The following is a 115,343-nucleotide window of genomic DNA, read 5'->3' as shown; positions in this document are numbered from 1 at the left end:
CGCGCGCGGTGATGCGCACCAGGTGCAGGCCAAGCCCCGACGCCACCGGCCCCTGCCACGGTCCGATCGGGAGGCCGCGCAGCGCCAGTGTGAATTCATCGCCGAACTGGCCAGAAATCGCATCGGCGGCAGCCTGATCGACGTGCGCCGGAAGCGGGGCGGGGACGCCGCTCACGGCCGTTCCTGCGCGCAGCTGCACCAGCCGGGCATCGGCGATCAGGCGGTTTTCTGGGGTATCAGCGCCAAAGTAGACCTGATCGAATGTGGTCCGCGGATCTTCGCTATAGCGCGCCGGATCCTTGTCGATCAGCGCCTGCAATTCCGCATCGCCGGGTTCGGCGCTCTCGGCTTCGGCGACCGCCATGGTCTCCATCTTGCGCCGCATACGCCGCACCACCACCTCATCACCCTGGTCGAGCCCGAGCCGCAGCGCCTCACGGTAATAGACCTGGTCGGCCACGTAATCGCGGATCAGCCCGTCAAGCTCGTCCCGGCTCGGCATGCGGTGGAAGCTGTCATAGTAACGCTGGGCGAGGGCGCCGACCACAACTTCATCGACCACGATCCGCCGCTCGCCAAGTTCGGGCGGACGGCCCGACAGCACCATGAACACCGCTGCACCGGCAATCAGGAAATGGACCAGCGGCTCCTTGATCAGCCGCCGGCCTATGCCGTTCCAGTCCATATCAGCCCGGGGTGTACCAGATCGGCGCGGTGTAGCCGCGTTCCTGCTGCTTGAGCGGGATCGCGGGGTCGAGCGTCAGGTTGAAGCGTATCCTGTCATAGGCGACCCAGCTGGGTGTCGGAATTTCGAGCACGCGGACATAGTAAAAAGCGCGGCTGCCCGGATCGAATTCGGGGTCGGCCCAGACAGTCGTCAGCGCCGGTGCGCCGATGGTGTTGGCATAGGACGGTTTGGCCAGATCGACGGTATCGCCGACCGCCGGAACCTTGCCGCCGATCAGTTTGCGCGCGCTGTCCATCTCGCTCCAGGATACATCGAAGATCTTCTCGTGCGCCTGCCCGGCCGCATCGACCCAGCCCTTGACGACCTGAACCCGGTCAAGATTGGCGCCGGCCGGATCTTTCAGTGCCGAGATGATGAAGCTTGGTGCGCTGGTGCCGCCGCGCTTCAGCGTTCCGCCCATCGGCACCCCGCGGCCATAACCGGCCTTGACCCAATCGCCCGCCAGATCCTGCGCGGTGAAATCCCAACCACCAAACACGCGGAGCACCATTCGCGGGCCGGTGGTGGCGTAGACTTCCTTGCGCATCATCGCATCGAAGATCGCCTCGCGGCTGTTGCTGGTCGCCCAGACCGCGGCATAGCCGCTGGCCAGGTAGTTCCAGCCCTGGCGTTCGTCGTGACGGCCAAGGCCCTGTGTCTTGGTGGCGCGGGTGGGCGATGGTTCTGCGCCCGGGTGCTTGCCGAAAAAGTTGTCATCATCGGCAGTTGACAGCGAGGTGTGCGCATCGGTCGATCCGATCACGCCGTACTTGTAGGGATTTTGCCCGGTGCGCTGTTCGATCAGCAGCCCGCGTTTGAGCGCCTCGCGGACGTAGGACCCCGGCTGCATCTCCGGCGTGCTCTTGACCGATAAGTCGAGATTGCCCAGCTCCCACCCGGCATCGCCATAACTGGCGAATTCATCGTTGGGCGACATGAATGGATGGCTTTCGCTGTCGCCCTTGATCTGGGTGATTTCCACCAAGGGTTCGCGCGCCGCCCGGCGGCGGGCATAGGCACCGCTCATCGGTGCGCCCGATGGCTCGGTCATCATGAACATCTCGCCGTTCGAGAGGTTCGAATTGTGCGGGATGGTCAGCGCCTTGCCGCCGGTCTGCTTCTCATAGGTGTCAAGCCAATCCCACAGACCATCGGGGCTGGTCGTATCGAACGAGGCAATTGGCGAAAAGTCGGCCACGCGGTTGCCGCTGTCACGGAACACCACGTTGCGGTGCAGGTTGCTGCCGCCGTTCATCAACGTGTATTCGAAACCGAGGAAGGCTGTGAACTTGCCCGGTTCGTTATAGCGTTCGACCGTGGCGACATGCGCTGTCCAGTTCTTGTGCAACCGTTCTGCCGCGCCGACCGGATTGATCAGTTCCTTGGGCAAGGTGCCTTTGGCTTTGGCTTCGATGATTTCGCCCACCGCCTTCCGCGATTGTTCGGGGCCTTCGTGCATCATGTCGTACCAGCGCCGCATCGTCGGATGGGTGATGAACGAGCGCGGTGCGTTGTAGAGGTCCTTGATCGTGGCAAAACCATCAGAGTGATCGGTGATCACCAGAAAATCGAGCGGTCGGGCGAGCCTGGCTTTGATCCCAGTGGAACTGGTCACTTCCTCGCCCCGGGCAAAGCGCAGTGCCTCTTCCGGGTCAAGCCGGTTGCCAAGACCAAAAGCATCGGGCGAGTTCGAGGTGTGGAGGTGCGTATCGCCCCAATAAACCCGTTCGGGATAAGCGGTGTTCGCCACTTCGACCTTGCCGGTCACAACCTGCTTGACCTTGTCGCAGCCCGATACCAGCACGGCTGAACCGAGCAGCGCGGCCGTCAAATGGAATATCCTGCGCATCCCCGCCCCTTTATTTGGTTTTCATCCGCAACTTGCCACGCCAGCATACAGGGTCAAGCGGCGTTTGGGGCCGTGTCCACATTATGCCGTGGCAAATCTGTGCAGTGGAATTTGCCGCTGCTGCCTGCGTCAGGGTTGTCTGGAGATCAGAATGCGCAACGCCTTGAACCTGCACGATGTGTTTGACGATCTTGCGCACAAAGCGGCAAGAATCGGTGAGTATTGGTGAATTTGCAATTAACTTGAATGTCCGAACCGCAGGCGTTCCAATCAAGTTGAGCCGTTACAAACAGACGACGAAACGCTGTATGCTGATCGCGCTGCAGGTGATAGGCTTGCACCATAACATGGATCGACTTCTCGTGTCGGTCTTTCCCTTCGGTCGCATTCGCCAGTTTGGCATCGGTCCTTCAGGACGGCACAATTGCCGCGCTGCAGGATGGGAAGGGGATGTGCGCATGGCCGCGTGGCAAACAATTGGCAGGGGATCGGCCCCGGGCTTTGCCGGTCCGGTCCGGACTGCGCTGGCATCGCCGGCCGTGCCGTGCGGACTGGTTGAGGGCGATCGCTTTGTTGGCATCAGCGCAGCCACCGAACGCCTGCGCCAGATGATCGCCCGGCTTGGCGCGGCCAGTGCCACAACGCTGATCCATGGCGAAACCGGAACCGGCAAGGAAATCGTCGCGCTGCTGCTTCATCGCAACAGTCCGCGCGCGGCCAAGGCGTTGGTCCCGATCAATTGCGCGGCGATCCCCGAAGCGATGATCGAGGGGGAGCTGTTCGGTTACGAAAAGGGCGCCTTCTCCAGCGCGATCCGCGCCTATCCGGGCAAATTCGGTCTGGCTGACGGCGGCACCCTGTTCCTTGACGAAATCGGCGAACTGAGCCTTGCGGCGCAGGCCAAGATCCTGCGCGCGCTCGAAGCGAAAGAGGTGTTCCCGCTCGGCTCGATGCGGCCGCGGCGGTGCAATGTGCGGATCATCGCCGCCACCAACCGCGATCTTGCTGTCGAGGTGCGCGCCGGACGGTTCCGGGCGGATCTGTATTACCGCCTGGCCGTGGTCCGGCTCGACATCCCGCCACTGGCCGCACGGCGCGAGGACATCGCGCCGATCGCGCGCCATCTGGTGGCCGAACTGGCGCGCGAAATGGCGTGCGGCGTTCCGGTGCTTGATCCCGCTGCGATTGCCGAACTGCAGCGCCGCAACTGGCCCGGCAATGTCCGGGAATTGCGCAATGCACTGGAGCATGCGCTGGTCGTGGCCGACAATCCGGGCGTCCTGCGCGCGGCTGATTTGCCGCCGGCCTTGCCGGATAGCCCGCAAGACACGCCCGCATTCGATGTTGCGCGCTCGCTCATGCCCTGTGCTGCGGTGCTGACCCGCGACAGCGTGATTGATGCCATTCGCGCCTGCGATGGCCAGAAGGCGCAGGCCGCGCGGATGCTGCGGGTGTCGCGGACCACGCTGTACCGCTATCTGCAGCGCCATACCGGCCTTCCCGCGATCGCCTGAATCGATCCCGGGTGTGGTTCCCCGGGCCGTAGCCGTGGCTGTGTTGCACTGTGCCATGCGAAGCGCCTGCAACGTTCCCCTGGTACAGTTGTTACACATCCGGTTACACCGCAGTCTGACTAATCTATATATATGTCATAATCTTAGGTGTCTGGCACGGCTCTTGCGACAGGTCTTGCGCTGGAGACACGGACATGGCGAACGGCCAAGGCCCGCAAGGGCGCGAGTGCAAAACTGACGCGGCTGGAGAAACGGTCCAAGGCGGCGCGCGCCAGTTCGTCAATCACATCGAATTCTTCCTCAGCCTGTCCGACGTCAAATTCGACCTTGGCAGCCTGGGTGCGGCACCGCGGCCTGGGCCTGCAGTCTGGCGCTTCGTCACCACCCCGCATCACCTGCGCCGCCTGCACGGCGGGATGTCCCGCGCTTTGGCCAGCTATGAACAGCGGTTCGGATCGATCGAGCCAGCCGAAGGGAGCAGCGATGGCTGATACCCTGGCACCGCATCTGGTCGGAGAATCGATCGTGGCCTTGCTGCGGGCGCGGCGCGCACTGCTGGTTGAGGGCGGGCAGCTGGCCGGGGTTCCAGCCACCGCCGATATTGCCCATGTATCGGTCGCCAAACTGGCTTCGACCACCCCGCCCAGCGCCGGCCTGTCACTGACCTGCTTTCACCTGACGCGGGCCGATCAGGCGCGTCCCGTGGCCAGCGCGGCGGTGCCCGGTGCGATCGGTCTTTCGCTTGAGCTGCACTATCTCCTCGCCTGCTGGGAGGGCACCGCATCGGACGAACTGTCGCTGATGGCCTGGGCCATGCTTGAGCTGAACCGTTTTCCGGTGCTCGGCGCCGGGCACCTGGTCGGTACGGGCTGGGTCCGCGGGGACAGCGTGCAACTGGTCCAGGGCGGCGAAACGCCCGAACAGCTCGCGCGGATCTGGGACAGCTTCAAGCTCAAGGCGCGGCTTTCGGCAACCTACCGGGCGCGTACGGTGCATATCGGATACGGCACTACGGGCGATAGTTTGCCAGTGGTCGCCTCGCGGCTCAGCTTCGCCGATGGCGATGTGGCGATGGAACCTGCCTCATGACGATGATGCTTGCCCCCGATCTGCTTGACCGGCGGGCACTGGCGCTGCTCGCGCTGATCGATCCTAATGGCCAGCCGTTCGAGGGCGGGGTGGAAATAGCCAACGACGACTTGCGCACGGTGAACAAGACCGGCGGCCGGATCGCGCTGCTGGGTGCCCCCGGGTTCGCTGCATACACCGCCGCATTTGCGCCAGCGCCTGGCGCACCGGCAACCGGCTCACAAAGCATCGCGATCGATCTCAATCCGGCGAGCCGCGCGGTGATGCCGCGGCGGATCACCCTGAAACTGCCGCGCAGTGCGGATCCCGCTCAGGCGGATACGGCGGAATCGATTTTCAGGCCCGTGATCGTGGTATTTTCCGCGTCCCCCAGAACAGCAATGCAGCCTGGCGCCTGCATCCTGCGTGCCAGCGTGCGCCGTGCCAGCGACGGTGCCATGGTGGAAAACGCCGTGGTCCGGGCGCGGAGCGCCGATGGCAAGCACACCGCCTGGGCGCTGACCGACCCGGCGGGTGAAGCGGCGCTGGTTTTTCCTGCCCTGCCGGTTTCTTTCGCCGGGGCAGGAGGCACACCTTCGCCCGCGATTGCCTGCGCCGTAGTGGTCCACGCCGATCCTGCCAGCGCGCGGTTTGCGAACCCGGAAACGCTGACTGGCGCCCGCGCTGCGGCGGCCGCGCGGCGCACCGGCCATGTCGATCCCGATGCGTTGATGGCTGCCCATCCGGCCGACTTCGCCGGTGCCCAGACGGTTTCGATTGCCGCGAGCAGCCAGCCCGCGGTCACCCTCAACTGGACCGCGCCATGATCCGGCACGTTCCGTTCAACCCTGCCTCGCTTGCCGAGGCGTTTGCCAAGGAGGCCTTCGATGCCTGAATACCTTGCCCCGGCCGTATTCGTCGAGGAAACCAGTTTCCGCGCGAAGTCGATTGAAGGAGTCGGCACCAGCACCGCGGCCTTTGTCGGGATGACCGCGCGCGGGCCGACCGCCAGCGAAGACACCGATCCAACCCCGCCGCTGCTGACCAGCTTCACCGACTTCGAACGCTATTTCGGCGGCACCGATGATCTGTCGATCGGCGGCAATGCCGTGCCCAACTATCTGGCGCACGCGGCCCGCGCGTTCTTCAACAACGGCGGTGGCCGGCTTTATGTCGCGCGCGTGCTCGGCAACACGGCGGCCAGGGCCGGCAGCGGACAGTTGCAGCTGGGAACGGCGGTAACCGCGAACAAGAAAGTGGCCTTCATGGCCCGCCAGCCCGGCGGGGTGAAAATCCCTGGGACTTCGAACAACTACGCGGTCCTGGTCGCGCAAATGGAACTGCCCACCACCAAGCGCCTGGCCTTGACCCAGCCGGTCGGCACGATGATCCGGATCGCCAACGAATTCTACGTGCTGGGGCTTGATCCGGTATTGACCACCGCAGGCAATCTGACTGCGTTCACAAGCCTGGCACTGGACGGCGACTGTGCAATCGTCAGCTTTGCGGTCGAAGTCCACGATGGCACCGGGCTGGTCCACGAAGCCGCCGGGCTGGGGCTGCATCCGCGCCACCCGCGCTATATCGGCACCTTGTTGGGCGCGGCCCCGCCCAATCCGTCGGATGCGATGACCAATCCGGTCCAGCTGGATGTCGGTGCCAATGTCACCGCGTTCGAACTGCGCGCCGCGCTGGTCGATCTGACCGACGATCAACTGGCCGATCTGACCAGCCTTCCGCTTGCCGATGCCGCTGCGCTGAAGACCAAGCCGGGTGACCTTTCGGCGGTGCTCAAGGGCAAGCCGGTGGTCCGCAGCCTGGATCTTGATGGCGGCAGCGACGGTACGGGAACCCCTGCCACCGCTGATATCCAGTCGGCGCTTGATCGTTTGCTGGCGCTGGAAGACATCTCGATTGTCGCAGCGCCCGGGTCCGCTTCATACAGCGGCAGCGATCCCGCGGCGATCAACCAGATGCTGATCGGTCATGCCGAAGCGCGCCGGTCATACCGGATCGCGGTGCTCGATACTCCGGCCAATCTCGATATTGCCGGGGTCCGCGCGCTCAAGAGCAAGATCGACAGCAAATACGCCGCGCTCTACTATCCGTGGATCCGCTTGACCAATCCCGGTGCAGCGCTCGATCCGCTGGCGTCCAAGGAAATTGACGTTCCGCCGTCGGGCGCGGTGTGTGGGATCTATGCCCGTAACGATGTTCAGCGCGGGGTGTGGAAAGCACCGGCGAACGAAACCGTGACCGGCGCGCTGGGTCTGCAACGCGATGTGCGTTTCGGCGAACAGGAAGTGCTCAACCCGCTGGGGATCAACTGCATCCGCGCATTGCCGGGCCGCGGCATCCGGGTGTGGGGGGCGCGTACGCTGTCGAGCGATCCGGAATGGAAATACGTCAATATCCGGCGCTATTTCCTCTATCTCGAAAGCTCGATCGATCGCGGTACGCAGTGGGCGGTATTCGAACCCAACGGCGAAGCGCTGTGGGCCAACGTCCGCAGTACGATCAGCGATTTCCTCTACAACGAATGGGTCTCGGGCGCGCTGCTGGGAACCAAGCCCGAGGAAGCGTTCTTCGTGCGCTGCGATCGTTCGACCATGACCCAGAACGATCTCGATAACGGCCGGCTGATCTGCCTGGTCGGCGTGGCGGCGATCAAACCCGCCGAATTCGTCATCTTCCGCATTGGCCAGAAAACGGCTGACGCGCGCGGTTAAGGAGCAGCAAAATGCCTCGTGAAACACCCTATGGCGCTTACAACTTCCTCGTCGATTTTGGCGGCGGGGATAATCCGGCTTCGGCCACCGGCGGCTTTTCCGATGTTTCGGGCCTCGGCACCGAAATCACGCTGATGGAATACCGCCAGGGCAACGATAAGGAAAACCGCGTCCGCAAGATCCCTGCGCTGCACAAGGCCGGCGACGTTACGCTGAAGCGCGGGATCATGGGGCTGACCTCGTTCTGGGACTGGATCAACCGCACCCGGCTTGATCCCCAGCACAAGCGCGTGGTCAAGATCGTGCTGCAGGATGAGCAGCACAATCCGGTGCTGGCGTGGAAGCTGGTCAATGCCCGGCCGATGAAATGGACCGGCCCGACGCTCGCCGCAAAGGGCGGCAGCGATGTGGCGATGGAGGAAATCGTCATCGCTGCCGAGGGGATCGAAATGGAACCGGTGAGCTAGGCTCGGCGATTGGAACCCAGCATCATGCCAGCCCCCGGAATCGAATTCGTCACCAGGCGATCCACTGCGCCGGCAGGTCCATCGACCCGCGCCGACGTGGCGGTGTTTGCCGGGCTGATCGGACGCCAGCCAGGTGCGCTTCCCGCAGCGCTGCGCAGCGCGCTGGCCGAGGCGGGATGGCGCGATGGTGGCACGTTCGATACCCCCGATGGGCGGATCGAATGCCTGCTGGGCGTGCCGATTGCGGTGCAAAGCTGGGCTGAATTCGATGCCCTGTTCAACTGGCGCAGCCGCGCTCCGGTGGCTGGATCGGCGCTGCGCATGCCGTGTCCGCTGGGTCTGGCGGTGCGGCAATTCTTTGCCCAGGGCGGGGCCAAGGCGTGGATCGTGCGCTGCGGTGATCCGCTTTCGCTGGCAGCGCCCGATCTTACGTCCGATCAGTTTGCCGAACGGCAACTGCGCGCGCTGGCCGGGCCGATTGCCCCGGATGCTGACGGCGTGCCGATTCTTCCCGGTTTCCAGTCGCGTTCGCGCGATGCTGATCCGCTTGATCCCGCCACCTGGGCCGGTGCCGCCGCGATCTATGCGATCGATGATGCCGCAATGCTGCTGTTGCCGGATTTGCCCGATCTCGCCGCCGGTCCCCCGCAGATTGCCGAACCGTTGCCCGAACCGCCGGGCCCGCCTGAAGCATTCCGGCCCTGTGCCCCGGTTGAGACCGGCGAACCCGCCTTGCCCGAACGCAAGGCCGTGCCCGATTACCGCGCCGTCCGGCTTGGCCAGGCGCGGTACCGCGTCTGGTCTGCTGCGCTGACGCATGCACTTGCCCTGCTTGGCCGGCCGCGCGGGCCTGCGCATCGCCGCGATGTGATGATGGTGAGCGCGCTGCCGTTGCCCGATCCGGGCGTCGATCTTGGCGGGCGGATCGCGCAGTGGCCGCTGGACCTTCTGGCTGCACCGGGCTTTGCGGGCAGCACGAAAGCTCCATTGGCGCTGTTTGATGCTGCAGCTATCGGCAATGCGCGGCTGCAGCTGGGCTATCCCTGGCTGGCAACGCCCGATGCCGCGGCCTGCCCCGAAGGGCTGCAATCGCCCGAAGGCACGCTGGCCGGAATGCTGTCGCGCAGCGCGCTGGAACTGGGCGGCTTCCGCAGTGCAGCGGGCCGGGCGGTACGCGGATCGATGGCCGCCGTGCCTGATATCGCGCCCAGTGATCGCAGCCGCGGCCTGCCCGGCCGGGCCGATTGGCTGGGAGACCGGCTGTGTCTGTTCGCGGTGCAACGCGGCGTCCTTGAACTGGCGAGCGATGCGACGATGGCGGACAGCCGGGCCTGGCGCAAAGGCGGGGTATCGCGGCTTGTCGGAATCATTCTGCGCGCATGCCGTGATCTTGGCGCTGAACTGCTGTTCGAGCCCAACGGGCCGCACCTCTGGTCGCGGCTTGCGGGCAGCGTCACGGCCGTTCTGGAAGCCTTACGGGCCAGCAATGCCTTTGAAGGCGCGGCGGCCGACACTTGCTATCAGGTGATCTGTGACCAGCGCTCGATGTCACCCGCCGATATCGATCAGGGCCGATTGCGCTGCGATGTGGTGATCAACCCGGCGTCGCCGATCGACCGGATCGTGGTGACCTTGGCACTGCTCGATCCGGTACCGGCCCATCTCAGGGCGGCGGCGTGATGGGGCTGGTCAGCAATCCGATGACGGTGCCCGAGCAGCAGGACGACCAGATCCTGTTCGGCAACTTTGCCTTCCATGTGCAGTTTGTGAACGATGCAGGGCCTTTTGCCGGGGCTGGCAGCCCCGGCTTGCTTGGTGCGTTTTCCGAAGTGTCCGGGCTTGAAGCCAGCATGGAGCACAAGGTCGTCCGACAGGGCGGCATGAATTACGGGGCGGCCATGCTGGCTGGGCCGGTAAGCTTTTCCACCGTGGTCCTGAAGCGCGGCGTGGCGCGGTCGCAAACGCTGTGGCGGTGGTGGTCGATGTTTGCCGGTGCCGACGGCGTCAACGATGCCTATCCGCACGTCTCGAACCGCAGCGACGTGCTGATCGGGCTGATCGGGCAATTCGAATTGCCAGCCGGGACGATGGCATCGCGTGAGATTGCGGCGGGCTGGCTGCTCAAGAACGCCATGCCGGTGAAATTCCGCGTCGGCGATCTCAACGCCAAGGGCAACGATGTGGCGATCGAGGAACTGCATCTGGTCCACGAAGGGCTGCACGTATCGGGGGTGGCGGCATGACTGTTACACCCGCAACGATCACGGTGGCCGGCTATGATCCATCGCCGGTACAGTTCAATCCGGCCAGCCTGCGGATCACGACCACCAACCAGATCGACGATGAACATCCCAACCAGGTTTCGAAGCCGACATCGTTCAAGCTCGACGTCGAACTGATCTTCGACAGCAGCGAATATGGCTGCGATATCACGCTGGAAACCTGGCTGTTGACCCATGCTGCGACCGCTTCGGCGCAAGGGGCGACGCCGCAGGGCGGATCGGGGGGCGCAAGCCGCAATCGCCGAGCCGCGGCCGAACCCAGTCTGAAGGAAGTGACGCTGGCATGGGGCCCGAATGCCTACACCGGGTTCATCGAATCGCTGAGTGAAACGCTTGACTATTTCACCAGCGATGGGGTGCCGCTGCGCTCGACCCTGCAGGTCAGCATCAAAGGGCTGACCGACCGCTTTCACGGCGGCGATCCGCAGCTCCTCATTTCAGCGAATTTCGGGCCAAACGCGGTGCCGGCGCTGCCCGAAGTGGTCATGGCCCCTGCGGCTGCGGAAGGCTCAGCCAATCTCAAGCAGCGGGGCCTGTCCGCACCGGGCGACAACGCAGCGATGCGCGGCATCGCAGCCTTCAACGGCATGGAAAGCATGCGCGGCGGGACGGGCGCTGTTGCCGGTGCCATTGCTGGAGCAAGCGCTGGCGCAGGAGCGGGAGCCGGGGCCAGCGCAGGGACCGGTGCTTTTGCCGGGGCGAGCGCCGGCGCAGGGGCCGGAATGGCCGTCGGCACCGGGGCACAGCTTCAGGCGGCCGCCGGGTTTGCGATGGCAGGCGGCGTTTCGGCAGGAGCCTCGGCAGGCTTTGGCATGGGGGCATCGGCGGGCCTCAGCGCAGGGGCCGGGCTTGGCGCTTCGGTCGGCGTGGGAATGGCTGCCGGGGCGGGCGCCGGGATCGGCATTGGCGGCGGCATTGGCCTGAGCGGCGGTATCGGAGCCGGGGCCGGGATCGGCGCTTCGGTCGGCATCGGCATCGGTGGATCGGGTGGGGGTCTCGGGCTGACCACCAGCACCAGCGTGACCGGATTCGACGGTGTGACCCGCACCGATACCACCGCTTCGGTTACCGGGCTCGATGGCGTCACCCGCACCACATCGAGCAGCACGAGCAGCACCGGCGGCAGCTTTGGCTCTGGCAGCGCCGGAGCCATGGCCAGCGCTGGGGCATTTGCCGGGCTGGGCACATCGCGCACCAGCCTGCCGCCATCGACATTCAACCTCGACAGCCTGTTGCCGCCGCCACTCCCGGCAACCGGCAACGGCGCAAACTATGACATCAGCGGCCGGGTGGTCAGCAGCGATGGCCAGATTGCGGCCAGCTATGCCGCCCAATCGGGCGTCAGGGTGTGGTGAAGGGAAGCTTGCGGTGACTGTACGGATCGAAGAGATGACCCATATTCCGGCACCGACCGGGCCTGCACAGCCAGGGGCAAATCCGCCTGCCCCGGCCGCGTCAGGGGCGGCTGATCCAGCAATCCTGGTGGCTGCGATCCGCCGCGAAAATGATCGCTGCGCCCGGTTGTGGGCCGACTGACGTGGCACTCAACGATCCCCTTTTTGCCACCGCGCCGACCATCGAAGTTGGCGGGCAAAGCTATCCGCTGCTGCAGGCCAACCTGGTCGCCATGACCATGCGCGAGGCGCTTGGCGGGCTGTCCAGTCTTGAACTCGCGTTCATCGACAGCGTCCAGGATGGCGGCTCTAGCCATTATGCCGCCGGGCCCGGATCGCCGCTTGAACTTGGCGCCGGGGTGCGGGTCTTTGCCGGCGCGCACGAGCAGGGCGCGCCGGAAGTGTTCGACGGCCAGATCACCGCGATCGAGGCCGAGATCCGCGAGAGCCAACCGCCGGTGTTCACAGTGCTGGCCGAAGACCGGCTGTTCGCGCTGCGCCGCAAGCGCCGCGCGATGCTGTTCGAAGACAAGACACTGGGTGCTGTGATTACCCAGGTTTGCGGCGATCATCACCTGACCGCCGAGGTCCGCGAAGGCGTTGATACCACTGCGCGCAACTGGGTTCAGGCCGATGAAACCGACCTGACCTTCTTGCGCCGCATCTGTGCGCGCTTCGATTGCGACCTGCAGGTGGTCGGCAGTCAGGTGCAGGTTGGCCGGATCGGGCACGACCGCCGGGCACTGATACCACTGGCGGTCGGCTCCACCTTGATCGCCGCGCGGATCACCGCCGATATTGCCGATCAGGTCAGCATCGTGGCCTTGAGCAGCTTTGATCCGGCTGAGGGCGCGTCTGTCCTGTCTGAAAAGGACGCCGCGGGCTTCGGTCCAGGCCGCGGCAAAAGCGGCAAGGAAGTACTGGCCGAAAAGTTCAGCAGCGTCACAACGCGCGCGTGCCGGTTCGGCCCGCTCAGCGATGCCGACGGTGATCGTCTGGCTGAAATCGACGGACAGCGCCGCGCGCGCGGGTTTGTGCGGGTGGACGGCGTTGCCCGCGGTGATGGCAGCCTGCGGGTAGGCAGCTGGGTCGAACTGTCCGGGATCAACCCCCAGTTTGCCAATCAATATGCGGTCTACGAGGCAGTCCACCGGTTCGACGCGCAATCTGGCTATCGCACCGAATTCCGCGCTGAATGCGCCTATCTGGGGGCATCGCAATGACCTTTCACTCTGCCGCCAGTCGCTTTGCCCAGGCTGATTACTGGCGGATGGGCGTGCATATCGGCGTGGTTCGCTCGGTCGATGACCCGCAAGGCCAGGCGCGGGTTCAGGTGCAGATCCCCGCGATCGATCCTGACCGTCTGGGCATGGTCTGGGCCCGCGTCGCGGTCGCTTTTGCGGGCGACAACTTTGGGGCTTTCCTGATTCCCGATGTCGGCAGCGAAGTGCTGGTCGCGTTCACCGCGGGGGACACCGGCTGGCCGGTGGTGATCGGCAATCTTTGGAACGGCGCGACCGGGGTGCCCGAAAGCCTGCCCGGCGATGCGGTCGATCGCTGGACGCTGACCGGCAAGGCTGGCACCCGGATCGCGATTCTGGAAGAATCCGGCGGCCAGGAAAAGGTCGAGATCACCACGCCCAACAGCGCCAAGGTGACGATCAGCGAGGAAAGCGGCGGCAAGATCACGCTCGATGCAGCAGGGCATACCGTTACACTTTCGACAAGCGGCGTTTCAATCCAGACTTCGGCCAAAGTTGAGGTCAACGCATCAAAGGTGTCGGTCACCGCCTCGCAGGTTTCGGTCGATGCCGGGATGTCGAAGTTTTCCGGCGTCGTGCAGTGCGACACTCTGATCACCAATTCGGTCGTCTCGACCAGCTATACGCCCGGAGCGGGGAACATATGGTAAGCGCGGCAACCCTCCATCCGGCTGCCCGGCGCAAGGCGGTGGCGATGCTGCCGCGCCAGCCCGCGCACGAAATCTGCCTGCGCCCGCTGGGTGGCGGCGATGCCCGCAATGTGATCGCCACCAGCAGCGCCCGCGATTTTGTCGAGGCGCTGTTCGAAGACCTACAGGCAGCGGACTGGCGCACGCGGCTGACGGCAATGCGCGGCCTGCGCAAGGGCAGCGACAATGTCCTCGAATTGAGCCTGCCCACCCACCGGCGGTTCCAGCTTGCGCTGTTCGAGGCCTATTGCCTGCAGCCGGGTGAGCCGCGACTTGATCCGGCCAAGATCCGCGGTTCGGGTCTGGTCCTGCGGCGGCTGGCGGGATCGCGGCACGCAGCCTGGTACAAGCGCGGCAAGACCGTGCTGGGCTGGCAAGCCGTGAACTTGCCCGATGCCGATCCCGATCCGGCGAAAGCCGCGATCCACCCGGCCAATGCCGCCCTGCGGAGCGCGATTGCCGCCAGGCAGGGCGGGGGCGTGCAGGCCCCGGCAGAAAGCGTTCACGGACTTTACCCCGCACCGCCCGAAGTCTGCAAGGCGATCGGCAAGACCGTGCTGTTTGCGGTGATCCCGGTTGCCAGCGGCGAGTTGGAGGACCGGCCCGGCGATGCCATAAACTATGCCGCGCTGCCTGCCGCTGACCAGCACGAGATGATCGCGCATCTCAGCTGCTTTCTGAAAGCGCGGCCCGAACGTGACCTGCCGCGCGCCGGGCAGGTTCTGTCAAAAGACTGGAATGTGCTTTCGCCCGAAACCACCGTTGCTGATCCGCAACTCGCGCTGATCGCCACGTTTCTGTACCAGACGATGGCCGAGCTTGACGCCCTGGGCTCCGGACCGGCAGCGGCGCGGCTGCTGCAGGTGCTCGCCGAAATCCAATTGCCGACCGCCGAGGATCAGCTCGGCCGCCCCACCGCAACGCTCGATGCCGCGAGCTTCGTGCGCCGCGCCGCACCGATCCTGATCGCCGGTGAAGGCAACCCGCAAGGCCACGCCATGCCGCTGCGCTGGCCAGCGGTGGATGAGGCGACCGGCCAGCGCCTGATCGAAGCCTCCTTTGCCTGCCTGACCGAGCAACACGCTGCGCGCATTGGGCCGCCCGAGAAGTTCCGCGATGAACAGGCGCGCTATTGTGTGCGCGGTTTCCTGCGTGCGGCCGGGCATGATGATTGCCCGGACGCGCTGGTCTGGTCGATCGAAAGCGAACCGTTTCGGATCCTGCCGTGGTGGGACGGCGAAGGCCCGGGCACGACGATTGCATTGCCCGACATTGCCCGGCTCAAAGAGGTCAAGCCGTCGGTTACTTTCGCGCTGCCGTCGAGTCTCGCCAATCTCCTCAAGGGCAACATGGAGGATCTGGCGAAAGGCAAGGGCGGCACCGGCGGACCGGGGATCGATTGGCTGTGCAGCTTCTCGATCCCGGGCATCACGCTGTGCGCGTTCATCGTGCTGAATATCTTCCTGTCGATGCTCAACATCATCTTCAGCTGGATGATGTCCATCAAGGTCTGCATCCCCATCCCGAAGAGGCAATAGCGTGTCCGGACCGATCCTTTCCTCGTCGCGCGGTGCTCAGATCCGCCCACCCTTGTGCTGGCCGCTGCTGCCGGTGCCGGACGATCAGGGCCGCATTGGCTTCCCCGATCTGGAAACATCGGTGCGCCAGCGGATCGAAGCGATCCTGCGCACCAGTCCGGGTGAACAGCTGATGCGACCGCAGTTCGGGGCCGGGCTGGAACTGGCGATCCACAAGCCCAACACCGTCTCGACCCGGGCCGAACTGGAACGCAGCATTTTCGCACATGTCAGCGCTTTCGAGCCGCGCATCTTGCTGGACCGGGTCGAAGTAGCGCCTGGCAGCGATCCTGCGGTGGTGATGGTCACGCTGGCCTATCGCATTCGCCAGATCGGTGTCGCCGCGGCGATGACGCTCTCGGTTCCGATGGGAGGTGCCTGATGCCAATCCGCCCGCCAGCGCTTGACGATCGCGGCTTTGCCGATCTGGTTGCCGATATGCTGCGCCGCATTCCGGCGCATACGCCGGAATGGACTGACCTGCGCGAAGGCGATCCGGGACGCACGCTGATCGATCTGTTCGCCTGGATGGGCGATACCATCCTGTACCGCGCCAACCTGATCCCGGAACGCCAGCGCCTGGCCTTCCTGCGCCTGCTGGGCAAACCACTGCGTGCCGCCAGTCCTGCGCGCGGATTGGTGCAGATATCGATCGACGACAAGGCGCAAACCGGTTTGACGGTTCTGCCCCAGCGCCACCCGATCATGAAACCGGTGCGGTTCGAACTGGACAGCGAGTTGAACGTCCTGCCGGTCGAAGGGCAGGCTTACCTCAAGCGCCGTCCAAGCAGCGCCGAACGCGCTAAACTGGCACCGCTGCTGGCCGATCTGCAGGACCTTTACGGCATTACCGGCAACGCCGATGCCTATGTCACCACGCAGGCATTTGCTGGCGGCGCGGCCGAGCCCGGCGGGCGCGATTTTGCTGCCGATGCAATTGATCGGTCGCTGTGGTTTGCGTTGCTCGCCCCGACGCCCGAAGCGGCGACGCTGGCGGCGGTGCGCCATACCCTTGGCGGCGGCGATGCGGCGCGGCGCGTGGCGCTGTCAATCGGCGTGGTGCCGAGCATCGCCGCGCCCCAGTCGCTTGAGGCGATATCGGCGCGGGCACCGATCCTGCATGTCTGGGAAGTGGCGGCACCGGGCGGCGGCTTCCTGCCGCTCGAACTGTTGTCAGACGGCACCGCCGGGCTGACCCGGCCCGGCATCGCACGGCTGCTGCTGCCCGGCGAGGATGATTTTGCCGTGCCTGCCAACGATGTGCTGGCCGATCTGCAGGCCGGGGTTGGCGATCGCCCGCCGCGGATCGATGACCTCCTCGTGGCCACGCGTCTGGTTGCCTGGGTGCGGCTGCGTCCGTTGCCCGAAGCGCGGCTTTCCAGCCTGAAACTGTCGTGGGCCGGGATCAACGCCGCGATGGTCACCCAGCGCGAAACCAAGGGCCGCCAGCAGATCGGCCGCGGGACCGGGCTTTCGGGTCAGCAGCTCTCGCTTGGAGCAGGCAATGTCGAGCTGTCGAGCCTGGTGATCGAGGTCGAGGAAGAGGAGGGCATGCGCGCCTGGCCGCTGATTGATGATGTGGCGATGGCCGGCCGGGCCCAGCGCGCCTGTCAGGTCGATGCCGAAGGTGGCACGGTGCGTTTTGGTGACGGGGTGCGCGGCGCGGTTCCGGCATCGGGCAAGGCGATCCACGTGGCGGTGATGCGCAGCGGCGGCGGCAGCGCGGGCAATGTGCCCGCCGGTTCGCTTAAGGCGATTTCCGGCCCGGTCCAGACGATCAAGCTCAAGCTGGGTCAGCCGCTGGCGATGAGCGGCGGGATCGATGCCGAAACACTGGAAAGCGCCGAAACCAGGATTCCCGCCGAACTGCGCCACGGCGACCGGGCAGTAACGCGCGGCGATTTCAAGGCGCTGGCGCTGGCCACGCCCGGCGTCGCGCTGGCCCGGGTCGAAGTGCTCGAACGGTTCAAGCCGCAGCAGCGCCGACACGGTCTACCCGGGGTGGTCTCGGTGATGGCGATCCCGGCGCGCGGTGGAACCGAAAAGCCTGCGCCGCGCCCCGATCGTGCCACGCTTGAAACCGTGCATGGCTGGCTCGATGCGCGGCGGCCGCTGGGTACCGAGCTCTATGTAATCGCGCCTGATTATGTGCCCGTGGGAGTCAGCGCAGCGGTAGAACTGGTCGACCCGGCCAATCGCGACGCCGTGCTCGATGCCGTCGCCGCTGCAATTCGCCTTCATCTCTGGCCGCTCGCACCGGGCGGGCCGGACGGGCAGGGCTGGCCGCTGGGCCGGGCACTGGATGACCGGTTGATCGAAACCGCCATTGCCCGCGTCCCCGGTGTGCGTTCGGTAGCGCCAGTGCGGCTGTTCACGCGCAGCGCCCGCCGCGCCTGGCGCGCCGTGGCGGAAAACCAGACCGGGCGCGGCTTCATTGGCCTGGAGCGCTGGCAACTGCCCGAGCTGGCCATGCTTGCGGTGGGCGTCGGCGATAGCGCAGCGCCCAGCTTGCCGCCCGCCGGACCAGGCGGCGGCGGGATCGCGGTGCCAGTCGTGCCGGAGCTTTGCTGATGCAGCGGGAGGCACCATCATGGACGTAAACGGCCTGCCGTTCCGGCTGATTGCCGGCGCTGCCGATTTCGGCTTTGCCGCCAATGCCGAAGGAGCGCGGATCGCGGACGGGCTTGCATTCGATTCGGCCAGTGGCAACCTTCACCTTGCCAGCCAGCAAGCACCGCCCAGCCCGAACGAGGACGAAACCTTCGCGCGGTTGATGGCCTCTTCACCCGCGCCGGTTGCCGATCCCTTGGGCGGCTTCGCCTGGTGGCAGTCGCTGCCGCCGGAGAGCGATGCCGAACACGGTGTCATCCGGCTGAGCGGGTTTGCCTCCGGGTCGGTCGATCTCAAGCTCACGATTGCGCCGACCGGCGAAACCGTGCCGAGCGACATGATGCTGAGCGCGGACGACGTGCTGTGCGTGGCGCGCGGCGGGCGCGTGGTATTGCATGATCTGCGCGATCGCTGGCCCGATCAGATGGTGGTTCATGGCTCGCTGCGTGCCGATTTGCTGGCGCCTTCGCCGTCGGGCGGGGGTTGGGCGTTCGACAAGGCGCGGCGCAGGCTGATGCGCCTGCGCGGCGCGCCGCTGCGCGATTTCGGCGGCGATGATGATGGCGCCGCACGCTTTGCGCCGCTCGAACCGAACCGCGATCCGCCGCGCCTGGTGGCGGTGCCGCGCGGAACGATCCCCGCCGGACTTACCGCTGTCTCGCTGGCGGCCTCGGCGCAGGGCAAGCTGGCTTTGCTGGCCTGGCAGAGCGGCGCTGACGCGGCCTTGTTGCTGTTTGGAGCGGATGGGTTTGCCGAGCACGGCCGCCTTGCCGGACTGCGCTTTCCCTATGCGCTTGCGTGGGACGGTGAGGACCGGGTGGCGGTGATGGCGGCCGAAGGCACTTCGCCCGGACGGCAGGCGTGGTGCTATGCAATCGCCGGTGCCCCTGCGGCAAATCGTGCCCTGTTGCCCGATGGCCGGGTATTCCCGCTCCCGCAGGCCTGGGTGGGCAAGTGGTGCAATGCTGCAGGACCGCGTCCGCGCCATTTGCAGGCGCCCACCCCCGAAGCGTTGCCCGATGCGGTGCGGCCGCTCCACGCGCTTTCCATCGGCCGGCATGCCCGCAGCGGGCGGGTGCTGATCGGGCCAATCGATGGCCAGTCGGCGGGGACGGTGTGGCACCGGATCTATGCCGAGGCGGCGCTGGCCGATGGCACCGCGATCGATCTGCAGCTCTACGCCAGCGACCAGCACGGCGATCCCGCGATGCCAGAGGGCCGAGCCGATCCCGACTGGGCCTTGCACCGCATCGTTCCGCAGGGACAGGATGAAAGCCTACCCGGCACACCGATCGCGGCGTGGCTGGCGCAGCCCAGCGAAGTGCCCCACGCCCCGCCGCTGCTCGGCTGCCCGCCCCAGCCGGGCAAGGCAGGCCTGTTTACCGTGCTGGTGCAGCAGCCCGGACACAAGGTCCGGCGGCTGGCCGGCCGCTTTCTGTGGATCACGGTGACCCTGCGCGGGGATAGCCAGGCCACGCCCGAACTTGCGGCGCTGCGCTGCTATGCCCACCGCTTGTCGTGGCGCGACCGCTATCTGCCCGACTTCTACAGCGAAACCTTGAGCGGCAGCGATGCGAGCGCAGCGGGCGCGGCCACCCCGCACGATTTCATGGAACGCATGCTCCACACGCACGAAGGCGTGCTGACCGAGATTGAGGGCCGGATCGCCGGGTCCTGGCAAATGACCGATCCGGCCACCGCACCATCCGCAGCCCTGCCATGGATCGGGCAGTGGTTGGGCATTGCCCAGCGCACAGGCGAGGCGCCCGAACGGATGCGCCAGCGGCTTTTGACCGCGCCTTACACCGCGGCACTGGGCGGCACGTGCGGCGGGCTGCTCGCCGCGCTCGAACTGGCCAGTGGCGGCAAATTACTGTCCGGCGGGCGGATCGATCCGGGCCGGCGCGTGCCGGCTCCGGGCGAGTTGGCGTTGGTGCGTGCCGGCGATGTCGCGCTGCGCGGGCTGATGCTGGCGCTGGGGCCGGAAGGGCAGGGCCTGTTCCTGACCGGCGGCGGGGTCACGCGCGGGGATATCGTCGTGGTCGAAGGGTTCCGCCTGCGCCGCACCTTTGCAACGATCCTGGGCGCCGATCTGGCGGATGAGGCCGATCCCTTGACGCTGGGGATGGCGACATCGGGCAACAGCTATGTCGGTGATACGCTTATCCTGGGGGATGCTGCGCGCAATGAATTGCTGGCGCTCTATGCCCCCGAAATCGATGCCGCGCGTGGCGATTCCGATGCAGTGGCTGCTTTCTATGCCCGGCTTGCCTGGCGGGTGCTGGTGCTGGTGCGCGGGGTGGATGATCGCGCCGAACTGCGCCGCCTGTCCGATGTGGTGGCGGAAAGCGTTCCTGCCCATGTCGAGCCGCATGTCCATCAGGCGCGTAATCCGCTGATCGTCGGCGCGGCGTCGCTGGTCGGGGTCGACACCTTCCTGACCGAACCCGAACCGTTCCAGCGGGTCAAGCTGGGCGAGACGGTGTTGGGAGCAGGCGATTTCGTGGCCGGCACCGGAATGCTCGATCCACGCGCCGATGGCCCGGTGCCGTCATCGCCGATTGCCGCCGCGCATGGCCCGCATTCGGTGTGGGTCGGCAATGCCTTCACGCTCAGCGCGCTGGCCAGCAAGGCCGGCAGCGGGGGCCCGATCAATCGTTACGTGTGGATGTGGGACAAGGAGCCCTAGAATATGGCCGAGTTCAAAATGAATGTGCCGGTGGTGCAGAAGGACCCGCTGATTACCGTGGATGTCGATCCGGCCAATCCGTTGCCGCCGGGGCGCTACCGGTTTCAGCTGGTGGTGATCGACGATGCCAACAATGAAAGCGCGGCGACCGTGCTCGATGTGATCATCGCCGATACGCAATTGCCCACCGCCGTGCTCGATATGGTCAACGCCGACAAGGCGATTGTCGCGCCAAACGTTGCGGCCGGTAGCGCTTTCTTCCTGTCGGGCGCGCGGTCCAGCGATGTCGCGCCGGGGAAGGTCAAGGCCTACCGCTTCACCCTGATCGAAGGCCCGGTGTAGCGCCATGGCGGTGCTTGCCCTCAACCAGCCGGTGACCCTGGGCGATTCCGTCCTGCAAGTCGAAAACCGGCTTGCGCCCGGGCGCTACCGCTTCCGGCTGGTCGTGATCGATACGGCAGGTCTGGAAAGCGCGCCGGCCGATCTGATCGTGACCGTTGAAGCACCGCCGCCGCCGCCGCCGTCGCCCCCCACCGGACCTTTTCGCCCGCCGATCTTCCGCCCCGACCGTTTCGACCGGATCGATCGCGTGCTCGACCCGCGAATATTGCGTCCCCGCCGCCCTATTGGATAAGCAGCCATGACCTATGCCGATCCTGCCAGTTTCTACTCTCCCGCCGACCCGCTGCTGGCGATGGGCGCCCCCGAACGGGTCAACTACGCCACCGGCGTGCTGCTCCAGGCCGAGGATTTCCGCGACGAGCAGACCTATCACCGCGCCCGCCTGGCCAAGGCGCTGGCCAATGCGTTGGGCCATGGGACGCTGGCCGGTCTGGCGGTGCGCGCGCCTGAGGCCGAGGATAACGAGCTGCATCTGCGGGTCGAACCGGGGCTGGCGCTGGATCGTCATGGCCGCCTGATCGAGCTTGGCGAGGCGTGGTGTACCCGCCTGTCGCGCTGGTTTGCTGCTCAGACCACACCGATGCTGCGCAGCGCGATGCACAAGAAGCCGCGCACGGCGCTGCCGCTCGCGGTGGTGGCAGACCTGTTCCTGTCGCAGGCCGATTGCGCGCGCGGCAAGACGCCGAGCTTTGCGCAAGGGCCGTTCGACGCGCTTGATGCGCTGGTCCCGGCGCGGCTTGCCGAACTGCCCAACCTTGATCTGGTGCTGCGCGCCGAAGGTCCGCCTGCGCCGCTGCCCGCGCCGCACAATTACTGGCCGGAAGCATCGGCCAGTGCTGATGACCGGCTTGCCGCCGTGCTCGGCAGTTATGGTCTGGGCCACGGCGAAGGGATCGATGGCGGCCTGGAACCGCTGGAGGAACATGTCGAGGGACGCGATCCCGGGGCGGTCCTGCTGGCCCGCGTCGCCATCCCGGTAACCTTGGCTGACGGCGCCGCACCGGCTGTCCGCCCTGTGCTTGATCTGTCGCGCCGGGTGCTGGTCGATAACGCCATCAGGCCCTTCATCTACCTCGCCGGCAAATGGCTCGGCGCTGCGCCGCGCACCGTTCCGGTCCGCGAACCTTGAGGAGTAACGAGCGATGATTTCCCTCGACAAGGCCGAACAGCGCGCCCGCATCCGTGTTGCCGATGCGATGAGCATCGCCCAGCTGATCGCGTCGGATCGATCGGTGCTGGCCCGCGAAGATGTGGAGGACCAGGTCGAGCAGGGGCCGTTGATCCTCGACGGATTGCGCCGCCGCCCGCGCTATTTCGACGGCAAGTTCCTGACCGGCGCCGATCTGACCCGCGATCAGGACTATGTCCGGCAAAGGCAGGCCGATATGGCGCGGGCTGGGGGTGCGGGGGTGATCTCTGGCCTGCTGGTTGCCAACCGCACGCTGCGCCAGGGGCAGACGCTGTCGATCACCGCGGGGGTCGGGCTGACCCCGTCGGGCGATGTGGTGATGCTTTCCACCCGGCGCGATGTGCCGCTGCTCGATCTGCCCACCACCCGCCAGCTCGATGCCGCATTGGGACTTGCCGAGGAGCCACGGGTGCCGCTGGGGCGGCGCACCGGATTGTTTATTCTGGCGCTGCGCCCGGTGGAATTCACCGCCAATCCGATCGCCGCCTATCCGCGCTCGATCACTGGGCGGCGGACGGTGGAAGATGGCGACATCATCGAAGCCTCGGCGATCACGCTGATCCCCTATCCCGACATGGGCGGGGCCGCCAATGTGAGCGAGGCCCGCCGCAAGGTGGCCCGTGCGATCTTTTCAGGGCAGGGCGCGGCGATGCCGCAGGATGCCCTGCCGCTGGCCATGCTGGGGCTTGATCGCGGCACGGTGCGCTGGATCGATACGGCCATGGTGCGGCGCGAAACCGGCGCCGAAAGCGGGGTCCACGCGATGTTTGGCAACCGCCCACGTGCGATCAGCGAGGCCTTCGTGCTGCAGCACCGGGCGCATCTGTGGGACGTGTTGCAGGACATGGCGGCGCGGCCGATTGCGCCGGTGTTCCCGGCCGCCTCAGCCTTTTCGTTGCTGCCGCCGGTTGGGCTGATGCCGGTAGCCGCACTGCGCGGAGACGATTTTGGCTTCAACCAGATCTACTTCCCGCCCGGCGTCGATGCCGATCTGGGCTTTGTTCCCGCAGACGAAATTCCGGCGCTGGTCGAAGAAGCGCTGGCGCTGCCGCCGATCGATCTCGATGCGCCGCCGCGCGATCTCGATGCGCTGGGGGTCAGCGTGCTGATCCCGGTGGACCGGGCCCGTTACCAGCGTTTCACCGCAACGCTGGGCAGCGCCAACCTGGCGATCGCCACCAATGCTGCGGCCGCCGTCAGCGGCGCCAGCAGCGCGTTCGATCTGGTCTCCGATCTGGTCGCCAAGCGCAAGGCGGCCGAGGCCGCTGCGACCCGTGCGTCGGTCAGTGCCAATGCTCAGGCCGAAGCCGCGCGGATCCAGGCGTGGCACGCCTGCCTGTCCGAAGCGGTTGCCGCCTTGCCGCAAGGGCCGGGCGGGACACCGCTGGTCTGGTACACCCGCCGCCGTTCGATCGCGCAGCAACCGCGCGTGATCGGCACCGGCATCGAAGTGAGCGGCGATGATGTGTCGATCAATGCCATGGTCAATGCCAATCTCGACCGGCTGAAACTGGCGCGGCGGCTTGCCGCGATCAATGGGCAGGCCACCCCGCAGGCGACGGTGCGGCTGATGGCGCTGCTGGCCCGCCCGGCGGTCGCCAATTCGGACATACTGACCGCCTCGGTGATTTCCGACATGGAAAAGGTGGTCAAGCAGGATTTGCCGACGGTCATGATGGCACCGCTTCCGATCGTGCTGCCACCGCCGCCCGCGCCGGAACCGGCCAGCGCCGCTCCGGCTGCTGCACCCGAGCCGGTGATCGCTCCGCCGCCGCAACCCGCCCCGCCGGTGACAACGATCCCGCCAATCTCGGCGATCCCGATTTCGGCAATTGCTTCGCCGGCGGTGTTTGCCGCGATCCAGCCACGGGTGTTCAATCCGACAGTACTGGGCGGAATTCGGACCTTGCGCGCGGATGCGGTGACCCGGGAGCGCAGGCCCTTTGGCGGCGCCTTCATTCCGGGTATGTTTACGCCGGCGCCGCCGGCCCCGCCCGTTGCCGCGCCGGCCCCAAGCCCGGCGCCAAGTGCGCAGCCGGCTCCGGCGCCTGCGCCGGTCGAGCCCGAAGCGAGCCCGCCGCCACCGCCGCTGGATGTGCGTCCCGGCCTGCTTCGCCTGGCGGTGGCCAGCGCGGCAGGCCTGACCACGGCGACGCGCGACGATACCAAGCTGATGCTTGGCGATAGTGAGGTGATGGACATCGCGCAGGACTATGCCGCGCCAAACCTTGGCGAGGGATTGGCGCGCGTTACCCAGCTGCTGGGGACCGACTGGATTTCGGACAGGAACGCGCTGTGGCTGGGCGAAAGCGGCAAGGCGCTCGCGCTCGATGCTGCACTGCGCGTGGTCGACGAGGAAAAGCTGCCCGATTTTGCGGTGCTGCTGAAAGATGCGGTCTCGGCACAAAAAGCCAGGGCGCTCGACGAACTGCTCGGCAAACTTGGCTGAGCGAGAGGAATAAACAGGCCATGGATGTCACCCAACCGATCGCGCGCAGCTTTGCCGATGAGCATGTCATCGGAACCGATCCGCCAATGCGCCCCGAACTGTCGGCGCATTGGCGGCGGCGGATCAACGCCTTTGCCGGGCGGGCGATTTCAGACAAGGCGCTGACCGCCGAACAGGATCTGCGTTCGGGGATGCAGCGGCTGTACGGCCTGGCCTTGCAGAGCGGGATTGCCGATGGACTGGTGGTGCGCGCCGAAAGTGGCACGAACGGTCAGCCTGCAGAACGCGCGTTCATCACCATTTCGCCCGGGGCGGGGATCGCCCGCAGCGGCGAGGACATTTCAATCGGCCGCACCGTGCGTCTGCCGCTTGGCGATGTGCAGGTGGTGATGCGGGTCGATCATGCCGCGGCGCTGAGCGATGACGCTGTGACGTTGCTGTCCGATGCGGCGCCGGGCGGCGAGGGTGAAACGGCCTCAGGCCTGGCTGATCGCCTCCGCCCCGAACGCCCGCGCGGGCTGTCTGATCCGCTCAAAGTCATTGCCGCCAACCCCGAGAGCGCGGCGCTGCCGCATATCGCAGTGCTGGTGGCACAGCCGATCGTGGCCGAAATTCAGGGCCGCCCCGGCGATAGCTGTCCGCCCGATCCGCGCGATGATCCCTATGTCGATCTGCAGCGCATCGATGGCGCGCGGCTGTTGCTTTACCTGTGGCCGGCAGAGATGCTCTCGCTTGATGGCGGGGCCGATTATGCCTTGCCCGCGCCGGGCCCGGCGCGGCGCAACCGGCTGGCCTATTCGATCTTCGAAACCGAGCGGCTCCACGCGCCCGACGAGGCGCATCCGTGGGAAGCCTGGGGCGTGCCGCTGGCGCTGATCGGGTTTACGCCTGACTGGCAGCTTGAATGGATCGATCGCCATGCCGTGGCGCGCATCGGCGGCACCCCGCGCGAACGATCAAGCTGCGCGCCCGAAGCCGGTGACGCCCGGTTATGGCAGGCACGGATTGACCAGTTCACCGCGCAGCTGGCCGAATTGCCCAGCTATGACGCCCAGACCCTGCGCCAGACCTTTGCACAACTGCCCCCGGTCGGTGTGTTGCCTCCCGGCCTGTTCGATACTGCCACCCGCCGCCAGTTCTTCTTTCCCACCGGGTACAAGGTTGATGCCGTGCCGGTGGCGACCAGCAACCTCAATCTTGTTGTTGCCGAATGCGCCAGCCTTGCCCCGCTTGATGCCGGGCAGGGCGATGCGGTGCAATTGCTCGTGCCCGTGCCCGATGCGGTCTATGAACCCGGTCTGCTGCGCGTTGCGCGCGAAGACCGGCGGATCGGCGAGGCGATCAGGACGATGCGCGAGGATCGCACCCGCTGGCTGGTGCGCCGGCAGATGGCGCGGCGGCGCTATGACCGGCTGCTGGAAACGGTATCGGGCGCGGTGATGGGCTGGCCATCATCCGATCTGCCGCATGAAGAGAATACCCCCGCGCCCTATGTGCAGACCCCGGTCGAAGTCACCCGGACGCGCCGGGTTGCCGCAGGAAGCGCGGTCAGCAGGCACCTGATGGCGGGCGCTGATGCGACGCTTACGGTGTCCGCCAGCGACACGATCTGGTTCTGGGTGCGGATTATCGACGATACCGGGCTGACCGGCCTGTCGCTGCGGCTTGACCGGACCTGGGGCGATGGTCCGATTAACCGCAAGGGCGTCTTCTGGGGCAGCGCGGACGGGCTGCCGGTGGCGGAAGGCCCGGGCCGGCTTGGCGAGCGCAAGATTGGCGAATTGCCCTCATCGGGAGGCTGGGTGCGGCTCGAAGTTCCGGCCAGCGCGGTGTGGGATGAGAACGGCGGAACGCTCGATGGCTTCGCGATCGACTATGCCGAGTTTTCCCAGCACGGCGGCACGGTTGAATGGGCGGCGATGGGCAAGCTTGATGTCGGCGGCCTGGTCTATACCTACATCGCCGACGATGCGCCGGCCGGGGCCCGGCTGACCTCCGATGCGATTGGCGGCGAGGGCTGGCCCTGGCAAGCGGTCGCAGGCAGGGACGAAATGACCGTCCCCGATTTCGGCACGGTGCTTGTCAAGGACGTACGCCATGCGGCCGCGCTCGACGGGTTCCGTGATCGCTGGAAGCAGGATTTCCTCCGCCAGGATCTTGAAACGATCGACGAGAGCGGGATTGTGACATTCCTTGCTTCGGTCGATGCCCGGCTCAAGGCGACCAACGATGCAATCGACCTCGGCTTTGTCCGCGCCCGGGCGGACATCTACCGGGTGCGGCAGATCATGCTGGGTGCCGATGCCGCCTCGCGCCTCGTAACGTCCCCGGCGATCGCCGATCTGGCGCTGCGCGATGAAGGCGCACGAGCCACCAGCAAGGGAATCGCCGATTTCCTGACCGCGGCGATCACGCGCAAGCCGGGCGATGCGGTGATCCGGGTGGGTGAGGTGCCGGGAAGTCCGCCACCGCCACCACCGCCACCGCCGCCCGCCGGAACGATCAGTCCGTTTGTGATCGGACGGTTCCAGCCTTCGTTCATGACGCTCAATATCGCATCGGTGGTGCGGACCCCGCCACCGCCGCCGCCGCCCGCGCCGATGGCATTTGCCAGCTTTTTGCCGATCTCGACGTTCATGGTGCAGCCGGCATTTTCCGCACTTGCAGCACCAGCCGCCGCCGCCAGCCCCGCGCGCACGGCAACCGTCGCGCCGCTGTTCCAGGCGGCGCAGCTGGCACCGATGATCAGCCTTGATGCTGTTGCCCTGTCGCGCAGCCGCGACCGGTTCCGCAGTTTCGACATCCAGATGCAGACCCCGATTGCCGGGCTGATCGAACGCACCGCCAGCGTGGCCGAACGGCTCAAACCGCAGCCGGCCGTCCAGGCGCTGCAGTTCGCTCTGGCCAGCAAGGCTGCGGTGATCGGCACGCTGGCCGGCCTTGCCGGTCAGGGCAGCGCGCGGCCAGGCGGGATTGCCCTGGGTGATGTCCAGATGGCCGGATTCCACAACAAGAACACCGGCGAAGTGCCGACCTTGAGCACGCTGCTGGGCGATCCCAATCGCACCTTGTTCGTCGACAGTGATGTTCTGCCCGATTCCGACAAGACCAAGCACGAGGCCGACTATTTCACGGCGGCGGTGCAGGCGATCGACAATACCATTGCGATCATGCGCCTGGTCGAAGGGCGCGTGGCGCTGTTCGAGGAGCTGGCCGCATCGCTGCGCGACTTGACCGAGACGCTGCGGGCCGCTGCCAATGAAGCGGCTGCCTATATGCGGTCGGTCGATGTCGAAGTGGCCGAAGCGCGTCACGATCTGGCCACGGCCGAACGACTGCGCGAAGAAGATCGCGCGCTGGCCGAGGCCACCAACGCACGCCGCGCCGCAATTATCGAGACCCACGTCAACGCAATCGTTTGGCGCCGCGTGCGCGCGGTCGATGTGCGCGATGAAGTGCCGATGATCGAGGCGGCCTCGGGGCTGGCTCCATCGGCGATCGCGGTGTGCCGGCGCGAGCACGAGGAAGCGCCCGACGAGATCCACGATTACGTGCAGTTGCTGCGCGAGGTTCCGGTTTCATGGTTCCCGGCAATCGCGGCGATGGTCGGGCGGATCGAGCGGCTGGAATCGGCGCAAGCGGCGCTGCGCACCGCGATCGAGCGCGCGATTACGCCGCGCATGCTGGCTGCCCCCTACGCGGTTTCGGCGCAAAGCCGCTATCTGGCAGGGGTGCAGAACGCGCTGGTAGCCGGGCGCAAGGTGGTCGAAACACGCCGCCTGGCGGTCGCGCAGTTCGACATGCTGCGGATCGCCGCGCTATCGCTAGCCGAAACGCAGGCGCATCTTACCCAGGCCTCGACCATTGGTGATCTGGTCACCGGGACGCACCGCCAGCCCGCGCTGACCAAGGCCGCGCTGGACGAGATCGACGCGATCACCGCGATTGCCGGTTGTCTGCACGAGAGCTTCGGCGAAGTGAGCCCGGTGGTGCGCCTGGGCTGGGCGGAAATCCTTTCCGCGTTCGATCAGCCCGCGCCGCTCCAGAACCTTGCCGGATTGCCGGGCTGGGGGGAAGTGCCGGTTGAACAACGGCGCGATCTGCAGGGCTTTGTCGATTGGCTGTTCGCGCGGATCGATCGCGGCAATCAGGGGGCACACGATGCGATCAACGAACTGGTGCGGGTCTGCCTGCTGATGGCGGCGCATGCCCCGGTCGACAAGATCATCCCCGCGCATCTGGTTGCGCCGGTCCCGGCCAAGATCGGCACACGCCTGCTGCTCGCGCTCGATGTCACCCGGGTGCGCAAGGGCATGACCACGCTGATCCGCAACGAGCGCGATCAGATCGTCAGCCACGCCATTGTCGAGGAAATCTCGGCCGGGCGGGTCCAGGCCTCGATCACCAAGATCCTTGCACCGATCACCACGGTTACCTCGGCGATGCGGTTCCAGATGGTGGCCGGAATGGTGCGCTGAGATGGTGCTGGTGGAAGTCTCGCGGCTTGCCCTGGCGGGTCCTGCTGATCACAGCGGCGGCGCGCGCATCCGGCTCGAAGATGCGCTGCACACCGAGATCCCGGATGATCAGCGGCTCGTTCTGGTGCGGCGCATGCACCTTGCCGCTGGCGCCAGTTCGCCGCGTCCCGGTCAGCGGCAGGTCGCCTTGCGCAGCGCCTGGCAGGCCGCGACCGATGGCGCGCGCCACGGCACCGAAGATGGGGCCGGCGGTGCCAACTGCGTGTGGTTTTCCAGCGAAGCAGAGGCCGAAGCGGTCTTGCTGGACCTGCTGCTGCGTGGCTGCGCTCCGGTCGGCTGGTTCTGGAAACTTGCCGCACCGGGCTGGCGCACGCGGCCCGTCGAAGTGTGGTTGGCCGAGTTGGTGCTGGCAGCGCTCGCGCCCGGCAGCGAAGCGCGGCTTGCTCTGCTGATCGAACGCTGCACCTTGGCCGGGGCGGCCGATCACCTCGTTGCAGCGCTGCATGCCGCTGCGCCGCAGGCCGCGCTGGCGGCCAAGCCGGTGAAGGACGCAGGCTGGCCTGCCGCCGAGGCTGGTCTGCCGCAGCTGGCCGATCTGGCACAAACCGTTGCGTCCCGCGCGGTTGGACAGCTGGCCGGAGCGGTTGTTGCGGCTTTGAAAGCGATGCAGTCGCAAGCGGCAGGAGCGGCGGCGGTGCGGACGGTCTTGCGCGCGCAGGTGCTGCGGGTGTCACCAGCGCTGGCCTTGCATCCGTTGCTGCTGGCCGAGATCATCGCGCGCGCCGATGGTGTGCTGGGCGATGGGGGCAGGTCGCTCCCGCGGCCATTGGCAGCACCGTCCCCGCCCGCCGCACCGCAAGCCCGGGCGGCCGGCGATGTGCCCGCACGTACCGTCCGGGCCGAACGGCAAATAACGGAGCCGCAGCCGAGTGAGCCAGTCCGCGCGCGCCGCGCCGCTGAACGGCCACAGGTGCCACCGCCGCCAGTGCAGGCTACAGCCGGTCCTATCCAAGCCGCGCCCGCCGACTTCCCGATCGTACGCCCGGTCCATTCGGCCCATGCGGGGTTATGGCTGGTGGTGGCGGCCTTGTCTGACCTTGGTATCCGCAGCTGGCTCAGAGATCACCCTGCGCTGTTGGGCGAACATCCCGGCGCGCTGCTGATCCGGGCGCTGGCCAAGCGATATGGTTGCCCCGGCGATGATCCGGCATTGTCCGGCCTGCCGCCGTATGATCCTGATCTCCCCTATCCCGAATGGACCACACTGTGGTGCCGCGCGCTTGATCGCTGGCTGCGGCGCACCGCGCGGCGGCGGATTCACGATCTGATGCAGCGGCCGGGCAAGGTGCTGTGGAGCGGTGAGCAGCTGTTGCTGACCTATCCGCTGGCCGCTGCCGATATTTGTCTGCGCCGCACTGCGCTTGATCGCGACCCGGGCTGGACCGACTGGCTCGGCCTGTCGATCCGCTATGTCTACAGCGACGAGCCGCGGCTATGAACCTCACGCCCGGCATTTCGCTTGGCGCGCAGACTCAAGCCGACCCGGTGCAGACCGCGTTGACCCGTTTGGCGCTGGTCAGCGAAAACGCCGGGCATAGCCGGTGGCGCGTGCCCGATGTGGCCTTCGATCAGCAGCGCTTCGCCCGGCTGCAAGCGGCTGTCAGCCTTGGCGAAGGTGAAGTGCTGGCGCTCGGTCTGGTCTATGCGGCGGAGAGCGATCCGGCGGTGGCGCGCCAGATTGCCATGGTTCAGGCCCCGCTGGCGCAGGGTCGGCCACTCGCTGGCTTGCTGGCAACGCTGTTTGCGGGCGAAGGCTTGAGCGTGCTGGGACTGGCGGCCGGGGCGGCATCGCACGCCGGCCTGCTTGCCTGGGGAGAGGAAGCCGCGCCGCTGCCCGAACGCTCACTGGGTTTGCCCGATTGGCTGGCCGCCACGCTGGCGGGTCTCGATTGCCTGCCCCCCGGCGCGCATCCGCTGGCCCAGCCAAAGGTCGTACTGCACAGCGCCGCCGCTGGCATCGGGTCCGAAATCGCGGCCGCCCTGACAGCGCAGGAGGTATCAGCGCCGCTGCTGGTTGTGCGCTGCGGCTGCCCGGCGGAAGGCGAAGCGATCCTGCGGCTTGCCGCGCGGCACTGTGGGCTGCAGCCCTGCGAAGTTGTGCAGGCGCAAGTCCCCGGACTTGCTGCCTGGCTGGCAATGGCGGGCCGCTTTGCAGTGATCCATCGCCGCGCCGCGCCCGGTGAGAGCATCGATCTTGGCGAATGGGACCGCATTCCGGCTCCGCTGGTGCTGATCACCGGGACCGAAGGACAGATCGTGGCCGCACGGCGGCGGCAGGAATGGCGCGTGGCCGTGCCAGATGAAGCCGAGCGCCAGCAGCTTTGGCAGGAATGGGGACTGGGCCAGCGCGATGCCGAAGCGGCGGCAGCGGGGCTGCGCCAGGGGGCTGGAAGGATCGCAGAACTGGGCCGTGCGATGCCGCCCGGCAACGCCAGTCTGGCAGCGCTGGGCACCGCAATGCAGGCAGGGGGAGGGCGGATTGATGGCTTGGCCCGTCGCAGCCAGGTTGCCGTCCGACGCGCTGATATCGTGCTGCCGACGGCCCTCGGTGCGGCGCTCGACCGGCTTCGCGACCGAATTCGGTTGCGTAATAGGCTGGGAGAGGGGTTGGGCCCGACAATCGCTGCGCGCTATCGCCCCGGTGTGCGGGCACTGTTCACGGGCGAATCCGGTACCGGCAAGACGCTGGCCGCGCACTGGCTGGCCAACGAGGCCGGCTTGCCATGTTACCGCGTCGATCTGGCAGCGATGACGAGCAAATGGATTGGCGAGACCGAGAAGAACCTCTCGCAATTGCTCGATGCGGCCGAGCAGGGCGATGTCGTGCTGTTCTTCGACGAAGCCGACGCGCTGTTCGGCGCGCGCACTGATGTTGGCGATGCCAATGATCGGCACGCCAACGCCCAGACCAATTTCCTGCTGCAGCGGATCGAGGAATTTGACGGTGTTGCGCTGATGGCGACCAACAGCCGGGACCGGTTCGATCCGGCGTTCGTGCGGCGGCTTGATGCCGTGCTGGACTTTCCGCTGCCCGATGCCGCCGCGCGGCGGCAGCTGTGGGCCTGCCATCTGGGCGATGGCCACGCTGTGCCGCACGCCGCGCTCGATCAGCTCGCTGCGGGGATTGATCTGGCGGGTGGGCATGTCCGGAATGTCGTGCTGGCGGCGGCTTCACGGGCGCTTGCCGATGGCCGCGCGATTGGCGAGGCCGACCTGCTTGCGGCAATTCGCGAGGAATATGCCAAGTTGGGGCGCAGCCCGCCGGCCGTGGCAGCAGACTGATGGTGGGGCCAAGCCGCCTGGCGTCCCGGCCAGCGCCCGAAGCTCCGCTGGCCTTGCGGCGGCGTCCATTGCCGGGCAGCCCGGCGCCGGCCATGTCGGCGACGCCGGCCTTTCTGACCCGGTATGACACGCCGCCCGCCGCTGCGGAAAGCAGCGGACCTATGCCGGACACTGTCGATGGGGCCGCGCTGGCCGCAGCGGGGCCAGCACCGATATGTTTGGTGCCGCCCGCAAGCACGCCCGCCGACATGCTGACGCCAACCGCGGAACCGCTTGTATTGGCAGGCGCGGTCGGCCCGCCGTCGGATGACCACGCGACCGCGTTCGATCAAGACCCCACCCCGCAAAGCGAACTCCCCCGGTCGCTGGAGGCGGAAGCCGGGCCGCCAGACGCTGCCCCTGGTGACACAGCGACGCAAGACCATGGTGAGGTGGCACCCGGCGCTACCGAGGCCGGTGACGCTCCCGAAGGCGGCACAGCTGAAGCGCCGGCAACTGCGGAGAGCGGTGCCGCTGTTGCAATCGAAAGCGCCGCGCCCGCGTCTGAAGGCGGGGCAATCGTAACGGCTGGAACGGGCAGCAGCGGCGGCAGTCAACGCATACCGCGCCGGGGCCACGAGGATGGCGAAGACAACGATCCTTTCGCGCCGCTGTCCGATCCGGAGCACGGCACCCCCAGCCTCACCGGCAGCACCGTCTTTGTCGATGTTGACATTCCCGTGTTCGATGCGCCGCGCACGCTGACCATCGATGTCAAAAAGGCCAAGGAGCCGCTCGAAGCCGAATGGGCCCGCTACCGTGAGCTCTATGCCGAGGCAGCTGCCGGCAGCTATGCACTTTACAGCCAGATCGTCGCCGGGCTGCACACGTTGCAGGCAGAAATTCCGGCAGAAGCTGATCGTGCCGCCAACCAGCGGCAGCGCAATCTCGATGAAGGAATGCGCGCGCTCGACGGCGGTCTGGCGAGCAATCGCTTGCGGCTGCGGGGATCGTTCCGCGATGATCTGGCGCGGTTGGATGCGGCGGCGCTGACCGCACGGCTGCGGATCAATCGCACGGCGGCCAACGGCGCTGGCCGGTTGCGGGCGCGGGCCGCCCGGGTCGAAGCCGACCTGGCTGGCAAACGCGCGGAAGCCCAGACAACCGCGGCGATGCCAGAGGCGAAAGTCCTTAAGCTGACAACCCAGCAAACCGCCACAATGGCGGCGCTCAATGCCCTGGTGACCAACGCTGAAACCGCCTTGACGCGGCCAGAGGCTGGTACCCATCCGATGCTCGCCGATGCACAGCTTGAAGCCATGGTCCGCGATATCCGGTTCCCGGTGAACGAGGCCAGGCTGACAATGAATGAAGCGGTGGGGGGCATGACCACGGCAATCCGGGCACAGATTGAACCAACCAGCCGTTCGATCTGCCTGGCCTTCTGTCCGTTCGAGACCATGAAGACCACCCTGACGACCGATGGTGTCGCAGCGGTCGGCCGCGCCCGGGCGCAAAGCCTGGAACAGCTGGCGAAGCAGCATCGGCGCTTGCGGCGTCAGCTCGCCAAGGCGCAGCACGAGGGCGAACGCAGCCTGATCCGGCAACACGCCGGCCAGCGCCAGCGCCTGCTTGGTGCGGCGGCGGACCGGCAGCGGATGGAGCCCGAACAGCAGCGCCAGCAGGGCAAGACCGCAGCAGCGATGATGGCCGCCGCTGCGGGCGCGCAAAACGTTGCGCTTGGTTCGATCTATGACCGCATTGTGCAGCGAGCGGATCGCGGCGAGGCCCCGCTGGCCCGGGCAGCAAGCGAATTTGCGCGCGGGCTGATCACTAACGGAGTGCCGCGCGGCCGCGCGCAACTGCGCGGGATCGAGCGCAAAGTTGGCACGGCAACCACCAATCTGCGCCGGGTCGGGCGGATGGCCGGCCAACGTTTCGATGATGGCGCTGCGGGGGCGGTTGAGGCCATCGCCGATGAAGCTACCCGCATTGATGAGGCCGCAGCCGAAACGGTGCGGCAGGGCGAAGGGTTGATGCTGGCGCTGCCCAAGCCGATCGCGAAGACGGTCGACAGTTTCGTCACCAGTACGGACACGAATTTTACCGCGGCCATGACCAGACTGACGACGCAGCTCGATCAGATCCGCCAGGGGCTGCTCGACAATTTCAGCGGGCACGTATCGACGCCTGGCGAAGAAGGCGCGCCGGCGGGCAATGCCCCGCCGTGCACGATTTGCGCGCCTGGCGCAGCACCCCCCGCCGTGACCGGCGAAGGCCCGGGCACCCGGCCCGAAGCGGTCGATACGTTTATCATTCGGATCAAGGAATATGTTCGGCAACCTGAAACCGAACCCAATGTGCATGATTTCTGCGACAGGGTCCCACGCCTGGTTGAAAATAACATCACGACCCGCAGCCGCGCCCTGCAGGACATCCTCTGCTATACCGACTCCGGCTATTACAAGGTGCTTGACCAGCTGCGCGGATTGACCCGGCGCAAGGGCCTTGCGCTGGAAGAGCATTTCAACGCGACCCGCCGCAATCTGCGCGCCGATCTCGACTGGTTTCTCAATGCCGGCAATCCAGCCACTGGCGTAACAACGCGGCTCGAATCGATCCGGGCCGCGCGCGATTACCTTAACGGCGATGTCGTCTCGGGCGCCCGCCACGAATTGAACGTCTGCGTCGAATGGTCGAACGACAGCGGCCAGATCGACAAGGTGATGGCGTCGCTGTCCGACGACGAGCGGCACCAGATGTTCGACCGGTTTCCAGCGGAATTGGCAGCCGTGCGCGGCGATCTCAGCGCGCTCGATAAAAGAGTGTTCGATGCCTACACCGCCAACGATTTCGGCACGGCCCGGGCGCTGCGCGGGCGCGCGGCGATCGATACCGGGCGCGAAGGCCGCGGCTATGCCGGAACCGACCGCGCCGGCGATGCTATTACCACCATGTACAACGAGGCACAGGCCGGCAGCCGGATGACCGGGATTCCGGAACTGGAAGGGGTTGAAGGGGATCGCACCCGCCGCGAACGGATTGCCCGCGATTGGGACCGGATCGAAACCAGTTTTGCGCAGGTTGTCGGCCCGGAATTCAGCACCTTGCCGGGCGGCGCGGCTGGTCCACCACAGCAGGGCGACGCCATCGTCAACTATGCCGCGCGCGGGATCAGTTACGAGATCGATGTTCCCAATGATGTGGGCGAGGGATCGCACCGCGAAACGGTTTTCGATCCGGTCAACGATGCGCAGCGCCGCCTGTTCACCGCGCTGGTGCGCAATCACGCCGGATCGCCTGAGGCGCGCGCCGCGCGGGCCGCGCTGGAACTGTCGCGGCCGGGCGGAGCCGATCCGGCCCGGGTGCACGAGGCGACCTATAACGAGGGCCTAAATTTCAATCTGGTGGTCGACGATGCGATTGGCGGGCGCGCAGCGGCAGAGCGGCGCCACGCCCAGGCGCTGGAAGACGAAGCGCGGATGTATTCGCTGCTCGACGAATATACCGGCAATGATGGCACCTGCCGCACCACCGATGCCAGCCGCCGCAGCCTGGCCGATCAGCTTGCCGCAACGCTGAGCCGCGATCCGGACCGTGCGGCCTATGTCCGTTCGCTGGTCATGGCTGACCCGTCCAACGTTGCGCGCGAACCGGAATTCATCAACCAGACGATGCACCAGCTTGAGTTTGCAGTGAACGGGTCGGGCACCGATGTCCCGGCGATGCGGCGCGCGCTGGCCTCGCTGACCGGCGAGCAATACCAGATGCTCAAACGGCGGTGGCGCGACGAACACCACGAGGATCTGGATGTGCGCATCGGGATGCCGGGTTCGGGGACCTGGGTGGAACGGACATTCGTCAGCGAGACTTCGGGCGAAACCGCGCAGGAAATGCAGCGGCTGCGGCTTGGCATCGTGCGCACCCCGCGCGAACAGGCGCGCCTGGCCGCCTTGACGATGTACCAGCAGGTCGACGAGAACCGGCAAAGTCTGCTCGGCCCGACCGTCGCCGGCGACGAATTTGCCCGCCTGAGCAGCGATTACCGCAATCTTCTGGGCCTGATGGGCACCGCCGATCTGCGCATTAACGGGGACGGCGATCTCGAATTCCTCGATGCCGACGGCGACCCCGCGGAACTTGGCCACTTCACCGCGACCGGCGCATTTGTCCCGCACGATAACCAGACCGCCGAGGATCTGGCCTTCGCGATCACGTTGGGGAACCAGTCGGTCGAAGCCTATATCGCGGCGACCGACCGGATCGCCAACATGATCGCCACTGCGCTGGTCGTCGCGGCGGCGATCATCTCCACCGCGCTTACCGGCGGAGCCGCCGCTTCAATCTGGATCCCGGTGCTGGTCACGGCCGGCGCGGGCCTGCTCTCTATGGGCGTCAAATATGCCATCAAGGGTGACCGCTATGGCAGCGAGGAGATGCTGTTCGATCTTGCCTCGACCATCATCCAGGCCGCCACCGCCGGGATTGGCGCAGCATTGGGCGCGGCGCTGCGCGGCGGGAGCGGGGCGGTTGGGGCTCTGGCGAAGAGCTTGCGCCTGAGCGAACAGGCGCTGGCCACCGCCGCCAATGGCGGGATCGCGGCGACCAAGACCTTGCCGGCCTTGACGCTGGGGCAGGAAATTCTGATCGGCGCGCTGACATCGGGCTTTGCCGGCGGCGCCAATGCCGCGATCGCTCCGGATTCGTGGCGCAGCAAGAACTATGCGGGCGATATCGTGGCCGGGGTGCTGCGCGGCGCGCTGGGCGGGGTGATCGGGGCCGGGGTGACCCGGGGCATGGGCAGGCTGACCGCGCCGCTTGGCGAAGTTGCCTCGCGCGGGATCGCTTCGGGCACCAGCGGCGCGGTTTCGCGCCTGGCCGAACTGTCGTTTGATGAGATTGTCCTGGGCCGTCATATCACCATGTCGGAAATGATGGACGAGGCATCGACCGCCTTCCTCCAGAATCTGGTTCAGGGGATGGGCGAGGGCATGGCCGATGTCGCAATCCGCAGCCGCTCCCGCTCGCGCCAGCAGGAACACCAATGGGCCGAGGATCACAACTATGAACGGGTGACAGCGCGCGAACAGCAGGATGTCATGCAGCGGCTGCGGCAAGCGGCGGTCGAGGAACTGGCCCGCCGCAACGTGCCGGCCAACGACAATGCCCCGCCCGCCGCGCACGTACCGGAATTTGCCTCGGGTGGGCCGGTCAAGCCGGGGTCGGTGGCCGATCCGCTGGCCAGTCCGGTGTTGCGGGTGGCCAACGATGATGCGCCGGGACAGACGCTGGGACGAGCGCGAGACGACGACGCCGATGCCGGCGGCATGCACCCACGCAGCGGAGACGATGCCGGTGAATTCCGCTCAAACCGGCATCCAGCGGACGGACCGAGCTGGAAAGAAGTGATGAGCCTTCCCGCCAGATCACTTGAAGAACATGCCGCTGAAGGCAATCGCCTGGTCCAGCGCCACCGGGTCGAGGCGACGGCCGATCTGACCGCAGCGCGACTGAATGACGTGTCGTCCTTGCCCGAAGGCAGCATAATTCGCGCCACCGATCCGCACAGCTTTGATGCGGCTTTGGCCAATTACCGGGCGCTGCTGGCTTTTGATCCAACCCGCGAGTTGTTGTTGGCCTATCATCCCGGGTCACGGGTATATGCCGTGATCCAGGGCAACACCGGCCGGGTCGGCAAGCCCACAACGGAAGGCTGGATCGGCCAGCGTCACGTCCATCCGCGTGGTTTCCTGCAGTCCATAAGGGCGCACATCCTGCACAATCTGCCCAGCGGCCTTGAGGGCGATTTCGGGCAGTTGTTCAACGAGGTGCGGTTCCTTCGCGACCTCCGCAAGGACGGCAATGTTGTGGCGCAGGAATCGCAGATCGACGTGGTGCAGCCCGATGGATCGATCCAGGTCACCACCTTCAGCGCCGCCTGGCACCCGCCGCCGGGCGGCATGGAATTTGCGGTGCGCTTTTTCAATCCGCAATCCGGCGCACACGAAACGATCGGTCCGCACAGCGATTTCAGCCATTACCGTGACCGCGTGCTGGATCTGACCGGGCGCGATATCTTCAAGCCGCCGTCGGCTGCTGATGCCGATGCGTTCCAGACGCCATCGGGCGGTCCGGCGGGGCGGCGCGATACCGCGCACACACCCGAATCGCGCCGCGCTGCCGCCATGGCAACCGAAGCTGAGATGCGCGCGCGGATCGCCGCCGAGCCGATCGCGGCGCTGACTTCGGCTCTGGCAACGCCGACCGATCGTGATCTAGCGGTGCGCCGACTGGGATTGACCGGGGAGCCGGATTCACTCGCGCGATTGACCGCGCTGATCAACGAGCCGGGCCTTACACCGCAAGCACGCTCGGTGATTGCCGAAGCCACGCTGTCCGCAACGCGCGCCGATCTGATCCGCAGCGGCGGCCTTGCCCCGGGCGACGATGTGTTGCTGCTGTTTCGCGGGGTTACGGGCGAGCGGCGCGGGGATTACGAAGCGGGCGGAATCGAAATGGTGAGGCTGGGGCCAGGTAGAGACGAGGATGCCGGACGGGGGCTATATGGCAGCCAGGACTTGCAAAGCGCGATGCGCTATACCGGCGGCGATGCCGATGGCCGGGTGCTACCGCTGATCGTCCGGCGCAGCGAACTGGGCAACGTGATTGACGTGCGCAGCGGTACGCCGCTGGGTGATCGCTGGCTGGCCTATGTCCGTGCCACCGCCGGGGAAGGGCGCTTGATGCCCGGCTATCCGCACCTGAGCGGCGTCCTGCACCCCGGTATCGACCTGCCGATCGGGCTTGGCCGCGGCGGACGCGGCGCACGTTTCGAGGAGTTCCTGCGCACCGTTGCCGCCGATCCCACCTTGCCCGAAGCGATGCGGCGGGCTGCGGCCGATCCGCACATCACGCTGATGGATCTGGGCGGCGTCGCCAGCTGGGGCAATGATCGCGGAATGATGACCGACCAGTTCGCGATGCACCACCAACGCGTGGCCGACCTGTTCAACGATGCGCACGGTTTTCCCGTTCCTGGCCAGGGCGATGACGGCACGTTCCGGTCGATGACTTCCGATGCGGCAAACGACAATGACGCCGCCTCTGCCGGTCCGGCAAAAAACAATCCCTTGACCGAGAACCTGCGCCAGATGATCGGCGGGATGCTGGGCACAATTGTCAATTCGGGTGCCGATAGCGACGGCCATCTTGCCGCGCTTCTGCTCAGCGGATCGCGCACAGTCAGCGAATTCTTCATTGCCGCAGCGCATGCCGCCAGCAACGGACGGGCGCTGGTGATCGGCGATGAAGCGCTGATGCAGTTCACGCTGGAAATGCGCGCGCGCGGCATGCCCGCCGCTGCAGTGGAAGCCTTGCGGGCGCGGTTCAGGATCATTGCCGATCCTGAACACGCCGTGTTCCAGCGCATCATCGAAGCCGGGGCGCGGTCCGATTTCCACCTCGGTCTGCAGCCATTGCTGACCCAGGCCTTTCGCCGCCGTTTGCTGCTGGAAGCGGCGCGGCGCTTTGCCAGAACGCCGTCTACCGACGAGCGGATGCTGGTGGGGGACCGGCTTTCGGAAGATCCCGAAGCGGTGCTGCGGCTGATTGGCGCAACCGGCGATCCCCATGATCGCGCCGCACGCTATGCCGATGCCCGCGCGGCGCGGGGTGAGCGCTGGCAGGATGCGCAAAGCGATGGCTACGCCCTGATTGCCGCCATTGCAGGCGATGATTTCAGCAGCTTCATCACCCGCGCGCGCGATCACATGGCCCCGCTGGAGCGGGCCGCGCGCGGGTCAAGCGTGCTGGCCAGTCTGGTCCGCCGCCAACCCGAAGCGCTGCTGGCGCTGGCCCATGGCAGTTCGCGGCAATTGACCGAATACTTCGTCGAAATGCTTTACAGGCGGGCGGAACGGGGCCGTTTCGGGCTGGGCAACGCGGATGATCTGGCGCAGGATTTTGTTGCCTACGTCGCCAATCGGATGCGCTCTAACGAGTTGCCGATCGCCAGTGAACTCAGCATGGTTTTCGGTCTGCGCGAAGTAGGCATGACCCTGCTCAAATCCGATCCGGCGCAAGGCGGAAATGCCAACCGCGGCGGGCTCGATATCGTTGCCTTCGGGCGGCTCAACGGCAATGATCCGGCAAACGGCGGGGCGGTGCGGATTCTGATCACCGATGACAAGGCGGTCAATCGCGGCGATGCCTTGGGGATCAACGAACTGGAATCGGTCTCGGCTATGACCGGCCCGCGCTATGGTGAGAACCTTTACAACGTGGCTCAGGAAATCCGCGCCCAGACGCGCGCGCTTGAAGCGCTTCCGGGCACCGCACGACTGCCTGGCTATGCCGAATACGTGGCCGGGGCCTATGCCGCCGCGCGGCAACTGGCGCGGGCCGGACGGGCGATCGCGCGGCTACCGCTACCGCCCGATGCATCGACCCACGCCGCGCATGTCCGTTCGGATGTCTACACCTCGGCCGTGGCGACGATCCTGGCGCGCTATCACATTGCCCAGACCATCAGCAGCCGCCACGGCGATATCAATGAGCTGCCGCACTGGATGCGCAATCAGGGCATGCGGCTCGAAGATGAGTACCTGCGCTGGCTCAATGCCATGATCGCTTTCAGCAAGCGCGGCACGCCTTAATCATCAAGCAAGGCCCAGCTGTTCCGGCCGACAATCCCGTCGGCATAGAGCCCGTGAGCCTTCTGGAAGGCGATCACCGCTTTCTTTGTGCCCGGGCCAAAGTCTCCGTCGGCCACGACCTTGAGTGCGCGTTGCAGATCGGCCACGGCATCGCCCTTGTCGCCCTGGCGCAAGGTCGGGCGGGGGCCATCGACATGCGCGCCGCCGTGGAAGTGCAACTGGTATGCTGCGGCAAGCTTGGTGTCGTAGCGATTTTCGCGATAAGCCGGTCCGTTATAGCCGCGCGCGAAGGCCGCCCAGTTGCAGCGCACCAGTTCATCGTCGAGCCCGGACTTGCGGATGAAGCTGATGAAGGCATCAAGCTGCGCCGACGAGCCGGAGACCATCGCCGTGACGAAATCCTCGACATTACTGAACCCGCACATCTTGCAGTTGTCGCCCATGATCTGGAACGCACCCCATGAGGCCGAGCGCAGCGCGGCATCGCGGTCAAGCCTGATAGCCCCGGCCAGCCGGTCATACTGGGTCGACGATGGGCCATAGCCGCCCCACTTGGGGTGCGAAATATTGGGGTGCGCCGCGTTGTACTTGCCCTTGGTCAGGCGCGAGAAATAGTGGCGTTCGAACAGGATCTTGGGCCGGCCATCGGCAAAGAAACCGCCGCCGCTTTCCACCGCGATCACGGCGCGCACCGCAGCAACCTGGCAGCCGATCTTCTGGGCTGCGGCCTCGATATCGGCGTCGGTTAGCGGGGTCGCGGGTCCGGCAAATTCGAGTGGCATGACGTCTCTCCTTCTTGATGTTGTGGCTGGGTGCAGGTGAACGCGGTCAGACGGGATAATCCGGGTATGGCAGTTCGCAGCGCCCGCTAACCGGCCCGCGCGCGCGCAGTTGATCGTCTGTGGCGATATAGCCCCAGTTGACCAGACCGCTGGATTCGCGGGGCGAATAGGCCTTGAGCCGGGTCGGCAAGGCCGCCAGCGCGGCGGCGTTCGCGCGGGTGTAGGGCAGTGCGCCTGCGGGGCGCGGTTCAAGGAAGTAGTCGCTCGATACCATGAACCCTTCGCGCCGCAGCGGGCTGCCCAATGGCGCATGGAAGCCGTCATTGAGCTGGCGAAAGCGCAGCGCGCCGATCTGGTCCATCATCAGGTCGGTCACGCGCAGTGCAACGCTGGGCAGATAGCGCCGGCCATCGGCTTCATAAGCGAAAGCCGCGCCGGCATCGCTGACATAGACCGTGCGAAACCGCTTCCACACCGCCTCGATCCCGAGATTGTCATAAACCCCGCCATCCATGGTATAAAGCCTGGCCGGGGCCTCGTGGCGCGTATTCTCGGTCGGAACCGGGCGGTGGCCGGCCAGATCGATGATGACCGGCGCCAGCACCGGCGGAAAGGCCGACGAGGCCGTCACCGCGGTCGACAGCGTCATGTCACCCACTTCCCAGCGCCCGGTGGACCATTCGCCGAACCATTCATTGTTGAAGCGCACCAGCTTGCCGGTGTGCATGCTGGTGGCGTTGAAATAGAACCGGCGGCCGGGCGGCAGCGATGCCAGTCTGGCCCCGCCAAACACGTGCTTGTCATAGGCCTTGCGAACATAGCTGCCGCTAAGCCCCGGGATCTGGCCAAGCAGGATCCCGCCGTACTGGATCGAATGGCGCGACAGGGCGAACAGCGGCTCGGCCACCAGTTTGCGGAAGCTCTGCCCCGCATCGGCAAAGTCAATCCGGTCCCACGCCAGCGCCAGCGCGCCTGCCGTGATCGACCCGCCCGAGACCGAAGAAAAGCGCTGGATCGCTTCGAGCAGGCCGGCATCGCGCAGCCGCCACAGGAACCCGAGGTGGAACATCATCGCCCGGTAGCCCCCGCCCGAAAGCGAGGCGGCGGGGGCATCGATCAGCGCCTTGCTATCTGGCGGGCCATCCTGACCGAGGATCCCGGCGGTATCGGCATTCAGCGCGATGCGGTTCTGGGGGGCTGACGGCATCACGCAGTCTCCCCGGGTTCGCGCCGGTAGACGCAATATTCGACCCACAGGTCGTGGTCACCGATCCGCGCTTCAAAGGCGCGCGCCAGATCGGGATCGGCCGCTTCAACCACAGCGATCGTTTGCGCCGCCGGGATATCGCCGCGCAGCACGCGGTGACGGGTCTTGCGCTGCAGCGCTTCGTCAACCCGCGGGTTGGGCATCTGCCAGGCCGAGCTTTGCTTCTTGGCGAATTCGGCGTCGGTCGGGATCATCGCCACCAGATCATCGCTCATCGCTTCGAGCCCGCGGGTCAACGTGGCATTGTGGCTGCCGTGGTGCCCGACCTTGTAGAACCGCGTGCGGGCCAGCAGTTCCTCGGTCTTGAGCTTCAGCGCGGGGGCATCGGGGGTGCTGCGGAATTCCACGGAAAACCATGATTCCCAGTTGCCCACTTGCGCATCGGCGGCGAACAGCATCGTGCCCGCATCATCGGGCAGATCGAAGGCCAGCACGAGGCTGGTATTGTTGGTATTGCTGTCCATCCGCAGCGCCAGATTCGAAAACTGCGAGCGTTCGATCTTGTCCAGCATCCGGTAAGCTTGCGGCTCGTGCAGCGAAAAATCACCGGCGCATTTGTGGTTGTCGTCCTTCGATTTGTGGTCGGCCGGATCGTCACCGTCTTCGGTGCAGCGCGCGTAGGGCCGGAAATAGCGATCGTGGAGCCAATCGCTGCGCTGGCGATCACCTGCGCTCTCGCTGGCCGAGGGAACCGGATTGCGGATCTGCTCGGCAGTGCGCCAGGCATGACGCGGCGAAAACGGCATATCCTGGCGGGCCGCAACACCCGCCGACGATGTCTTTGCGGTTGCGAAATAGGTGTCGCCCGCCTTGCCCAGGGAGTTGGTCAACTGCTCCTTGTCGCGCGGCGGACCAAGCACATAGGTGGTCAGCCCCAGCGCGCCCGGCGTGGTCAGCACTTGCCCCGGGGAAAGATACTGCGTTGCTCCGCTGCCGACCCAGTCGCGCAGATCTTGATAGATCTTGCGGCTCCCGCGCAGCGGCTTGCGGTTACCATCGAGCGCCAGCGGTCCGCTGAACCCGGCCAGGCCAAGCAGCGATTCCGCAGCCGGGTCTGCGGCAGCCTGGGTTTGCACCTTCGCTTCTTCGGCCAGCGCCGCCAGCGCGGTAAGGGCGTGGCCATAGACGCGCTGGTATTCCTGTGCATCGGCATCGGCCGGGTCTTCGGTCCAGGCAAACCACACCCGCTCGGCTGCCTTTGGCTGGGCGGCGAAGATGTCTCGGGCCAGCCCGAAGCCACTGATGTGATCGTGGTGCTCGTGCGTCACGACAATCAGGTCAAGCGGCTTGCCTTCGGTATGTTCGTAGACATCGCGCACCACCGCGCGCATCAGTTCGCCGCCGCCGGGCGTGCCTTGCAGCACCCCGCAATCGATCATGATGTGCGATTTGCTTGGCGACTGATCCTCTACATTGCGCCCCGTGACGGTGATCAGGAAGCAATCGCCGAGCAGCTTGCGGTACATCCGCACGGTGATTGTATCGACAAGGGGTCCGGTCTCGCGCATCAGCCGTCTCCGTGCAGGAAGGCGAAGGGCTCGGTTTCAAGCGTGCTCACCGCAAGGGGATTGCCGCCTCCGCCATCATTACGGCCGGCGGCCATCGCCAGCGCAACATCGTCGCCCAGCACGAATTTGCGTTGACGCTCGAGCCGGGTGTCATTGTCGATCCGCTGCCGGATCACCCGCTGCAGGCGCCCGTCGCGCAGATCGACGAGGATCGTGGCACCGCCGCGGAACCAGAAATCGGGTTTTTCGCGCGGCATCGGGCCATCGCGATCGACGCGCTTCTGGTCAGCCGGATCGAAGAACCCCATGCGCCGCTGGGTGACCTGCGCGATCAGCTGGAACAGCTCGTTCCCGTCGGGCCCGGCCCGCCGCGAAATGCGCGCCGAATGCACTTCAAGGCGCGGCAGCAACAGGGCCTCGTCGTCGCCCGGTTCGACCGCCTCGCGCCACACCTCGGGCCAACCGCGCTGCCATTTGGCCGGATTGAGCACGGTGGCGGAAATCGATTTGGGGCTGGCGTGATTGCGCCCGGTTGGCGGCGCGCTTTTGGGCTTGCCCAGCGGCAGGGTGCGCAAGCCAAGCAGGGCCTCCCACAACCGTTCGACCGCAAGGCTGTCATCGGGATTGATCAACCAGGTATGGAGGTTGACTTGGTTGCGCATCACCACCCGCATCGCCTCTTCGCGCAGGTTGCGGTTGGCGACATCGCCCGAAACGTATTCGGAATTGCGGCCGGTGATGTAATCATCAAGCCCCTGGGTATCATAGCGCGGATCGACGCCTTTGGACTTGACCCGTTCGGGGCTGGACCCGTTGACGCGGGCGTACAGCGTCAGCCCTTTGAGGGCATCGGCGAACAGCAGTTCGGAATCGGCGGCGATGCTGTCGAAAGCGCTCAGATCGGGGGGCTCCCAGCACAGCGAATCCGGCGCGTAGGACATGCATCCTGGCGCCGGAATCTCGCGCTTGCGGAAGGATTCGGCAAAGGCGACCCGGTATTTCAGTGGATCTTCCGGCACCAGATCGAAATCCGCAGTGATCACCGCGCGCAGGAAATCGCCAAAGGTTGCATCGGCTGGCGGCAGGTAATCAAGCCCGCGCACACACATGTTGAGCACCGAATGGGCAACCTTGGCGGCCTCGTCGGCCAGTCGCGCGATCAGTTGCTCGCTCAGCCGGTCATCTCCCGGGCGGGTTCCGGTCATGGCAAACAGATCGCGGGTGCGCCGTTCGTAAATGGTGACGAAGGCATCGAACACCGCGATCACCAGATACTGCCCGCGGTCGTGCGGTTCCCTGGCGTCTTTCAGCGTCCTGGTCACCGGCTCACGCTTGCGCTCCCGCTCAGTCTGTTCATCGCTGAGGATGCCGAGCGCCTGGCGCAGCGGCCCGCTGCGGCCGGTGGCCTGCCCGAACTGGCTGGCCAGCCCGGTAAGCAGGTTGGCCGAACGCAGCTTGCCCCCGTTGCGCGACAGTTCGTGCCGGACAACGTTGTCCATCGTGAAGTGCTGCATCAGCGCGATGATATCGGCAAAGGCCTCGTGGAAGGCGAGAGAATCCGCGTTGGTCGCCTCCACGCTGCGGCGCCGCAGCCCGTGCAGGATGGCGTGGGCAGTTTCATGCGCGATGATATCCTGCGACAGGCAGGTAAATACCCATTCGCCCTCATCGTCGGCGAACCGCGGCTTGGCCTTGAAATAGCCGAACAGCAGCGCGCCCTTGGCCGGACTGTAATAGGCGTTGGCCTGGCGCAGTGCGTGCGGATAGATCCGCAGCCGCTTGATGAACGGCGGATAGTCCTTGGCTTTCTTGTCGTGGTTGCGCCGGGCCAGCACCCGCGGATCGTCTTCGGGCATGGCCCAGAACACCGGGCGGCCCAGCGCCCGTTCGAAATTCCGGATGGTCCGCATCGCCACCGCGAACACCATCTGCTGGTGAAACTGGGGATTGGCCTCGGCCGGGGCCAGTCCATCCTGGCCAAGGATCCAGGGATCGTTGAGATCGATCGGCGCATAGAAATGCCCGCTTGTCGGATCGAAATCGATGACTTCAAGGTAATCGTTGGTCGGCCCCAGCTCGATCGCGCCTTCCCACGCCGCTTCCCACGAAAGATCGACCACCGCATCATTTATGACCGCAGTTTCCAGCTGGACCGAAGCCGCCGGATCGAACGCAAATACCCTGAGACGCCGACGAGTCGGCTGCGGGATGGTCTGTCTGGGCTTGTTCACGGTGTCGCCACTCCCCTAGTTCTGGCGACCCGGGGATTTCGTGCTTGTCGGCACTATAGCGCAATAATGCTGGTGCGCAACTGTGACAAGCATCACAGTTACTGCGCAGGTAAGCAGTTCTACAGCGTATAATACAGCGTTGCGGCGGCGGATAACTATCTTCGGTATTTGCAAAACGGGAGGGTGATTAGTCTGCAAATTCAGCCATCTTGCCGATGCCTGCTGGCCGCCAACGGATAGCGCGAAGCCGTCTCCCGCAGGGTTTGACTGACTCTCGACAAAAGGGGAGTGGTGGACACACTTGGGCTCGAACCAAGGACCCGCTGATTAAGAGTCAGCTGCTCTACCAACTGAGCTATGCGTCCACATTCCGGCACGTGCGGAAGCCCGATTCGCTCGGGAACGCTCCCTATAGCCCTTGTTTGCGGTGATGGAAGGGGTTTCTTATGACAACAGCGATCCGCTGCGGCGGTTCCAGCGATGCACTGCCATCAGCACACCGATGCAGATCATGTTGGTCATCAAGGCCGAGCCGCCATAGCTGATCCAGGGCAGCGGAATGCCCACCACCGGGGCCAGACCCATCACCATCAACATGTTGATCGCCATATAGAAAAAGATCGTGAACGTCGCACCTCCGGCCAGCAATGACGAAAACCGGTCGGGGGCCTGGCGGGCAACGCGGAAGCCCCAGCGGTAGACCCACAGGAACACCGCAAGCACGAAAATTCCGCCCAGAATGCCCCATTCCTCAGCCATGGTGGCAAAGGCGAAATCGGTGTGGGCTTCGGGCAGGTATTCAAGGTGGCTCTGGCTGCCGTTGCCAAAGCCCTTGCCCCAAAAGCCGCCCGAACCGATCGCGATCTTGGACTGGGTAATGTGATAGCCTTTGCCCAGCGGATCGCTCTCCGGATCGAGGAAGATCGTCACGCGGCCCTGCTGGTAGGGCTTGAGCAGGAAGGTGTAGGCCACCGGCACCATCACGGTAAGCGCAGAGCCCGCGGCAACGAACCACAGCGTCGGCAGCCCGGCAAGGAACAGCACCACCGCAGCACCCGCGCAGATCGCCAGGCCCGTGCCAAGATCGGGCTGGGCCATGACCAGCAGGGCGGGCACCCCGACCAGTGCCCCGGCGGAAAGCAGCGCGCGCCAGTTGCGCGTCATGCCGGGGGGCAGGGCATCATAGAACCGGGCCAGCGCCAGCACCATGGCCGGCTTCATCAATTCGGACGGCTGCAACTGCATGAAGCCCAGGTTGATCCAGCGCTGGCTGCCGCCCGAAATCTTGCCGGTCGCCTCAACGATAAACAGCAGGATCAATACGCCGCCATAGATGGGATAGGCCGCCTGCTTGAACCAATCGCGCGGGAACCGCGAAATGATGAAGGCCATGGTCAGGAATACGAAGAACCGCGCTTCGTGCATCAGCGCCCATGGCTGCAGGCTGCTGCCGGCGGCCGAATAAAGCACCGCTGCGCCAAAGGTGTTGAGCGCCAGCAGCGGAAGCAGCAGCGACCACGGTTCACGCGCGATAGCTTCGGGAATGATGCGCCGGGTCATTGCGGGGTTCCGGTGGCGGGCACGGGCGGCGCGGCGGCGGCGCTGGACGCAGCCACCGGCGCGGTGCCGGGTGATGAAACCGGGCCCTGCGCGCCTTGCGGTTCTTCGGGCGGGGTCGTTGCCGGAGCGCTCTGCGCCTCGGGCGGGGGCTCGGGATTGTCGGCCTTCTTGATGGTCTCCTTGACCGTCTCTTCATCGCCGACCTTTGGCGCGGACGTGCCATACTGCGATACGAACGAGCGATACTTTGACGCCATTCGCTGCACGGGCGTGCCGCCCCAGGCTTTTTCAAGCTCGTGCAACCGTGCCAATGCGGCATCGGGATCGAACAGGAAAGTCATCACGTCCTTGGCGATCGGTGCAGCAGCCCGCGCACCGAAAGTCCCGTGTTCAACCACCACGGCCATCGCATAGCGCGGCGCATCGGCGGGGGCGTAACAGACGAACAGCGCGTGATCGCGGCTTTTCCAGTCACCAAAGTGTCCGCGGGTAACCAGCGCGCGGACTTGCGCGGTGCCGGTCTTGCCGGCCATCTTGATCCCGCCGATGTCGATCCTGCTGCCGCCGCCGGTGCCATTTCCGTTGACCACGCGAAACATCCCGTCGTGCGTTACGGCGAGCTGTTCGGGGGTGAAGGGCAGGGGCGGGCCAGGCGGCTTTTCGTGTCCGTAGATCAGCGATGGCTGCAGGTTCTTGCCGCTGGCGATCCGCGCGGTCATCACCGCTAGCTGCAGCGGCGAGACCGAGACATAGCCCTGGCCGATCGAGGCGTTGAGCGAATCCGCCGCGCTCCATTGCTGTTTGTAGCGGCGCATTTTCCACGCCGCATCGGGCACCGTGCCATAGCGCTGCGCGGTGCCGGGCAGATCGAATTCCTGACCCAGCCCGAGCAGCTTGGCCACCGGCGCGATTGCATCATAGCCGACGCGGTGCGCCATCGCCCAGAAATAGGTGTTGCAGCTCACCTCGATCGCGCGGCGCATGTCGACCGAACCGTGCACCGCATCGCAGCGGAAAAACCGGTTGCCGAGCCGGTAACCGCCCGGACAATTGATCCGTTCATCGGGATCGACGCCGTGCTGTTGCAAGGCCAGGCTGGCCATCGGCTTCATCGTCGAACCCGGCGGATAGAGCCCGCGCATCGCCTTGTTGAGGAGCGGAATATGGTCGTCCTCGTTGAGCATCTTCCATTGCAGGCGGCCGATCCCGCCGGCAAAGGCATTGGGATCAAACGCAGGCATCGAACAGCAGGCGAGCAAGCCCCCGGTATGGCAATCGATCACCACCACGGCAGCCGATTCAAGCCCGATGCGGCGGGAGGCATAGTCCTGCAGTGGTCCATCGATGGTCAGGCGGATGGCTTTGCCGGGCACGTCGTCGCGGTGTTCCAGATCGCGCACGAACTTGCCCGATGCCGTCACCTCGACCCGCTGGGCCCCCGGTTCGCCGCGCAGCAGCGGTTCATAGAATTTCTCCAGCCCGTCCTTGCCCAGCTTGAAGCCCGGCGTCAGCAGCAGCGGGTTCTTTTCCTTTTCATAGTCTCTGGCGGTGGGCGGCCCGACATAGCCGATCAGGTGGGCAACCGAAGGGCCGGTCGGATAGGACCGGGTATAGCCCTGCTTGGCGACCACGCCGGGCATGTCGGGCAGGCGCACCAGCACGCGGTCGTACTCGCGTGGTTCAAGCCCGGCGACAACTTCGATGGGCTGATAGCCGTGCGCCTTGTCCAGACGGTCGCGCAGGTCCTGGGTTTGCACCGCATCGAAGCGCAGCAGGCTGGTCAACTCGGCAATCGTGGCATCGGTATCGGTGATCCGTTCGGGAATGATATCGATGCGGAATTCGACCCGGTTCGAGGCGAGCTGCGCGTTGTTCCGATCAAGGATCGCGCCGCGCCGCGGCGGCAACAGCGTCAGGTTGACGCGGTTGCTTTCGGCCAGCGTTGCATACTTGTCGTTCTGGACCACCCCGATCCAGACCATCCGCGCCGCCAGCAGCACGCCGACCCCGGTCTGCAACCCGCTGACGATGAACGAGCGGCGATCGAAACTGTTCGCCAGCGTGCCCGAACTGACATGCTTTGGTTCACCAAGCATCGCCGGCCGCCTAGACCGCGCGGATCGGGATCAGGCGCAGCCGGTCGGCCAGGCCGACCAGCCGTGCAATGATCGGATAGGCCAGAATTGACAGGCCGAACTGCGGCAGGAGAATCCCCGGTGCCATCCCGCCGGTGCCCAGCCCGACAATGAAATGGGCCAGAAGCAGGTACAATCCGATTACGGCGCTGGCGACGAACCAGGTCAGCGCGATCCCGCGCCACGGAAAGCGCAATTCGATGAAATCGAGCACCAGCATGGTGATCGACCACAAGGTCACTGCGCTGCCGATTGGCTGGCCGCTGTAGAGATCGTCGAACATCCCCAGCGGCAACCCGGCCCAGACCGGGAACAGTCCGGGGCGCATCTGCTGCCAGGCGACAAGAAACAGGAAACCGATCGGCGGCAGGATCGGGGCCGACGCAATCAGCGGCCATATCGGGCTGAGCGAGCCAAGCATCACCACCAGCCAGGGCAGCGCGATCGCCAGGGCCGGCGAGGGCGCGCGGTTGATCCGCTGCTTGCCAAAGGTGCGCAGGCCAGGCGGCAGCGGCGGGGCCATCAGCGGCCTTCCTCAGCGGCCTTATCGGCTTCGGACTGCAACACTTCCTGATACAGCGGTTCAACCGTCACAAAGTCGGTTTGGCCCGGATCGCTGAGCGGCCGGGCAATCGCGCCATCGGGGGTGAGCGAGACGACCACCGCCACCGCTTCGCCGGGGCGGTAGATCCCGCCCGAACCCGATGTGACGATGGCATCACCGCGCCGCAGCGGATTGAGGCCGGTGGTGCTGAGGCGGATCTGGATCGTGCCATCGCCGCGGCCAGTGGCATAGGCCTGAATCCCATCGCTGGCGCGGCGCACGGGGATCGTGCTGTCGGTGTTGGTAATCAGCAGCACCCGGGCCGAAATCGCGCCGACTTCGGTCACCCGGCCAACCAGCCCCAGCGGCGATCGCACCGCCATGCCCGGCCGCACGCCTTTGGCTGAACCGGCACCGATGGTGGCGTAGCGGCGCGACGAGGACGAAGTGGAGCCAATCAGCCGGGTTATCGCAACCGGCTTGATTTCCCCCTCGAACAGCCCAAGCGTTGCTTTGAGACGGGTGTTCTCTTCCTTCAGCGCGGCCTGTTCGGCCAGCGCGACGCGGGCCTTGGCGAGATCATGTTCCATGCTGGCGACGCGTGAGCCGAGCGTGAAATAGCCGGTCAGCACGTCCCACAGCGAAACCCCGCCGGTGCGCGCGCTGGCGGCAACCGTGGCAGCCGGCGCGCCGGCATCGCTGGCGATGGTGCGCAGCCCGGCAAAGCGTTCTTCATGCCCGCTTGAAATGGCGAGCAGCACCAGGCCGATCCCCACGCCGATGAAGGCAATAACATAGTTGGCAAAGGTGCTGTACTGCGCCCGACGCGAAAAGCCCGGGCGGCGAACGTTGGGCGCCGCCATCGGGGTTCAGTCCTTGTTTGGTGCAGAGCGCGCCATCGGGTGGTCGCTCAGGCCGTCATCAGCACGCCGCGGAACATCGGCTCTTCCATCGCCCGGCCGGTGCCAAGCGCGACGCAGGACAACGGATCTTCCGCAACCGACACCGGCAGTCCGGTTTCTTCGCGCAGAAATTCGTCGAGCCCCCGGATCAGCGCGCCACCGCCGGTCAGCACGATGCCCTGATCGACGATGTCAGCAGCCAGTTCGGGTGCGGTGTTTTCCAGCGCGATACGCACGCCTTCGATGATCGCACCGATCGGCTCGCTCAGCGCTTCGGCGATGTTCGCCTGGGTGATGGTGATTTCCTTGGGCACGCCGTTCACAAGGTCGCGGCCCTTGATGTGGATCGTCTCGCCAATGCCATCGGCGGGGACCTGGGCGATGCCATAGTCCTTCTTGATCCGTTCCGCGGTGGCTTCACCGATCAGCAAATTGTGGTGGCGGCGAACATAGGAAACAATCGCTTCGTCCATCTTGTCCCCGCCGACCCGGACCGAGGTGGTATAGGCCAGCCCGCGCAGCGAAAGCACCGCGACTTCGGTGGTGCCGCCGCCGATATCGACCACCATCGAGCCAACCGGCTCGGTTACCGGCATGCCGGCACCGATCGCCGCCGCCATCGGTTCAAGGATCAGATAGACCGCGCTGGCCCCGGCGTTGCTGGCCGCATCGCGGATCGCGCGGCGTTCAACCGAGGTCGAGCCCGAAGGCACGCAGATCACGATTTCGGGCGGGTTGAACATGCTGGTGCGCTTGCCGTTCACTTTGCGGATGAAATGCTTGATCATTTCTTCGGCCACTTCGATGTCGGCAATCACGCCGTCGCGCAGCGGGCGGATCGCTTCGATGCTGTCAGGCGTCTTGCCCATCATCATCTTGGCATCATCGCCAACGGCCTTGACCTTTTTGATCCCGTTGATCGTCTCGATAGCAACAACCGACGGCTCATTCAGCACGATTCCTCGGTCCTGGACATAGACCAGCGTGTTCGCCGTACCGAGGTCGATCGCCAGGTTCTGAGAACCGAATTTGAAAAATCGTGAAAGGAACGAAGCCATTGAAATTCCCGTATGTCTTTGTGGTACTTACCGCAAGAATCGCGATAAGCACAGGCCTGCATGGTGGCATGGAAGCGGCCCCATTAGCAGGGGGTCCGATGAAAGGCCAAAAAATTGTGGTGGAAGGCGGGGATGGAGACGCAGTCTGTCTCGAATTTCCAGCGTTTCATCGCTAACATAGCCCGGCAATGCCAGAGATCCGCCGCCTGCCCGAAAACCTTGTCAACCGCATTGCTGCGGGGGAAGTGGTTGAACGTCCGGCTTCGGCCCTGAAAGAGCTGATCGAGAACGCGCTGGATGCAGGCGCCAGCAGTGTTGCGGTCAAGCTGGGCGAGGGCGGGCTGGCGTTGCTTGAAGTGACCGACGATGGCTGCGGGATGGCACCGGGCGAGATCGCGCTGGCGCTGGAACGGCACGCCACCTCAAAGCTGCCCGATGATGCGATCGAACGGGTTTCCACCCTGGGCTTTCGCGGCGAGGCTTTGCCATCGATTGCCAGCGTCGCGCGGCTTTCGATCGAAAGCCGGGTGCGCGGCAGCGCCGAGGGCTGGCACCGGGTGATCGATCATGGCGCGTTGGTCGATGAAGGCCCGGCCGCCTTGCCGCCTGGCACGCGAATCCGGGTGACAGACCTGTTTGGCAAAGTCCCGGTCCGGCGCAAGTTCCTGCGCTCGGCCCGCAGCGAGTATGCCGCCTGTCTTGATGTGGTGCGGCGCCTCGCCATGGCGCGGGCCGCGGTCGCCTTCACGCTCGAACACGATGGCCGCCGGATCCTGACGCTGCAAGGCAGTGACAACCTGGCCGCGCGCGTGGCGCAGATCGTCGCGCGCGAGCTGGCCGATGATGGCGTGGTGATCGATCTTGAGCGCGGCGCGGCGCGGCTGACCGGCGTCGCCGGGTTGCCCACGTTCAACCGCGGGGTGGCCGATCACCAGTACCTGTTCGTCAATGGCCGCCCGGTGAAGGACCGGCTGCTGGTGGGCGCGGTGCGCGGTGCCTATGCCGATATGCTGGCGCGCGATCGCCATGCGGTGCTGGCGCTGTTCCTCGACATCCCGCCCGAGGAGGTGGACGTCAACGTCCATCCCGCCAAAACCGAGGTGCGCTTCCGCGATCCGGCCTTCGTGCGCGGCTTCATCGTTTCGGGGCTGCGCCATGCGCTTGATGCCGAGGGTCGGCGCAGCGCGCAGGCTCCCGCTGCCCCGGCAATGGGCAATTGGCAGGCTGAACCGATCACGCGCGAAGCGGCACCAGCCTTGGCATCGCTGTTCGCGCGCGAATACGGCTCTGCCGGTGTGCGTGAGGCTGCGCCAGCGTGGCGCGGTTACGATGCTGGCGGCATGGCGCCTCTTGCCGCGCGCGCTGAGGAGGCGGTGGAAAGTCCTGAAGCGGCTCACCCACTTGGGGTGGCGCGCGGTCAGGTGGCGCAAACCTACATCGTGGCAGAAGCGGAAGACGGGCTGGTGATCGTCGATCAGCATGCCGCGCACGAGCGCCTTGTGCTCGAACGGCTCAAGGCGGCGGGGGCGCAGGATGCCATGGCGGGCAGCCAGGCACTGTTGATCCCCGAGGTGGTTGAACTGGACGAGCCGGACGCCGACCGGCTTGAAGAGGCCGCCGAAACGCTCGCCCAATTCGGCCTGATAACCGAGCGCTTTGGCCCTACTGCAATGCTGGTCCGGGCGGTTCCTGCCGCCTTGTCAAAAGGCAACCCGCAAGCGCTGCTGCGCGATATTGCTGATGATCTGGCGCACAACGGCGCGGCGCTGCTGCTGGCCGAACGGATCGACCATGTGCTCGCCACCATGGCCTGCCACGGATCGGTGCGCGCCGGGCGGGTGCTGTCGGTAGCCGAAATGAACGCGCTGCTGCGCGAGATGGAAGTGACCCCGCGATCGGGCCAATGCAACCATGGGCGCCCTACGTGGGTTAAGCTGGCGCACAGCGACATCGAGAAGCTGTTCGGGAGAAAGTGATGCGCCGAGCCGTTCTTGTCCTGACCCTGCTTTCGGCCGCCGCCTGTGGGCCCAGCCCCGAGGACAAGGCGCGTGAGGATGCAGCGGCGATTGCCGCCGTCAACGCCGCGCAGAACCGTCTGCCCCCGATCAAGGCGCTTGCGCTTGAACAGTTCACCCCGGCTGACTTCGCACGGATGGATGATACCGGGGCGAGCTGCGCGTTCTATTCGGAAACACGGGCAATCGCGATGGCGCGGCCCAGCTATGGCTGGATCAAGCTGGACGGCGAACTGATCCGGCTGGTGTCGGACAGCGGCAGCCAGGTAGGGCCGCTGGGCACGTACAGCCACTATACCGGGCGCGCCTTGACGATGCGGATCGATCCTGCCGGTGCCGCGGCGGAGGCAACCAACCAGACCCGGCTGGCCATGCCGGCGATGATATCGGTCCATGATCAATGGGACCGCGTTGTCTTCGGTCTGGCCGGCGATTTGCGCTGCGCGTCTCAGTAACCGCGTACGCGGATCAGGCCGATCGATTGCATCGTCATCACCGTCACATTGTCCTGATTGTAGACTTTGACCGACGATTGGAAACTGCCCATTTCGGGGCGTGACTGGCTTTGCCGCTTGGACAGCAGCGCGCTTTCCACCCGCAGCACGTCACCTGGATAGACCGGCTTCAGCCAGCGCAATTCATCCAGCCCCGGCGAGCCAAGCCCGGCCTGGCGCAGCTCGGTTATATTGTCCACCAGCATCCGCATCGTCATCGCGCAAGTGTGCCAGCCGCTGGCCGAAATCCGCCTGAAATGGGTCTGCGCGGCGGCTTCATCGGACAAGTGGAAGGGCTGCGGATCATAGGCGGCGGCGAACGCAAGCACCTCTTCGCGGGTCACCTCATAGCGGCCAAAGGCAGCGGTCTGGCCAATTTCCAGATCCTCGAAATAGACCAGACCGTCGCTCATCGTCTCAATTGCCCAGTTTGAGCCTGACAAACACCGTGTAGCCCCACGGGTTGTCGCCATAGGCGGCATCGAGCGCATCAGGCTTGGCATAGAGGTTGGCCGAACCGCCCAGCGACAGATCGAACAAGCCCAGCGGTACGTGCCGCGCATAGCCCGCCTGAAACTTGGTGACGCTGAAATGCTGGTCATGCAAGGGATCGAGCGGATCGGGGAACAGTTCGCCGTTATCGACGTTTTCGGCCCGGCCAAACAGGCTGTTGCGCGGATCGATGTCCCAGTTCGCTTCGCCCAGCCAGGCGTTGTGATTATCGCCATCATGACCTTTGCGCGAAAAAGCCCCCATCGCGCTCAATCCCTTGCCATTCGCATAGTGGACCGAAGTGGTGACGCGTTGCTCGTCCTCGCCGGGGTGGAGAGGTTCGGGTTCCTTGAGCTCGCCGTAACTGGCCTGCAGCGACCAGCTGGGTGAGGGGTTGAACGTGGCGCGTACCGCCCAGCTGTCCAGCTTGGGGGTCTCGATGTTCCAGCGCGCTTCATCCGGCTCGCGCCCGCGAAAGGCGCTGGCCTCGATTTGCCATTTTGGCGCGGAATAACCCAGCGTCACGACGCCGTAGGTGATGTGGGTCGAATCAAACCAGTGGTGCGTGATCGGCGGTTCTGGGTTATTGCTGGCCGAACCGCGATGCATGAACGCCGAAGGCCCCAGCGCCGGTTCGCCGACCGGACCGCCATAAAGGAACAGCCTGCCGCGGCCCAGATTGACATCGACCCGCGCCGAAAGTTCCATGAACAGATCGTGTGGATGCTGGCGATCGACCAGCGGCACGCCGCCGGCGGTCTCGCCGGTGGCAAACAGGTTGGGATAGCCGCGCGCATCCATCGCCGGTTCAAGGCTGGTCATGGCTGAAAACCTGATCCCGCCCCAGTCAGTCTGACGTTCGGCCGTGGCCATCGCCATCGAGGTGACATAAGTCATGTCATCGCCGCGCGGTCCCTTGTGATCGGTATATTGCAACGATGCCTGGCCGTGGACCATAAACATCCAGTCGCCGCTCATCAGATGAACGCCGTGCATCATCCCTTCGCGGCCGGGGAGGCGCGAGGTGCCGGAGCCGGGCTGGAACTGGTCTTCAATGCGGTCGATCGCGAGCGGCATGTCCTGCGGCCGATCGATGCGGTGGCCGTACCCGGTCTGGTCCGCGGGTTCTTCGTCTTCTGGCGCTGGAGCAGGTGCAGGCGGCGGTGTCGGCGCGGGCGGCATCTCCATTCCCGGCATCGAACTCATATCGTGGCCGGCATGGCTTTGGGCCAGAACGGGGCTGACAAGCGTCAGCGAAAGTCCCGTCGCGCTGGCTATAAGAACACTGTGTTTCATTCCTGTCAGCTAGGCTGCGGCGTGCACAGCTTCAAGTCTGAAGGACAGCCTTTCGCGGACTATTTCGATCAGACGTTGAATTTGAAGTGCAGCACGTCACCGTCTTGCACCACGTATTCCTTGCCTTCCTGGCGCAGCTTGCCGGCATCTTTCGCGCCGTTCTCACCGCCCAGTGCGACGAAATCGTCAAAGGCGATTGTTTCGGCGCGGATGAAGCCGCGTTGCATGTCTGAGTGGATTTCGCCTGCGGCATCGGGGGCCTTGTCGCCGGTGTGGACCGTCCAGGCGCGCGCTTCCTTGGGGCCGACGGTGAAGAAGGTGATCAGGTGGAGCAAATCGTAGCCTGAGCGGATCACGCGGGCGAGACCGGTTTCGTGCAGGCCCATTTCCTCAAGGAAAACCATGCGGTCCTCGTCGCTCATTCCGGTCAGTTCGCTTTCGATCGCGGCCGAGACGATCACCGCATTGGCACCTTCGGCCTTGGCCTTCGCGAACACGGCTTCGGAAAAGGCATTGCCGTTGGCGGCGCTTTCTTCCTCGACATTGCAGACATAGAGCACCGGCTTGGCGGTCAGCAGCTGCGCGGAATTGAACACCCGCAGCTCTTCCTCGTCGCTCGGCCGGGCCAGGCGTGCGGGCTTGCCTGCGCGCAGCAGATCGAGCGCCGGGGCCAGCACGGAGGCGAGCAGCTTGGCATCCTTGTCGCCCTGCGTTGCCTTTTTCTGTGCGGCAGGGACCCGCTTTTCAAGGCTTTCGAGGTCTGACAGCATCAGTTCGGTTTCGACCGTATCGGCGTCGGACACAGGGTCGATCCGCTCGTCGACATGCTGGATATCGTCGTTTTCAAAGCAGCGCAGCACGTGGACGATTGCATCGACCTCGCGGATGTTGCCGAGGAACTGGTTGCCCAGCCCTTCGCCCTTGGAGGCCCCGCGCACCAGCCCGGCGATATCGACAAAGCCGAGCTGGGTCGGGATGATCTTGGCGCTGCCGGCAATCGCCGCCAGCTGGTCAAGCCGCGGATCGGGCACACCGACCTGGCCGACATTGGGCTCGATCGTGCAAAACGGATAGTTCGCCGCCTGCGCCGCCTGCGTTTCGGTCAGCGCATTGAACAGGGTGCTCTTGCCGACATTCGGCAGGCCCACGATACCGCAACGAAAACCCATGTTCTACTCCGCCTGGGGGTGAGGCGCGCCCATAGCGGGGGCGGGGGCATTTGGCGAGGGCCTATAGGTTTTCGCGCCAGCACCGGGCGGCATCGGGGGTGCGCAAACGGATCACGGTGCCCGTGAACTGCTCCAGCAAGACAGCGTTGCGGCCTTGCCACGCCTGCCGGAAGGTCAGCACATAAAGCAGGAATTCAGGATCCAGCCGCTCGGGGCAGCCCTCGGTCATGTCGGGCCGGTTGGTGCCGCGATAGTGCCACCAGCGTTTCAACACGCGCCAGAGGCAAAGATGGGTGGGATAATCCAGCCAGACCACCGTATCGGCCCGCGCCAGCCGCATCGCCAGGATTGAACCGTAATTGCCATCGATGATCCAGCGGTCCTGCGCCAAGATACTGGCCAGCTCAGCGCGGCCTTCGTCGCGGTCCCGCTCGGTCCAGCCGGGCAGCCAGTGCATCCGGTCAAGATGATGGAGCGGCAGCCTGGTTTGCGCAGCGATTTCGCGCGCCAGTGTGCTTTTGCCCGCGCCGGGCGAGCCGATAACAAGCACGCGTTCCATCGCCGTGCGTCCTAGCGCAATCCAGTGGCGATCAAAACAACCTGCACCACCGATTCACCTTAATTTTAGACCCCTGGGTTAGGATCGACGCATGAAGAACACCATCACCATACCCGTTGCCGCCATGCTGCTTGCACTGGCTGCTTGCGCCGACAGCCCGGCCGAATCCTTTGCCAAGGCGCAGAAGGAATATGCCGCGAACAACTATGCCGCGGCGCGGATCCATCTCGCCAACGCGCTGAATGAAGAGCCGGGCAACCGTGCCATGTTGCTGCTGAAGGCGCAGACGCTGATCGCGCTGGGGGATGGTGAAGGCGCCGCCGCAGCGCTGCAGCAGCTGGTCGGCACGGCCAAGCCGACGGACCAACTGGCCGAGCTTTCGGCCGAAGCGGCGTTGCTGCGCGGTGCGTCTGATGTCTCAACGGCATTCCTGACCGGCATTGAAACGGCCGAAGCAGACCGGTTGCGGGCGATGGCTGCCATTCAAAAGGGCGATCTGCCGCTCGCCGCACAGCACTTTGAAAAAGGACTGGCGCGCGGCGGCAATGCGCGGCTCTATGCCGATTACGCCCGCTTCCGGCTGATGGCGGGCGATCTGCCCGGCGCCACCGATATGGCGGCCAAAGCGGCAAGGCTGGCCCCAGGCGGGATCGACACGCTGCTGGTCAGCGGCGAGATCGCGGTGCGGCGCGGCGATCTGAACAGCGCGCTGGGCTTTTACGACCAGGCGCAGCGGCTTTACCCCGCTTCGATCGCGGCGCTGGTCGGCAAGGCGGCGGTGCTTGGCGATCTGGGCCGCACCGATGAGATGAAGCCACTCGTCGCAAAGGCTGCGCAGGCTGCACCGAAGGACCTCGGAGTAATCTTCCTCCAGGTCAAGCTGGCGGCATCGGCCAAAGACTGGACCAGGGTACGCGATCTGGTGCAGCCGCTTGAAACCACACTGGCGCCGATATCGCCGGTGCGGCTGATGTACGGCGAAGCGCTGCTGCGGCTCAACCTTGCCGAACAGGCGATCGCGCAGCTGCGTCCGCTGGCGCAGGCGCTGCCTGCCAACCGCGAAGTGGCGCTGGTGCTGGCCGAAGCCTTGCTGGTCAGCGGCGATCCGCAAGCGGCGATGGCGCTTTTGAAGCCCTTTGCCGACAGCCCGCTGGCGCGCCGCGCAGAGCTGGTGCTGATGGCCAGGATTGCCAAAGCGGCGGGCAGCCCTGCGGCCGCAGGATATCAGGCGCGGGCCAATGCGCCCCAGCCGCAAAGCCTGACCCGCGATATGGCCGATGCCGATGCCGCGATGCGCGCGGGCAATTGGGCCGGCGCAGTTGCAGCCTATGACCGCGTTCTGGCGGTGACCGATGGGCGCAATGTAATGGTGCTGAACAATGTGGCCTATGCGCAGCTGATGCTGGGCAACACGGCCAAGGCGCTGGAATTCGCTGACCGCGCGCTGAAACTGGCACCGGCCAACCCTTCAGTACTGGATACCGCCGGGTGGGCGCAGTTCAAATCGGGCAGCAATCCCGAACGGGCGCGGCAGTTGCTGCGCAAGGCCGCCCAGCTCGCACCCAAAAACATGACAATCCGGGCGCACCTGGCCGAAGCCGAGCGCACACCGGATTAGTCTGGTTGCTTTTTAAGCGGCAGCGAGGCGCATAGTCGCGCGGCGCTGACGGCGGCGATGCAAGGCCGCGCCGCCTATCAGCACGGTGCCAAGCAGGCCCAGCATGCCCGGTTCGGGCACCTGGGTGCCACCGGTGGTCGTGGTGGTGCCGGTCAGCGTGCCTGAGCCCGAAGCCGAAGTGACGTTACCCGCGCCGGTGATCGACTGATACCGCGTGAAGAAGTCGCTCAGCGTGATCGAGCTGACCGGCTGTGCGAAGCTCAGCGTGAAGGTGCCGGTGCCGCTCGTGCCCTGGGTAAGGCCGCCGCTGCCGCCGCCCGCGCAGGCGCCGGTGCTGGCATCCTTGAAGCACACGTCAACCGCGCCAATCCCGTTGGGATAGGTCGAATTGAGCGTGGTGTAGGCGAACGCGCCGGTGCTGGTGGCGCCGGTGATGTTCGGATCGACATTGAAAGCGAAACCCGACACCCGCGAACCGGTGATCGGAGCGGTGCTGGTGTTCGCGACCGAATAATTGAAGGTGTAGGTGTTGCCGGTGATGCTGGCGAGCGAGAACGTGGTCGTCGAGGTCAACCCGGCGATCGTCGTTGCGTCCGAAAAACCATCATAGTTCAAGGTATAGTCCACCCCGATGTCGGTGGAGTCAAACGTGATCGCATCAGCCAGGGCCGGCGAGGCGGAGAAGGCTACCGATGCCAGGATTGCGGCAGCAAAGATTTTCCGGTTCATACGCATTTCCATACCCCCAACCAGGTCCATCGCGGACGTGATTAACCCTTCAGCTACGCAATCTGCGTGCCAACCCCGTATTTGTGCGTGTTTCAATGGTTAACGGGTCTTGCCCATCACGTGATTTGTAAAGAATCCCGACGAAAGCGGCGCTCCAGGCCCCGCGCTATTGGTCCGCCGCGCCAAGCCGCAGGGCGATGTCGTTCATGAAACGCGGATCATCGCCGTCGGCCAGCCGGTCCGCCTCAGCCGCGACCGCGCCCAGCATATCGGCCAGCGGGTCCATCTCGGCCTTGGCATAGTTGCCCAGCACATAGCCGGTGACGCGGTCCTTGTGGCCGGGATGGCCGATGCCGATCCGCACCCGGCGGAAATCAGCGCCAAGGTGCTGGTCGATCGAGCGCAGCCCATTGTGCCCGGCGGTGCCGCCGCCCTGCTTGACCTTGACCTTGAAGGGGGCGAGATCGAGCTCGTCGTGGAACACCGTAAGCGCCTCGGTATCGAGCTTGTAAAAGCGCAGCGCCTCGCCCACCGCGCGGCCGCTTTCGTTCATGTACGTCGCGGGCTTGAGCAGCAGCACCTTGACGCCGCCGATCCGGCCTTCCTGCAGCCAGCCCTGGAACTTCTTCTGCGCAGGCGAAAAGCCATGGACCTCGGCGATAGTATCGATCGCCATGAAGCCGACATTATGGCGGTGCAGCGCATACTGTGCGCCAGGATTGCCCAGGCCTACCCACAATTGCATGTCGCCGCCTGCCCATCTGGGCCGCCAGAGCAGGGATCGAAAACCTGCGGCGGCCGGTTTGCCATGGCGCAAGGCCTTGGCGCATAACCGCCCGCCCGGTCAACCAGGATGGCTGGGCTTACTTGCCCAGCATGCGGTCCATCATGCGGGTTTCGCCGGTTTTGTGGGCGGCGATGCAGGCCAGTGTGCTTTCGGACAGCTGATCGTCGTTCATCGCTTTCATGCGGCCAAATGCGGCTTCCGAACGGGCCTTGAAATCGCCCGAAGAAAGACCCGCAATGCGGCCTTCGAAATAGCCCAGCGCGAGGCCGAAATCGACCAGCATGCCGCCCATTTCAGCGCGCTTGTCAGCCGTCACTTTGGTATCGGCGATCATCTTGCGGCCTTCCGAAACGAACCACATCAACTGCAGCACGCAGCCGAAATCATCGACTGGGGCCGAAGCTGCAGCTGGGGCTGGGGCGGGAGCCGGAGCCGGGGCGGGTGCCTTGGCCTGTGCGAACGCCAGCGAGGGGACCAGCAGCGTGGCAGCGCCCAGCGTCAGCGAAATACGGCGGAAAGTGTTCATGGAAAAAGCGCCCCTTGGATACGAAAAAGCCGGGCCGCTTTGAGGCAGCCCGGCTTAACTCTGGCTTAAGCGAACGGCTTACTCGCCTTCGCCCTCAGTCTTGGCGTTGTCTCCAACTTCGCTGCGCATGCCCGAAGGGGCAATGATCGTAGCGATGGTGAAATCGCGGTCGGTGATCGCGCTTTCGACGCCGCTGGGCAGCTTGACGTGGCTGATGTGGATCGAATCGCCGACATCGAAACCGGTTACGTCGATCGCGATCTCTTCGGGGATGTTGTCCGAAGCGCAGACCAGATCAAGTTCGTGACGCACGATGTTGAGCACGCCGCCACGCTTGAGGCCGGGCGAGGCTTCTTCGTTGGCGAAGACCACCGGCACGTTGACGTGGATCTTGGAATCCTTCGACACGCGCAGGAAATCGACATGCAGCGGGCGATCGCTGACGGGGTGGAAGGCAACGTCCTTGGGCAGGGTCCGCACGGTCTTGCCGCCGACAACAACGTCAACCACAGAGTTGAAGAAGTGGCCGGTGCCAAGCTGCTTGCGCAGCAGCTTTTCCTCGACGTGGACCGCGAGGGGCTCTTCATTGCCGCCATAGACGACGGCGGGGACGCGGCCTTCGCGACGCAGTGCCCGGGAGGCTCCCTTGCCAGCCCGGTCGCGCGTCTCGGCCGGCAGTTGCAGCGTTTCGCTCATTGCATGTGCCTTTCAAAAACGGAAAAATTGTACAGCTTCACCGCCACGCCTCCAGGGATGACCATAACGGGGAAGCGCGCGCCCCTAACGGCAAAGCGCGGCAAATGCAAGGCTACTGAAGCCGGGTGACGGTGTAGCCCTGCGCCGCCAGCATCGCGGGCAGACCATCGGGCCCCGCCATATGCGCCGCGCCCACCGCAATGAACGGCCGGGCCCGCGCGCCCAGCAAGGCGATCAGCCTGATCGTCCAGGCGCGGTTGCGGCCCACCAGCAGAGCATCGCGCAGCACCGGATCGCCAAAGGTCTCCGCATCGCTGACCCGGGCGATCGCTGCCACGTCACCTTTTGCCCAGGCCTGTTCGAGCGCGCGGGCCTGGGTGCTGCGCGCAGCTGCATCCTCGTCAATCACCGCACCCAGCAGCGCGCGCTGCTGGGCTTCGGGTAGGGCATCGAATATCGCCAGTTGCGCCCTGGCACCCTCCAGCTCGCCGATCGGGCCGCGATAGGATGCGGCCAGTGCGCGGTCGATCCCGTTGGCGCTGTCCTGCCGGTCAAGGCTGGCCTGGGCCTGCGCGATCATCAGCGCGGCCGCCCAGGTATCATAGCGATCAAGGCTGCCGGGCGCGATCCGGTCCTGCGCCAGTTCGGCGGCAAGATCATCGGCATCGCCAGGCGGCACCCGCTGCAGCAGCGGCGGATGCGGCCCGCCTTGCGCCAGCTCGGCAAAGGCCTGCGCGGTGGCGGCCTGATTTTCGATGTCGGCCACTTCCAGAATCAGCCGGTCAGACTGCGCCAGCGCCGCTTCAACCGTGTCCGAACGCCAGTTGACCGGATCGCGCAGCCCGTGGATCGTGCCGAACAGCCACGCCTTGGCGCCGCCCGGACCTTCGACCAGCCACAGTGCCGGGCGGGCGTCTTGCGGCGCGGCGCATCCTGCCAGCGTCAGCGCGGCGATCAGCCCCAGCAGCAGGCGGCCCGCACTATTGAACACGCGTCAGCCGGAACCCGCCCTTGGTCAGCAGATCGCCCACCGATTTGGTTCCGCCAAGATGCCCTGCGCCGACCGCAATGAACACCGTACCCGGCTGTGCCATCCGGTTTTCGATCCATCTGGCCCAGGCACGATTGCGCGCATAGAGCATCATTTCGGCGAATTCCGGCTCCTGCTCGGCGTTGAGCATCGCGGCCAGTCCGGCTTCGTCGCCCGCCGACCACAGCGTGACCATCTGGGCGATGGTTTCCTGCATTTCGGGCACGCCCTTGATCACCGTGTCGAGGTATTCGATCTGCTGTTCTTCGCTTTGGCCGCCCAGCAGACCGAACTGGAAATCGATCGTTTCCAGCCCTGCGCGGACGATCTTGCGGGCCTTGGCTTTGCCATCAAGCACCGTTTCCACGCCGAACGCGGGATCATAGCCGACCTTCTGGATCGTCAGCAACGGGATCAGCGTGGCGGGCACCCACGGCCGGTTGCGATCGAACATTTCGGGGCGCTGGCCCAGCCCGGCCAGCGCCGCCTCATAGCGGCCGCGGCGTTCCTCGCCCAGCTTCGCGCGCAGTGATTGGCCGGCCGGCAGCACGCCATACTTGGCCATGCCCTTCATGAAATCGACCGGCGTGATATCGGGCAATTCGGTAACCAGCAGGTCCGAATGGTTGAAGGCATATTCGACCGGCCCGTTGAACCAGTTGACGCCTTTGGGCAGGATATGGACCGTGCCGAACAGATAGATCGTGGTGTCATGATCGGCCAGTTTCCACAGTGCGGGCCTGGCTTCAAGCGGGGCGGACGCCGCCTGCTGGGCTGGCGCCGGCGAAACAGCCGGGCCGAGCAACGCGGTAATCGCTAACAAGGGGGCGAACAGATGGTTGAATTTGCTCATGCCTTCAGCTTCTAAACGGGCAAATCCTGTCAGTCGATGAACGAATGCGGATATTGACCGCACCCGGCCCATCCGCCAAAGCCCCGAGACATGAGCGCCAGTCCTTTGCCCCTTTCCTTCCAGGACATGATCCTTACGCTCCACGCCTTCTGGAGCAAGCAGGGCTGCCTGATCCTGCAGCCGTACGACATGCGCGTGGGGGCGGGAACCTTTCACCCGGCGACCACCCTGCGCAGCCTTGGGCCGCAGCCGTGGAACGCCGCCTATGTCCAGCCAAGCCGCCGCCCGACTGACGGGCGTTACGGCGAAAACCCCAACCGGCTGCAGCACTACTACCAGTATCAGGTGATCATGAAGCCGAGCCCGGACAACCTGCAGGAGCTCTATCTGCAAAGCCTGTTCGAAATCGGCGTCGATCCGCTCAGCCACGATATCCGCTTTGTCGAGGATGACTGGGAAAGTCCGACGCTGGGGGCCTGGGGGCTGGGCTGGGAAGTGTGGTGCGACGGGATGGAAATCAGCCAGTTCACCTATTTCCAGCAGATGGGCGGCTTCGATTGCAAACCGGTCGCGGGCGAGCTGACGTACGGCCTCGAACGCCTCGCGATGTACATTCAAGGCGTCGACAGCGTCTATGACCTGGCGTTCAACGCCGCCGGGGTCAGCTATGGCGAGGTGTTCCTGAAGAACGAGCAGGAATTCTCCAAATACAACTTCGAGGTCGCCAACACCGACCAGCTGTTCGAAGGCTTCAAAAACGCCGAGCGCGAATGCCAGGCCTGCATTGAAGCCGGAGTGCCGCTGGCCGCCTATGACCAGGCGATCGAGGCCAGCCACCTGTTCAACCTGCTGCAGGCGCGCGGCGTGATCTCGGTCCAGGAACGCGCCAGCTACATGGGCCGGGTGAGGGACCTCGCCAAAGGATCGGCGCAGGCCTGGATCGCCAAGAACGAGGCTGAATGGGCGGACAAGTTTCCGGAGTGGGTGCTGTGATGGGTGCCGCCCACCCAACCAGAAACCGTCACCCTGAACTTGTTTCAGGGTCCATCGTGCCGCTTGCCCGGTGGCCCAAGGAAACCGAGGACGATAGCGTTTTGCTGCCCAACAACACTTCGGCCTGCGTTGCCAAATGGACCCTGAAACAAGTTCAGGGTGACGAACTTGGGTTGAAGGGTGAGTGGGCCAATGTCTGACTTCCTCCTCGAACTGCGCAGCGAAGAAATCCCCGCGCGGATGCAGGCCGGCGCGCGCGAGACCCTCGAAAAGCTGTTCCGCAAGGAAATGGACGCGGCCGGGGTTGCCTTGGGCGAAATCACCGTGTGGTCCACTCCGCGCCGCCTGACGCTGATCGCGCGCAGCCTACCCACGGCCACTGCTGCGGTCAGCGAGGAACTGAAGGGCCCGCGCGTTGGTGCGCCGCCGCAAGCGCTCGAAGGGTTCCTGCGCAAGACCGGCCTCAGCGAAGACCAGCTGACCGAGCGGGATGGGGTGCTTTACGCCGTCACGCAAAAGCCGGGCAGCGCCACCGCCGAAGTGCTGGCCGAAGCAATTCCGGCGATCGTTCGCGCCTTCCCCTGGCCCAAGAGCCAGCGCTGGGGCGCGGCCTCGCTCAGCAGCGAGTCATTGCGCTGGGTCCGTCCGCTTTCGGCCATTGTCGCGCTGTTTGATGGCGCGGTCGTGCCTTGCGAAGTGGGCGGAGTTTCGGCCGGACGGCTGACCCGTGGCCACCGGTTCCATTCTGACGGCGAGATCAGCATCGACGGCGCGGATGACTACGCCGCCAAGTTGCGCGCCGCGCACGTGATCGTCGATCATGCCGAGCGTCAGGATCTGATCCGCGCCGGTGCTGCCAAAGCCGCGCAGGCCGCCGGGCTGGTGCTGGTTGAAGACGAAGGGCTGGTGATCGAAAACGCCGGCCTCACCGAATGGCCGGTTCCGCTGCTCGGCCGGTTCGACGCGGGGTTCCTCGATGTCCCCCCCGAAGTGATCCAGCTGACCGCGCGGACCAACCAGAAGTATTTCGTCTGCAACGACAGCGCAGGCAAACTCGCCAACGCCTTCGTCTGCACCGCCAACATTGCCGCCAGCGATGGCGGCGCGGCGATTGTCGATGGCAACCGCAAGGTGCTCGCCGCACGGCTGAGCGATGCGCGCTTCTTCTGGGAGCAGGACCGCAAGAAGACCTTGGCGCAGCACGCTGAGGGGCTGGCGCGGATCACCTTCCATGAGAAGCTTGGGACGGTTGCGGATAAGGCCGAACGCGTCGCCAAGCTGGCCCGGTGGCTGTTTGAGGAGGGGATCGTAAAATCCTCCCCATCGACTTGCGATGGGGAGGGGGACCGCCCGCAGGGTGGTGGAGGGGCCCCTCCGTCAGCGCTGCGCGCTGCCACCTCCCCGAGCAAGCTCGAGGAGGATCAAGCGAACCTCGCCGACCAGGCCGAACTGGCCGCACGCCTGTGCAAGGCCGATCTGGTCACCGAAATGGTCGGCGAATTCCCAGAACTGCAAGGCCTGATGGGCGGCTACTACGCCCGCGCCGAAGGCCTGCCCGATGCCGTCGCCGACGCGATCCGCGATCACTACAAGCCGGTCGGGCAGGGCGATGACGTGCCCATCGCGCCGGTGTCGGTGGCGGTCTCTTTGGCGGATAAGCTGGATACGCTGGCATGTTTCTTTATCGTCGATCTCGCGCCTTCTGGATCAAAGGATCCTTTCGCTTTGCGAAGGGCGGCGCTGGGTACGTTGAGAATACTCCAATCTTCAAACGCTTCACCGCCCCTAAAATACATAGTTGCTCAAACGTGCTTGTTACTCACCACCCAACACATGAATCGCGCTTGCGCGACTGATTCAGTTCTGGCGAATGTGATGGAGAAATTCTGGCCAAACTATCCGTTTGGAATTGAGGACACGTACAAATACGAAGATATATTTAATAAAAACAAAGAATTAGAAGTAATTTTTCTCGAGAAAGTCTTACCCTCGCTTAGGGAAGGCAAGTCTCTTTATCCAAGCGAATCGATCGAAATTGGCAGCACGAGTCTCTTCAATTTCTTTGTCGATCGCCTAAAAGTCCAGCAACGCGAAGCGGGGGTCCGCCACGACCTGATCGACGCTGTCTTCGCGCTTGGCGGGGAGGACGATCTGGTCCGCCTGCTGGCGCGGGTCCATGCGCTGCAGGCGTTCATCGGTTCCGATGACGGCACCAATCTGCTCGCCGGATACAAGCGCGCGGCGAATATCCTCAAGAAGGAGGGCTTTGCTTCCCCCCTCCCGCTTGCGGGAGGGGCAGGGGGTGGGCCACTTGGTACCAACGCCGCACCTGCCGCTGACTCACCCACCCCTAACCCCTCCCGCAAGCGGGAGGGGGATTTAGCGCTTTCCTACACCCCCGAACCTGCCGAAAAGGCGCTGATCGATGCGCTTGCCGCTGCCGGGCCGAAATCCGCCGCCGCCGTCGCAGCAGAGGATTTTGCCGGGGCGATGGCGGCACTGGCTACGCTGCGCGGCCCCATCGATGCGTTCTTCGACCAGGTGACCGTCAATGATGCCGATGATCAGAAACGCCAATCCCGCCTCGCGCTGCTTGCCAGCTTCCGCGATGCGGTGCACGGCGTGGCGGACTTTTCGCGGATCGAGGGGTAAGCGCGCGGGCGCAGGTTTTTTCGTTTCGCGGTTTGCACGCCCGGCGCAGATCGGGCGAAAACAGCGGAATTCTGCGGGGCAGGGGTCTGTTGGAAGAAGCGGACGCGGTGTCAACTGTGTCAACCTGCAGGTTCAGGAAAGCGGTGAGTTAGATGAACAGCCAAGTCTACCCCTTCGGCGGCACCGCCCGCAACGCCGACCCCCGCAGCCGCGACAAGACGATCGTCGGCGGCAAAGGTGCGAACCTGGCGGAAATGGCCGGGATCGGGCTGCCGGTGCCGCCGGGCTTCACCATCACCACCGAAGAATGCGTGCGCTATCTGGCCGAGGGCGGGGAGTTTTCGGACGCGCTCAAGGCCGAAGTGGCCAACGCACTGGGCCACATCGAGACGGTAGTCGGCAAGACATTCGGCGATGCCAGCGATCCGCTGCTGGTCTCGGTCCGTTCAGGCGCGCGGGTATCGATGCCGGGGATGATGGATACCGTGCTCAACCTGGGGCTCAACGATGCCACGGTTGCGGGGCTGGCACAGACCTCGGGCGATGCCCGGTTTGCGTGGGATTCGTATCGCCGCTTCATCCAGATGTATTCCGATGTGGTGCTGGGGCTGGACCATCACCTGTTCGAAGACGTGCTTGAAATCGCCAAGGAAGACAGTGGCTACTACGCCGATGTTGAGATGCAAGCTGAGGATTGGCAAAAACTCGTCGCGCAATACAACGCCATCGTCGAAAGCGAACTGGGCCGCCCGTTCCCGCAGGACGTCCACGAACAGCTGTGGGGCGCGATCCGGGCAGTGTTCGACAGCTGGGATTCAGACCGGGCCAAGGTCTATCGTCGCTTGAATGACATCCCGGGCGATTGGGGCACCGCGGTCAACGTCCAGGCGATGGTGTTTGGCAACATGGGCGATACCAGCGCCACCGGCGTTGCCTTCACCCGCGATCCGGCGACTGGCGAGAAAGCCTATTACGGCGAATGGCTGGTCAATGCCCAGGGCGAGGACGTTGTCGCAGGCATCCGCACACCGCAGTACCTGACCAAGGCCAGCCGCGAACGGGCCGGAGCCAAGCCGCTGAGCATGGAAGAAGCCATGCCCAAAGCCTATGCCGAACTGGCAGCGGTGTTCGAACTGCTCGAGGCGCATTACCGCGACATGCAGGACATCGAATTCACCGTCGAGCGCGGGCACTTGTGGATGCTGCAGACCCGCAGCGGCAAACGCACCGCCAAGGCCGCGCTGAAGATGGCGGTCGACATGACCCACGAAGGGCTGATCGATCAACGCGCGGCGATCTTGCGGGTCGATCCGATGGAGCTCGATCAATTGCTTCACCCCACGCTTGATCCCACGGCGGTGCGCGATGTGCTGGGCAAGGGGCTGCCGGCCAGCCCCGGCGCGGCTTCGGGTGCGATCGTGCTCGATGCCGATACCGCCGAAAAGCTGGCCGGGCGGGGCGATGCGGTGGTGCTGGTGCGGCTTGAAACCAGCCCCGAGGATATCCACGGCATGCACGCTGCCAAGGGCATCCTGACCGCACGCGGCGGCATGACGTCACACGCCGCGGTGGTGGCGCGCGGGATGGGGCGGCCCTGCGTTTCGGGCGCGTCCAGCGTCTCGATCGACATGGCCAGCCGGACGCTGCGGATCGGCAATCGCGCACTCAAGGAAGGCGATCTGATCACGCTCGATGGCACCACCGGCGAAATCATGGCCGGCCACGTGCCGACGATCGAGCCCGAACTGGTCGGCGATTTCGGGGTGCTGATGGGCTGGGCCGATCAGCACCGCCGGATGAAAGTGCGCACCAACGCCGAAACCCCCGCCGATTGCCGCACCGCGCGGCAGTTTGGCGCCGAAGGGGTCGGGCTGTGCCGCACCGAGCACATGTTCTTCGATGCCGCCCGGATTGCCTCGGTGCGGCAGATGATCCTGGCCGAGGATGATGGCAACCGCCGCGCCGCGCTGGCCAAGCTGCTGCCCGAACAGCGCGCCGATTTCCATGCGATTTTTGAGGTGATGGCCGGCCTGCCGGTAACCGTGCGCCTGCTCGATCCGCCGCTGCACGAATTCCTGCCGCACGCCGATGCCGAATTCGCCGAACTTTCCGAAACCATCGGGATCGGGGTCGATACGCTGAAGCGCCGCGCCGCTGAACTGCACGAGTTTAACCCGATGCTGGGGCATCGTGGCTGCCGCCTGGGGATCACCTTCCCCGAAATCTATGAGATGCAGGCCAGGGCGCTGTTCGAGGCGGCCTGCGATGTCGCCGCGCAGGGCGGCGAGGCACCGGTGCCCGAAGTGATGGTGCCGCTGGTGGCGACGCGCAAGGAACTGGCGATCCTCAAAGCCTTGATCGACCGCACCGCAGAGGCGGTGTTCTCCGAGAAAGGCGCGCGCGTGGCCTATCACGTCGGCACCATGATCGAACTGCCGCGCGCCGCCTTGATGGCCGGTGAGATTGCCGAAGTGGGCGAATTCTTCTCGTTTGGCACCAATGATTTGACTCAGACAACTCTGGGCGTTTCGAGGGACGATGCAGCGCGGTTCCTGGGTCCGTACGTCGAGCAGGGCATCTTCCCGCGCGATCCGTTCGTCAGCCTCGATATCGAGGGCGTGGGGCAACTGGTTGAAATGGCGGTAGAGCGCGGCCGGGCGACCCGGCCCGATATCAAGCTTGGCATCTGCGGGGAACACGGCGGGGATCCGGCGAGCATTGCGTTCTGCGAGAAGGTCGGATTGGACTATGTCAGCGCCAGTCCATACCGCGTGCCGATCGCGCGGCTGGCGGCGGCGCAAGCGGCGCTGGCCTAACGCTTCCAGCCGGTCAGGGTCAGGATCTCGAAGGTCTCGGTCGTGCCGGAGCCGAAGCGCTCGCGGGCCATCGCGCGCTGTTGGCGGGAGAGCGGCGGGCCGGGGTTGGCGAGGCAATTGCTGAGCCCCTGCGCCCGCAGGTCCGCCACCAGGCGGTCAAGGCTGGAGAAGCGCACGGCAAGCGTGCGGCTGTCGACCACCGGATCGGCCCAGCCCGCGCGCTGCAGCAGCTGCCCTCCGGCGCGGACATCGACCGCCGGGTGCAGCCGCGGGGCGGGCCGGTCACCGTCGGCCACCAGCATCGCTTCGCGCAAGGCCGGGAGCGATCCGGCGGCGATGAAGCTCGCGATCGCGAGACCACCGGGGGCCAGGGCACCCCGCAAGTGGATCAGCGCGCCGGGCAGGTCGTTGGCGGTATCGAGCACACCAAGGCTGACCACGGTGTCGAAACCGCGCAAAGGGTAGGGCGCTTCGAGATCGAAACCAGCGGCCGGGTCAAGACCGGTCACTTCGGTTTCGGGCCCGTAGAGTGCCAGACCCAGCGCGCCCAGATCGCCGATCGCCAGAACCCGGCGCGGGACATGGCGCAGGAACGCGAGCCGCTCGGCCACGTCCGCAACCATGTCGTCGATCAGGTAGGTGGCCGCCCCTGGCCGCAGCTGCAAGTGCAGCGCACGGCCGCGCTGCGCGAGGCGGCGCGCGGGGGCAAAGATCACGGGCGGGGCGGGCTGGCTCACGCTGCACGCCCTGCCTTGCGCGCAGGCCTTGCGCAAGCGATACCAAGCCGGAATGCAGCTCCATCCGCTTCTTGTGCCGGTCGTCGACGTGATCTTCCCGCCCCGCTGTCCGCTGTGCGGTGACGGGCTGGCGGCGCAAACCGGGCTGTGCGCGCAGTGTTGGAGCGAACTGGCCATCCCCGGCGATCCGGCCTGCGCCAGTTGCCGCCGTCCGCTGGGGGCAACGCTGGTCGAGGGAACGATCTGCCCGCCGTGCCTGGCCAGTCCGCCGCGCCATGCCGGGATCGCTGCGGCCACGCTGTACAACGATGCCTCGCGCAAGCTGGTGCTGGCGTTGAAGCACGGCGGCCGGATCGCGCTCGCGCCGATGCTGGCGCGGCTGATGGCGGCGCAGCTGCCGGACATGGTCGGGCCGGACTGGATCGCAGTGCCGGTTCCGCTCCACCGCTGGCGGCTATGGAGCCGCGGGTTCAACCAATCGGTGCTGCTGGCGAACGAGCTGGCGGCGCTGCGCGGCGTGCAGGTGGGGGTCGATGTGCTGGTCCGCCGCAAACGCACGCCAATGCTGGGCGGGCTGGGGCGGATCGCGCGGGCCCGGGCGTTGTCGGGAGCTTTCGTGATCGGCAAAGGCTGGGAAGCGCGAATCAAGGGCGCCAAGGTGTTGCTGGTTGATGACGTGTTGACCAGCGGGGCTACCACCGATGCCTGCCTGGCGGTGCTGAAGCGGGCCGGGGCCGAACGCGTGATGATTGCCTGCTTTGCCCGGGTGCTCGACGAGGCGCTGGAGCACGTCTGAAAACGAAAACGCCCGGAACCAAAGCTCCGGGCGCCCTCGTGACGAAACTCTCCAGACGTTGCTTGCGCAATTCGATGGCTCCCCCTTTGGGCCATCTCGTCCGATCCCTCATGCGGTTGGCGGTCCCTGAACCTGAGCCTCTGCCATCTGCGCGTCTAAAATCACCGAAAGGGACCAGCAAGGGAAGTGCGAAGCGTTCGCAAGACAGTTTTTGGTCGACACATGTGGTTATCTTGCAACAAGGAAAGGCATGGACGGAATCGACAAACAGGCGATCGAACAGGGTTCGGAGTTCATCCCGAAGTTCGACGCACAGGGGCTGATCTGCGCGGTTTGCACCGATGCACAGAGCCGCGAAGTGCTGATGGTGGCCTGGATGGACGCCGAGGCGCTGGCGAGGACGCTGGAGACCGGACTGGCGCATTTCCACTCGCGCTCGCGCGGCAGGCTGTGGATGAAAGGCGAAAGTTCGGGCCACGTGCTGAATGTTCGCGAGATCCGGGTCGATTGCGATCAGGACGCGCTGGTCCTGGTTGTGGAGCCGGCCGGACCGGCTTGCCACACCGGCGCGCGCAGCTGTTTTTACCGGGTGCTGGCAGACGGCAGGCTGACGCGGGCATCCAGTTGACGTTTACGTAAAGGTAAGGTATTCGCGCGGTTATGGACAATTTGGCCGCCTCGCCCTCGTCGCACGACGGTGCCCACCTTGATACGCCCGACGCGCTGGAGCGCGAGCACTATTCAATCTCGGATCTGACCAGCGAGTTTGGCGTTACCGCCCGCGCGCTGCGGTTCTATGAAGACGAAGGGCTGATCGCGCCCAACCGGATCGGCCTGACCCGCAGCTATTCGAAGCGTGACCGGGCCCGGCTGGCGTGGATCCTGCGGGCCAAGAACGTCGGCTTTTCCTTGATCGAAATCCGCGAGATGATCGACCTTTACGATCTGGGTGACGGCCGGGTCGAACAGCGCAGGGTCACTGTCCAGCGGTGCCGCGAGAAGGTTGGCCGGATGCACCAGCAGCGCGACGATATCGACGCGGCGATCACTGAACTGAACCAGTTCATCGCGCTCGTTGAAAACATCGATCTTACAACCCGCAAGGGCTGAACCCAAACCACAGGACCATACCCATGCCGATCTACAGGGCCCCGACGCGCGACACGCGGTTCGTCATCAATGAAGTGCTGCAGCTTGAAAGCCATGGCAACCTGCCCGGCTTCGAGAATGCCGGCGCCGAGATGATCGACGTGGTGGTTGAAGAATGCGGCAAGTTCTGCGCCGAGGTCCTCACCCCGATCAACCTGTCCGGTGATATCGAAGGCTGCACCCGCCATCCCGATGGCTCGGTGACCACGCCCAAAGGCTTCAAGCAGGCCCACGCCCAGTTCCGCGAAGCGGGCTGGGGGACGCTGTCTGCGCCAGAGGAATTCGGCGGGCAGGGGATGCCGCATGTGCTGGGGATGATGGCGGAAGAATTCATCTCCTCGGCCAATATGGCTTGGGGCATGTACCCGGGGCTGACTGGCGGGGCGATCGCCTCGATCCTGGCCAAGGGCAGCCCGGAGCAGCAGGCGAAATATCTGCCCAAGATGATCGCCAACGAATGGCTGGGCACGATGAACCTGACCGAGCCGCACTGCGGTACCGATCTGGGCCTGATCCGGACCCGCGCCGTGCCGCAAGCTGATGGCACCTATGCCATCACCGGCACCAAGATATTCATTTCGGCGGGCGAGCATGACCTGACCGAGAACATCATCCATCTGGTGCTGGCCAAGACCCCCGATGCGCCAGACAGCACCAAAGGCATCTCGCTGTTCATCGTCCCCAAGGTGCTGGTGGATGACGATGGGTCGCTGGGCGCGCGCAATGCGGTTTCGTGTGGCAGCCTGGAACACAAGATGGGCATCCACGGCAATGCCACTTGCGTGATGAATTATGACGGCGCGACCGGGTATCTGGTCGGCGAGGAAAACAAGGGTCTCGCTGCGATGTTCATCATGATGAACGCGGCACGGCTGGGTGTTGGCATTCAGGGACTCAGCCAGGCTGAAGTGGCCTACCAGAACGCGGTCAAATATGCGCAGGACCGCCGCCAGGGCCGTGCGCTTACGGGCCCTGCCGAGCCGAACGAAAAGGCCGATACGCTGTTCGTCCACCCCGATATCCGCCGGATGCTGATGGACGCCAAGGCCTTCACAGAAGGGATGCGGGCGCTGTGCCTGTGGGGAGCGCTGCAGGTCGATCTGGTCCACAAGGCGGCAACAGACGCAGAACGCCACACCGCCGATGATCTGATCAGCCTGCTGACCCCGGTGATCAAGGGTTACGGCACCGACAAGGGTTTCGATACCTGCGTCAGCATGCAGCAGGTGTTCGGCGGGCACGGCTATATCGAGGAATGGGGGATGAGCCAGTTCGTGCGCGATGCCCGCATTGCCCAGATCTACGAAGGCGCGAACGGCGTGCAGGCGATGGACCTGGTCGGCCGCAAGCTGGCCCAGAATGGCGGCCGCGCGGTGCAGGCGTTCTTCGCCGTAGTCGATGGTGAGTGCGCTGCGGCCAAAGCCAAGCCCGAAATCGCCGCGCTTGCCGAAAAGGTCGAGAAGGCCAATGGCGAACTCAAGGCGGCGACCATGTGGTTCATGCAGAACGGCATGGCAAACCCCAACAACGTCGGCGCCGGTGCGCACCATTACATGCACATGATGGGGATCGTCGCGCTCGGCCTGATGTGGGTGCGGATGGCCGAAGTGGCGGTGACCAAGCTGGCCGAAGGCGCGGGCGATGAGCCGTTCTATCAGGCCAAGTTGACCACTGCGCGCTATTACGGTGAGCGGTTCCTGCCCGATGTCGGCGCGCTGCGCCGCAAGATCGAAGCGGGCGCGGATGCAATGATGGAACTGCCAGTCGAGGCGTTTGCAACGGCTTGATCGGCGCGCGGCGGCTACAGTCGCGGCATTACATCGCTCGGTCAACGTCGCAACGGATTATGACGTCCGTTCGTGCGTTAGGCCGTCGCAATCCAGCCGCGCCATGTAAAAGCAGCGTAGAACAGCTCGATATTGCCAAAGCCGGAGTCACGCAGGCAGTCCTCGTCGTCTTGAGGCGACAGCAGCGCCAAGCTGTCAGCCACTGCGGCCCGCGCCTGTTCCGTCTGTGCTGGATCGGCACCGGCAGCGACTGCATAAGCGGCATAGCGATTGAGCCAGCGAGAGCGAGCAGGCTCATTCTGCGGAAAGCTGGAATGCACAACTACAAGTGGTGATCCGGGTTTCATGCGCCGATGCATCTCTTGCAGCGTCCGCACGCGCTCGTCCCGATCGAGAAAGTGTAGTGTGAGTAAGCACGTAGCGGCATCAAACGGGCCGGCGGGAGCGTCGCTGATGTATCCTTCAATCAGTTCGACGCGAGCAATGTCCGCGCCCATCGCCTCGCGCGCAAGATCGAGCATCGGACCAGCTGGATCGACCCCCGTGAAACGCCAATCAAGCTGCGACGCCGCCAGCGCCTTGAGCTCCAGTCCTCCACCAGCTCCAAGCACGAGCACATGCGCGCCCGCTGATGCGCGCTCTCTCAGCAAAATCCCAGTCATTCGATGCACTGCGTCGAGGCCTGGGGTAAATCTTGGCGGCCCTTCGGAGTAATTGGCGATGCGCTCGCGATCCGAAAACATATCGAGGAACGTACGATTACTGTCGGTCACGCGAGACTCCACTTACTGTACCCGTTCGAAGTTCGCTCATTCCGGCAAGAAATCCGGCACCGAGAGATACCGTTCACCGGTATCATAGTTGAATCCCAGCACCCGCGATCCCGCCGGCAGTTCCTTCAGCTTCTGCGCAATCGCCGCCAAGGTCGCCCCTGAGCTGATCCCCACCAGCATGCCTTCCACGGTAGCCGAAAGCCGCGCCATTTCCTTGGCATCGGCAGGATCGACCTGGATCGCGCCGTCGATCGCCTGGGTGTGAAGGTTGGCGGGAATGAAGCCGGCACCAATCCCCTGGATCGGGTGCGGTGCTGGCTGACCGCCGGAGATTACGGGGGAGAGCGTCGGTTCCACCGCCCAGACCTTCATCGCCGGCCATTTGACCTTGAGCATTTCGGCACAGCCGGTCAGGTGGCCGCCGGTGCCAACCCCGGTGATCAGCGCGTCGATCGGACTGTCCTTGAAATCATCATAAATTTCCTGCGCGGTGGTGCGGACATGGACCGCGATGTTGGCGGGATTTTCAAACTGCTGCGGCATCCACGAACCCGGGGTTGAGGCGATCAGATCATGCGCGCGTTCGATCGCGCCCTTCATGCCCTTTTCGCGCGGGGTAAGATCGAAAGTGGCACCATAGGCCAGCATCAGACGGCGCCGTTCGATCGACATCGAATCGGGCATCACCAGCACCAGCTTGTAACCCTTGACCGCTGCCGCCATGGCGAGGCCGATCCCGGTGTTGCCGCTGGTCGGCTCGATGATCGTGCCGCCGGGCTTGAGGCTGCCATCGGCTTCGGCCGCTTCGATCATGGCCAGACCGATGCGGTCCTTGATCGAACCGCCGGGATTTGCGCGCTCGGCCTTGATCCACACTTCGTGATCGGGGAACAGGCGGGCCATGCGGATGTGCGGGGTGTTGCCGATGGTGGCAAGTATGCTGTCAGCTTTCATGACACGTCTTCCTTCTGTCGATATTGCGGGGCGAAGGTCTTTGCCCGGCGAAGTTCCGGGAACCGCCAGGCCCACAGAGCGGTCACCACGATAGCCCCCACGCCGCCGAGTGCAACCGCCGCGACGGGCCCGAGCAGCGCTGCAGCCAGACCTGATTGCATCTCGCCCAGTTCGTTTGACGCAGAAATTGCGAGGCCCGAGATGGAGGAAACCCGGCCGCGTTTGTCATCGGGTGTGTTGATCTGGACCAGCGTGTTACGGATGAACACCGAGATCGAATCCGCCGCACCCAGCACCGCGAGCATCGCCAGTGAGAGCAGGTAATTGGTCGAAAGGCCGAATATCAAAGTCGCCAGTCCGTATGCTGCCACAGCCCACAACATCTTGGCTCCAACTTCCCGCGTGATCGGGCGGAAACCCAGCCAGGTTGCTACCAGCACCGCACCCAGCGCCGGGGCGGCGCGCATCACGCCAAGCCCGAAATCGCCGACATGGAGCACGTCATAAGCAAAGGCCGGCAGCATCGCGGTTGCCCCGCCCAGCAACACGGCAAACAGATCGAGCGAGACGCAGCCGAGCAGGAAGCGTTCATGCCAGACGAATTTTGCGCCATCGGCCATCAGTTTGAGCGGCGGCTCCTTGGCAGCGGCGGGTGGCGCGCGGTGGCGGATGGCGAGCAGCGCAATGACGCCGAAGGCCAGCATCGAGGCCGAGAACATGTAGGGCAGGGCATCGCTACTGGCGAGCAGCAAGCCGCCCAGGGCCGGGCCGAGTACCGCGGCCGATTGCCATGCGACCGAGCTGATCGCGATCGCCTTGGGCAACAAATCGGCTGGAACCACATTGGGGGTAATCGCGCTCATTGCCGGGCCCATGAACACCCGCGCAGCGCCATAGGCCGCAGCCAGCGTGAACAGAATCGGGAGCGTCAGAATCCCTGTTGCATTCGCAAAGGCCAGGGAGGCGGCGATCAGCAGGTCGACCAGGCACGAACCCGCCGCGACGAAGCGCCGGTCCATCCGGTCGGCCAGCACACCAGCCACCGGGGTCAGCAGCAGGAATGGAACGAACTGTGCCAGACCAAGCAGGCCGAGCATGAACGAAGCCTGGGCCTCGTTCATCCCGTATTGGATGCGTGACAGCTGATAGGTCTGCGCACCGATCACCACCACCATCGCGGTCGTGCCAAGCGTATTGATAAACCGTGCCAGCCAGATCAGGCGGTAGTCACGAACCTGCAGTGGATGGGTGGGCGCAGTCACCCACACCGCATGGCAGCGGCTTGCAGGCTTGCCAAGCGGTCAGATACTATCGGGGTGGAAACCGCGACTTTAGCGTGATCGGCGCAACCGCGGATTGGGCTGCAGCCCGTCGATCATCCGCATGAAATCGTCAAACCGGATGATCCGTTCGAACTGGAACCCGGCGCGGCCTTCGGCGGCCCAGATCAGGTGTGCCTCGATCCGGCCGACTTCAGGCAGCCGGATCACCACACGTTCGCCGCGGGTAAGTTCCGATGCACCTTCGGTCATGAACCCGTGCGCGGAAATGTTGACCACATGCAGGTGTACGTCGCCAAGCCGGCGGTGTTCGCCGATCACTTTGTGGTCTACCGGATGGCGCGCTGCACGGCGCAGGTCGGTTACCGTAAGTTGAGCTCCTGAGCCCATGTGACCATTGCCTCCCGGTCTTGTCCAAATCGAACGGACAAAATGCCGCGTAAAGGCAAATTTTGGGTAAAAGCGGCAAAAAACTGCCAAATAGATTGCCGAATTCAGGCCGAACGCACTACGCCGTGCTTCTTTTTTCCAGAAGAAACACGCACTTCGCTGGTTTCGCGAAAGTTAATCCGGAAGGCCTCATCCTTGACCGGTTCGCCATCAACCCGGGCTCCGCCGCCCAGGATCAAGCGTTTTGCCTCGCCGCGACTGGCGGCGAAACCCAGTTCGTACAGCGCGTCGACCAACAGGATTCCCGCGCGCGGCAGCACCGTTTCGGGCAAGGCTTTGCCCACGCCGCCTCCGGCGAAGGTGGCTGCCGCAGTCGTTTCGGCCTGGACCGCAGCCGCTTCACCGCGGCACATCCGGGTCACTTCGTTTGCCAGGACAACCTTGGCCGCATTGATCTCGTTTCCTTCAAGCGCTTCGATACGCGCAATCTCGTCCAGTGGTAGATCGGTGAACAAACGCAGGAAGCGGCCAACATCGCGGTCATCGACATTGCGCCAGTATTGCCAGAAATCGTAGGCCGGCAGGGCATCGTCATTAAGCCATACCGCGCCTGCCGCAGTCTTGCCCATCTTCGCGCCATCGGCGGTGGTCAGCAGCGGGGTGGTAACGCCGAACACTTCCTTGCCCTCCATGCGCCGCGTCAGCTCGATCCCGTTGATGATATTGCCCCACTGATCCGATCCGCCAAGTTGCAAACGGCAGTCGCGGGTCAGCGCCAGCTCGCGGAAGTCATAGGCCTGGAGAATCATATAGTTGAATTCGAGGAATGTCAGCGGTTGCTCACGCTCAAGCCGCAGCTTGACCGAATCGAATGTCAGCATCCGGTTGATGGTGAAGTGCGGGCCTACATCGCGTAGCAGATCGACATAGCCAAGCTGGCTCAGCCACGCGTCATTGTTGACCAGCACCGCATCAGTGGGACCATCGCCGAAGGTCAGATAGCGTTCGAACACTTTGCGGATCGAAGCAATGTTGGCGTCGATCGCTTCGCTAGTCAGAAGCTTGCGGCTTTCATCCTTGCCCGATGGATCACCAACCTTGGTGGTACCTCCGCCCATCAGCACCACCGGCTTGTGCCCGGCCTGTTGCAGGCGGCGCAGCAGCATGATCTGCACCAGGCTGCCGATATGCAGCGATGGCGCGGTGGCATCAAAGCCGATGTAGCCGGGGATCACCTGCGTATTCGCAAGCTTGTCCAGGCCCTCAGCATCGGTCAGCTGGTGGATGTAGCCGCGCTCATCGAGCAGGCGCAGAAGAGAAGAGGTATAAGTCATCGCGCCGCGCCCATAGCAGCATGAACGGGGAAGCCCAAGTGCCGCTTGCCCAGCGCGGGAGGTGCAGGCAATAGATGCGACATGAAATCACTTGTCCTCCACCCTGATTGCGCAACCGGATCGGTCCACGCAATCGAAGCCTCAATTGTACCCACCGCCCACGGCTGCCGCGCAACATTCTTGGCCCATGGCGACATTTCCCGGATTGCGGTTCCGCCGGTGCAGGACGTCGGCCGTTTTGACAACCTGTGGAAGACCACCTGCTTCGAGATTTTCTGGAGCCATGACGCCGCCAGCTACCGCGAGTTCAATCTTTCGCCATCAACGCGCTGGGCGGCTTACGATTTCGACGCTTTCCGCGAAGGGATGCGCGATGCCCCCGCAAAGATCGAGATAGCAGTCGAAGCCAGCCAAACCACGCTGCGGCTGACCGCCGATATCCGCAGCGATTTGCCGCTGCCCGCCACAGTCGCGCTCAACGCAATCATCGAGGACGAAGACGGGGCCAACCGCTTCTGGGCCCTAGCCTTTCGTCCCGGGGCACCCGAATTTCATGCGGAAGAATGCCGCGCGCTGGATCTGCTGGCATGAGCGTCAAATTCGGGATCGACCGGCTGCTCGCCGATGCGGAGCTGCGCCGACCGCTGGAGGGCAAGCGCATCGCGCTGGTGGCGCATCCGGCCAGCGTTACCGGGAACCTGACCCATTCGCTTGACGCACTGATCGCGGCGGGGCTCAATGTAACCTCCGCGTTCGGTCCTCAGCACGGTCTGAAGGGCGACAAGCAGGACAACATGGTCGAGACCGAGGATGAACTCGACCCCGTCTACAATATCCCCGTGTTCAGCCTTTACGGTGAAGTGCGCCGCCCCAGCGGGCAAATGATGAGCACCGCCGATGTGTTCCTGTTTGATCTGCAGGACCTTGGCTGCCGGATCTACACCTTTGTCACGACGCTGCTCTACCTGCTCGAAGCCGCGCACGGCACCGGCAAGGAAGTGTGGGTGCTCGACCGGCCCAACCCCGCCGGGCGGCCAATCGAAGGCACGTTGCTTGTGCCAGGACAGGAAAGCTTCGTCGGAGCGGGGCCGATGCCGATGCGCCACGGCTTGACGCTCGGCGAAATGGGCCGCTGGTTCATTCAGCATTTCAAGCTCGACGTGCCTTACCGCGTGATCGAGATGCAGGGCTGGCAGCCGGATGGTCCGGGCTTTGGCTGGCCCGAAAGCCGGATCTGGATCAATCCCAGCCCCAACGCTGCCAATGTCAACATGGCCCGCGCCTATGCCGGAACCGTGATGCTCGAAGGCGCGACGCTGAGTGAAGGGCGGGGCACCACCCGGCCGCTCGAGGTGCTGTTCGGCGCGCCCGATCTGGATGCCAAAGCGGTGCTGGCCGAGATGCAGCGACTGGCGCCGCATTGGCTCGATGGCTGCGCCTTGCGCGAATGCTGGTTCACCCCGACCTTTCACAAGCATGCTGGTGTGCTTTGCAACGGGCTGATGATCCATGCCGAGGGCAGCGTCTACGATCATCACGCATTCCGTCCCTGGCGGCTGCAGGGGCTGGCCTTCAAGGCGATCCGGCGGCTTTATCCGGATTACGAACTGTGGCGCGATTTTGCCTATGAATACGAATTTGAACGGCTCGCAATCGATGTGATCAACGGCGGCCCGGCACTGCGCGATTGGGTGGACGATGCCGCAGCGCAGCCCGGCGATCTCGAGGCCCGCGCCGCGCCTGACGAGGCTGCCTGGGCCGAAGCCGTCAAGCCGTTGCTGCTCTATTGAGATGAGCATCGAGCGCGCCGATCCTGCGATCAGCGAGGCCGAAGCCGGTGCCCGGATGGCAGCGCGGCGCGATGATATCGTGGCTACACTGGCCAAAGCAGACCACCGCATGCGGCTGCAGGACTACCGTCAACACTGTCGCACATCGGCATGGTCAACTGCCGTTTCGTCTGCCACCTTCCTTTGGTGGCGCCCGACTAATGCGGTTTTTGCGTGGACGCCACCACGCGCGAATGGAACTTTGGAGACCTGATGGTGTTTGACGACAGCGTTGAACACGAAGCCTGGAATAACAGCGATCACGGCCGGCTGGTGCTGATTTTCGATATTTGGCGGCCTGAACTCTCTGAAGAAGAGCGCGGCCAGATCGAGGCCCTGTTCGGCGTGGTCGATACATACTGACAAGGGAGAAGATATGATCAGCAAAGCCGCTTTATCGCCCACACAAGGCAGCACCCGGGTGATGCTGTGGGTCTTACTGGTCGTCTATGTGTTCAATTTCCTCGACCGCCAGATCGTCAACATCCTGGCCGAACCGATCCGCCGTGATCTTGGCATCAGCGACACCCAGATCGGGCTGATGACCGGCCTCGCCTTTGCGCTGTTCTACACTGTGCTGGGCCTGCCGATCGCGCGCTATGCCGATCGCCCGTCGACCGATCGCAGCCGGCTGATCGCCGGGGCGCTGGCGATCTGGTCGGCAATGACCGCACTGTGCGGATTTGCGCAAAGCTTTGCCCAACTGCTGCTGGCCCGGATCGGGGTTGGGGTTGGCGAAGCCGGGTGCACACCGGCGGCCCACTCGCTGATCGCAGACCGGGTCCCGGCCGAACGCCGCGCCAGTGCCATGGCTTTCTATGCATTGGGCATCCCGATCGGTTCGCTGCTGGGAATGATGCTGGGCGGCTACCTCGCCGATACGTTGGGCTGGCGCAAAGCGTTCATGGTGGCCGGCATTCCGGGCCTCATTCTGGCACTTTGCGTGGTCTTGCTGATCAAGGACAGCCACCGCAAAACCTTCGCACAGAGTACCACCGCACCCACCGAAACGGTTTTCGCTGCGCTTGGCGCGCTGTTCAAGTCACCCGCCTATCTGATTCTGGTTGCGGCGGCTTCGGCCAGTTCGTTCCTGTCCTATGGCAAAGCTACATGGACCACGATCTTCTTCCAGCGCAGCTATGGCCTTTCGCCAAGCGAGGTTGGCTTCACGTTCGGCTTGTGGGGCGGGGTGGCCGGGGTAGCGGGTACCTGGCTGGGCGGATGGCTGGCTGACCGGTTCGGGCGCGTTGACCGGCGCCACGTCGTCACCGCACCGGCGATCGGCATGGCGCTGGCGGTGCCGATCGCGATCACTGCCTATTTCATGACCGACTGGCGTCTGTCGCTCATGCTGCTGATGGTCCCGACGGTGCTCAATTCGCTTTACTATGGCCCGGTCTATTCTTCGGTTCAGGGGCTGGTCGCGCGGCGCCACCGCGCCACCGCCAGCGCTTTCCTGCTGTTCTGCCAGAACCTGATCGGCCTGGGCCTTGGTCCGCTGTTCTTCGGGATGCTGTCAGACTCGATCAAGCCCACCTACGGCGAAGATTCGGTGCGCTATGTGCTTTATGGTGCGGCGTGCCTGGGGCTGATCCCGGCGCTGCTGTTCTGGATATTGCGCCCACGCCTGCATGCCGAACTGGACCAGCACGAACGGGCGGAAACGCAGGCGTCTGACTGACGGCAGGTCAGACGTGGTTGGCGATCAGCGCTACCAATTGCGCGGCCGGCAGAAACAGCACCTGCGCCAAGACCGTTCCGGCAAGCCGGCTGAGGCTGATCCATACGATCGTGCGGCGGAACAGCGCTTCGCTGACCCGGCCTTCAACCGCGTCATCAGTCATCACGGATAGCTGCGGATCGATCAGCGCGAACAGCAGGATCGTGGCAAAACCGTTGATCACGGCTGAAAGCTGCGATGCGGTGACGCGGTATTCCGGGTTGAGGTATCCGGCATAGAGCGAGGCAGCCACACCCACCGTAATCAGCGCCTGGGCCAGGCAGTTGGCCAACAACACACCCCAGCCGACCCCGCGCTCGTTGACCAGGGCCCTCAGCTGATCGAGCCGGGGCGGGGCGATCGCCTCACGCACGGTGCGCAGTCCTGCCGGGCTGGCGCTGCGCAGCACCAGCTTTGCGGTGGAGCGGTGCTCTTGAAAATAGCCGATTGCTTTAGCAAACAGGCGCTGACTGGTTGGCACCAAAACGATCCCGACAAACACCGCAAGCGTGGCCGAAAGCAGCACCAGCTGGAAATCGCCATACAGCGCGTGCCCGCCGCCATCGGTTATCCGCGTTTCGATTCGCTTGGCCAGAAACGGGCCAAGGAACGAGTTGGAGGTGCGGCTGAACAACACCAGGATATTGAAGAGGGCAAAGCTGAGCGCGATGCGCCGCGTCCGCACGCCTGCGATCCGCGCGGCATAGGCCAGCGTGCCGATCAGGTTGATCGCGAATGTCAGCACGCAGATAACGGCAAGCTGGGTGTCCATCGCCACGGCCTATGCTTTGGCGGGCGGCGATACCAGCACCTAGTGCAGTGTCTTCAACAGGCCCGCGTCGCCGATCAGATAGCTGGTCATGGTCATCGCCCCGTCCAGCGTATCGTTGAACACGCCGACATCGTCGCCGGGCAGCCGCGCGCCAATGGCATAGAGCAGCGGCAGATAATGCTCGGCGCTGTTGACAGCCAGGGCGGCGGCTTCATCGCCGGGCGCAAAGACGGTCAACGCCGCGTTGTCGCCTGAGCGGACGGCAGCCGTCATGCGCGATTGGAAATCCAGCGCCCAGGCAGGCCGGGTGCCGCGGGTGCGAAAATATTCGCGCAGGTTGTGAACCACGTTGCCGCTGCCGACGATCAGCACGCCCTCATCGCGCAGCGGGGCAAGCTTTTGGGCGAGCGCCAGATGCTGCTCCAGGCTCAGACTGCGATCAAGGCTGAGCTGGATCATCGGGACATCGGCTGCGGGATACATCGGCCGCACCACCCCCCACGATCCGTGATCGAAACCCCAGCTTTGATCGCGGCGGACCCGGCCATCACCTAACAGCGCAGCCACGCGGTCGGCCAGCACCGGATCACCGGGCGCAGGATACTGGATAGCGAAGAGTTCGTCGGGGAATCCGCCAAAGTCATGGATGGTGCGCGGGCTTGGTTCGTTGGTCACGTGGCTGGCGCCGCTGGTTTCCCAATGCGCCGAAACCACCAGGATCGCGCGCGGGCGGGGCAGGGCCTGGCCCAGCGCGATCCAGTTGGTGTGCTCGGGGCTGGGGGTGATGACGTTCATCGGCGATCCGTGGCCAAGGAACAGGATTGGCATGCGTGTGGTCATACCGGCCAATGTGGGCGCGCGGTGCCGCGCTGCAACCCACAGAAATTGTTTGGGCGGACAAAGTCTTCCTCGGTTAAGTCCTTGTTTGGCAATTGCGGTTAGTTAACAGCCAGATGAGCGGATGCAATCTCTGCGGCGAAACGGCCTCTACGCCGGTGTTTTCGACCAAGGGCTACGACCTGGTCGAATGCACGACCTGCAAGCTGGCCTATATCGCCAACCAGCCGGATGATGCCGCGCTGGCCCGGCTCTATTCGGGCAGCGAAGGTTATCATGCTGCGCTGAAAGACCCGGCCAGCCCGCAGTGGACCGTTATCCGCCACACCGCCGAAGCGCACATGAACTTCATGTCCCGGGTGCCAGGAACGGGCCGACTGATCGATGTTGGCTGTTCAACCGGACAGTTCCTCAACCTTGCCCGCGCTTCCGGCTACGCGGTTTCGGGCATCGAATTTTCGGACGACAGCCGCCTGTTTGCCGCGGACCATTTCGGTCTGGAAGTCGAACCAGGTTCGATCCACAACACCGCGCAGGAGCCTGGCAGCGTTGATTTCGTGACCATGTTCGACGTGATCGAGCATGTCCGCGATCCCATGGCAGACATGCGCGCAGCCTTCAGGCTGTTGCGCCCGGGTGGATGGTTCGTACTGTCCACCCCCAACATTGATGGTCTGTTCCCGCGCCTTTCGCGCCCGCTGGCAAGCAGGCTGGATTACTGGCCGCACCCCGAGCCGCCTTATCACCTTTACCAGTATTCGGTGCGCACGCTTGGCGCGTCGCTGGAACGCGCCGGGTTTGCAGTCGGGCCGATGATGCACCGGAGGATACCGCTCGATTACACTTTCGGCAATCTGGCCGCTTTGTCGAAAAGTCCCAAGCGCGCCGCCTATGCCGCGCTGTTTGCGCCCAGCGCGCTGCTTGGACCATGGATCGGGCAGGGCGACTGGTTCTATATGGCGGCGCAAAAGCCCGCCTAGTGCTTTTTGCGGGTCAGCTCGCGCATTGCATCATCCAGCCCGGCGAGCGTCAGCGAATACATATTCCCGCTGACCAGCTCCTTGATGATCTTGGTCGATTGCGAATAGCCCCACTGCTTTTCAGGAACCGGGTTGATCCACACCGTGGCGGGATAGACGTGCGCCACGCGCTGCATCCAGGTCTGGCCTGATTCTTCGTTGAAATGCTCGACCGAGCCGCCCGGGTGCGTGATCTCGTAGGGGCTCATCGCCGCATCGCCAACGAAGATCACTTTGTAGTCGTGGCCGTATTTGTGGAGGATATCCCACACCGGGGTACGCTCGCTGAAGCGGCGCTTGTTGTCCTTCCACACGCCTTCGTAGAGGCAGTTGTGGAAATAGAAGAATTCCAGGTTCTTGAACTCGGTGCTGGCGGCGCTGAACAGTTCCTCGACCAGCTTGATGAACGGGTCCATCGAGCCGCCGACGTCGAGAAACAGCAGCACCTTGACCGCGTTGCGGCGTTCGGCGCGCATCACGATATCCAGCCAGCCCTGCCGGGCGGTGCCATCGATCGTCGCATCGATGTCCAGCTCGTCGGGATTGCCTTCGCGCGCGAAACGGCGCAGCCGGCGCAGCGCGATCTTGATGTTGCGGGTGCCCAGTTCGCGGGTGTTGTCGAGGTTCTGAAATTCGCGCTTTTCCCAGACCTTGAGCGCGCGCTTGTGCTTGCTTTCGCCGCCGATCCGCACACCTTCAGGGTTGTAGCCTGAATTGCCATAAGGACTGGTGCCGCCCGTACCGACCCACTTGTTGCCGCCCTGATGGCGCTTTTCCTGCTCCTCGATCCGCTTTTTCAGCGTCTCCATGATCTCTTCCCACGAACCGAGTTTTTCGATCGCGGCCATCTCTTCGGGCGTCATGAATTTCTCGGCGACCGCCTTCAGCCAGTCCAGGGGTATATCGACCGGGGTCTGGCCGTAACTGGTCAGAATGCCCTTGAAAACCTTGTTGAAAACCTGGTCGAACCGATCGAGCAGGCCTTCGTCCTTCACGAAGATCGCGCGGCTGAGATAGTAAAACGCCTCGGGCGTCTGATCGATCGCATCCTTGTCGAGCGCTTCGAGCAGCACCAGGTGCTCCTTGAAGCTGGCAGGAATGCCAGCGGTGCGCAATTCGTCGACGAAATTGAAAAACATCAGGTCAGCCTTTCATGGCGTCGACATTGTGATCGCGGCTCAGGCGCGCTATCTTGCCAAGGTGGCGGGCGCTGGGCTTGGCGGTGCGGGCAAACGTTGTGCGGTCAACCTCAACCAGGCCAAATCGCATCCCGTAACCCAGCACCCATTCAAAGTTGTCGAGCAGCGACCAATGGACATAGCCGCGCAGGTCAATCCCGTCGGCCAGGCAGCGTTCCAGCCCTTCCAGCGCCGTATCGATCAAGGCCACCCGGCGCGTATCATCGCTGCTGGCGATGCCGTGCTCAGTGACGATAATCGGCCGGCCAATTCGCCGCGCCGCAAACCGCACCGTGGCTTCCAAAGCTTCCGGGCGATATTCATAGCCCATGTCCGTGCGCACCGCATCGGGCGGCAGGCGCAAGCGTCCCTCAGGACCGATCCGGTAGCGGGTGTAGGTTTGCACCCCCACGAAATCGGCGGTCTTCGCAACTTCAAGCCACGGGCCGTAAAGATCATTCTCGAACGCTTCGGCCTGGTTGTCTTCACCGACACCTTCCACTTCGGCCATCGAGATCGTGACGCCCAGCTCAAAGTTGCCCGGCCCAGCGCGCAACGCCTGCACGGCGCGGTGATGCGATTCTACCAATTGCGCTTCGATTTCGTCCGACGTGGCAAACTGCACCATCGAAAACCGGTCCGATCCGCAGGCCCTGGCGCAGGCCTGCTTCATCGCGGCCAGTCCGGGAGCGGCCTTGGGATTGTGAAAGGTCGACCCGATCACGCGCTGGATATTGGCTTCGTTGAAGGTGGTTACATAGGCCATCCCGTCACCCAGATGGCGGCCCACCTGATCGGCAAAACGCGCAAACAGATCGGGACTGTCTTCACGTTCAAACCCGCCACGCGCCGCAAACCAGCGCGGCACGGTCCAGTGGTTAAGCGAGACCATCGGGGCAAGCCCGTGGGCATGGCAGCAGTCCAGCACCCGCAGGTAATGATCCAGCGCTGCGCGCGAAAATACGCCTGGCTCAGGCTCAATCCGCGCCCATTCTATTCCGAACCGGTGGGTATTGAAGCCCAGCTCTGCTGCCAGCGCGATGTCTTCGCCATACCGGTGATAGCTGTCGCAGGCATCGCCCGATGGCTCGCGAAAGATCGTTTCGGGCACATTCTCGGCCAGCCAGAAATCCGAATTGACGTTGCCGCCTTCGATCTGGTGCGCCGCCGTGGCGGTGCCCCAGACGAAGTCTTTGGGAAAGCGGGTCATCGCGGCCGACCGATTTCAGGCGATCAGTTTTGCCGCCGCGCCATGAAGGCCAGCTTTTCAAACAGCATCACGTCCTGCTCGTTCTTGAGCAGTGCACCGTGCAGCGGCGGGATCGCCTTGCCCGGATCCTTCGACTGCAGCACATCAAGCGGCATGTCTTCGTTAAGCAGCAGCTTGAGCCAGTCGAGCAATTCACTGGTCGAGGGCTTCTTCTTCAACCCCGGCACGTCGCGCACTTCGTAGAATATCTCCATCGCCTTCGAGACCAGCGTCTTCTGGATGCCGGGGAAGTGGACGTCGATGATCGCCTGCATCGTCTCGCGATCGGGGAACTTGATATAGTGGAAGAAGCAGCGACGCAGGAACGCGTCGGGCAGTTCCTTTTCGTTGTTCGAAGTGATCACCACGATCGGGCGTTCGACCGCGGTGATCCGTTCACGGGTTTCGTAAACATCGAAGCTCATCCGGTCGAGTTCCTGGAGCAGATCGTTCGGAAACTCGATATCCGCCTTGTCGATTTCGTCGATCAGCAGCACCGGCAGTTCAGGGCTGGTGAAGGCTTCCCACAGCTTGCCCTTCTTGATGTAGTTCGAGATATCGTGGACGCGTTCATCGCCCAGCTGGCCATCGCGCAGGCGGGCCACCGCGTCATATTCATAGAGCCCCTGCTGCGCCTTGGTGGTGCTTTTGACGTTCCATTCGATCAGTGGGGCACCGACCGCTTTGGCAATTTCGTGCGCTAGCACAGTCTTGCCGGTGCCGGGCTCACCCTTCACCAACAGCGGGCGGCGCAGCAGCACTGCAGCGTTGACCGCAACCTTCAGATCTTCCGTAGCGACGTAATTGGCAGTGCCTTCGAAGCGGGCCATGAGTGCTCCCTGTTATCACTTAATCGTTCGGTTAAGGTCGATAAGTGGCTTCGCCCGGTCTGGCAAGTGCCAATGGAAGCGCCCGTTTGCGCTGATCAAAACGGGAGCAGGCGCCAGGCCGTTTTGACCCTGGCGCCTGCGTCCCGCCCCTTCGAAATTTCCGCTGCGTGGCGGAATTGCGACCCGAAGGGTTGCCCGTTGGCATTGCCTCTATTCGGGGAGTCGATTCAGGAATATACAGTTTTTGGGATTTGAGGAGCTATTGACCTTGGTCGACCTTTCCGGCCCATCACTCTACGATTTGATCGATCATTCGACCCGCGAATGGATGACGGGTCTTGCCCGGCGGCGCGACTACGGCAATGGCACAACCGTTCATGTCCGCGGCGATCCTAATCCGACAATGGATGTTGTAATAAAAGGGCAAATTCGGCTGTCTCGGTTTCGCAAAGACGGATCTCGAAGCTTTGTCAGCATGATCAAGGCAGGTCAGCACTTTGCAGATATTCTGATGTTAAGCGGCTTTCCGCGCTCGCACACCGCGATTGCAGTGGGTCCGGTGACCATCAATCATTTCGACTCCGCCGCCTTCGCCCGGCTGCTGGACTGCGACGAGCTGCTGCGCGCGCTCTATACAATCACTGCACATCGGTTGGCGGCCGCAATCGCAATGGTCGATGATCTGCGAACCTTGCCGCGCACAGCGCATCTGGCGAAACTGCTGCTCGGACAGTCTGCCCGCGCCGGGTCTGATGGCGTGGTCGGCGTGGTTCAGGAAGACCTGGCGGCGATCATCGGGGTATCGGCAATGACGCTGGCCAAAGCGCTGGCCGTGCTTAAACGTGAAGGCCTCGTCGAAACACGTTATCGCCAGATTCGCATCCCCGATCGGGCGCTGCTGGCCAAATGGCTGGAACGTTACGAGGACGATTAAGGCTAATTGATGCGCACGGTATAGCGGACGGTGACGGTCCCGCCCGCCGGCACGCTGAACAGCATCAGCCGTTTGCCATCGCGCAGCACGACCGGGTTCGTGGTGGCATCGATCTGGTGTGCCGGATCGAGCGCCAGCTCCAGTTCAAAGGCCGCGGCCTGAAGACCGGCATTGGTGATCGTCACCTCGACCTCCTGGCTATTGGCGGTTTGCGAAAGCGTGACTCGCCGGACGGTGAGATCGGGCGCATTGCCCAGAGACAGCTCGAGCTTTTCGCCTTCAGCCGTGTCGCTCAGACTCGGCTGGCCCACCAGCATTGCCCGGCCGAATTGGCTCTGGTCGATCATGAACTGGCCAGCGGGCAGCGGCAGACCCAGGCCTTCGGCCTTGGTGTTGAGCATGCGGATCGCACCATAGACTGGCCACTGCGCGGTCGCGCTGCCATAGCTGAGGGCCGGAATGCTGGCGCTATAATAGGCCTCGTAAGGCACGGCCTGCTGATCGACCAGGCGGGTCTGCTTCATCTGCATCGCTGCCACCGTGGTCCGCTGCGGCATCCGGTAAAGCTTGAGATCGCCAAGTTGCTCGGGCGGCGGCGGGGGCATTGCTTCGTCCGAAACCGCCGAAACCGAAATCGGCGATGCCATCATCACGCCCTTGCGTTGGGCGCCGGTGACGATGATGTCGTTCCGATCTTTCTCGCCGCGAAACCGCCGATAGCCCGGCTCAAGAAACGGTCGCACCAGCTCATAAGGACGGTCAGGTTTCAGCGGAATGTCGCTGGTTTTCTGCATGCCCCAGCAACGCGCAATGACTTGTGGCTGATTGTTGACATAGCGCGCGACGTAAGCGCGGTTGAGTCCGCCCGCGACGATCTGGGTGCGGGCATTGGCCAGGCTGACCGAATTGCCGTTGGCCAGCGTGATCCAACCGCCAAGTGACAGCGTCTTGCCGTCCGGGTTGAGATGCGCGGTATAGTTGGCGCTCCAGTCAAAACCCTGCGCGATATAGGTCAGCGTGACCGTCGCGGTTACTTCGCGCGGCGAATTGGTCATCACCGACAGCGTCGGCTGGGCGTTGAGCCCCTGGGCATCGAGATCGTAGCGAAAGGTTTCAGAAAACCCTGAACAGCGCAGCGTTTCGGTTCCGGCGGCAGTCTTGAACACCACCCCGTCCGGGCCGGCTGAAACAATCTCGGCCACAACCTGAACCGGCTTTCCGGTCGCCGGATTGGTGCGGGTCAGGGTGATCTTCCGGCCGCGCGCCGCCCGCATCAGGGCCGACGGTGAGAGGAGGTCGGCGTCCTGGTTCTTTTCGATCACGCCGCCCGGAATCCCGGCCACAATCGCGCTTTCGGGAATGATCCCGTCTACTACCCCACCAAAGCGCAACCGGTGCCGGCCCGCCGGGATCGTGACGCGGCGGGTTTCGGAAACCACGGCAAAGCCGCCCAGACTGCCCAGTTCGATCGAGCCGCCATTACGCGATGGTGCGCGGTAGATCGTCACCGACACATCGACTGGCGCGCTGGCCGCAACATCGCGCGCGGCGGCCGGCAGTGCGGCGGCCAGGACCAGGATCAGGGCGAGCAGCCAGCGCATCGCTTTGGGCTCAGTACCGCGAATCGACTGTCGCAGTCAGCTCGGTCTTGCCGTTGGCCGGAACGGTCACGGTCCAGACCGCAGTATCGGCATCGCGCCGCTCGCTCTTCTGGCTTTCGGCCACAATCCGCGCATCGCCCCACAGGCCCGATTGGATAACCCGCACCGTCACCGGCTTGGGCAGGGCATTGGTGATGGTATAGCGCATGCCGGTTTTCCAGCGGCGGTCGTTCACCTTGGTACGGGTTTCAACCACCGGCAGGATCTTGACGTCGAAAGCCTGTCCGGTGTTGATCGAAAGCTTTGATCCCATCGGTGTATGGCCGATCGCATTTTCGCCGATGAACTGCGGCTGGCCTTTGGAATCGCGGATGTAGAACCGCACGACACCGGCCGGCAACTGGTCACCAAGTCCGCCCTGCGCAGAATTCGAAAAGCTGTAGACGGTGTTGAAGCTCATTGGCTGACTGGCGCTCTGCAGCCAGCCAAGGCGCACCTCATAGCCATGCTGTGCGGGCGCACCATGGACATCAAGAAAGCTGACCTGCTTGGTCTGCAGATTGGCGATCGTGGTGCGCTGGGGCAGGGGGTAGAGGTAGTAATTGCCCAGCCGTTCGCGCGTGCCGCTTTCGGTGCCCGCTTCGACCATATCGACATCGCCGCCGCCGCAATCATAGCATTGCCCCTGGTTCAGCATGCGCGGACTGCCCGCCACCAGCACGGCGCGGGCATTATCATAATTGACGCCCGAATTGTTGCTCAGGGTAACCCAGCCCTGGACGTCGATGGTGCTGGTCTTCTCGTCGAACAGCGCGACATAGTCGGCGCGCCAGCCAAGGCCCGGGGTAAGGTAACGCAGCGTCGCCTCGCGTGTGCCGGGCTTGGCGGACACAGTCATTGAAAGGGTCGGTTCGGCACGCATATTGGGCGGAACCTTGTCAAAAATGACGCGTACCGGCAGGCCATCATCGCGCAGCACTTCGATCCGGTCGCCAATTTGCAGCACCACGCCGCCATTCGCCGCCAGCACCGTCGCGCGCTCGCGCATTTCCTGTCCCGTGGCGGGGTTGGTGCGGACCAGCGTGATGGTTTGACCGACCGCGTTTTCCATGATTTTGGCTGGTGAGAGCAGATCGTAATCGAAGTTCTGTTCGATGATTGAAAGGTCGCTGGCCGAGAGGCTGGCGGTCTCCGCGCGGATCTGCGCCGAGACATTTTTGAATTCGATCCGTTGCGCAGGGTCACCGGTGAACGTGACCACCCGCGTATCCTGGACCAGGGCCTGGTTATCGGCGTAGATCGTGATGTCGATCCCCGGTTCGGCCGAAGCGGCGCCTGCCAATGCGACCAACGAAGCCGCGAACATCATCCCCAAACGCGCCATGCCACCAAATCCCCTCTATCGATCAACGATACATTGTAACATCAAAATCTGTCAGTTCCATGAACCGGATATCTGCCGCATAGTTTCATGCAACAGGAGGGTAAGTCCATGATTATCATTACCGGCAGCGCCACGATCGCGCCTCAACAGATTGAACAGGCGCTCGCGCTGGGAATCGCGCATTCGAGCCGTTCGCGCAGCGAGCCGGGATGTCTGGCGCACAACTGCCACACTGATGCCGAGGACCCGCAGCGGATCGTTTTTGTTGAAGAATGGGCCAATATGGCTGCGGTCAAAACGCACTTTGCGGTGCCGGATTCGGGAAAGTTCGTGCGTGATCTCAGCAAGATGGCCGAGGGCCCGCCGGTCATGACAATATTTCGTGACGAACCCGTTCCTCCGCAATCGTAGGAAAAGTGATTTCCATCACATTGACAAATGCCGCAATCACGCAAGGTTGCCCAGATTGCACAGTCATTTGAAGGGGGCTTCGATGCGCAGGACCATAACCGGATTGATCATGCTGGCTCTGGCATCGTTGACGCCGATGAAAGCGGCGCAAGCACAGGCGTTCGATCCGCGCCAACCCCTGGCGATTTTGATTTCGGCCTTCCAGATGTGCGGTCCGCCGCAGGCCTATTCGATGCTCGCACCGCAACTGTTCAACATGGTTTACCAGCAGACCGGCGGCACCGGTTGCTATCAGGACATCGCCGGGGCCGGGCCGGTTAGCGGCATGCAGATGCTGGGTGCGCAGGATTTCCCGATCGGGCCGCTCTACCTGATCCGCGTCAGCCACCAGAACGGTGCGGTTGCCGATTGGTTCATCGGCTTCAACCGGATGACCGGACAGGTTGAATTTCTGCGCTATCAGGCCCCGCAGCAAGGTAGCCCGCCGCCTTCGATCCCCACGGGACCTGCGCCAACGGGCAGCGGACCAAGCCCGGCGCCTGCGCCCATGCCAACACCCGGGACCGGCGGGGGAAGTTCCAGCGGTGAGGGCTGCGACCTTTACCCGACGATGTGCGCCTGACATGCTGGCCGAACGCCGCGAGGTGCTGGGCGGGCTGCTGACGGTTCTTGGCGGGACCTGCTGCAGCCGCCACGCCATGGCCCAGACCAGCGGATGCTGGGTTCCGCAGGGGCAAGCACAGCCCTATTTCGACCGCGTCCAGGGGCGGACGACGATGTTCAATTCGGGCAGCGAGCGGCTTGAACCGCGTTCGGGAAACCAGCAGCTCGATCGCGCGTTGGCCCAGGCACTGGGCAAGATGAGCAGGCTGTTCGGGGTGCTGCCGGGGTTTTGCTATTATGACGATGGCACCCAGGGCAACGCGCTTGCTACTGGCGATCAGTTGCTTGACCGATCGGACGGAACGGTGATGTTCGGCCTGTCGTTCCTGCGCGAATTGCTCAGCCGTCCGCAGCATGGGGATGCCGCGATTGTTGCAGTCTGTGCGCACGAATACGGGCATATCGTCAGCTACAAGTACCGGCAATACGACGAGCTGAAGCGGACCGGCGGCACCTTCCGGGTCGAACAGTTCGCCGATTACTTTGCGGGCTACTATGCCGGCAACCGCAAGCTGGAACGGCCCGATTTCCCGGCGGTGGTTTTTGCCACCACCCAGCGATCGTTCGGCGGCGGCGATCATGGCACTGGCCAGCAACGCGGCGAAGCGGTGCAGGCCGGTTTTCTCGCGGCTTACCAGCAGCGGCTGAACCCCGAACAGGCGCGCGCAGCGGGGCTGGCGTTCTGCATGGGCCGGTCTGGCTGATCAGGCATCGATCATATCGGGATCGAGCTCCCCCGCGCGGTTCTGGATGAACATGAAGCGCTGTGCCGGATCGCGGCCCATCAGCTTGTCGACCAGCTCCTTCACCGCCGCGCGGCCTTCGTATTCGGGCGGCAGCGTGATGCGCAGCAGGCTGCGGGTGGCGGGCGACATGGTGGTTTCGCGCAGTTGTTGCGGGTTCATTTCACCCAGGCCCTTGAACCGGCCGACATCGACCTTCTTGCCCTTGAACGCCGTCGCTTCCAGTTCGGCGCGGTGGGCATCATCGCGGGCGTAGGCGCTCTCTTTGCCGGAAGTCAGCCGGTAAAGCGGCGGCTGGGCCAGGTAGAGGTGCCCGCGGCGGACCACATCGGGCATTTCCTGAAAGAAGAACGTCATCAGCAAAGTGGCGATATGCGCGCCGTCGACATCGGCGTCGGTCATGATAATAATCCGGTCATAGCGCAGGTTGTCAGTGTTGCAGTCCTTGCGGAACCCGCAGCCCAGCGCGAGCCCCAGATCGCCGATTTCCGCATTGGCGCGGATCTTGTCGGCCGTGGCGCTGGCGACGTTGAGGATCTTGCCGCGGATCGGCAGGATCGCCTGGGTCTTGCGGTCGCGTGCCTGCTTGGCGCTGCCGCCGGCGCTGTCACCCTCAACGATGAACAGCTCGGTCTCGGCATCGCCTTCGCCGGTGCAATCGGTAAGCTTGCCGGGCAGGCGCAGCTTGCGGGCGTTGGTCGCGGTCTTGCGCTTGACCTCGCGTTCAGCCTTGCGGCGCAGGCGCTCATCCATCCGCTCCAGCACCGCGCCCAGCAGCGCCTTGCCGCGCTCGGGGTTGTCGGCCAGGAAATGGTCGAAGTGATCGCGCACCGCGTTTTCAACCATCCGCGCGGCTTCGGGGCTGGTCAGCCGGTCCTTGGTCTGGCTTTGAAACTGGGGCTCCCGGATGAACACCGAAAGCATCACTTCACTGCCGGTGATGATATCCTCTGGCGCGATGTCCTTGGCCTTCTTCTGCCCGATCAGATCGGCAAAAGCGCGGATACCCTTGGTCAGCGCGGCGCGCAGGCCCGCTTCGTGGGTGCCGCCATCGGGGGTCGGGATGGTGTTGCTATAATAGGAATATGATCCGTCCGACCACAGCGGCCAGGCGATCGCCCATTCGACCCGGCCCTTCTCTTCGCCGGGGAAGTCCTGCGTGCCGGAAAAGAACTGCGTGGTGACGCATTCGCGCGGGCCGATCTGTTCCTTGAGGTGATCAGCCAGCCCACCGGGAAACTGGAACACCGCTTCGCCCGGTACGTCCTCGCTCACCAGCGAAGCCGCGCATTTCCAGCGGATTTCAACGCCGGCAAAAAGATAGGCCTTCGAGCGGACCAGCTTGAACAGCCGCAGCGGCTTGAACTTTGCGTCATCGCCAAAGATCTCGGGATCGGGAATGAATGTCACCGCAGTGCCGCGCCGGTTGGGCGTGCTGCCAAGCCGCTGCAGCGGGCCGGTGGGGGCCCCGCGCGAGAATTCCTGCGCGTAAAGTTCTTTGTTCCGCGCCACTTCGATCCGGGTGAGGGTCGACAGCGCATTGACCACGCTGACGCCCACCCCGTGAAGACCGCCGCTGGTGGCATAGGCTTTGCCGGAAAACTTGCCGCCCGAGTGCAGCGTGGTCAGGATCACCTCAAGCGCCGATTTGCCCGGATACTTCGGGTGCTCGTCAACCGGAATGCCGCGGCCGTTGTCGGTGATGGTCAGGCGGTTGCCTTCGTCCAGCACAACCTCAATGCGGTTGGCAAATCCAGCGACCGCTTCGTCCATCGCATTGTCGAGCACTTCGGCGGCCAGGTGGTGGAACGCGCGTTCATCGGTCCCGCCGATATACATGCCGGGGCGGCGGCGGACGGGCTCCAGCCCTTCAAGCACCTCGATCGCGGAACCATCATACGCATCGCCATTGCTGGCGGGCAGGACATTGAACAGGTCTTCGGGTGCTTGCGACATGGGGAACGCCTATAGAACGCGCAGAATCCACGGCGCAAGCGGCGCGGCCCGGTTTTCGTCAGTCCACGAACTTTTCGGGTGCCGGCCCAACGATGGTAACGCCGCCCGCGCGCGCTTCGCGCACTTCGAGCGCACGCTCGCCGATCCCGTTCGGAGCAAAACGGAACGGCCCGTCGAGCCCCAGGAAACCGTCGCGATCGCTCAGCCGCGCAAGCGGAAACGGCGCGCCAATCCGCCAGTCGCGGGCGATCCGCACCACCAGCAGCACACTGTCATAGCCATAGGTCGACAGGCGATAGGGACCTTCGCCAAAGCGGGTGCGATAGCTATCGGCGAAACGCGGATAGCGCGCATCGGTAATCGCCGGGAACCAGGCCCCGCGCAGCGCAGGTGTTTTGCCAACAGCAGCCTCACCGCTCCACAGGTCCGTGCCGAGCAGCTTTGGCTTCGCCGCACCGGCCACCTTGAGCGACGAGGCGGCCATGGCGGCAAACCTGGGCGAATCCGCGATCAACACCGCATCATAGCCGCCCCGCGCCTTGAGCCGGGTTGCCGCGCTGACGATCGAGCGGTTGCCGCGATCATAGACTTGCGTTGAGACCAGCGTACCGCCGGCCGCCCGCACCGCGGCGGCGTAGGCCGCTGTGGCACGGTTGCCATAGCCCGATTTGGGAGCGAGCAAGGCAAAGCGCTTCATCCCCTTACTGGCTGCAAAACCCACTACCCGGTCAATCGCATTGGCGGGATCGAGCCCCATCACGAACACATCGCGCGCGGCGCTGGAGACATCGCCACTGTAGGTGATCAGCGGCACTTTCGCAGGCCGGGCGACCGCTGCTACAGCGGCGATATCCGCCCCCGAGATCGGGCCGAGGATCAGCCGGTTGCCATCCTTGATCGCCCGGGCGGCGGCGGCTGCTGCGCCGGGGCCGGTGTCATAGGTGGTGATGCGGATGGTCTTCGCATTGGTATCAAGCTGCGCCATGGTGGTGGCGTTGGCGATCGACTGGCCAAGCCTGGCATCGGCGCCGGACAGCGGAACCAGCAGCGCGATGCGCTGGCGCTGTTTGTCGCTGGGCAAGGTTTCCATCGGTGATGGACCGGGCCGCGGGGTGTCTTTGGGTCCCTTGGGGATCACTTTGCAACCGGCCAGCAGGGCTATTGCAGCCAATGTCAAAACCGTGCGGCGATTGGCCTTCCATTCGATCATCACTTGTCGCTCCCGGGCGGCCGGTCCATGGAAAGTTCCATGGATCAGCCGCTTCAGCCAGGACTCTATATTGTTGCGACCCCGATTGGCAATCTGGGCGATCTAACGACCCGGGCGCGGGCGGTACTGTGTGGCGTGGCTGCGGTGGCCTGCGAGGATACGCGGGTGACGGGCAAGCTGATGCGGCACATTGGCCTGAAACAGAAGCTGGTCCGTTATGATGATCATGCCAGTGAGGCAACGCGCGATCACCTGTTGGCCATGGCGGCGCAGCAGCCGGTCGCGCTGGTCAGCGATGCGGGCACGCCGCTGGTCTCCGATCCCGGATACAAGCTGGTGCGTGCGGCGCGCGAGCGCGGAATTGCGGTAACCGCCGTCCCGGGCGCCTGCGCGCCGGTTGTGGCCTTGTCGCTTTCAGGCCTGCCGAGCGACCGCTTTCTGTTTGCCGGGTTCCTTCCCGCCAAGGACAAGGCCCGCAGCGCGGTGCTGGACGAGCTGGGCGCGGTGCGGACAACGCTGGTTTTCTTCGAAACCGCGCCGCGCCTGCTGGCTTCACTGGCCGCAATCGAAGATCGGTTGACCGGACGCGAAGTTGCCGTTGCCCGCGAATTGACCAAACTGTTCGAAGAATGCCGCAGCGGCAGCCCGGCGGAACTGATCGCGCATTACACCGCACACCCACCCAAGGGCGAAATCGTGCTGCTGATTGGCCCGGCTGCCGAACGCACGGTTACGGCAGATGCTGGCGATGCCCTGTTGATCGAGGCGCTCAAGGCGCACAAACCCAGCCAGGCCGCTGCCGAGGTGGCCCGCGCCACCGGGCTAGATCGCAAGGCGCTTTATGCCCGGGCGCTGGCTCTGAAATGAGCACCCGCGCCGAACGCGAGGCCAAAGGGCGGCGCGGCGAAACGCTTGCCGCGTGGTACTTGCGCCTGAAAGGCTGGCGCATCCTGGCCCGCCGGGTCAAGACCCCGCGCGGCGAGATCGATCTGATCGCGCGGCGCGGCGCGACGGTCGCCTTTGTCGAGGTGAAGTGGCGGCAACGCGGCGAGGAGCTTGGGCACGCCATCGATCCCTACCGGTTGCGCCGGGTGGCCGCTGCGGCTGAAGCGGTGGCACACCGCTATGCCGGGAGCGCCACCGTGCAACAGATCGACGTCCTGCTCCTTGCGCCGCGCCGCTGGCCTATCCACATGAGCAACGTCGGCCAATTCTGAGCCTGCGCAATCGTATCTCGACTTCGCCAGATACGAACGGGTAGGGAAGGGGCCGCCAAGCCTTTTCCGTTCGTGTCGCGCAACGCCCGCGACACCTCCCGCACCAAGGATACCCGATGAGCCTCAATGTTGCCGTGCAGATGGATCCGCTCGCCGGGATCAACATCAACGGAGATTCGAGCTTTGCGTTGATTGAAGCAGCGCAAAAGCGTGGTCACGCGGCGTTCCATTATGATGTGAAGAGCCTGGCCTACGAAAGCGGGCGCCTTATTGCGTGGGCCGCGCCGGTGACGGTGCAGCGTATCGAAGGCGATCATTTTGCGTTTGGCGGACATCGCAGCATCGATCTGGTCAAAGACGTGGATGTGGTGCTGATGCGCCAGGATCCGCCGTTCGACCTCAGTTATATCACCGCCACGCATTTGCTTGAGCGGCTTGAAGGCCAGACGCTGGTGGTCAACGATCCCGCCAGCGTCCGGAATGCCCCCGAAAAGGTCTTTGTGCTCGATTTTGCGCATTTCATGCCGCCCACCCTGATCGCGCGGCGGATCGAGGATGTCCGCGCCTTTCACGCCCGCCACCCTGGCGATCTGGTGATGAAGCCGCTCCACGGAAACGGCGGCAAGGCTGTAGTGCGTATCCCGGCCGACGGTTCAAATCTGGGGGCGCTGCTCGAACTGTTCGACAGTGCGTGGGTTGAACCTCACATGTTTCAGCCCTTCCTCGAAGAAATCAGCGAGGGCGACAAGCGCATCGTACTGATCGATGGCGAAGTGGCCGGGGCGATCAACCGCCGTCCGGGTGCGGGCGAATTCCGCTCCAACCTGGCAGCAGGCGGCTATGCCGAACCGACCACGCTCAACGCCCGCGAAGAAGAAATCTGCGCCGCGATGGGCCCGGCACTGAAGGAACGCGGGCTGGTTTTCGTTGGCATCGACGTGATCGGCGGCAAGTGGCTGACCGAAATCAACGTCACCTCGCCCACCGGGATCCAGGCCATCGACCGTTTCAACGGCACCGATACCCCGGCACGGATCTGGGATGCGATCGAGCGGCGTCTCGGCCGCTGATTTCGCGATGACTGACTGGATCATCTACCTGATCGAGCAGGGCGGCTATCTGGGCATCGCCGCGCTCATGTTCATCGAAAACGTATTCCCGCCGATACCCAGCGAGCTCATCATGGGGGCAGGCGGCGTGGCGATGGCGCGCGGCACGATGTCATTCTGGCCACTGCTGATTGCCGGAACGCTGGGCACCACGCTGGGCAACTATGTCTGGTTCGTAGCGGCAGACCGGCTGGGATATCGGCGGCTTGAACCTTTGGTTTCGCGCTGGGGCCGCTGGCTGACGATGCGGTGGAGCAATGTCGAGGCGGCAACGCGGTTCTTCCAGAGCCACGGACAATGGCTGGTCTTTGTTCTGCGTTTCTCGCCGTTTCTGCGCACACTGGTGTCGATCCCGGCGGGACTTTCACACATGGCGCATTGGCGCTTTCTGGTTTTCACCTTTGCCGGGGCGGCAATCTGGAACACGCTGCTGATCATGGGCGGGCACTGGCTGTCGCGCTATCTCGATACGATGAGCGCTGTCACCGGGCCGCTGATCGGCGCTTTGGTCTTGCTGGCAGTGGGGGCCTGGATCTGGCGCGTCGCGCGCTGGAAAACCGAGGATTAGTCAGCCATCATTTCAATCGTTTCATTGACGAAACGGCGGATCGCTGTCAGCTTGGCATGGGTCGCGCGTAAATGAGCAGAGGTATGTAACTATGCTGCTCGATGGCGATCAGGCCGCGACAGTTTTCCTGAGCTATTCGCGCGAGGATCAGAAGCGCGCATTGCCGGTGATCAAGGCGCTTGAAGCGGCCGGGATCAAGGTGTGGTGGGACGGGCTGCTGGAAGGCGGCGATACCTTCCTGCCCACGACCGAGGCTGCCCTGGAAAGCGCCGACGCCGTGGTTGTGCTGTGGTCAAAAACCTCCGTGCTGTCGCATTGGGTGCGCGATGAGGCAACTCGCGGGCGTGAGCGCAGCTGCCTGGTGCCGCTGACCATCGATGGCACGCACGCCCCGCTGGGGTTCCGCCAGTTCCAGACAATCAATATCAGCAAGTGGCACGGCAAGGCCGGAGCGCCTGAGATCGAGCGCGCGGTGCGGGCCGTGCACGGCTTTGCCGGGCAGGCGCATGCAGAGCCGATGCCGCTGCCAAAGCTGACGGGCATTTCACGCCGGGCGCTGATTGGCAGCGGCGGGGCTGTGCTTGTTGGCGGCGCGGCACTGGCCGGGTGGGCGCTGTTCAAACCGACTGCCGCGATGGCTGCAGCGGGAAGTGTCGCAGTGCTACCATTCCGCAACCTCAGCGGCGACCGCGGCAAGGACTATTTTTCTGAAGGGATCTCGGAGCAGATCCGATCCACCCTGGCGCGCAATGCCAAACTACTTGTGCTTGCGCCCACCTCAATCTCGACCGTGGCGAAAGACGGAATCGCCGATCTGAAGGCGGTAGCAGCAAGACTGGGGGTGGCGTTCGTGCTTTCGGGCAGTGTGCGCCAATCGGGCGAGCAACTCAGAATTTCCTCGACCTTGACCGACGGCAAAACCGGAACCTCGCCGTGGGACGAGGAGTTTGACAAGCTGATCGGCGATGTCTTCGCGGTGCAGGACGAGATAGCCGAAGCCGTGGCCGGAGCGCTCGCCGCGCAGACCGTTTCGGGCGGCAAGCAGAATGGAACAACCCCCGGCGGCACTTCAAATCTCAAAGCCTATGACGCCTTCCTGCGCGGCAACGCCTATTATGCGCTACGTTCGGGTGAAGCAGCCTACCGCGCCGCGCTGGCGCAATACGAAGCGGCACTGGCCGAGGATGGCAAATTCGCCGCAGCGCATGCCGCCCGCGCGCGAACCCTGATTGTGATCACCAATTCCTACGGCAAGGCTAGCGAATTCAAGAGCAGCTATGATGATGCACTGGAATCAGCCCGCAAAGCCGTTGCGCTGGCGCCCGATCTGGCGATTTCCCAGTCTACGCTCGGCTATGTTTTCGTTCAGGGCAAGCTTGATTTGCGGGCAGCGCTGGTGCCGTTCGAAAAGGCCCGGCAGCTTGGCCAGGGCGATGCGACGGTCATGACGCTGTGCGGCATCTTCGCGGCGCAAAGCGGACGCTTCGGCGAGGCCGAACTGGCGGTGGCGCGGGCGATCAAGCTTGATCCGCTCAACCCTGGCGCGCACCGGATTGCTGGCTATGCCGCCAACTGTGCCGGGAACTGGGCAAGCGCGATTGACCGCGCACGCAAGGCCATATCGCTCAACCCGAAACTCGATGGAGCGCATGGAATCATCGGTGATGCCCTGATCCAGCAAGGCAAATTCACCGAGGCGCGTAGCGAATATGTGGCCGAACCCGATGCATTGATACGCCTCACCGGTCTTGCAATCGCCGCCAGCCGGATGGGAGACGCCGCCGCAGCAAAGGTCGCCGCCGACAAGCTCATCGCTGAATTCGGCGATGCGGCCACCTATCAGCAAGCGCAGATTGAGGCGCAATCGGGCCAGGCCGACGAAGCAATGGCGAAACTGCTCCACGCCCGCGAGATCGGGGATGTCGGGCTGGCGCTGGCCTATACCGATCCGATGCTCGCTCCGCTGAGAGCGCGGGCCGATTTTAAGCAATTGCTATCCGGGCTCGGTTTCGGCTAGCCTGCTCGTGCAACAACGAAGGGGATATCCTATGAAGAAGATCATGATGAGCGCCGCTGCCGCGAGCGCACTGATGCTTGGTGGCTGCGGCGACAAGGCGCCTGTAGCCGAAGCGACGGCCACCGCCGAAGCCAGCGCCGAAGCGACCGCAGACAGCGGTGACGCCGCCACGGCCACCGATGCAGGTGACGAAACCACCAGCGGCGGTATCAAGCCCCAACCCTGACAAGCAATATGGGTGGGCCGGGGGACGCTGATGTGTCCTCCGGCCACGCCTTCGCGCTCCGGCCTTATTGCGGGGGCCTGACGACCAGCCAATGGCCACGGCCCGCTGGCGCGTCCATCGCCTTGTCGATCCATTTCCGGTACGGCTTGATCCAGGTATAGACACCCGGCTTGTTCTTGTTGCCGCAGGAATTGGTCTTGGTCCATGAAACGATCCCGACCAGGCGAGCAGGACCATTGGTGAAAATCACCGGGCCGCCGCTGTCACCCTTGCAGGCCTTGCTGTTGGTCTGGCCGCCGCACATCACGAAATTGTTCATCCGGTTGAGCAGATCAGGCGGTCTGCCATCATTCTCGCGCAAGATGACATTGCAGGCCTTAGGGTCGAGCAGCTTCACATCGGCGCGAAACAACACGGCTGAACCGGCGTTGCGCGTGGCTTGAAGGTCTTGCGTCCTGCTAACCACCCCCCAACCCAGGGTTGAAAGAAAGGTTTCGGTCGTCGGCAAGTCGCCCGAATAGAGCGGGACGGTGTCAAACTTGTCGCTGAGCCCCGCGCCGCCGCGGCGTTCGATATGCAGCAAAGCAATATCGTGCTTGTACATGTCGAGCGTGTGCCAGGTGCGGGTATTGTAGTACCCTTCGTGATAGACGACGCGGGTGACTTTGAACACGCGGTCCCGGGAAGGTCTGGCGATGTTGTGCTCACCCAGCACCACTTCCATGCCCTGCTCGATCTGGTCCGGGATTACGCAATGGGCAGCCGTGATAACCCAATCATTGGCGATCAGCGCGCCGCCGCAAATGTGCTGGGCTTCCCATGGCTGCGCACCCTGCGGTGGCGCCTGATTGGCGGTGGGTGGCTTGGCCCAGTCACGCGGATCCTGAACATAGCGGATTTCGGCCTGGAATTTCGGCGTGCCGCTGCGGGCGGCCCATGTGACTGCGCCTTCGCGCATGCCGACCGATCCGGCTATTTCGGCAAACGGCAACCCCGGCCTGGGTTCGCGCGCCAGTTCGTCGGCTTCCATTCCATCCGGCAACCGGATGGTGGGAAGGCGGTCCTGGAACAGCGCGGGCGCATCGTCGGGATCGTCGTTGCCGTCGCCGTCAAGGTCATAGGCATCGTCTTCATCGAAAGCGACGTCATCAGGATCGTCGTAGATGAATTCCAGCGCATCGGCGTCCTGATCATCACCGGCCTCGATTGCTACTGCGTCATCGGAAAGACTGTCATCAAAGCCATCGTCGTTGATGTCTTCGTCGACATCCTCGTCGTCGGCGTCGTCTTCCCAGTCAACTTCGTCGTCATCGTTGTTGACGGTTTCGGCTTCGGCGGCGTCCTCGGCCGCAATCATTTCGGTCGCATCCTCTGCCTCTTCGTCCTGCGAAAACAGCGGGGCGCTTGAAGCCAGGGCGGTTGCGCCAAGCAATGTCAGGATTATCCGGGCACGGTTCATGGAGAATTCCCTCCCACCTGCGACCGCACTGATTAGACGCTGCGCACCGGGCGAAGTCAAGATCATCCAGCAGCGCTCAGTCGTGCGCTGCGCGGGGGTGGGCGTGGCGATAGACATCCAGCAGCACGGCGGCATCGACCTTGGTGTAGATCTGGGTTGAGCCGAGACTGGCATGGCCGAGCAGTTCCTGCAAAGACCGCAAATCGGCACCCGCACCCAGCAAATGCGTTGCGAAAGAGTGACGCAACGCGTGCGGCGTGGCGCTGGCAGGCAGGCCCAGCGCGATGCGCGCGCGCGCCATGGCTTTCTGCACCATACCCTGGCTGAGCGGTCCACCTTTGGCCCCGTGAAACAGCGGCGCGGCCTTCTCGATCGGCCAGGGACATTTGGCGGCATAGTCAGCCACGCCCTGCGCCACGATCGGCAGCACCGGCACCATGCGCTGCTTGTTGCCTTTGCCGGTGACCACCAGCGTTTCACCCAGCGGCACCGCCGCCCCGGTCAGCGATAACGCCTCGGCAATCCGCAAACCGGCGCCATAGAGCAGCAGCAGCACCGCGCGGTCGCGCGCGCCGATCCATTCCTCGCTGGCATCCTCGTGCACCGCAGCGGCAAGACTCACCGCCTCATCAGGCGTAACCGGGCGGGGCAGACCTTTCTTGATCCTGGGGCCGCGCATCCGCGGCGGGGCAGGATCGGCGCAGCCGGCCTGCTCACGGGCAAAGGCGATGAAGGCCTTGAGCGCGGAAAGTTCGCGCGCCGCACTGGCATTGGTCAGTCCAGCAGCCCGGCGCCGGGCGAGCTGCGCGCGCAATGCAACACCATCGATCCGGGCGAGGGCGGACCAACTGTCCAGCGCTGCCGTATCAATCAGACGCGCTGCCGTGGCGACATAGGCCCGGACCGTATGCGGCGAGCGGCGGCGCCCCTGCGCCAGGTAATCATGCCACGCCGCCAGCACGGCCTCGCGTGTCATGCCGATACCAGCGCCGCCGGGACCAGTTCCCCCAGCAAACCGTCAAGCAGCGGCATTCCGGCTTCGCTAATCCCGATCCGCGCGCCTTTCTGCCAGGCCAGTCCTTGCTGGGTGTAAAACGCCAGCTTGGCGTGATCGCACAGCGCATCGGCGGCAAATCCAAAACGGGTGCCAAGCGCGGCAAGGTCGACCCCTTCGGCCAGCCGCAGCCCCATCAGCATCGCCTCGCTGGCGGCCACGGCGGCTTCGAGAAGGTCTTCTTGCTGAATGCCATTGCCCATACTGTCGACTGCGGCCAGCCAGTTTTCCGGCTTGCGATGGCGGGTGGTGGCGTGGCCAAAGCGGCGACCATGCGCCCCCGGGCCGATGCCGTGATAGTCCTGATAGCGCCAGTAGATCAGGTTGTGGCGGCTTTCCTCGCCGAGGCGGGCGTGATTGCTCACCTCGTAAGCGGGCAAGCCAGCCTCGCGCGTAATCTGCCGGGTGAGCGCGAACATATCGGCAGACGCATCCTCGCCGAGCGGCGTGAAGTCGTTCTGGCGCACCATCGTGGCGAACCGCGTGCCGGGCTCGATCGTCAGCTGATAAAGCGAGAGATGCCCGGTGCCCAGGCCGATCGCCGCTTCAAGCTGGTCGGTCCATTGCGCCTGGGTCTGGCCGGGCAGGGCATAGATCAGATCGAAATTGACGCGACCGAAATGCTTTTGCGCCACATCCAGCGCGGCCAGACCTTCGTTTGCATTGTGCAAGCGGCCCAGAAACGTAAGCGCCGAATCGTCCAGCGATTGCAGGCCCAGCGAGACCCGGTTGATCCCGGCGCTGGCGAGATCGGCAAAGTTGGCCGCTTCGACCGACGATGGATTCGCCTCCAGCGTGATCTCGATCCCTTCGGTAAAGCCAAAGAGGTTCGACGCTTCGTGGATCAGCTCTCCAACCAGCTCAGGCGGCATCAACGATGGCGTGCCGCCGCCGAAAAAGATCGAACTAAGCGGCTCATCGCCTGCGAAAGGCGCTTCGTGGTGCAGGTCTGAAAACAAGGCCTTGCGCCAATGCGGAATGTCCACATTATCGCGGACATGGCTGTTGAAATCGCAATAGGGACATTTTGCGAGGCAAAACGGCCAATGGATGTAAAGGGCGCGGGGCATTGCCGTTACAGGCGAGGTTCAGGCTGCTATGTCAAGGATGAGGGATGAAGAACACCGCTATTGCCGCCATGCTGCTGGTTATGCTCGCGGTTCCACTGACTGCCGCGCTTCCGCCCAGCGCCGAAGCGCTCAAGGCCGAACTGACCCGCAGGAAGAAGAAAGTCGCGGTTCCCGTTGCTGTTCCCACTGTGCAGGCAACCCCAACGCCGGCGCCGACCCCAATGATCGAGCCGGGCTCGTTCGAAGGGCGCCTGCTGGCCGCTCACAACATCGAGCGCAAACGGCTTGGAATTGCGCCGCTGACCTGGAACCGCGCGCTTTCGAGCCAGGCTGCCCAATGGGCAACCACCCTGGCTTCCAAAGGCCTGTTCGAACATTCGCAAAATCGCGGCAATGTAGGCGAGAACCTGTGGATGGGAACGTCCGGTTATTATACGCCCGAACAGATGATCGGTGCGTTTATCGGTGAGCGTCAGTATTTCCGCCCCGGCAAGTTTCCCGATGTCTCGTCCACCGGTAAATGGGCCGATGTCGGTCATTACACCCAGCTGATCTGGCCGGGTACCCAGCAGCTCGGCTGCGCCAAGGCGACCGGCGCGGGCAAGGATGTGCTGGTGTGCCGGTATTTCCCGGCCGGAAATGTGATGGGTCAGCGGGTGCCCTGAACACCGAACTGTTCAGCAACCAGCATGGCAAAAGCCTGCGCGCGGTGGCTGATGCGGTGCTTTTCTTGCGGGTCATGCTCGGCAAAGGTGCGCGTTTCGCCCAGCGGCACGAACACCGGATCATACCCGAACCCCATGGTTCCGCGCGGCGGCCAGGTGAGGGTGCCCAGGGCGCGGCCTTCGTAGACTGCGTGCTCGCCATCGGGCCAGGCGATCGCCAGCACGCAGACGAAATGGCACGAGCGGTCGGCTTCGGGGCCAAGCTCGGCCAGCATGCCTTCGACTTTGCCCATCGCCATGTACCAATCGCGGCCGGCTTTGCCTTCGAACCATTGCCGCTCGGCCCAATCGGCGGTGTAGACACCGGGCCGGCCATCCAGCGCATCGACGCACAGGCCTGAATCGTCGGACAGCGCGGGCAGGCCTGAACTTTCTGCCGCAGCGCGCGCCTTGATCAGCGCGTTGTCGATGAAGGTCTTGCCGGTCTCGGCCGGCTCGGGCCGCCCGAGCGATCCGGCCGAGATGCAGTTCATCCCGTAAGGCGCCAGCAGTGCGCCAATTTCCTTCAGTTTTCCCGAATTGTGCGTGGCAATGACCAGCGTTTCAGAGCCGAGCTTGCGGGTCATGAGAGTTCCTCTCCATTTTTGGTGAATGCCACAAATGGGGAGGTGGATCGCCCGAAGGGCGAGACGGAGGGATAATGGCGCGAGGGCCGATACCCCTCCGTCATTTGCTGCGCAAATGCCACCTCCCCATTTGCACTGCGTAAAAATGGAGAGGATCCAAGCTCCCTCACTTCACCGCCGCATCCTGCGCCGCAAAAATCCGATCGCAACCGATCCGCGCCAGACGCAGCAGGCGCAGCAGCGCTTCCTCGTCATAGGTCGCGCCTTCGGCGGTGGCCTGGACTTCGGCGATCTGGCCGCCTTCGATCAACACGAAATTGGCATCGGCATCGGCGGCGCTGTCTTCGTCATAATCAAGATCGAGCACCGGGTTGCCCTTGAAAATCCCGCAGCTGACCGCCGCGACCTTGCGGGTTAGCGGATCCTCTTTGATCACACCATCAAGCATCAACTTGGCGACCGCAATCCGCAGCGCCACCCAGGCCCCTGAAATCGCCGCCGTGCGGGTGCCGCCGTCGGCCTGGATCACATCGCAATCGAGCGTGATCTGACGTTCACCAAGCTTCTTGAGATCGGTCACGGATCGCAAGGACCGCCCGATCAGTCGCTGGATTTCCTGCGTCCGCCCGCTTTGCTTGCCCTTTGCAGCTTCGCGCGACCCGCGCGTGTGAGTGGCGCGGGGTAGCATCGAATATTCCGCCGTTACCCAGCCTTCGCCCTTGCCGCGCAGCCACGGCGGCAGGCGTTCTTCGACCGATGCGGTGCAGATAACCTTGGTGTGGCCAAAGCTGACCAGCACCGATCCTTCCGCGTGCTTGGTATAGTGCGGCTCGAAAGCGATAACGCGCATCTCGTCGGGCGCGCGGCCGGAAGGTCGCATGGGGTTTCCTTTTTTGACTTATCACGCGGGCTTTGGCGCAACGGGGTTGAGCCTGCAAGGGCGCGGACTACATTGACACCATGGTATCCCCCCCGATCACCGAACTCAGCACCCGCGCCCGCGACATATTTCGCCTGGTGGTGGAAGGCTATCTTTCGACCGGGCAGACGATGGGATCGAAAACGCTGGCCGGGGCAGGGGGCCTCAACCTCTCACCCGCCTCGATCCGCTCGGTCCTGCATGAGCTGGAAGGGCTGGGCCTGCTCGCCGCGCCGCATACCAGTGCCGGCCGCCTGCCGACCGAGCAGGGCCTGCGGCTGTTTGTCGATGGAATGATGCAGGTGGCCGAACCCACCGCAGAGGAACGCGCGGCGATCGAAAGCCGGCTGGGCCAGCCCGGGCCGATCGAAGCCGCGCTGACCGCGACCAGCACGCTGCTGTCCGAACTTTCCGCCGCCGCCGGCGTGGTCATGGTTCCGCAGCGCGAACCACGGCTGGCGCAGCTGCAGCTGGTCGCACTGGCCGCCGGGCAGGCGCTGGCGGTGCTGGTCGGCGCCGATGGCTCGATCGAGAACCGCGTGATCGCTGTGCCGGCAGACGTGCCGCCGGGTGCGCTGGAGCAGGCATCGAACTATATTTCCGCGCATCTGGGCGGACGCACTTTGGCCGAAGCGGTGCGGGCGATCAGGGCCGAGATTGCTGGGGGCCACTCTGCGCTCGACACCGCCAGCCGCGATCTGGTAGAGCGGGGCCTCGCGGTGTGGAGTGCGGATGCGGCCAACCGCCCGGTATTGATCGTTCGCGGTGCCTCCAACCTGCTCGATGAAGCGGCGATGTCTGATCTCGAACGCGTGCGGCAATTGCTTGACGATCTGGAAAACAAGCAATCGGTCGCCGAACTGCTCGATGCGGCGCGCGAAGCTGACGCGACGCGGATATTCATCGGCGCAGAGAACCGGTTGTTCGCGCTTTCGGGCTCGTCCGTGATCGCCTCACCTTATCGTGACCGCGATGGTAAAGTGGTTGGCGTGGTGGGGGTTATCGGCCCGACACGGTTGAATTATGCGCGGCTCGTCCCCATGGTGGATTTCACGGCCCAGTCACTGGGCAAATTGATCGGCTAAACACGGGTTTTTGATAGAGATGAGCGACGAAAAGCAACCGCAGGGCGATCCGGCGGTCGAAGCCGAACTGGCAGGCGTACCGGACGAACTGCTGGAAAAATCGGAAAGCCGGCTGGACGAAGCGCTCGACCGGCTGCGCGAGGATCTGGATGCGGCAAAGCAGGAAATGCTTTACGCCAAGGCTGAAACGCAGAACGTGCGGCGCCGCCTGGAAAAGGACATCGCCGACGCACGGGCCTATGCCGCAACCGGCTTTGCCCGCGACATGCTGAGCGTGGCAGACAACCTTGTCCGCGCCTTGGATGTCATTCCTCAGGAATTGCGTGAAGATGACCGGCTGAAAGGTCTGGTCGCCGGGATCGAGGCTACTTCGCGCGAACTCGACAAGGTTTTCGGCCTCCACGGCATCAGCCGCATCGCCGCAACCGGGCTGCCGCTCGATCCCAACCAGCACCAGGCGATGCTCGAAGTCCCCAGCGCCGACGCCGCACCGGGCACGGTGTTGCAGGAACTGCAAGCCGGCTACATGATCAAGGACCGCTTGCTGCGCCCTGCAATGGTGGCCGTGGCGAAAAAGCCGGATTGATCAGGCGAACGGATTAACGACCCGAAGCTGGCTTTCGATCAGCAGGCCGTGCTGCAGGTCTTCGCTGTAGAATGTGTCGCAGTCTGCCAGCAGGGCCGAGGCGATAAGGGCACTGTCGTAGAAGCTGAGTTTGTAGCGAAACACGATTTTTCTTGCAAGATCATGGGTTTCTTCGGTGACGGGCATAATTCTGTCAACTTCGAAACGGATTTCGGAGATCTTTTCGTTCAGCCTCAACTGATCCAATCCGAATTTACGCAAGGCAACATTTGCAAACTCGTTGAGGACTTGGACGCTTATCGTCGCGCCGCCGAGCGCCGCCAGTGCCTCGTCTGCCCGAGCCCCCGGAAGTAGTGCGTAAACCGCGATGTTGGTATCCGCGAAATGGGCCAAAGATCAGCCCCGGGTATCAGGGTCGTTCCGGCTAATCTTCCAATCTTCGGGTCTGAGATTCAAGGGGAAGTCCTTTCTCCCCGCGCGGATTCGCGCCGTCGCCTCTTCTCGGGTCATTTTGCTGGCCTCACGTTCCGCTATCAGCTGGGCACGGATCGCTGCTCCGCCAAGCAGAACTTCCGCAGGAAGGGAGTCGCCTTCCTTGAGGCCCAACCGCTTGACCATCTTGCTAGGCAGGCGAACCGCCAAACTGTTGCCCCACTTGGCGACTTTAAACTGTTCCATTCCACACCTTTTGGATATACAATTTGAAAAATGTATATCAATTATGTGCAAATGGCAACAGCACCTCAAGCGCACTGAGTGAAGGGTCGCCATCCACTTTCCACCCCATTCGCAGCATGAACGCGTGGGCCACAATCTCGGCCTGCTGCTCGATGTTGTAATCGGTCAGCTTTTTGCCCGGCTTGAGCCGATAGGAATACTTGCGCTGGAATGGCCCGACCAGCGGCAGGTACCACCAGCCGCGACGCTGGCTTTGCCAGACATGCGTCATCTCGTGGATGAAGTGGGCCTGCTGACGTGGTGCGGCGGTGCTGAAATCCTCGCAATAGTTGTCCGATGCCGGGTGGAAATGCAGGTGCCCGGTGGGCGCCATGGTGACCCTGCGCGGTTGCAGCCACCACCAGCGGCGACGGCGGATCATCACTCGCGACACGTCGATGGCAGCGCCGAACACGCCGCGCACCATCGCAATTTCCCCCGCGGTCAGCGACCGTTCGCCGCCTGCGGGGCAGGTGAGGGCGCTTTCGCTCAGTTCTTGTGCTCCATCGCGCCCATCGCGGCCGTGCCCATCGATTCGACCTTGGCCGGGACCGACATCTTGTCGCCATCGGAGAAGGTGACCGTCAGTTCGGTCTGGTCGCCAGCTTTCAGCCGGTCGCTGACATCGAACAGCATTACGTGCGGGCCGCCCTGAACGAAATCGAGGTGAGTCCTGGCTTCTGCCTTGCCCCCATCAAGCACCTTCATATCACCCGCATGCAGTTCGGTGCGGCCGCTGCCCTCGACCGCGACAACCGCGATCGTAACGGCAGCGTCGCCCTGGTTATCGAGGCTGAAATAGGCTGCGCCCGGATTGCCCGCGACGCCCGGCAAAACAACGCGGGCACCGGTGATCTTCACCCCCGGCTTGGCCTCGGGCCCAGCGGTGGCCGTGGCCTCATCGCTAGGTGCCTCGCTCTGGCAGGCGGCAAGTGAAAGCGCGGCAATGCCAGCGAACATAGGCAGGGCAAAGCGTTTGAAAAGCGGCACGGAGATGGTCCTTTCGGGGACGGTTGGCTCAGGCCGTCTGACTAGTCGCCTGCGGCCCTTGTGCCAAGCAAAACCGCTCCTATATCCCACCCTGTAAAGAGCCGCAGAGCCGCCTTGCTGCATTGGTGGGAGGCGAAAAACGCGGTGTCATGTCTAACCTAAGGATGGGGTTCAAATGGCTAAAGTAATCGGTATCGACCTTGGCACGACCAACAGCTGCGTTGCGGTGATGGATGGCGGCAAGCCCAAGGTCATCGAAAATTCGGAAGGCGCGCGCACCACGCCTTCGATCGTCGCTTTCACCAAGGACGGTGAACGCCTGATCGGTCAGCCGGCCAAACGGCAGGCGGTGACCAATGGTGACAACACGATTTTCGCGGTGAAGCGCCTGATCGGCCGCCGCTTTGACGATCCGGTGACCAAGAAGGACACCGAGCTGGTTCCCAATACCATCGTCAAGGGCAAGAATGGCGATGCCTGGGTCAAGGCCGGCGGCGAAGACTATTCGCCCAGCCAGATCAGCGCGTTCATCCTTCAGAAGATGAAGGAAACCGCCGAGGCCTATCTTGGCGAAACGGTTACCCAGGCCGTGATCACCGTGCCGGCATATTTCAACGATGCACAGCGTCAGGCGACCAAGGACGCCGGCCAGATCGCGGGCCTTGAAGTGCTGCGGATCATCAACGAGCCGACTGCGGCCGCGCTGGCCTATGGCCTCGACAAGAACGACGGCAAGACCATTGCGGTCTACGATCTTGGCGGCGGCACTTTCGACGTTTCGATCCTTGAGATCGGCGACGGCGTGTTTGAAGTGAAGAGCACCAACGGCGATACTTTCCTGGGCGGCGAAGATTTTGACAACGTGATCGTCGAATATCTTGCCGAGCAGTTCAAGAAGAAGGAGGGCATGGACCTTCGCACCGACAAGCTTGCGCTGCAGCGGCTGAAGGAAGCGGCGGAAAAGGCCAAGATCGAGCTGTCGAGCACCGCTTCGACCGAAATCAACCTGCCGTTCATCACCGCACGCATGGAAGGCGGCACCACCACGCCGCTCCACCTGGTGGAAACGATTACCCGCGCCGATCTTGAAAAGATGGTCGCGAACCTGATCGAGCGGACCAAGGAACCGATGAAGAAGGCACTGTCTGATGCCGGGCTCAAAGCCTCCGACATCGACGATGTGGTGCTGGTGGGCGGCATGACGCGCATGCCGCGCGTGCGCGAAGTGGTGAAGGAATTCTTCGGCAAGGAACCGCACACCGGCGTGAACCCGGATGAAGTCGTCGCCATGGGCGCGGCGATCCAGGCCGGCGTGCTGCAGGGCGATGTCAAGGACGTGCTGCTGCTCGATGTGACCCCGTTGTCGCTAGGCATCGAAACGCTGGGCGGCGTGTTCACCCGGATGATCGATCGCAACACCACGATCCCGACCAAGAA

The 115,343-nt window shown here is 64.4% G+C and carries 99 protein-coding genes and 1 tRNA gene (1 of these 100 running past the window's edge); 54 read left to right on the top strand and 46 right to left on the bottom strand.

Annotation, left to right across the window (positions count from 1 at the left end):
- On the bottom strand, positions 1 to 685 hold the 5' portion of the coding sequence (locus RMN99_RS10270) for a peptidylprolyl isomerase (RefSeq protein ID WP_309623223.1). It extends 143 nt beyond the left edge of the window; the window shows 685 of its 828 coding nt (coding positions 1-685); it begins with the start codon at positions 683 to 685; its stop codon lies off the left edge, out of view.
- Position 686: 1 nt separating this feature from the next.
- Positions 687 to 2,576 (bottom strand): DUF3604 domain-containing protein, encoded by a 1,890-nt coding sequence (locus RMN99_RS10265; RefSeq protein WP_309623222.1) that lies wholly within the window; start codon positions 2,574 to 2,576, stop codon positions 687 to 689.
- Positions 2,577 to 3,034: 458 nt separating this feature from the next.
- Between RMN99_RS10265 and RMN99_RS10260 the strand changes: the two genes are divergently transcribed.
- The 24 genes from RMN99_RS10260 to RMN99_RS10145 all read left to right on the top strand — a co-directional run bounded on the left by RMN99_RS10260 (position 3,035) and on the right by RMN99_RS10145 (position 41,350).
- Positions 3,035 to 4,090: a sigma-54 dependent transcriptional regulator gene (locus RMN99_RS10260; protein WP_309623221.1), complete on the top strand. Its 1,056-nt coding sequence runs from the start codon at positions 3,035 to 3,037 to the stop codon at positions 4,088 to 4,090.
- Positions 4,091 to 4,284: 194 nt separating this feature from the next.
- Positions 4,285 to 4,581 (top strand): hypothetical protein, encoded by a 297-nt coding sequence (locus RMN99_RS10255; protein ID WP_309623220.1) that lies wholly within the window; start codon positions 4,285 to 4,287, stop codon positions 4,579 to 4,581.
- Positions 4,574 to 5,179, top strand: a complete 606-nt coding sequence (locus RMN99_RS10250; protein WP_309623219.1) for a Pvc16 family protein — start codon at positions 4,574 to 4,576, stop codon at positions 5,177 to 5,179. Before RMN99_RS10255 ends, RMN99_RS10250 begins: the two co-directional genes overlap by 8 nt.
- Positions 5,176 to 5,985, top strand: a complete 810-nt coding sequence (locus RMN99_RS10245; protein ID WP_309623218.1) for a hypothetical protein — start codon at positions 5,176 to 5,178, stop codon at positions 5,983 to 5,985. The genes RMN99_RS10250 and RMN99_RS10245 overlap by 4 nt, the downstream gene beginning before the upstream one ends.
- Before the next feature lie 60 nt (positions 5,986 to 6,045).
- The gene (locus RMN99_RS10240; protein WP_309623217.1) at positions 6,046 to 7,887 is read left to right on the top strand and encodes a phage tail sheath subtilisin-like domain-containing protein; all 1,842 of its coding nucleotides are present in this window, start codon (positions 6,046 to 6,048) and stop codon (positions 7,885 to 7,887) included.
- Between the two features lie 11 nt (positions 7,888 to 7,898).
- Positions 7,899 to 8,354 (top strand): phage tail protein, encoded by a 456-nt coding sequence (locus RMN99_RS10235; RefSeq protein WP_309623216.1) that lies wholly within the window; start codon positions 7,899 to 7,901, stop codon positions 8,352 to 8,354.
- A 24-nt stretch (positions 8,355 to 8,378) separates the two neighbouring features.
- Positions 8,379 to 10,034 carry a hypothetical protein gene (locus tag RMN99_RS10230; protein ID WP_309623215.1) on the top strand — a complete coding sequence of 552 codons (1,656 nt, stop codon included), beginning with the start codon at positions 8,379 to 8,381 and terminating at the stop codon, positions 10,032 to 10,034.
- Complete coding sequence (locus RMN99_RS10225; protein WP_309623214.1) at positions 10,034 to 10,597, top strand: phage tail protein; 564 nt, start codon at positions 10,034 to 10,036, stop codon at positions 10,595 to 10,597. The genes RMN99_RS10230 and RMN99_RS10225 overlap by 1 nt, the downstream gene beginning before the upstream one ends.
- Entirely contained in the window at positions 10,594 to 11,991 is a 1,398-nt protein-coding gene (locus tag RMN99_RS10220; RefSeq protein WP_309623213.1) for a hypothetical protein, read from the top strand. Before RMN99_RS10225 ends, RMN99_RS10220 begins: the two co-directional genes overlap by 4 nt.
- A gap of 13 nt (positions 11,992 to 12,004) precedes the next feature.
- Positions 12,005 to 12,172 (top strand): hypothetical protein, encoded by a 168-nt coding sequence (locus RMN99_RS10215; RefSeq protein ID WP_309623212.1) that lies wholly within the window; start codon positions 12,005 to 12,007, stop codon positions 12,170 to 12,172.
- 1 nt (position 12,173) lies between these two features.
- Positions 12,174 to 13,253 carry a contractile injection system protein, VgrG/Pvc8 family gene (locus RMN99_RS10210; protein WP_309623211.1) on the top strand — a complete coding sequence of 360 codons (1,080 nt, stop codon included), beginning with the start codon at positions 12,174 to 12,176 and terminating at the stop codon, positions 13,251 to 13,253.
- Positions 13,250 to 13,942, top strand: coding sequence for a phage baseplate assembly protein V (locus RMN99_RS10205; RefSeq protein WP_309623210.1), 693 nt, complete (start codon positions 13,250 to 13,252; stop codon positions 13,940 to 13,942). The genes RMN99_RS10210 and RMN99_RS10205 overlap by 4 nt, the downstream gene beginning before the upstream one ends.
- Entirely contained in the window at positions 13,936 to 15,519 is a 1,584-nt protein-coding gene (locus RMN99_RS10200) for a hypothetical protein (RefSeq protein ID WP_309623209.1), read from the top strand. Before RMN99_RS10205 ends, RMN99_RS10200 begins: the two co-directional genes overlap by 7 nt.
- 1 nt (position 15,520) lies before the next feature.
- A complete protein-coding gene (locus tag RMN99_RS10195) occupies positions 15,521 to 15,940 on the top strand; it encodes a GPW/gp25 family protein (protein ID WP_309623208.1) in 420 nt (139 codons plus the stop codon).
- Positions 15,940 to 18,129 (top strand): putative baseplate assembly protein, encoded by a 2,190-nt coding sequence (locus RMN99_RS10190; RefSeq protein WP_309623207.1) that lies wholly within the window; start codon positions 15,940 to 15,942, stop codon positions 18,127 to 18,129. The genes RMN99_RS10195 and RMN99_RS10190 overlap by 1 nt, the downstream gene beginning before the upstream one ends.
- A 19-nt stretch (positions 18,130 to 18,148) precedes the next feature.
- A complete protein-coding gene (locus tag RMN99_RS10185) occupies positions 18,149 to 20,857 on the top strand; it encodes a hypothetical protein (protein WP_309623206.1) in 2,709 nt (902 codons plus the stop codon).
- A 3-nt stretch (positions 20,858 to 20,860) separates the two neighbouring features.
- The gene (locus RMN99_RS10180) at positions 20,861 to 21,199 is read left to right on the top strand and encodes a hypothetical protein (RefSeq protein ID WP_309623205.1); all 339 of its coding nucleotides are present in this window, start codon (positions 20,861 to 20,863) and stop codon (positions 21,197 to 21,199) included.
- A 4-nt stretch (positions 21,200 to 21,203) separates the two neighbouring features.
- Positions 21,204 to 21,491, top strand: a complete 288-nt coding sequence (locus RMN99_RS10175) for a hypothetical protein (RefSeq protein WP_309623204.1) — start codon at positions 21,204 to 21,206, stop codon at positions 21,489 to 21,491.
- Positions 21,492 to 21,497: 6 nt separating this feature from the next.
- The gene (locus RMN99_RS10170) at positions 21,498 to 22,388 is read left to right on the top strand and encodes a hypothetical protein (RefSeq protein WP_309623203.1); all 891 of its coding nucleotides are present in this window, start codon (positions 21,498 to 21,500) and stop codon (positions 22,386 to 22,388) included.
- A gap of 13 nt (positions 22,389 to 22,401) precedes the next feature.
- Positions 22,402 to 24,897: a hypothetical protein gene (locus RMN99_RS10165; protein ID WP_309623202.1), complete on the top strand. Its 2,496-nt coding sequence runs from the start codon at positions 22,402 to 22,404 to the stop codon at positions 24,895 to 24,897.
- 20 nt (positions 24,898 to 24,917) lie between these two features.
- On the top strand, positions 24,918 to 29,375 hold the full coding sequence (locus tag RMN99_RS10160; protein WP_309623201.1) for a hypothetical protein: 4,458 nt from the start codon (positions 24,918 to 24,920) through the stop codon (positions 29,373 to 29,375).
- A 1-nt stretch (position 29,376) separates the two neighbouring features.
- A complete protein-coding gene (locus RMN99_RS10155; RefSeq protein WP_309623200.1) occupies positions 29,377 to 30,873 on the top strand; it encodes a hypothetical protein in 1,497 nt (498 codons plus the stop codon).
- Positions 30,870 to 32,717, top strand: a complete 1,848-nt coding sequence (locus RMN99_RS10150) for an ATP-binding protein (RefSeq protein WP_309623199.1) — start codon at positions 30,870 to 30,872, stop codon at positions 32,715 to 32,717. Before RMN99_RS10155 ends, RMN99_RS10150 begins: the two co-directional genes overlap by 4 nt.
- A 92-nt stretch (positions 32,718 to 32,809) precedes the next feature.
- A complete protein-coding gene (locus tag RMN99_RS10145; RefSeq protein WP_309623198.1) occupies positions 32,810 to 41,350 on the top strand; it encodes a hypothetical protein in 8,541 nt (2,846 codons plus the stop codon).
- Here the strand turns inward: RMN99_RS10145 and RMN99_RS10140 are convergent.
- The 10 genes from RMN99_RS10140 to RMN99_RS10095 form a co-directional block, all read right to left on the bottom strand.
- Positions 41,347 to 42,132, bottom strand: a complete 786-nt coding sequence (locus RMN99_RS10140) for an N-acetylmuramidase domain-containing protein (protein ID WP_309623197.1) — start codon at positions 42,130 to 42,132, stop codon at positions 41,347 to 41,349. The two genes, RMN99_RS10145 and RMN99_RS10140, sit on opposite strands and share 4 nt — an antisense overlap.
- A gap of 46 nt (positions 42,133 to 42,178) precedes the next feature.
- Positions 42,179 to 43,339: a patatin-like phospholipase family protein gene (locus RMN99_RS10135; RefSeq protein WP_309623196.1), complete on the bottom strand. Its 1,161-nt coding sequence runs from the start codon at positions 43,337 to 43,339 to the stop codon at positions 42,179 to 42,181.
- Positions 43,339 to 44,907 (bottom strand): MBL fold metallo-hydrolase, encoded by a 1,569-nt coding sequence (locus RMN99_RS10130; protein WP_309623195.1) that lies wholly within the window; start codon positions 44,905 to 44,907, stop codon positions 43,339 to 43,341. The genes RMN99_RS10135 and RMN99_RS10130 overlap by 1 nt, the downstream gene beginning before the upstream one ends.
- Entirely contained in the window at positions 44,907 to 47,138 is a 2,232-nt protein-coding gene (locus RMN99_RS10125; RefSeq protein WP_309623194.1) for a hypothetical protein, read from the bottom strand. Before RMN99_RS10125 ends, RMN99_RS10130 begins: the two co-directional genes overlap by 1 nt.
- Before the next feature lie 289 nt (positions 47,139 to 47,427).
- A tRNA-Lys gene (locus RMN99_RS10120) sits at positions 47,428 to 47,503 on the bottom strand.
- A 79-nt stretch (positions 47,504 to 47,582) separates the two neighbouring features.
- Entirely contained in the window at positions 47,583 to 48,698 is a 1,116-nt protein-coding gene (gene rodA / locus RMN99_RS10115) for a rod shape-determining protein RodA (RefSeq protein ID WP_309623193.1), read from the bottom strand.
- Entirely contained in the window at positions 48,695 to 50,794 is a 2,100-nt protein-coding gene (gene mrdA, locus RMN99_RS10110; RefSeq protein WP_309623192.1) for a penicillin-binding protein 2, read from the bottom strand. Before mrdA ends, rodA begins: the two co-directional genes overlap by 4 nt.
- 10 nt (positions 50,795 to 50,804) lie before the next feature.
- The gene (locus RMN99_RS10105; protein WP_309623191.1) at positions 50,805 to 51,356 is read right to left on the bottom strand and encodes a rod shape-determining protein MreD; all 552 of its coding nucleotides are present in this window, start codon (positions 51,354 to 51,356) and stop codon (positions 50,805 to 50,807) included.
- A complete protein-coding gene (gene mreC, locus RMN99_RS10100) occupies positions 51,356 to 52,240 on the bottom strand; it encodes a rod shape-determining protein MreC (protein ID WP_309623190.1) in 885 nt (294 codons plus the stop codon). Before mreC ends, RMN99_RS10105 begins: the two co-directional genes overlap by 1 nt.
- Before the next feature lie 47 nt (positions 52,241 to 52,287).
- A complete protein-coding gene (locus tag RMN99_RS10095; protein ID WP_309623189.1) occupies positions 52,288 to 53,337 on the bottom strand; it encodes a rod shape-determining protein in 1,050 nt (349 codons plus the stop codon).
- A gap of 188 nt (positions 53,338 to 53,525) precedes the next feature.
- Here RMN99_RS10095 and mutL point away from each other — a divergent pair, with 188 nt between their 5' ends.
- Together mutL and RMN99_RS10085 are read left to right on the top strand one after the other, a co-directional pair.
- Positions 53,526 to 55,313 carry a DNA mismatch repair endonuclease MutL gene (mutL, locus tag RMN99_RS10090; RefSeq protein ID WP_309623188.1) on the top strand — a complete coding sequence of 596 codons (1,788 nt, stop codon included), beginning with the start codon at positions 53,526 to 53,528 and terminating at the stop codon, positions 55,311 to 55,313.
- Positions 55,313 to 55,807, top strand: a complete 495-nt coding sequence (locus RMN99_RS10085) for a hypothetical protein (protein WP_309623187.1) — start codon at positions 55,313 to 55,315, stop codon at positions 55,805 to 55,807. Before mutL ends, RMN99_RS10085 begins: the two co-directional genes overlap by 1 nt.
- On the opposite strand, the gene RMN99_RS10080 is transcribed toward RMN99_RS10085, so the two are convergent.
- The 4 genes from RMN99_RS10080 to RMN99_RS10065 all read right to left on the bottom strand — a co-directional run bounded on the left by RMN99_RS10080 (position 55,801) and on the right by RMN99_RS10065 (position 59,362).
- Positions 55,801 to 56,247, bottom strand: coding sequence for a MaoC family dehydratase (locus RMN99_RS10080; protein ID WP_309623318.1), 447 nt, complete (start codon positions 56,245 to 56,247; stop codon positions 55,801 to 55,803). The two genes, RMN99_RS10085 and RMN99_RS10080, sit on opposite strands and share 7 nt — an antisense overlap.
- 16 nt (positions 56,248 to 56,263) lie before the next feature.
- The gene (locus RMN99_RS10075; RefSeq protein ID WP_309623186.1) at positions 56,264 to 57,634 is read right to left on the bottom strand and encodes a hypothetical protein; all 1,371 of its coding nucleotides are present in this window, start codon (positions 57,632 to 57,634) and stop codon (positions 56,264 to 56,266) included.
- Between the two features lie 68 nt (positions 57,635 to 57,702).
- Positions 57,703 to 58,803 carry a redox-regulated ATPase YchF gene (gene ychF / locus RMN99_RS10070; protein ID WP_309623185.1) on the bottom strand — a complete coding sequence of 367 codons (1,101 nt, stop codon included), beginning with the start codon at positions 58,801 to 58,803 and terminating at the stop codon, positions 57,703 to 57,705.
- 61 nt (positions 58,804 to 58,864) lie between these two features.
- Positions 58,865 to 59,362 carry a topology modulation protein gene (locus RMN99_RS10065; RefSeq protein ID WP_309623184.1) on the bottom strand — a complete coding sequence of 166 codons (498 nt, stop codon included), beginning with the start codon at positions 59,360 to 59,362 and terminating at the stop codon, positions 58,865 to 58,867.
- Between the two features lie 91 nt (positions 59,363 to 59,453).
- Here RMN99_RS10065 and RMN99_RS10060 point away from each other — a divergent pair, with 91 nt between their 5' ends.
- Positions 59,454 to 60,980: a tetratricopeptide repeat protein gene (locus RMN99_RS10060; protein WP_309623183.1), complete on the top strand. Its 1,527-nt coding sequence runs from the start codon at positions 59,454 to 59,456 to the stop codon at positions 60,978 to 60,980.
- 12 nt (positions 60,981 to 60,992) lie between these two features.
- On the opposite strand, the gene RMN99_RS10055 is transcribed toward RMN99_RS10060, so the two are convergent.
- From RMN99_RS10055 to RMN99_RS10030, 6 genes are all read right to left on the bottom strand, one after another.
- Positions 60,993 to 61,709, bottom strand: a complete 717-nt coding sequence (locus RMN99_RS10055; protein WP_309623182.1) for a cistern family PEP-CTERM protein — start codon at positions 61,707 to 61,709, stop codon at positions 60,993 to 60,995.
- 166 nt (positions 61,710 to 61,875) lie between these two features.
- Positions 61,876 to 62,454, bottom strand: a complete 579-nt coding sequence (pth, locus tag RMN99_RS10050; RefSeq protein ID WP_309623181.1) for an aminoacyl-tRNA hydrolase — start codon at positions 62,452 to 62,454, stop codon at positions 61,876 to 61,878.
- Positions 62,455 to 62,572: 118 nt separating this feature from the next.
- Positions 62,573 to 63,022 carry a hypothetical protein gene (locus RMN99_RS10045; protein ID WP_309623180.1) on the bottom strand — a complete coding sequence of 150 codons (450 nt, stop codon included), beginning with the start codon at positions 63,020 to 63,022 and terminating at the stop codon, positions 62,573 to 62,575.
- 78 nt (positions 63,023 to 63,100) lie between these two features.
- Positions 63,101 to 63,718: a 50S ribosomal protein L25/general stress protein Ctc gene (locus RMN99_RS10040; protein WP_309623179.1), complete on the bottom strand. Its 618-nt coding sequence runs from the start codon at positions 63,716 to 63,718 to the stop codon at positions 63,101 to 63,103.
- A gap of 112 nt (positions 63,719 to 63,830) precedes the next feature.
- Positions 63,831 to 64,709, bottom strand: a complete 879-nt coding sequence (locus RMN99_RS10035) for a TraB/GumN family protein (protein WP_309623178.1) — start codon at positions 64,707 to 64,709, stop codon at positions 63,831 to 63,833.
- A complete protein-coding gene (locus RMN99_RS10030; protein WP_309623177.1) occupies positions 64,699 to 65,601 on the bottom strand; it encodes a TraB/GumN family protein in 903 nt (300 codons plus the stop codon). The genes RMN99_RS10035 and RMN99_RS10030 overlap by 11 nt, the downstream gene beginning before the upstream one ends.
- Before the next feature lie 90 nt (positions 65,602 to 65,691).
- On the opposite strand from RMN99_RS10030, the gene RMN99_RS10025 reads away from it, so the two are divergent.
- From RMN99_RS10025 to ppdK, 4 genes are all read left to right on the top strand, one after another.
- Positions 65,692 to 66,594 (top strand): glycine--tRNA ligase subunit alpha, encoded by a 903-nt coding sequence (locus RMN99_RS10025; RefSeq protein ID WP_309623176.1) that lies wholly within the window; start codon positions 65,692 to 65,694, stop codon positions 66,592 to 66,594.
- 56 nt (positions 66,595 to 66,650) lie between these two features.
- Entirely contained in the window at positions 66,651 to 66,794 is a 144-nt protein-coding gene (locus tag RMN99_RS10020) for a hypothetical protein (protein WP_309623175.1), read from the top strand.
- The gene (gene glyS / locus RMN99_RS10015) at positions 66,787 to 69,246 is read left to right on the top strand and encodes a glycine--tRNA ligase subunit beta (protein ID WP_309623174.1); all 2,460 of its coding nucleotides are present in this window, start codon (positions 66,787 to 66,789) and stop codon (positions 69,244 to 69,246) included. Before RMN99_RS10020 ends, glyS begins: the two co-directional genes overlap by 8 nt.
- 152 nt (positions 69,247 to 69,398) lie before the next feature.
- Positions 69,399 to 72,062, top strand: a complete 2,664-nt coding sequence (gene ppdK, locus RMN99_RS10010; protein WP_309623173.1) for a pyruvate, phosphate dikinase — start codon at positions 69,399 to 69,401, stop codon at positions 72,060 to 72,062.
- On the opposite strand, the gene RMN99_RS10005 is transcribed toward ppdK, so the two are convergent.
- Complete coding sequence (locus RMN99_RS10005; RefSeq protein WP_309623172.1) at positions 72,059 to 72,799, bottom strand: methyltransferase; 741 nt, start codon at positions 72,797 to 72,799, stop codon at positions 72,059 to 72,061. The genes ppdK and RMN99_RS10005 overlap by 4 nt on opposite strands.
- A gap of 52 nt (positions 72,800 to 72,851) precedes the next feature.
- Between RMN99_RS10005 and RMN99_RS10000 the strand changes: the two genes are divergently transcribed.
- From RMN99_RS10000 to RMN99_RS09985, 4 genes are all read left to right on the top strand, one after another.
- Complete coding sequence (locus RMN99_RS10000; RefSeq protein ID WP_309623171.1) at positions 72,852 to 73,595, top strand: ComF family protein; 744 nt, start codon at positions 72,852 to 72,854, stop codon at positions 73,593 to 73,595.
- Positions 73,596 to 73,845: 250 nt separating this feature from the next.
- The gene (gene hisI, locus RMN99_RS09995; RefSeq protein ID WP_309623170.1) at positions 73,846 to 74,223 is read left to right on the top strand and encodes a phosphoribosyl-AMP cyclohydrolase; all 378 of its coding nucleotides are present in this window, start codon (positions 73,846 to 73,848) and stop codon (positions 74,221 to 74,223) included.
- A gap of 32 nt (positions 74,224 to 74,255) precedes the next feature.
- Positions 74,256 to 74,705, top strand: coding sequence for a MerR family DNA-binding transcriptional regulator (locus tag RMN99_RS09990; protein WP_309623169.1), 450 nt, complete (start codon positions 74,256 to 74,258; stop codon positions 74,703 to 74,705).
- A 23-nt stretch (positions 74,706 to 74,728) separates the two neighbouring features.
- Entirely contained in the window at positions 74,729 to 76,531 is a 1,803-nt protein-coding gene (locus tag RMN99_RS09985; RefSeq protein WP_309623168.1) for an acyl-CoA dehydrogenase C-terminal domain-containing protein, read from the top strand.
- A gap of 77 nt (positions 76,532 to 76,608) precedes the next feature.
- Here RMN99_RS09985 and RMN99_RS09980 read toward each other — a convergent pair whose 3' ends face one another.
- The 5 genes from RMN99_RS09980 to tyrS form a co-directional block, all read right to left on the bottom strand.
- Positions 76,609 to 77,304: a class I SAM-dependent methyltransferase gene (locus RMN99_RS09980; protein WP_309623167.1), complete on the bottom strand. Its 696-nt coding sequence runs from the start codon at positions 77,302 to 77,304 to the stop codon at positions 76,609 to 76,611.
- Between the two features lie 36 nt (positions 77,305 to 77,340).
- Positions 77,341 to 78,258, bottom strand: coding sequence for a cysteine synthase A (gene cysK / locus RMN99_RS09975; protein ID WP_309623166.1), 918 nt, complete (start codon positions 78,256 to 78,258; stop codon positions 77,341 to 77,343).
- On the bottom strand, positions 78,255 to 79,520 hold the full coding sequence (locus tag RMN99_RS09970; RefSeq protein WP_309623165.1) for an MFS transporter: 1,266 nt from the start codon (positions 79,518 to 79,520) through the stop codon (positions 78,255 to 78,257). The genes cysK and RMN99_RS09970 overlap by 4 nt, the downstream gene beginning before the upstream one ends.
- Before the next feature lie 69 nt (positions 79,521 to 79,589).
- Positions 79,590 to 79,928: a PilZ domain-containing protein gene (locus RMN99_RS09965; RefSeq protein ID WP_309623164.1), complete on the bottom strand. Its 339-nt coding sequence runs from the start codon at positions 79,926 to 79,928 to the stop codon at positions 79,590 to 79,592.
- 104 nt (positions 79,929 to 80,032) lie between these two features.
- Positions 80,033 to 81,262: a tyrosine--tRNA ligase gene (tyrS, locus tag RMN99_RS09960; RefSeq protein ID WP_309623163.1), complete on the bottom strand. Its 1,230-nt coding sequence runs from the start codon at positions 81,260 to 81,262 to the stop codon at positions 80,033 to 80,035.
- Positions 81,263 to 81,343: 81 nt separating this feature from the next.
- Between tyrS and RMN99_RS09955 the strand changes: the two genes are divergently transcribed.
- The 4 genes from RMN99_RS09955 to RMN99_RS09940 all read left to right on the top strand — a co-directional run bounded on the left by RMN99_RS09955 (position 81,344) and on the right by RMN99_RS09940 (position 84,772).
- A complete protein-coding gene (locus RMN99_RS09955; RefSeq protein ID WP_309623162.1) occupies positions 81,344 to 81,853 on the top strand; it encodes a hypothetical protein in 510 nt (169 codons plus the stop codon).
- Complete coding sequence (locus RMN99_RS09950; protein ID WP_309623161.1) at positions 81,850 to 83,052, top strand: DUF1343 domain-containing protein; 1,203 nt, start codon at positions 81,850 to 81,852, stop codon at positions 83,050 to 83,052. Before RMN99_RS09955 ends, RMN99_RS09950 begins: the two co-directional genes overlap by 4 nt.
- A gap of 213 nt (positions 83,053 to 83,265) precedes the next feature.
- On the top strand, positions 83,266 to 83,454 hold the full coding sequence (locus RMN99_RS09945) for an aspartyl/asparaginyl beta-hydroxylase domain-containing protein (RefSeq protein WP_309623160.1): 189 nt from the start codon (positions 83,266 to 83,268) through the stop codon (positions 83,452 to 83,454).
- A gap of 13 nt (positions 83,455 to 83,467) precedes the next feature.
- Positions 83,468 to 84,772: an MFS transporter gene (locus RMN99_RS09940; RefSeq protein WP_309623159.1), complete on the top strand. Its 1,305-nt coding sequence runs from the start codon at positions 83,468 to 83,470 to the stop codon at positions 84,770 to 84,772.
- Positions 84,773 to 84,779: 7 nt separating this feature from the next.
- On the opposite strand, the gene RMN99_RS09935 is transcribed toward RMN99_RS09940, so the two are convergent.
- Positions 84,780 to 85,583, bottom strand: coding sequence for a lipid II flippase Amj family protein (locus RMN99_RS09935; RefSeq protein WP_309623158.1), 804 nt, complete (start codon positions 85,581 to 85,583; stop codon positions 84,780 to 84,782).
- Positions 85,584 to 85,622: 39 nt separating this feature from the next.
- Positions 85,623 to 86,423: a 4,5-DOPA dioxygenase extradiol gene (gene ygiD, locus RMN99_RS09930; RefSeq protein WP_309623157.1), complete on the bottom strand. Its 801-nt coding sequence runs from the start codon at positions 86,421 to 86,423 to the stop codon at positions 85,623 to 85,625.
- 113 nt (positions 86,424 to 86,536) lie between these two features.
- Between ygiD and RMN99_RS09925 the strand changes: the two genes are divergently transcribed.
- A complete protein-coding gene (locus tag RMN99_RS09925) occupies positions 86,537 to 87,400 on the top strand; it encodes a class I SAM-dependent methyltransferase (RefSeq protein WP_309623156.1) in 864 nt (287 codons plus the stop codon).
- Here RMN99_RS09925 and RMN99_RS09920 read toward each other — a convergent pair.
- From RMN99_RS09920 to RMN99_RS09910, 3 genes are read right to left on the bottom strand one after another with little or no spacing between them, the layout of a single operon-like run.
- Entirely contained in the window at positions 87,397 to 88,578 is a 1,182-nt protein-coding gene (locus tag RMN99_RS09920; RefSeq protein ID WP_309623155.1) for a VWA domain-containing protein, read from the bottom strand. The two genes, RMN99_RS09925 and RMN99_RS09920, sit on opposite strands and share 4 nt — an antisense overlap.
- A 4-nt stretch (positions 88,579 to 88,582) precedes the next feature.
- Positions 88,583 to 89,827 (bottom strand): family 1 glycosylhydrolase, encoded by a 1,245-nt coding sequence (locus RMN99_RS09915; RefSeq protein WP_309623154.1) that lies wholly within the window; start codon positions 89,825 to 89,827, stop codon positions 88,583 to 88,585.
- Between the two features lie 23 nt (positions 89,828 to 89,850).
- Positions 89,851 to 90,696 (bottom strand): MoxR family ATPase, encoded by an 846-nt coding sequence (locus tag RMN99_RS09910; protein ID WP_309623153.1) that lies wholly within the window; start codon positions 90,694 to 90,696, stop codon positions 89,851 to 89,853.
- A gap of 268 nt (positions 90,697 to 90,964) precedes the next feature.
- On the opposite strand from RMN99_RS09910, the gene RMN99_RS09905 reads away from it, so the two are divergent.
- Positions 90,965 to 91,630, top strand: a complete 666-nt coding sequence (locus RMN99_RS09905) for a Crp/Fnr family transcriptional regulator (RefSeq protein WP_309623152.1) — start codon at positions 90,965 to 90,967, stop codon at positions 91,628 to 91,630.
- Positions 91,631 to 91,632: 2 nt separating this feature from the next.
- Here the strand turns inward: RMN99_RS09905 and RMN99_RS09900 are convergent, their stop codons facing one another.
- Positions 91,633 to 93,231, bottom strand: coding sequence for a hypothetical protein (locus tag RMN99_RS09900; protein ID WP_309623151.1), 1,599 nt, complete (start codon positions 93,229 to 93,231; stop codon positions 91,633 to 91,635).
- Positions 93,232 to 93,241: 10 nt separating this feature from the next.
- The gene (locus RMN99_RS09895) at positions 93,242 to 94,615 is read right to left on the bottom strand and encodes a DUF4139 domain-containing protein (protein ID WP_309623150.1); all 1,374 of its coding nucleotides are present in this window, start codon (positions 94,613 to 94,615) and stop codon (positions 93,242 to 93,244) included.
- Positions 94,616 to 94,723: 108 nt separating this feature from the next.
- On the opposite strand from RMN99_RS09895, the gene RMN99_RS09890 reads away from it, so the two are divergent.
- The 3 genes from RMN99_RS09890 to RMN99_RS09880 all read left to right on the top strand — a co-directional run bounded on the left by RMN99_RS09890 (position 94,724) and on the right by RMN99_RS09880 (position 96,393).
- A complete protein-coding gene (locus tag RMN99_RS09890; RefSeq protein ID WP_309623149.1) occupies positions 94,724 to 95,026 on the top strand; it encodes a putative quinol monooxygenase in 303 nt (100 codons plus the stop codon).
- Positions 95,027 to 95,108: 82 nt separating this feature from the next.
- Positions 95,109 to 95,648, top strand: a complete 540-nt coding sequence (locus RMN99_RS09885; protein WP_309623148.1) for a hypothetical protein — start codon at positions 95,109 to 95,111, stop codon at positions 95,646 to 95,648.
- A gap of 1 nt (position 95,649) precedes the next feature.
- Positions 95,650 to 96,393, top strand: coding sequence for a hypothetical protein (locus RMN99_RS09880; RefSeq protein ID WP_309623147.1), 744 nt, complete (start codon positions 95,650 to 95,652; stop codon positions 96,391 to 96,393).
- On the opposite strand, the gene parE is transcribed toward RMN99_RS09880, so the two are convergent.
- Together parE and RMN99_RS09870 are read right to left on the bottom strand one after the other, a co-directional pair.
- Positions 96,394 to 98,388 (bottom strand): DNA topoisomerase IV subunit B, encoded by a 1,995-nt coding sequence (parE, locus tag RMN99_RS09875; protein ID WP_309623146.1) that lies wholly within the window; start codon positions 98,386 to 98,388, stop codon positions 96,394 to 96,396.
- A gap of 58 nt (positions 98,389 to 98,446) precedes the next feature.
- Complete coding sequence (locus tag RMN99_RS09870) at positions 98,447 to 99,598, bottom strand: penicillin-binding protein activator (protein ID WP_309623145.1); 1,152 nt, start codon at positions 99,596 to 99,598, stop codon at positions 98,447 to 98,449.
- 39 nt (positions 99,599 to 99,637) lie between these two features.
- On the opposite strand from RMN99_RS09870, the gene rsmI reads away from it, so the two are divergent.
- The 6 genes from rsmI to RMN99_RS09840 all read left to right on the top strand — a co-directional run bounded on the left by rsmI (position 99,638) and on the right by RMN99_RS09840 (position 104,735).
- A complete protein-coding gene (rsmI, locus tag RMN99_RS09865; protein ID WP_309623144.1) occupies positions 99,638 to 100,465 on the top strand; it encodes a 16S rRNA (cytidine(1402)-2'-O)-methyltransferase in 828 nt (275 codons plus the stop codon).
- Complete coding sequence (locus tag RMN99_RS09860) at positions 100,462 to 100,815, top strand: YraN family protein (RefSeq protein WP_309623143.1); 354 nt, start codon at positions 100,462 to 100,464, stop codon at positions 100,813 to 100,815. Before rsmI ends, RMN99_RS09860 begins: the two co-directional genes overlap by 4 nt.
- A 116-nt stretch (positions 100,816 to 100,931) precedes the next feature.
- Entirely contained in the window at positions 100,932 to 101,885 is a 954-nt protein-coding gene (gene gshB / locus RMN99_RS09855) for a glutathione synthase (protein WP_309623142.1), read from the top strand.
- Complete coding sequence (locus RMN99_RS09850; protein ID WP_309623141.1) at positions 101,857 to 102,492, top strand: DedA family protein; 636 nt, start codon at positions 101,857 to 101,859, stop codon at positions 102,490 to 102,492. The genes gshB and RMN99_RS09850 overlap by 29 nt, the downstream gene beginning before the upstream one ends.
- 91 nt (positions 102,493 to 102,583) lie before the next feature.
- Positions 102,584 to 104,509 (top strand): TIR domain-containing protein, encoded by a 1,926-nt coding sequence (locus RMN99_RS09845; protein ID WP_309623140.1) that lies wholly within the window; start codon positions 102,584 to 102,586, stop codon positions 104,507 to 104,509.
- A 31-nt stretch (positions 104,510 to 104,540) separates the two neighbouring features.
- Positions 104,541 to 104,735, top strand: coding sequence for a hypothetical protein (locus tag RMN99_RS09840; RefSeq protein WP_309623139.1), 195 nt, complete (start codon positions 104,541 to 104,543; stop codon positions 104,733 to 104,735).
- Positions 104,736 to 104,799: 64 nt separating this feature from the next.
- On the opposite strand, the gene RMN99_RS09835 is transcribed toward RMN99_RS09840, so the two are convergent.
- The 3 genes from RMN99_RS09835 to hemW all read right to left on the bottom strand — a co-directional run bounded on the left by RMN99_RS09835 (position 104,800) and on the right by hemW (position 108,318).
- Entirely contained in the window at positions 104,800 to 106,194 is a 1,395-nt protein-coding gene (locus tag RMN99_RS09835; protein WP_309623138.1) for a serine protease, read from the bottom strand.
- Positions 106,195 to 106,270: 76 nt separating this feature from the next.
- Positions 106,271 to 107,170 carry a tyrosine recombinase XerC gene (locus RMN99_RS09830; RefSeq protein WP_309623137.1) on the bottom strand — a complete coding sequence of 300 codons (900 nt, stop codon included), beginning with the start codon at positions 107,168 to 107,170 and terminating at the stop codon, positions 106,271 to 106,273.
- A complete protein-coding gene (gene hemW / locus RMN99_RS09825) occupies positions 107,167 to 108,318 on the bottom strand; it encodes a radical SAM family heme chaperone HemW (RefSeq protein WP_309623136.1) in 1,152 nt (383 codons plus the stop codon). The genes RMN99_RS09830 and hemW overlap by 4 nt, the downstream gene beginning before the upstream one ends.
- A 44-nt stretch (positions 108,319 to 108,362) precedes the next feature.
- Here hemW and RMN99_RS09820 point away from each other — a divergent pair, with 44 nt between their 5' ends.
- Positions 108,363 to 108,983 (top strand): CAP domain-containing protein, encoded by a 621-nt coding sequence (locus RMN99_RS09820; RefSeq protein ID WP_309623135.1) that lies wholly within the window; start codon positions 108,363 to 108,365, stop codon positions 108,981 to 108,983.
- On the opposite strand, the gene rdgB is transcribed toward RMN99_RS09820, so the two are convergent.
- The gene (gene rdgB, locus RMN99_RS09815) at positions 108,968 to 109,609 is read right to left on the bottom strand and encodes an RdgB/HAM1 family non-canonical purine NTP pyrophosphatase (protein WP_309623134.1); all 642 of its coding nucleotides are present in this window, start codon (positions 109,607 to 109,609) and stop codon (positions 108,968 to 108,970) included. The genes RMN99_RS09820 and rdgB overlap by 16 nt on opposite strands.
- A 166-nt stretch (positions 109,610 to 109,775) precedes the next feature.
- The gene (gene rph, locus RMN99_RS09810; protein WP_309623133.1) at positions 109,776 to 110,489 is read right to left on the bottom strand and encodes a ribonuclease PH; all 714 of its coding nucleotides are present in this window, start codon (positions 110,487 to 110,489) and stop codon (positions 109,776 to 109,778) included.
- Between the two features lie 80 nt (positions 110,490 to 110,569).
- Here rph and hrcA point away from each other — a divergent pair, with 80 nt between their 5' ends.
- Both hrcA and grpE read left to right on the top strand, forming a co-directional pair.
- Positions 110,570 to 111,613 carry a heat-inducible transcriptional repressor HrcA gene (gene hrcA / locus RMN99_RS09805; protein ID WP_309623132.1) on the top strand — a complete coding sequence of 348 codons (1,044 nt, stop codon included), beginning with the start codon at positions 110,570 to 110,572 and terminating at the stop codon, positions 111,611 to 111,613.
- 19 nt (positions 111,614 to 111,632) lie between these two features.
- Positions 111,633 to 112,199 carry a nucleotide exchange factor GrpE gene (grpE, locus tag RMN99_RS09800; RefSeq protein ID WP_309623131.1) on the top strand — a complete coding sequence of 189 codons (567 nt, stop codon included), beginning with the start codon at positions 111,633 to 111,635 and terminating at the stop codon, positions 112,197 to 112,199.
- Here the strand turns inward: grpE and RMN99_RS09795 are convergent, their stop codons facing one another.
- The 4 genes from RMN99_RS09795 to RMN99_RS09780 all read right to left on the bottom strand — a co-directional run bounded on the left by RMN99_RS09795 (position 112,200) and on the right by RMN99_RS09780 (position 113,906).
- Positions 112,200 to 112,592 (bottom strand): PIN domain-containing protein, encoded by a 393-nt coding sequence (locus RMN99_RS09795; protein WP_309623130.1) that lies wholly within the window; start codon positions 112,590 to 112,592, stop codon positions 112,200 to 112,202.
- Between the two features lie 3 nt (positions 112,593 to 112,595).
- On the bottom strand, positions 112,596 to 112,877 hold the full coding sequence (locus RMN99_RS09790; protein ID WP_309623129.1) for an AbrB/MazE/SpoVT family DNA-binding domain-containing protein: 282 nt from the start codon (positions 112,875 to 112,877) through the stop codon (positions 112,596 to 112,598).
- A gap of 37 nt (positions 112,878 to 112,914) precedes the next feature.
- Positions 112,915 to 113,343 carry a vgr related protein gene (locus tag RMN99_RS09785; RefSeq protein ID WP_309623128.1) on the bottom strand — a complete coding sequence of 143 codons (429 nt, stop codon included), beginning with the start codon at positions 113,341 to 113,343 and terminating at the stop codon, positions 112,915 to 112,917.
- A 62-nt stretch (positions 113,344 to 113,405) separates the two neighbouring features.
- Positions 113,406 to 113,906 (bottom strand): copper chaperone PCu(A)C, encoded by a 501-nt coding sequence (locus RMN99_RS09780; protein WP_309623127.1) that lies wholly within the window; start codon positions 113,904 to 113,906, stop codon positions 113,406 to 113,408.
- 175 nt (positions 113,907 to 114,081) lie between these two features.
- Here RMN99_RS09780 and dnaK point away from each other — a divergent pair.
- On the top strand, positions 114,082 to 115,343 hold a 1,262-nt coding region (gene dnaK / locus RMN99_RS09775; RefSeq protein WP_309623126.1), incomplete at its 3' end, for a molecular chaperone DnaK.

This window comes from Novosphingobium sp. (genome assembly GCF_031417815.1).
Classification (GTDB): Bacteria; Pseudomonadota; Alphaproteobacteria; order Sphingomonadales; family Sphingomonadaceae; genus Novosphingobium.
Note: the sequence above shows the minus strand (reverse complement) of the source record. Positions and strands in the feature narration are given on the sequence as shown.

Excerpts from the sequence above, each read along its gene's own strand:
- RMN99_RS10265 (WP_309623222.1), bottom strand. The coding sequence starts at position 2,576 with ATGCGCAGGATATTCCATTTGACGGCCGCGCTGCTCGGTTCAGCCGTG.
- RMN99_RS10260 (WP_309623221.1), top strand. The coding sequence starts at position 3,035 with ATGGCCGCGTGGCAAACAATTGGCAGGGGATCGGCCCCGGGCTTTGCC.
- RMN99_RS10255 (WP_309623220.1), top strand. The coding sequence starts at position 4,285 with ATGGCGAACGGCCAAGGCCCGCAAGGGCGCGAGTGCAAAACTGACGCG.
- RMN99_RS10250 (WP_309623219.1), top strand. The coding sequence starts at position 4,574 with ATGGCTGATACCCTGGCACCGCATCTGGTCGGAGAATCGATCGTGGCC.
- RMN99_RS10245 (WP_309623218.1), top strand. The coding sequence starts at position 5,176 with ATGACGATGATGCTTGCCCCCGATCTGCTTGACCGGCGGGCACTGGCG.
- RMN99_RS10240 (WP_309623217.1), top strand. The coding sequence starts at position 6,046 with ATGCCTGAATACCTTGCCCCGGCCGTATTCGTCGAGGAAACCAGTTTC.
- RMN99_RS10235 (WP_309623216.1), top strand. The coding sequence starts at position 7,899 with ATGCCTCGTGAAACACCCTATGGCGCTTACAACTTCCTCGTCGATTTT.
- RMN99_RS10230 (WP_309623215.1), top strand. The coding sequence starts at position 8,379 with ATGCCAGCCCCCGGAATCGAATTCGTCACCAGGCGATCCACTGCGCCG.
- RMN99_RS10225 (WP_309623214.1), top strand. The coding sequence starts at position 10,034 with ATGGGGCTGGTCAGCAATCCGATGACGGTGCCCGAGCAGCAGGACGAC.
- RMN99_RS10220 (WP_309623213.1), top strand. The coding sequence starts at position 10,594 with ATGACTGTTACACCCGCAACGATCACGGTGGCCGGCTATGATCCATCG.
- RMN99_RS10205 (WP_309623210.1), top strand. The coding sequence starts at position 13,250 with ATGACCTTTCACTCTGCCGCCAGTCGCTTTGCCCAGGCTGATTACTGG.
- RMN99_RS10200 (WP_309623209.1), top strand. The coding sequence starts at position 13,936 with ATGGTAAGCGCGGCAACCCTCCATCCGGCTGCCCGGCGCAAGGCGGTG.
- RMN99_RS10190 (WP_309623207.1), top strand. The coding sequence starts at position 15,940 with ATGCCAATCCGCCCGCCAGCGCTTGACGATCGCGGCTTTGCCGATCTG.
- RMN99_RS10185 (WP_309623206.1), top strand. The coding sequence starts at position 18,149 with ATGGACGTAAACGGCCTGCCGTTCCGGCTGATTGCCGGCGCTGCCGAT.
- RMN99_RS10180 (WP_309623205.1), top strand. The coding sequence starts at position 20,861 with ATGGCCGAGTTCAAAATGAATGTGCCGGTGGTGCAGAAGGACCCGCTG.
- RMN99_RS10175 (WP_309623204.1), top strand. The coding sequence starts at position 21,204 with ATGGCGGTGCTTGCCCTCAACCAGCCGGTGACCCTGGGCGATTCCGTC.
- RMN99_RS10170 (WP_309623203.1), top strand. The coding sequence starts at position 21,498 with ATGACCTATGCCGATCCTGCCAGTTTCTACTCTCCCGCCGACCCGCTG.
- RMN99_RS10165 (WP_309623202.1), top strand. The coding sequence starts at position 22,402 with ATGATTTCCCTCGACAAGGCCGAACAGCGCGCCCGCATCCGTGTTGCC.
- RMN99_RS10160 (WP_309623201.1), top strand. The coding sequence starts at position 24,918 with ATGGATGTCACCCAACCGATCGCGCGCAGCTTTGCCGATGAGCATGTC.
- RMN99_RS10155 (WP_309623200.1), top strand. The coding sequence starts at position 29,377 with ATGGTGCTGGTGGAAGTCTCGCGGCTTGCCCTGGCGGGTCCTGCTGAT.
- RMN99_RS10150 (WP_309623199.1), top strand. The coding sequence starts at position 30,870 with ATGAACCTCACGCCCGGCATTTCGCTTGGCGCGCAGACTCAAGCCGAC.
- RMN99_RS10145 (WP_309623198.1), top strand. The coding sequence starts at position 32,810 with ATGTCGGCGACGCCGGCCTTTCTGACCCGGTATGACACGCCGCCCGCC.
- RMN99_RS10140 (WP_309623197.1), bottom strand. The coding sequence starts at position 42,132 with ATGCCACTCGAATTTGCCGGACCCGCGACCCCGCTAACCGACGCCGAT.
- RMN99_RS10135 (WP_309623196.1), bottom strand. The coding sequence starts at position 43,339 with ATGCCGTCAGCCCCCCAGAACCGCATCGCGCTGAATGCCGATACCGCC.
- RMN99_RS10130 (WP_309623195.1), bottom strand. The coding sequence starts at position 44,907 with ATGCGCGAGACCGGACCCCTTGTCGATACAATCACCGTGCGGATGTAC.
- rodA (WP_309623193.1), bottom strand. The coding sequence starts at position 48,698 with ATGACCCGGCGCATCATTCCCGAAGCTATCGCGCGTGAACCGTGGTCG.
- mrdA (WP_309623192.1), bottom strand. The coding sequence starts at position 50,794 with ATGCTTGGTGAACCAAAGCATGTCAGTTCGGGCACGCTGGCGAACAGT.
- RMN99_RS10105 (WP_309623191.1), bottom strand. The coding sequence starts at position 51,356 with ATGGCCCCGCCGCTGCCGCCTGGCCTGCGCACCTTTGGCAAGCAGCGG.
- mreC (WP_309623190.1), bottom strand. The coding sequence starts at position 52,240 with ATGGCGGCGCCCAACGTTCGCCGCCCGGGCTTTTCGCGTCGGGCGCAG.
- RMN99_RS10095 (WP_309623189.1), bottom strand. The coding sequence starts at position 53,337 with ATGGCTTCGTTCCTTTCACGATTTTTCAAATTCGGTTCTCAGAACCTG.
- mutL (WP_309623188.1), top strand. The coding sequence starts at position 53,526 with ATGCCAGAGATCCGCCGCCTGCCCGAAAACCTTGTCAACCGCATTGCT.
- RMN99_RS10085 (WP_309623187.1), top strand. The coding sequence starts at position 55,313 with ATGCGCCGAGCCGTTCTTGTCCTGACCCTGCTTTCGGCCGCCGCCTGT.
- RMN99_RS10075 (WP_309623186.1), bottom strand. The coding sequence starts at position 57,634 with ATGAAACACAGTGTTCTTATAGCCAGCGCGACGGGACTTTCGCTGACG.
- ychF (WP_309623185.1), bottom strand. The coding sequence starts at position 58,803 with ATGGGTTTTCGTTGCGGTATCGTGGGCCTGCCGAATGTCGGCAAGAGC.
- RMN99_RS10065 (WP_309623184.1), bottom strand. The coding sequence starts at position 59,362 with ATGGAACGCGTGCTTGTTATCGGCTCGCCCGGCGCGGGCAAAAGCACA.
- RMN99_RS10060 (WP_309623183.1), top strand. The coding sequence starts at position 59,454 with ATGAAGAACACCATCACCATACCCGTTGCCGCCATGCTGCTTGCACTG.
- RMN99_RS10055 (WP_309623182.1), bottom strand. The coding sequence starts at position 61,709 with ATGAACCGGAAAATCTTTGCTGCCGCAATCCTGGCATCGGTAGCCTTC.
- pth (WP_309623181.1), bottom strand. The coding sequence starts at position 62,454 with ATGCAATTGTGGGTAGGCCTGGGCAATCCTGGCGCACAGTATGCGCTG.
- RMN99_RS10045 (WP_309623180.1), bottom strand. The coding sequence starts at position 63,022 with ATGAACACTTTCCGCCGTATTTCGCTGACGCTGGGCGCTGCCACGCTG.
- RMN99_RS10040 (WP_309623179.1), bottom strand. The coding sequence starts at position 63,718 with ATGAGCGAAACGCTGCAACTGCCGGCCGAGACGCGCGACCGGGCTGGC.
- RMN99_RS10030 (WP_309623177.1), bottom strand. The coding sequence starts at position 65,601 with ATGAGCAAATTCAACCATCTGTTCGCCCCCTTGTTAGCGATTACCGCG.
- RMN99_RS10025 (WP_309623176.1), top strand. The coding sequence starts at position 65,692 with ATGAGCGCCAGTCCTTTGCCCCTTTCCTTCCAGGACATGATCCTTACG.
- glyS (WP_309623174.1), top strand. The coding sequence starts at position 66,787 with ATGTCTGACTTCCTCCTCGAACTGCGCAGCGAAGAAATCCCCGCGCGG.
- ppdK (WP_309623173.1), top strand. The coding sequence starts at position 69,399 with ATGAACAGCCAAGTCTACCCCTTCGGCGGCACCGCCCGCAACGCCGAC.
- RMN99_RS10000 (WP_309623171.1), top strand. The coding sequence starts at position 72,852 with ATGCAGCTCCATCCGCTTCTTGTGCCGGTCGTCGACGTGATCTTCCCG.
- hisI (WP_309623170.1), top strand. The coding sequence starts at position 73,846 with ATGGACGGAATCGACAAACAGGCGATCGAACAGGGTTCGGAGTTCATC.
- RMN99_RS09990 (WP_309623169.1), top strand. The coding sequence starts at position 74,256 with ATGGACAATTTGGCCGCCTCGCCCTCGTCGCACGACGGTGCCCACCTT.
- RMN99_RS09985 (WP_309623168.1), top strand. The coding sequence starts at position 74,729 with ATGCCGATCTACAGGGCCCCGACGCGCGACACGCGGTTCGTCATCAAT.
- cysK (WP_309623166.1), bottom strand. The coding sequence starts at position 78,258 with ATGAAAGCTGACAGCATACTTGCCACCATCGGCAACACCCCGCACATC.
- RMN99_RS09965 (WP_309623164.1), bottom strand. The coding sequence starts at position 79,928 with ATGGGCTCAGGAGCTCAACTTACGGTAACCGACCTGCGCCGTGCAGCG.
- tyrS (WP_309623163.1), bottom strand. The coding sequence starts at position 81,262 with ATGACTTATACCTCTTCTCTTCTGCGCCTGCTCGATGAGCGCGGCTAC.
- RMN99_RS09955 (WP_309623162.1), top strand. The coding sequence starts at position 81,344 with ATGAAATCACTTGTCCTCCACCCTGATTGCGCAACCGGATCGGTCCAC.
- RMN99_RS09950 (WP_309623161.1), top strand. The coding sequence starts at position 81,850 with ATGAGCGTCAAATTCGGGATCGACCGGCTGCTCGCCGATGCGGAGCTG.
- RMN99_RS09940 (WP_309623159.1), top strand. The coding sequence starts at position 83,468 with ATGATCAGCAAAGCCGCTTTATCGCCCACACAAGGCAGCACCCGGGTG.
- RMN99_RS09935 (WP_309623158.1), bottom strand. The coding sequence starts at position 85,583 with ATGGACACCCAGCTTGCCGTTATCTGCGTGCTGACATTCGCGATCAAC.
- ygiD (WP_309623157.1), bottom strand. The coding sequence starts at position 86,423 with ATGACCACACGCATGCCAATCCTGTTCCTTGGCCACGGATCGCCGATG.
- RMN99_RS09925 (WP_309623156.1), top strand. The coding sequence starts at position 86,537 with ATGAGCGGATGCAATCTCTGCGGCGAAACGGCCTCTACGCCGGTGTTT.
- RMN99_RS09920 (WP_309623155.1), bottom strand. The coding sequence starts at position 88,578 with ATGTTTTTCAATTTCGTCGACGAATTGCGCACCGCTGGCATTCCTGCC.
- RMN99_RS09915 (WP_309623154.1), bottom strand. The coding sequence starts at position 89,827 with ATGACCCGCTTTCCCAAAGACTTCGTCTGGGGCACCGCCACGGCGGCG.
- RMN99_RS09910 (WP_309623153.1), bottom strand. The coding sequence starts at position 90,696 with ATGGCCCGCTTCGAAGGCACTGCCAATTACGTCGCTACGGAAGATCTG.
- RMN99_RS09900 (WP_309623151.1), bottom strand. The coding sequence starts at position 93,231 with ATGCGCTGGCTGCTCGCCCTGATCCTGGTCCTGGCCGCCGCACTGCCG.
- RMN99_RS09895 (WP_309623150.1), bottom strand. The coding sequence starts at position 94,615 with ATGGCGCGTTTGGGGATGATGTTCGCGGCTTCGTTGGTCGCATTGGCA.
- RMN99_RS09890 (WP_309623149.1), top strand. The coding sequence starts at position 94,724 with ATGATTATCATTACCGGCAGCGCCACGATCGCGCCTCAACAGATTGAA.
- RMN99_RS09885 (WP_309623148.1), top strand. The coding sequence starts at position 95,109 with ATGCGCAGGACCATAACCGGATTGATCATGCTGGCTCTGGCATCGTTG.
- RMN99_RS09880 (WP_309623147.1), top strand. The coding sequence starts at position 95,650 with ATGCTGGCCGAACGCCGCGAGGTGCTGGGCGGGCTGCTGACGGTTCTT.
- parE (WP_309623146.1), bottom strand. The coding sequence starts at position 98,388 with ATGTCGCAAGCACCCGAAGACCTGTTCAATGTCCTGCCCGCCAGCAAT.
- RMN99_RS09870 (WP_309623145.1), bottom strand. The coding sequence starts at position 99,598 with ATGATCGAATGGAAGGCCAATCGCCGCACGGTTTTGACATTGGCTGCA.
- rsmI (WP_309623144.1), top strand. The coding sequence starts at position 99,638 with ATGGATCAGCCGCTTCAGCCAGGACTCTATATTGTTGCGACCCCGATT.
- RMN99_RS09860 (WP_309623143.1), top strand. The coding sequence starts at position 100,462 with ATGAGCACCCGCGCCGAACGCGAGGCCAAAGGGCGGCGCGGCGAAACG.
- gshB (WP_309623142.1), top strand. The coding sequence starts at position 100,932 with ATGAGCCTCAATGTTGCCGTGCAGATGGATCCGCTCGCCGGGATCAAC.
- RMN99_RS09850 (WP_309623141.1), top strand. The coding sequence starts at position 101,857 with ATGCGATCGAGCGGCGTCTCGGCCGCTGATTTCGCGATGACTGACTGG.
- RMN99_RS09845 (WP_309623140.1), top strand. The coding sequence starts at position 102,584 with ATGCTGCTCGATGGCGATCAGGCCGCGACAGTTTTCCTGAGCTATTCG.
- RMN99_RS09840 (WP_309623139.1), top strand. The coding sequence starts at position 104,541 with ATGAAGAAGATCATGATGAGCGCCGCTGCCGCGAGCGCACTGATGCTT.
- RMN99_RS09835 (WP_309623138.1), bottom strand. The coding sequence starts at position 106,194 with ATGAACCGTGCCCGGATAATCCTGACATTGCTTGGCGCAACCGCCCTG.
- RMN99_RS09830 (WP_309623137.1), bottom strand. The coding sequence starts at position 107,170 with ATGACACGCGAGGCCGTGCTGGCGGCGTGGCATGATTACCTGGCGCAG.
- hemW (WP_309623136.1), bottom strand. The coding sequence starts at position 108,318 with ATGCCCCGCGCCCTTTACATCCATTGGCCGTTTTGCCTCGCAAAATGT.
- RMN99_RS09820 (WP_309623135.1), top strand. The coding sequence starts at position 108,363 with ATGAAGAACACCGCTATTGCCGCCATGCTGCTGGTTATGCTCGCGGTT.
- rdgB (WP_309623134.1), bottom strand. The coding sequence starts at position 109,609 with ATGACCCGCAAGCTCGGCTCTGAAACGCTGGTCATTGCCACGCACAAT.
- rph (WP_309623133.1), bottom strand. The coding sequence starts at position 110,489 with ATGCGACCTTCCGGCCGCGCGCCCGACGAGATGCGCGTTATCGCTTTC.
- hrcA (WP_309623132.1), top strand. The coding sequence starts at position 110,570 with ATGGTATCCCCCCCGATCACCGAACTCAGCACCCGCGCCCGCGACATA.
- grpE (WP_309623131.1), top strand. The coding sequence starts at position 111,633 with ATGAGCGACGAAAAGCAACCGCAGGGCGATCCGGCGGTCGAAGCCGAA.
- RMN99_RS09790 (WP_309623129.1), bottom strand. The coding sequence starts at position 112,877 with ATGGAACAGTTTAAAGTCGCCAAGTGGGGCAACAGTTTGGCGGTTCGC.
- RMN99_RS09785 (WP_309623128.1), bottom strand. The coding sequence starts at position 113,343 with ATGGTGCGCGGCGTGTTCGGCGCTGCCATCGACGTGTCGCGAGTGATG.